We start from the raw sequence: 103914 nt of genomic DNA on the forward strand, positions 1-103914 counted from the left end.
GGAAGGGTAACGCTCTCTGGGTTGTAGTCGCATGGATTCAAGGGATCCGTGCCATCATCCTGCTCATCACCGTTGGTCACACCGTCTCCGTCGCAATCATCATTCTTCCATTCGTCAGTAGGGTGACAATCTTGATTTGCCAATATAAAATCACAAGAATCCAAAGGGTCAGTACCGTCTTCTTTTTCTTGCTGATTGGTTACACCATCTCCATCACAATCCGCATTCTTCCATTCATTTGAAGGGTGACAATTTTGATGTGCCAGAACAAAATCACAAGGATCCAAGGGGTCTGTACCATCTTCTTTCTCCTTTTGATTAGTAACTCCATCACCATCACAGTCATCATTCTTCCATTCATTGGAAGGATGACAATTCTGATGTGCCAGAACAAAATCACATGGATCTAGCGGGTCTGTTCCATCCTGTTTTTCCTTGTCATCGGTCACTCCATCTCCATCACAATCCTTTGGGGGATATACTATAGATACTACATCAATATGGTTGAAAACCTCAGTTTTAACACTAACTTTTCCAGTAAAAGCGAGTATGTAGGATGTATTTGGTAAGGAAGTAACTACAAAAACCAGAATAAATACAACAGATTGTACATTCAGGAATGGTTTCTTCCGAAGTTTTACAAAAGTAAATTTCTCCATAAATGATAAGTTTTGGTCAACTAATCACCATGGCCAGTAGTTCTCGTAAGTGCAAGAAAATGGGGCTTTCCTGACAATTTGCGGCTTAACGTTCTTCTAAACCGTCATACGTACTTTGTGCACATAGTTAAGGCATTTGCGGATTACTGCCTATTTTTATCGATAAAAGGCATTTTCCTCATCATTAGTTACCACATAATTGATACGTTTGGTTCTTAAAAAAAGATTACGGACAGTAAACTTTAGATAAAAATCAAACGCCCGAAAATTACTTTTCTTTTTTGTTTTATGAGAGAGATGATGGGTATTTTTTACCAATGATATCAACAATCACCTAGATAATCGCAAATAGTCTTTAAAATAGATAATTACACTATTTTTGCCGAAATTTTTGTTGATGGAATTTGAAAAGGAAATAGCGAGACGCAGGACATTTGGAATTATCTCCCACCCAGATGCTGGAAAGACCACTTTGACCGAAAAGCTACTGTTGTATGGGGGTGCCATTCAAGAAGCTGGCGCTGTAAAAAGCAATAAAATTAAAAAGTCGGCCACTAGTGATTTCATGGAAATTGAACGCCAAAGAGGTATTTCTGTAGCTACGTCGGTTTTGGCCTTTATCTATAAAGACAAAAAAATAAACATTCTGGATACCCCCGGTCACAAGGATTTTGCAGAAGATACTTTTAGGACTTTGACCGCAGTGGACAGTGTAATTGTGGTTATTGACGTAGCCAAAGGTGTTGAGGAACAGACCGAAAAATTAGTAGAAGTCTGCAGAATGCGTAATATTCCCATGATTGTCTTCATTAACAAATTAGATCGCGAAGGGAAGGATGCTTTTGACCTTTTGGATGAAGTTGAACAAAAGTTGGGATTGTCCGTTACCCCTTTAAGTTTTCCTATTGGAATGGGATACGATTTTAAGGGAATCTACAATATATATGAGAAAAACATCAACCTTTTTAGTGGTAACAGCAAAAAAAATATTGAGGAAACGATTGCTTTTGACGACTTAGATAATCCAGAGCTTGAAAATATCATAGGCAGTGATTCCGCCCAAGAACTTCGGGACAACTTGGAACTAGTAAGTGGTGTTTATCCTGAATTTGACAAAGATTCTTATTTAAAAGGTGAACTGCAACCTGTTTTCTTTGGCTCTGCCCTCAACAATTTTGGAGTTCGGGAATTATTGGATTGTTTCATAGACATTGCCCCTTCCCCAAGGTCAAAAATGGCTGAAGAACGCTTGGTTGAAGCTAACGAAAAGAGTTTTTCAGGTTTTGTATTTAAAATCCATGCCAACATGGACCCCAAGCATCGGGATCGTTTGGCTTTTATAAAAATTGTATCAGGTACTTTTGAACGAAACACCCCATATCTTCATGTACGACATGATAAAAAACTGAAGTTTTCAAGTCCTAATGCTTTTTTTGCTGAGAAAAAAGAGATTGTGGACATATCGTATCCTGGTGATATTGTAGGCTTGCATGATACTGGAAATTTCAAGATAGGAGACACCCTTACCAGTGGTGAAAAATTACAATATAAAGGTATTCCCAGCTTCTCTCCAGAACACTTCAGATACATCAACAATGCAGATCCCATGAAGGCCAAACAACTCTATAAAGGGATTGACCAGCTCATGGATGAAGGTGTTGCACAGTTGTTTACGTTAGAATTGAATGGAAGAAAGGTCATTGGCACGGTTGGAGCACTACAATATGAAGTGATTCAATATCGATTAGAGCATGAATACGGTGCCAAATGCACCTATGAAAACTTTCCTGTTCACAAAGCGTGCTGGGTTGAAGCGGAGGATGAGAACAACGAAGAGTTCAAAGAATTTAAACGAGTGAAGCAGAAGTTTTTAGCGATTGATAAGCGAGGGCAACTGGTTTTTTTGGCTGATTCTGCATTCTCATTACAAATGACCCAGCAAAAATATCCATCAGTAAAATTGCATTTTACTTCTGAATTTGAATGATAACATTGATGATAAAAAAAGCCCCAAACTTTGTTTGGGGCTTTTTTTATGCTTCTCCAGTCGGACCAAAATTTAAAGGTATGGCCGGCTGTTCATAATCTTTGATGGGACCGTGGGCTTTTTCAAATCGAGCCACATTTTCACTCAATGCCTTTAGAAACTTCTTAGCATGCTGAGGAGTCAAAATGATTCTACTCTTTACCTTAGCCTTCGGTGCCCCTGGCATCATGCTAATGAAATCAACAACAAATTCTGAAACAGAGTGGTTGATAATTGCCAAGTTGGAATAGGTACCTTCAGCGGTTGTTTCATCCAACTCTATATTAATCTGTTTTTGATTCTGATTTTTATTTTCCGACATAATTTATTTTTCAAAATGGAAAAGAAAACCCTGACCAAGGCCAGGGTTTACATATTAAAATTTGAATTCCTCTTTCCGGGCCATGATTTCATCGTATTCCTCTTTGGAACCAACAATGATACTATCATAATCCCTCATACCTGTACCGGCAGGAATCTTATGTCCAACAATTACATTTTCTTTCAATCCTTCCAACGTATCCACTTTACCGCTTACAGCAGCTTCGTTCAATACTTTAGTGGTTTCCTGGAACGATGCCGCAGAAATAAAGGACTTGGTCTGTAAGGATGCACGAGTGATACCCTGTAGAATTGGTGTTGCCGTAGCAGCTACTGCATCTCTAGCACTCACCAAAGTCTTATCTTCCCTACGCAAGATGGAATTTTCATCTCTCAAATCGCGGGCAGAAATAATTTGACCTGGTTTAAGGTTTTCAGAGTCCCCAGCATCTTCTACCACCTTCATTCCGAAAATCTCGTCATTCTCACGGATAAAGTCATCCTTGTGTACCAATTGGTTTTCCAAGAATGTAGTATCGCCAGAATCCTCGATACGTACTTTACGCATCATCTGTCTTACCACTACCTCAAAGTGCTTATCATTGATTTTCACACCCTGCAAACGGTATACTTCTTGTACTTCATTCACCAAATACTGTTGTACTGCAGATGGTCCTTTGATGGCCAAAATGTCCTCTGGTGTAATGGAACCATCGGATAATGGCATTCCTGCACGAACATAATCGTTCTCCTGAACCAAAATTTGATTAGAAAGTTTCACCAAGTATTTCTTCACCTCACCAGTTTTGGATTCGATGATGATTTCTCGGTTACCACGCTTGATCTTACCAAACGAAACAACACCGTCAATCTCGGAAACCACAGCTGGGTTAGATGGGTTTCTAGCTTCGAACAGCTCTGTCACCCTTGGAAGACCACCTGTAATATCCCCTGCTTTGGCGGATTTACGAGGTATTTTCACCAAGATTTTTCCTTCTTTGATTTTCTCACCATCGTCAACCATCAAGTGGGAACCAACCGGAAGGTTGTATGAACGTAATGTTTCTCCCTTACCATCTTTGATCAACAAAGTAGGAATCAACTTTTTATTCCTTGATTCTGAGATTACTTTCTCTTGGAAACCAGTTTGTTCATCTATTTCCACTTGATAGGTCACCCCTTGCTCAATATTTTCATAGGCAATTTGACCCGTGAACTCAGAAACAATAACACCATTATAAGGATCCCATTGACAAATAACATCTCCCTTAGCGATCTTAGCTCCATTCTTGACGAACAACTGTGAACCATAAGGAATGTTATTGGTACTCAAGGTAATCCCTGTTTTAGCATCTACAATTTTGATTTCTGATGTTCTGGAAATTATGATTTCTGCCTTTTCTCCTTCGCTGTTTTCACTAGCTACAGTTCTCAAGTCCTCAATCTCAGCTACACCATCAAATTTGGCTTCCAGTTTGTTATCCTCAGAAATGTTACCTGCAATACCACCCACGTGGAAGGTACGCAAGGTCAACTGTGTTCCAGGTTCTCCAATGGACTGTGCTGCAACAACACCAACGGCTTCACCACGCTGAACCATTTTGTTCGTGGCAAGGTTTCTACCGTAACATTTTGCACATATTCCCTTAGGAGCCTCACAGGTCAATGCCGAACGTACTTCAATCTTGTCAATTGGAGCGGCATTAACTTTCTTCACATCAGCTTCAGAAATTTCTTGACCTGCTTTTAGGATCAATTCCTCTGTTAAAGGATTGTATACATCATGAAGCGATACTCTACCCAAGATTCTTTCGCCAAGGGTTTCTACTACTTCTTCATTCTTTTTCAGAGCTTCTACCTCAATACCTCTTAAGGTACCGCAGTCTTCGATGTTGATGATCACGTCTTGTGATACATCCACCAAACGTCTTGTCAAATATCCAGCATCCGCAGTTTTCAAAGCGGTATCCGCTAGACCTTTACGTGCACCGTGCGTAGAGATAAAGTATTCCAAGATGGACAATCCTTCCTTAAAGTTGGAAAGAATTGGATTTTCAATAATTTCACCACCACCTGCGGTAGATTTTTTAGGCTTGGCCATCAATCCACGCATACCGGTCAACTGGCGAATCTGTTCTTTGGAACCCCTTGCACCAGAATCCAACATCATATATACTGAGTTGAACCCTTGTTGGTCTTCACGAATTCGTTTCATCGCCAATTCTGTCAACATAGCATTGGTAGATGTCCAAACATCAATAACTTGGTTATACCGCTCGTTGTTGGTGATAAGCCCCATGTTATAGTTCATCATAATACCATCTACCTGCTCATTGGCCTCAGCAATCATCTCATGCTTTTCTGCCGGGATTATAATATCACCTAAACTGAAGGACAAACCTCCTTTAAAAGCGAATTCATAACCCATGGTCTTGATTTTGTCCAAGAAATCAGCAGTTGTAGGAACATCAGTAACCGCTAGAATATCACCAATGATATTTCTTAGCGATTTTTTGTTCAATACAGTATTGATATACCCTGCTTGTTCTGGCACCACACTGTTAAACAACACACGACCAACTGTAGTAGCAATGATTTGGTTGACCAATTCTCCGTCTTCATTAAAGTCTTTGGTTCTAACTTTAATTCCAGCATTCAAATCAACCTTTTTCTCATTAAAGGCTATTTCCACTTCCTCAGCAGAATAGAAAGTCAACCCTTCTCCTTTGATTGGAATTTCTTTGGTTGATTTTCTTTCCTTGGTCATATAATACAATCCAAGAACCATATCCTGAGAAGGTACGGTAATTGGTGAACCATTTGCTGGGTTTAGGATGTTTTGAGAAGCCAACATCAACAATTGTGCTTCCAAAATAGCCTCTGGGCCCAACGGTAAGTGTACCGCCATTTGATCCCCATCGAAATCCGCGTTAAACGCCGTACAAGCCAATGGGTGCAAACGAATTGCTTTACCTTCTATCAACTTAGGTTGGAATGCCTGTATCCCCAATCTGTGCAATGTGGGAGCACGGTTTAGTAATACCGGGTGTCCTTTTAGGACATTTTCCAAGATATCCCAAACTACAGGTTCCTTCTTGTCAATTATCTTTTTAGCAGATTTTACCGTTTTTACAATACCTCTTTCAATCAACTTACGGATTACAAAAGGCTTGTACAGCTCGGCTGCCATATCTTTTGGAAGACCACATTCGTACAATTTCATTTCCGGTCCAACCACAATTACGGAACGAGCAGAATAATCCACACGTTTACCGAGTAGGTTTTGACGGAAACGACCTTGCTTACCTTTCAAGGAATCTGAAAGGGATTTCAATGGTCTATTGGATTCTGTTTTTACTGCAGATGCCTTTCTTGTATTATCAAACAAGGAATCTACAGCTTCTTGAAGCATACGTTTTTCGTTTCTCAAGATCACCTCTGGAGCTTTGATCTCCATCAATCGCTTTAGACGATTGTTACGGATAATCACCCTACGGTACAAGTCGTTCAAATCTGAAGTTGCAAAACGACCACCGTCCAACGGTACCAAAGGTCTTAGTTCTGGTGGAATAACAGGGATTACCTTCATGATCATCCATTCAGGTCTGTTTTCCCTATTATCTTGAGATTCTCTAAGTGCCTCAACAACTTGAAGACGCTTCAACGCTTCGGTTTTACGTTGCTTGGATGTTTCAGTATTTGCTTTGTGGCGTAGTTCGTAAGACAGTTGTTCCAAATCAATTCTGGCCAACAAATCTATCAAACACTCAGCTCCCATTTTTGCAATGAACTTATTGGGGTCTGTATCTTCCAAATACTGATTTTCAGTTGGAAGAGAATCTAAAATGTTCAAATACTCCTCTTCTGTCAAGAAATCCATTTTCTGGATTTCCTCACCTTCAGGCCCTTTAGCTTCACCAGGTTGAATGACCACATATCTTTCATAATAGATAATCATATCCAACTTTTTGGAAGGCAATCCCAAAAGGTATCCAATTTTATTGGGGAGTGAACGGAAGTACCAGATATGTGCTACAGGAACCACCAAGTTGATGTGTCCCACACGATCTCTACGTACTTTCTTTTCCGTTACTTCAACACCACAACGATCACAAACGATACCACGGTAACGGATACGCTTATATTTTCCACAGGCACATTCATAGTCCTTAACGGGTCCAAAAATACGCTCACAGAACAATCCATCACGCTCTGGTTTGTGCGTTCTATAGTTAATAGTTTCAGGCTTCAATACCTCTCCACGGGACTCTGCCAAAATTGACTCTGGAGAAGCCAATCCTATGGAAATTTTATTGAACCTTTTTGGTGCGTTATTGTCTTTTATTCTAGCCATAACAATATGGTGATGATATAGTTAATGTATATAGTATTCTACTCTTCCAATCTGATATCCAAGCCCAAACCTTTAAGCTCGTGCATCAATACGTTGAAAGATTCTGGCAATCCAGGTTCTGGCATTGTTTCGCCTTTTACAATGGATTCATAAGTCTTAGCTCTACCGATTACATCATCAGATTTAACCGTCAAGATTTCACGTAGTGTGGATGATGCGCCATAGGCCTCTAGTGCCCAAACTTCCATCTCACCAAAACGCTGACCTCCAAACTGAGCTTTACCACCCAATGGTTGTTGTGTAATCAAAGAATAAGGACCAATGGATCTAGCGTGCATCTTATCATCTACCATGTGGCCTAATTTCAACATGTAGATAACCCCAACGGTAGCTGCTTGGTCAAAACGTTGACCAGTTCCACCATCATAAAGATGCGTATGTCCAAAACGTGGCACACCTGCTTCATCAGTAAGTGCATTTATTTGATCTAAAGTTGCACCATCAAAAATTGGAGTACCGTATTTTCTACCCAATTTAAGACCTGCCCAACCTAGAACGGTTTCATAAATCTGACCGATGTTCATCCTTGAAGGTACCCCAAGTGGGTTCAAAACGATATCCACAGGCGTTCCATCTTCCAAGAAAGGCATATCTTCTTGACGAACGATACGTGCAACGATACCTTTGTTACCGTGACGACCGGCCATCTTATCCCCTACTTTCAGCTTACGCTTTTTGGCGATGTAGACCTTGGCCAACTTCATGATTCCTGCAGGAAGTTCATCTCCAACGGAAATGGTAAACTTATCTCTTCTTAGGTTACCCTGAATGTCGTTCAACTTGATTTTATAGTTGTGCAACAAATCGGCAACCAAAGTATTGGTCTTATCGTCCGTTGTCCAGCTTCCACCAACCAAATGAGCAAAATCATCAACAGCGTTCAACATTTTGATGGTATATTTCTTTCCTTTTGGAAGTACTTCTTCACCTAAATCGTTAATAACACCTTGAGATGTCTTACCGTTGATCAAGCCAAACAATTTCTCAATCAAAACATCTTTTAGTTGCTGGAATTTCACTTCATAATCCATCTCCAATCTAGAGATTGCTTCTTTATCCTCAGAACGCTTACGCTTATCCTTAATAGAACGGGAGAACAATTTCTTATCGATAACAACCCCTCTCAATGAAGGAGAAGCTTTAAGAGACGCATCTTTTACATCACCTGCCTTATCACCAAAGATGGCACGTAATAGTTTTTCTTCTGGGGTTGGATCAGATTCACCTTTAGGCGTAATCTTTCCAATCAAGATGTCACCAGGCTTCACTTCTGCTCCAACACGGATCATACCGTACTCATCCAAATCTTTGGTAGCTTCTTCAGAAACGTTTGGAATATCATTGGTCAATTCCTCAGCTCCTAATTTAGTATCCCTAACCTCCAAAGCATATTCATCAATATGGATTGAAGTAAAGATATCTTCACGTACCACTTTTTCAGAAATTACGATCGCATCCTCAAAGTTGTATCCTTTCCAAGGCATGAAGGCCACTTTCATGTTTCTACCCAAGGCCAATTCACCTTTCTCTGTAGCGTAACCTTCACAAAGTACCTGACCTTTCTTCACCTTGTCACCTTTTCTAACAATAGGCTTCAAGTTGATACTGGTACCCTGGTTTGTTTTTCTAAACTTCACCAAATTGTAGGTCTTGGAATCTTCTTCAAAGCTTACCAAACGCTCTTCTTCTGACCTACTATATTTAATGGTTATTTTCTGTGCATCCACATATTCCACAACTCCATCGCCTTCTGCATTGATCAATACTCTGGAATCGGTAGCTACTTGTCTCTCCAAACCAGTACCTACAATTGGACTTTGTGGTTTCAACAATGGAACAGCCTGACGCATCATGTTTGATCCCATCAAAGCACGGTTCGCATCATCATGTTCCAAGAAAGGAATCAAGGAAGCTGAAATAGATGCAATCTGGTTAGGCGCAACATCCGTATAGTTTACCTCAGATGGGTCTACTACTGGGAAATCACCTTCTTCCCTTGCAATTACTTTATCATCCTCAATTTTCCCTTTATCATCCATTGGGATGTTGGCTTGGGAAATTTTCATTCCTTCTTCTTCCTCTGCACTTAGATAGGTAAACTCTTTGGTATCAACCACTCCATTTTCAACCTTGCGGTAAGGAGTTTCCAAGAAGCCCATTGGATTTACCTTGGCAAATACAGAAAGGGAAGAAATCAGACCAATATTCGGACCTTCAGGTGTTTCAATTGGACATAGCCTTCCGTAGTGTGTATAGTGAACGTCACGCACCTCAAAACCTGCTCTTTCACGAGAAAGACCTCCAGGCCCTAGTGCAGACAATCTTCTTTTGTGTGTAATTTCTGCCAATGGATTGGTCTGATCCATAAACTGGGACAACTGGTTTGTACCGAAGAAAGAGTTGATCACGGAAGACAAAGTCTTTGCATTGATCAAATCAATAGGGGTAAATACCTCGTTGTCACGAACGTTCATTCGCTCACGGATGGTACGTGCCATACGTGCCAAACCAACACCAAATTGAGAGGACAATTGCTCTCCTACGGTTCTTACACGACGGTTGGACAAGTGATCAATATCGTCAATCTCTGCTTTGGAATTGATCAACTCAATCAAATACTTGATGATGGTAATGATATCTTCCTTGGTCAAGACCTGCTTGTCCATTCCAATATCCAAGCCCAATTTCTTGTTCATTCTGTATCGACCTACTTCACCTAAATTGTAACGTTGGTCGGAGAAGAACAATTTATCGATAATACCACGAGCCGTTTCCTCATCTGGCGGCTCTGCATTTCGCAATTGTCTGTATATGTGCTCTACCGCTTCTTTTTCCGAGTTGGTAGGGTCTTTTTGTAGTGTATTGTGGATAATGGCATAGTCTGATTGCGCATTGTTTTCTTTGTGAAGAAGAATGGTCTTCACATCGGCATCAATGATTTCATCAATATGCTCTTTTTCCAGAACAGTGTCCCTATCTAAAATAATCTCATTACGCTCAATGGATACCACTTCACCTGTATCTTCATCCACAAAATCCTCGTGCCATGTGTTCAACACCCTTGCCGCAAGCTTACGGCCCAATACTTTCTTAAGTCCAGCTTTGGATACCTTAACTTCTTCAGAAAGGTCAAAGATTTCCAAAATGTCCTTGTCTCTTTCAAAGCCTATGGCACGGAAAAGTGTAGTTACTGGTAATTTTTTCTTTCTATCAATGTAAGCGTACATAACGCCATTGATATCTGTTGCAAATTCAATCCAAGATCCTTTAAATGGAATTACCCTGGCTGAATACAATTTTGTACCGTTGGCATGGAAAGATTGTCCAAAGAAAACTCCCGGTGATCTGTGCAACTGGGACACAACAACTCTTTCTGCTCCATTGATCACAAAGGTTCCACTTGGAGTCATATAAGGAATGGTGCCCAAGTACACATCTTGTACGATGGTTTCAAAATCTTCGTGCTCTGGATCGGTACAATATAATTTTAGACGTGCCTTTAAAGGAACGCTATAGGTAAGTCCACGCTCAATACATTCTTGAATGGAATATCTTGGTGGATCTATGAAATAGTCTAGAAATTCAAGTACAAACTGATTTCTAGTGTCTGTAATGGGGAAGTTTTCCATGAAGGTATTGTAGAGACCTTCATTTCCTCTTTCGTCAGATTTCGTTTCAAGTTGAAAAAAGTCTTGAAAGGATTTAATCTGAATGTCCAAGAAATCCGGGTATTCCGGTATGTTCTTAGCGGATGCGAAATTTACTCTTTCAGTATTGTTTGTGAACATCAATGGACAAATTTTGATCGTGAAATATTACTGCGGGTAGTGTACGACTTAATACACTCCTATTAAATAGGCTAAGGTCTAACCATTATTATGGAAAGACCTTAACCAAATTTGTATGGTAAAAGCTATTATTTAAGCTCAACTTCTGCTCCTGCTTCTTCCAATGATTTTTTGATGCCTTCTGCCTCATCTTTGGCAATACCTTCTTTAACAGCTTTTGGTGCACTGTCAACAATATCCTTGGCATCTTTCAATCCAAGACCTGTCAATTCTTTCACCAATTTAACAACTGCCAATTTAGAACCACCAGCAGCCTTAAGGATTACATCAAATTCTGATTTTTCCTCAGCAGCTTCACCTTCACCACCAGCGGCAGCACCACCAGCAACAGCTACTGCAGCAGCAGCAGGCTCAATACCGTATTCTTCTTTTAATATGTCGGCCAACTCATTTACCTCTTTTACTGTAAGGTTAACCAATTGTTCTGCAAAATCTTTTAAATCTGCCATTTTTCTATCGTTTAATAAAAATTTTTAAAATATACTTAGTTTATTGTGCGCGAATTATTCTTTCTCAGATAAAGTTTTAAGGATTCCGGCCAGTTTACCACCACCAGATTTAAGTCCAGAAATAACATTCTTGGCTGGTGATTGCAACAATCCGATGATATCCCCAATAACCTCTTCTTTGGACTTGATGTTCACCAATGCCTCAAGGTTCTCGTCTCCTATATAAACAGCTTCCGCAATGAAAGCGCCTTTCAATACAGGTTTATCTGATTTTTTTCTAAAGTTCTTGATAAGTTTCGCAGGAGCGTTTCCAGTTTCGGACAACATCATAGAAGTGTTGCCTTTCAATACGTCGGGAAGTTCTCCAAATTCTTTATCAGAAGCTTCCATTGCTTTTGCAAGCAAGGTGTTCTTTACAACTGCTAATTTAATGTTCGCTTTAAAACATGCCCTTCTCAAATTAGAAGTGGCAACAGCGTCCAAACCGGAAATATCCGCTAAATAAATATTAGCATTCTCGGCCAACTGCGCAGTCAAATCTTCTATTACGGTTGCTTTTTCTTCTCTTGTCATAGTTAAAATTTTGAACTACCAGTTATGAAACTGCTTTTGGATCTAGTTGAACACTAGGACTCATAGTACTGGACAAGTATATGCTCTTCATATAGACTCCTTTTGCAGCAGCAGGCTTCATTTTAACCAAAGTATCTATCAATTCTTTGGCATTGCCAGCAATTTTATCCGCAGAAAAAGAAGCTTTCCCTATTGCAGCATGCACAATTCCAGTTTTGTCCACTTTAAAATCAATTTTACCAGCTTTTACATCAGATACTGCTTTAGCAACATCCATTGTTACGGTACCGGTCTTTGGATTGGGCATTAAACCTCTTGGCCCCAAAATTCTACCTAACGGACCTAGTTTACCCATTACGCTTGGCATAGTGATGATAACATCGACATCTGTCCAACCGCCTTTGATCTTATCCAAATATTCATCCAACCCAACAAAGTCAGCACCAGCTTCTTTAGCCTCTGCTTCCTTATCTGGGGTCACCAATGCCAAAACTTTTACGTCTTTACCTGTTCCATGAGGAAGTGTAACCACGCCACGCACCATTTGATTTGCTTTTCTTGGGTCAACACCCAAACGAACTGCAAGGTCAATGGAAGCATCAAACTTTACATTGGTTATTTCTTTTACCAAAGCTGAAGCCTCTTCCAAAGAATAGAGTTTGTTCTTCTCTATTTTGGCCTGAGCTTCTTTTTGCTTTTTAGTCAATCTTGCCATTTTTAAATTGCTTTAAGATTTTTTAAAAAGGTCTTTTACCAGAAACCTTAAGCCCCATAGATCTTGCTGTACCCGCAACCATACTCATTGCAGATTCCACAGTAAAAGCATTCAAATCGACCATTTTATCCTCAGCGATTACTTTTACTTGATCCCATGTTACATTTCCTGATTTAACCCTGTTAGGTTCGCCAGATCCTTTTTTAATCTTAGCTGCTTCCAACAATTGAACTGCCGCGGGTGGTGTTTTTACAACAAACTCGAAAGATTTGTCTTTGTAAACGGTGATAACAACAGGTAATACTTTACCTGGCTTGTCCTGTGTACGCGCATTAAACTGCTTACAGAACTCCATAATGTTAACACCAGCAGCACCTAAGGCGGGTCCAACCGGTGGCGATGGGTTCGCAGCACCTCCCCTAACTTGTAATTTAACTACCTTATCTACTTCTTTTGCCATTGTTTTTGATTAAAATTAAAGTGTGTTAATTGGAAGCAACACAACTTTATATATGTAACAGCTCTATTATACTTTTTCTACTTGCATGTAACTGAGTTCCAGCGGAGTCTTTCTTCCGAAAATCTTCACCATGACTTCCAGCTTACGCTTTTCTTCATTGATTTTCTCAACAGTTCCATTGAAACCATTGAAAGGTCCATCAATAACCTTGACCGTTTCACCCAATACAAATGGAATGGCTACGTTATCTGTATTCACAGCCAATTCATCCACTTTACCTAGCATTCGGTTCACTTCCGCCTTTCTAAGCGGCACAGGATCCCCCCCTTTGGTTTCCCCCAAAAAGCCAATAACATTGGTGATAGACTTGATGATGTGCACCATTTCACCACCTAAATTGGCCTTTATCATGATATATCCTGGAAAATAAACACGCTCTTTGTTGATTTTCTTTCCGTTTCTAATTTGCACTACTTTTTCAGTAGGCACCAAGACTTCTTCTAAATAATCGCCAAAACCATTGCGCTCCACCTCACTCTCAATGTAACCTTTGATTTTGTTCTCTTGGCCACTGACAGCTCTTACTACATACCATTTTTTTTCCAGAACCTCTGACATACGCCTATCCAATTACATATTCAAAATACAACCTGATCAACTTACTAAACAAGGAATCCACACCCCATGTTGCCAAAGCGAACAATATGGAAAAAACAGCTACGACCACCATAAGGTTGGAAGCTTTTTCCCTGTTCAACCAGGTAACGTTATTCTTTAATTCCTCAAATGATTCCTTAACGTAAGTGAACATAATAATCGTCGTATTTTCTAGCACGGGAGGAGAGACTCGAACTCCCGACACCTGGTTTTGGAGACCAGTGCTCTACCAACTGAGCTACACCCGTTTATAATTACACTGAAAGGTATCCCGAGAAATCCGGGACACCCTTTAGTGTACTATTATTGTAAAATGATTAATCTAAAATCTCAGTAACCTGACCAGCACCTACCGTTCTACCACCTTCACGGATAGCGAAACGTAGACCAACATTCAATGCGATTGGCTGAATCAAATCAACTGTAATGGTCAAGTTATCACCTGGCATTACCATTTCAACTCCATCAGGAAGGTTGATATTTCCTGTTACGTCAGTTGTACGAACGTAGAACTGAGGACGGTAATTGTTGTGGAATGGCGTGTGACGACCACCTTCTTCTTTTTTAAGGATATAAACCTCTGCTTTGAATTTAGCGTGAGGAGTTACAGAACCTGGCTTACAGATTACCATACCTCTTTTGATATCGGATTTTTCAATACCTCTCAAAAGGATACCAACGTTATCTCCAGCTTCACCTCTATCCAAAATCTTACGGAACATCTCAACACCAGTGATGGTAGAAGACAATTTTTCAGCACCCATACCGATAATATCCACAGCATCACCAGTATTAGCGATACCAGTTTCAATACGACCAGTTGCAACAGTACCACGACCTGTAATCGTGAAAACGTCTTCGATAGGCATCAAGAAATCCTTATCAACTTCACGTTGTGGCTCTTCAATCCACTCATCAACAGCTTTCATCAATTCCAATACAGTGTCAACCCATTTTTGCTCACCGTTCAATGCACCTAGCGCAGAACCAGCAATAACAGGACCATTGTCACCATCGTACTCGTAGAAAGAAAGTAATTCTCTTACTTCCATTTCAACAAGTTCCAATAGCTCTTCATCATCCACCATATCAACTTTGTTTAAGAACACTACAATTCTTGGAATACCTACCTGACGACCCAAAAGGATGTGCTCACGAGTTTGTGGCATAGGACCATCTGTAGCAGCTACAACCAAAATAGCACCGTCCATCTGAGCAGCACCAGTAACCATGTTCTTTACGTAATCCGCGTGACCAGGACAGTCAACGTGTGCGTAGTGACGGTTTTCCGTTTGGTACTCAACGTGTGATGTATTGATAGTAATACCTCTTTCCTTTTCCTCAGGAGCATTGTCAATGGAATCAAAGCTTCTAAGCTCAGACAACCCCGCATTTGCCAATACAGTGGTAATAGCAGCGGTCAATGTAGTTTTACCGTGATCCACGTGTCCAATGGTACCAATATTTAAGTGTGGTTTGGAACGATCAAAAGTTTCCTTTGCCATTTTAAAATGATTTTAATCTTAGTTTATATTAGTGTACAAATCGTTTTTGAGCCAATGACGGGATTTGAACCCGTGACCTCTTCCTTACCAAGGAAACGCTCTACCCCTGAGCTACACCGGCGTAAAGTGTTGAATCAACTCCTCTAAAATTCCCATTTAAAGGAAGAGACTCCTGCCTTCGCAGGAATGACAGTTTTGTCTTGTTTTTGAGCGGGAGACCGGGTTCGAACCGGCGACATTCAGCTTGGAAGGCTGACGCTCTACCAACTGAGCTACTCCCGCATTTGTTTGGGCACGACGCCCAAAAAGTTTTCAACATTTCAAAAAACTTCCCAATTTAAGTTGTTTCACAACAACTTTAGTGGGGAGAGCAGGATTCGAACCTGCGAAGGTAAAAACCAACAGATTTACAGTCTGTCCTCGTTGGCCGCTTGAGTATCTCCCCCGCCTTATTTTCAGTAACTTACGAGCCGATAGAGGGACTCGAACCCACGACCTGCTGATTACAAATCAGCTGCTCTAGCCAGCTGAGCTATATCGGCATTTTACCGCCTTTTTTCCATAAAAAAGTCCGCTATTTCTAACGGACTGCAAATGTATATATTTATTTTTTTAATCAAAATAATTTTTGAAAAATTTTAATCATGCCTTTGCCCTAAGTTTTTCTTTCCTTTTCACCAATTGTCTTTCCAATGAACTACATGCAGAATCTACAGCCTCCTCAAAGGTTTTACATTGCTTTTTCACCACAAACTTATCTCTGGGGACAGAAACCATTATCTCAACAATCTTATTTTCCTTAGCACTCGTGTTATCAACTTTCAAATAAACATTTGAACCAATTACCTTATCATAGAACAATTCTAATTTATCCATTCGTTTTTGGATAAAGTCTAGAAGTTTACCATCAGCTACAAAATTTACCGATTGCGCATTTACTTTCATAAGAAGTAGTTTTTAGGGCTGCCAAGGGGCAGCATGGTTAAACAATACAAGAAATATCTATTCCTTGTTCCTTGGATGGGCCTTTAAGTGTACTTTCTTCAGCTCAGCTATGCTGTTGTGCGTATAGACCTGTGTTGAAGCCAAACTGGAATGACCCAATAATTCTTTAACAGAATTTAAATCCGCCCCCCTATTCAACAAGTGTGTTGCAAAGGTATGTCTCAAGATGTGCGGGCTCTTTTTTACCTTGGGGGACACCAAACTAAAATACTTATTTATAATGCGATAAACAAGTGTTTCGTATATTTTAAATCCTTCCTTGGTTAAAAACAGAAATGAGGGATCAGCCCTGTTTTTCAATTTTGAACGGTAGAGATTGTAATCCTTTATCAACTCCTGCGTAGAAGATAAAAGCGGTAGTATGCGCTCTTTATTTCTTTTTCCCAATACTTTCAAGGTACTTTTGCCTAAATCTACGTCAGTAACTTTTAAATGTACCAGTTCTGTTCTACGGAGGCCTGCGGTATACAACATTTCGATAATCAATCGATCACGTTTTCCTTCAAAATCCTCCGAAAAAGGTATTTCAGAGAGTATTTTTTCCATTTCTCGCTCAGAAAATGGAACTTCAACTTTTTTTTCCGTCTTGAGAGCTCTATGTTTCGCTAAAGGAGATATAGTAATTTGACCTATTTTCTGTAAAAATCGATAATAGGCCTGTAGTGAGGATATTTTTCTATTTATAGATCTATTCGCAATACCTTTATCAACCAAAGACACGATCCAACTTCTGATAATTGTATAATCCATTTCTTGAATGGAAGTCATACTGAATTGTTCTTCACAAAACTTTGAGAACTCCTTAATGTCCTTTTCGTAAGCACCAATGGTGTGCTTGGAATAGTTTTTCTCTAATTTTAAGTAATCGATAAAAGCTGGTAAGGACATTACCCAAAGTTAGCCAAATTTGTATGAAGATTTTATAAACAAAAAAAATCCCGTTCCTTATTCAGAAACGGGATGCTATATTATATAGGTAGGAGCCTTAAACTTCCTCTTTATCTCTCAAACCTTGAATATACTGGGCTTTTTGAATCTCTGCCCTACGTTTTACAGAAGGTTTGGTGAACTGTTGTCTGCTTCTCAATTGACGCATAGTTCCAGTTTTATCAAACTTACGCTTGAAACGTTTTAAAGCTCTATCGATGTTTTCTCCTTCTTTTACTGGTATTATTAACATTGGCTACAACCTCCTTTCTTTTGATTTTTGGAGTGCAAATATACAAGTATAAAATAATACTGCACAAATTACTTCAAGATATTTCTTGAAATGACCACTTTTTGTATTTCTGTAGTTCCTTCACCAATGGTACAAAGCTTGGAATCCCTATAAAACTTTTCTACAGGAAAATCTTTGGTATATCCATAACCTCCGTGAATCTGCACTGCATCATTTGCAATCTTAACACATATCTCTGAAGCAAACATTTTGCACATGGCGCTTAATTTGGTCATAGGTCTTCCAGCATTCTTTAGGAAAGCAGCTTTGTGCAATAACAACTCCGCAGCTTCAATTTCAGTAGCAGCATCTGCCAGTTTAAAAGAAATCCCCTGGAACTCACTAATGGCCTTACCAAATTGAAAACGTTCCTTTGAATACTTTAGAGAAGCCTCATAAGCACCTTTGGCCACACCTAGGGATAAAGCTCCTATCGAAATCCTACCGCCATCCAATACCTTCATCGACTGAATGAATCCTTCTCCAACCTCACCTAAGCGGTTTTCATCTGGAATTCTACAGTCAGAAAATATAAGTTCTGCCGTTTCGCTGGCACGCATACCTAGTTTATCCTCTTTTTTTCCGCTTGAAAAACCTGGCGTTCCTTTTTCAATCACAAAAGCAGTCATTCCTCTACTATCACCTTTTTCACCTGTCCTGGCTATTACCACAGCTACGTCACCACTTTTGCCATGCGTGATGAAATTCTTGGTACCGTTCAGTATCCAAAAATCACCATCCTTAATCGCGGTAGTGGCCATTCCTCCTGCATCAGAACCTGTATTATGCTCAGTTAAACCCCAAGCTCCCAACCATTCAGCAGAAGCCAATTTTGGAATCCATCTTTGCTTTTGTTCCACATTGCCAAAAGACAGAATATGATTGGTACACAATGAATTGTGTGCAGCTACGGACAGACCTATGGATGGATCCACTTTTGAAATTTCTTCCAAAATGGCAATGTACTCATGATAGCCCAATCCAGAACCGCCCAATTCTTCAGGAACCAATATGCCCATAAAGCCTAACTCTCCTGCTTTTTTGAATACCTCAACAGGAAAAGTCTGGGATTCATCCCATTCCATTACATGTGGGCGAATATATTGTTCTGCAAAATCCCTTGCAGACTCAGCCACCATTTTTTGTGTTTCTGAATAATCAAAATTCATGGTGGATAAGGTGTCTGTAATCATTCTTCAGCATTTTTTTGTAAAAACAAATATAATTTAATTCTCTCTATTTTGTTTATCGGAAACCCTTTAATGTTAAACAAATCTTTGTAAGATTCAAAGTTACCCTTTTCCCCTCTTACTGTAACAATTTCTTCTGCCAGTTTACGGTTAATGTAGACCAACTGGGAGATTTCATTAGCTGTTGCGCTGTTTATGTTTATTTTATTAACTGCGGGAACTTCAATTACCTTGAACCTTTTTAAGGCCCTATCCACTACTTCAGGTGCTAAACCATATACATCATATAATTGTTCATTGACCAAAAACCCTCCTAAACGATCTCTAAACTTTATGATTCGCTGTGAAAGTACCTCTCCAATACCACTTATTTGCATTAAATCTTCCGCAGAAACCTTGTTCAAGTCCCTGATTGCAACCGCATTTGTTTTAGTTGATGAGAATTGTTTTTGATTAGGCCGAGCTGTCTTTTTCCATTGGGGAAACTTAAAATAGGGAATCAACTTCTCAAGTAAAGAATCGGAAATCTGTGTCACTTTCTGAAACTCCTCAGTAGAATTCACATAGTTGTTTTGGGCACGAAAAGCCAATAATCTATCTATTTCGACCTTGGTCAAACCCAAAGCATAACCTTTATAATCTGTTAGGTAATTTGGATTGAAAGGAAATATTTTTGGGGAATCATCTATCAATTGAAGTTTAAGGCTATCCAACCTTGCCTCCATCAAAGTATTGACACTCAAACTTGAATCACCTTGAAAAGATCTTGACTTGACAACAAAATAACTCCCTTGAAGTACAATTATAATGAACAGCAAAAAGAAAATCCCACTTCGTTCTTGCTTATTGAACTTAAAGTGGGATTTCATTATGTTATACTAGTTGTAAAGGTCTATTTAGAAGCTCGTATGGCATCCATATATCTCGCCAACTGTTTCTTGACCTCTGGGAACAAGAAGTACAGACCCACCATATTAGGGAACACCATGGCAAAAATCATGGCATCGGAGAAAGCCCAGATAGAATCCATGCTAGCAGCAGCCCCAATGACAACAAAGGTCAAAAACAACAACTTATAGGTCAAATCTGTTTTCTTTCCTCTTCCAAAAAGGAACTTCCAAGACTGCAATCCATAGTACGACCAAGAAATCATGGTTGAAACTGCAAACAATACCACAGCAATCGTCAAGAACACATTGGAATAAGGAATGTATTTGGCAAAAGCTTGCGATGTAATTCCTGCGCCCTCGTAAGGTGTTCCATCTATCATCACCACACCAGTTCCATCTCCTCCATAATCAAAAACTCCACCAAAGTTAAAAATGATGATTACCAAGGCTGTCATCGTACAAATGACAACAGTGTCAATAAAAGGTTCCAACAGTGCAACCAAGCCTTCGGAAGCGGAGTATTTTGTTTTAACTGCAGAGTGTGCAATGGATGCAGAACCTGCTCCTGCCTCATTGGAGAATGCAGCTCTTCTAAAACCAACCAACAGTACACCAATCACCCCACCAACACCAATTGCGGTTGGATTAAAAGCTTCAGTAACAATGAGTGAAATGGCATCATCAATAAGTCCAAAGTTTCCAAAAATGATATAAAGACACGCAAGAATGTATAGTAATGCCATAAATGGAACTACTTTTTCTGTTACAGATGCAATTCTTTTAATTCCTCCTATAATAATGACACCTACCAAAAGTGCCAATACCACTCCAATAATGGTACCTGCCATGGTACTTTCCCAACCGAAAAGCTCCTTCACAACAATAGTGGCCTGATTAGATTGTGCAGCATTACCTCCACCAAAGGAACCCCCAATACAGAATACTGCAAATAAAGCAGCCGAAATTTTACCAAGGGTAACAAAACCTTTGCTCTTCAATCCTTTGCTTATATAGTACATAGGGCCACCATACACTACTCCGTTCTCATCAACGTCTCGATACTGTACTCCCAACGTACATTCCACAAACTTGGTGGACATACCTAAAAGTCCGCAGACTATCATCCAAAAAGTAGCACCTGGTCCTCCCAAGGCAATTGCTAAGGCCACACCAGCGATGTTTCCGTTTCCAACAGTGCCTGAAACTGCTGTCGCCAAAGCCTGAAAATGGCTCACCTCTCCCTCATGGCTTTCATCTCTTATAGTATCTGGTAAATCCCCATCCACAATATTAACCTCAGCTTTTTCTACGCCATGACCGGCTGCACCTTCCAAAACATCGTATTTTCCACGAACAACATTGATTGCAGTCCAAAAATGCCTAACATTTGGAAATCCGAAATATAATGTAAAGAACAATGCACTTCCTACCAATAGTATAAGCACGAATGGCGTTCCCATTATTTCGAAAAAGATTACTGTATTGAAAAAATCGGAAACGGGTTTAAAAGCAGCATCAATTTTTTGATCTAACCCTACTTCTTCGGCTTCCTGGGAAAACATAAATAGTGGAAATACTAAAGTTAAGGCGGTAAGAAGTCTATACTTCATAATATCTATTTGGTTATGTTAATTTGATGTAAAGGGGACAATATCCTAAAAAAAAACAACGGAGTCAAATTTAATAGATGTTAAACTACCCTATTTGAAACATTTGGTTGAGTTTTTTTATTTGCTCAGGCCTTCCTAAAACAATGACCTTGCCCTTGGCTTCCAACTGCAGGTCTGCCTCAGGGTTTATGATGTATTTGCCTTCGGGATCTATATAGCCTATAATGGTGCATCCCGTTTTCCTACGAAGATCCAAATCCCTAATGGAACTACAATCTACCTGATCCACAAAATCTTCTATTTCCACTTCTTCCAGATTAGTAGTATGCTCTCCCTCTACTGAAAGCTTATCCATAAAAGTGATCAAATCAGGCATCACTACCAAGGAAGCCATATGATCACCCCCAATTTTATCTGGCATAATTACTTTATTTGCTCCCGCAAAAGCCAGTTTTTTCTGGGAAGTTATTTGTGATGCTCTGCTAATGATAAATAACTTTTTGTTCAATTGTCTAGCAGTAAGTACTATAAATAGATTAACCGCATCATCTGGAACAGCTGTAATTAAATATTGGGCCCTATCTATGCCGGCCTCCATTAAAATCTCATCTTCATTGGCATCCCCTTCCACAAACAAAACTTCATCCTCGTGCCGTTCAATGATTTCCCTATCTCTTTCAATTACCACAAAAGGTTTTCTGTAAGCCCTCAACTTTTCGGCTGCTTGCATCCCATTTCTTCCAAAGCCACAAACCACAACATGATTAGATAAATTTCCTATTGCTTTCTTCACCTTTTTCTTTTTTAATAATTCCAAGGAATTCCTTCCCAATATATATTCAGTGACCACCGAAATGGCAAATCCAAAAATGAAAACACTGGTAACAATTAAAAATACAGTAAAAATCTTTGCGTTGGCATCCAATGGCCTTACCTCTGAAAAACCTACCGTGGTCACGGTAATTATGGTCATATAAAAAGCTTCGATCCAAGAATAATCCGCTAAAATCTTATACCCTATCACTCCAAACGACAATACCAAGACCATGAGAGAAATGGCAATTACTATTTTGGAACGCAATAGTTTAATCATAATCAAAGGTCAAAAACAGAGGTTCTTTTGGTATAGACCAAGTCCTTGATCTTTAACCAAAACGCAATAAAAAGATACAATGCAAAACCAAAGCCCAAAGTGGCAAAGGTCAAATAAATGAAAGTCGTTCGTACCACCCTAGCTCTTATCCCAAGGCGTTCCGCGATGCGTCGACAAACTTCAAAACCCCTCTTTTGAAAGTAATAGAGTGAATCATAAAACAAAGCCATGGCTAAAATTATGTATTTCTGTTTAATAAATGGACTCCTAAGCTACATTGCAGACATTTATTTTTAGAACAGTACTGGTTGTACAATTGTATTTTGGCTTGACTTTCCATAGCATTGTTAGTTTTTGATCCTAAGATTTCAAAGTTGGAAACAATGGAATTGGATTCACTTTTTAGTTGAGAAACCATAGCAATAAGTTCCTCGCTCCAATCCACACCAATGTGTTTTGAATAGCAAAATTTCAAAGGAACAAGTGTGTTTATTATCAAAAGGTCGATAAAATTCCTACTGAGTTTCTTAGGGTTATTGCCAGATGATTTACCAAAGGTATAATGACTGTTCCAGTATGCACTTGCCATACAAGTAAATATTTGGTATACATCTTCTACTTTTTTGATTTCCATCAATTTTGAAAACAAATTGTTATGCTGAACATATAATTGCGCCAATTGTGCTAATCGAAGCGTTGGAAAGTTGGACGGACGTAAACCATAAAATTCAGGCTTGCCAGTAGCTGGAAACAATTGGTATTTGTGGGATAGATAATCGTACTCTTTGGAAAGCTTCACGTAATACGCATCTGTACAATCTTTTTTTTCAAGCAATCCAAAATATCCCAAGAACAAACCTTCCAAACTTAAATTACGGGAGCTTTCTTTTCTCACAATGGAAAAAGACAATTGCAAGGCCCTTTCTAAAAAGAAATCTCCGTTGACTTTAGTCCCAAAACTTTTGGCCAAGAGTACAAAAAGAACACCCTCCCAATCAAATTTTGTGTTCTTGAGCAACTCCAAAATACGTTTAGATTTGGTTTCCAGCCTTTCTAAATACAATCGGTCCAAGAAATTGTTGACCAAAAAACCATCCATTTGGGCAAAATCTCTTTCACAGTTGATAAAATTTGGATTGGCACGAAGGAACATTTCTTCATATTTTTTTAATAACGCAGGAGCCACATGGTCTTTTAATTCCAATGTTGGGATAAAACTACCATCCTTTCTAAAAACAGAAACATCATCTTCCCAAACCACATGAAGAATAACATTGTCGTAAGCATCATCAATTTCATGATGATGTGCATACCAATCTGATGATTTGAGGTGCATTTCCACATTTCCGGCCCAAAGTTGTCCTCCAACCTCTACCAAAGCATTAAAAAAGTCTGGTCCAGCGTACTGATTTAAAGTACCTGGTTTAATAATTTTTATGTCTTGGGAGGTTGTTGTGGTCAGCGGTCGTCCTTGAAGCTTATCGCACCTCCATATAAAATGGAGTAGGTCTTCCTTCATAATGCTAAAATAGAAAAATGACTACCATTTTCCAGCATAAGTAAGGGAATCACCCGAACTTTCCTTTAAAAAAGCGTATTTAATGTTATTGATTTGCCGAATATGGTGGTAATCATGAGCCAACCAATTAAAAAGAAATGAATACGCTGAAATTGGACCTCGCTGTGGGTGATGCAACACATTTTCCCAATGTAGATCAAACGTGCTTTTCAACCAAGCAATCGATTTTTGACGTTCATGGTCAAACTGCTGTAATTTTGTTTTAAAATCCTGTCCATTATAATTACGCTGTTTCACCCATGCTGCCGGATCAATGGGAATCAATGGTTTATCAGGATTCTTGAGTGTATGTTCAACCCGAGTCCGAAAATCTTCTTTTTCCTCATCAACCAAATGACAAATAATTTCCAACAAGGACCAATCCCCAGAACTTTTCTTCCAGTTAACCAGTTCTAAGGGAATATTTGCCAAGGTTTCTAATAAAACCCTTCGATTTTGTTCCAGCGATGCAATTCCCTGTTCGAGTGTCATAGTTTTTCTGCTATTTCGTATTTGAATTTTTCCAACCGTCATTGCAAGTACCGATACCCATTCAACTTGCATCTTAAGCAGAAAAATATGCATTGCAAACATATTAACAAAAAGTTTTGTACATTCGTTCGTACCCATACTTATTAATTGCATTTTAAAATTTCAATCTCTTCAACAAATGCAATTCAGCACAGCAGACTGTTTTATAAAGTAGATTTTAATTCTTGTTGCCAGACAGTTATTTAAACTAAATAATGGGCTTCTCATTTTTTAATCACTTAAAAAAGGGGTGGGTACTGCTGCTGTCAGTGCTTTTAATTTCCTTATGCAATATGCCGGAACTAATGGCACAAGCAGTGCTAAAGGAGGTTTATTTTCCTGTTCCGATAAACACCTCTTCTAGGACTATTGACTTTCAAAACAAACAAACATTTGTATTGAAGGATATGGGTATGTATGCCAGTAATGAATTTCAAGGGGCCCGTCTAAATGATTTTAAAAAGGTTAATGATAGTACAGTGGCCGTATTCATTAATCCAGAAAACAAACCCATAAACAATAGTGCCTATTATGCATTTTTGCTATGGTCAGAAGTCAAAAGGGATATATACTTGAATTTTAAGTATCCAGCCGAATATAAACATCGATATAGACCCAAAATAAAAACTGTAAGTGGTGTTTGGAGAAAACTTAGTAAAAAGAATATTGTACGAAATGGCAATGAAGCAATAGCAAAAATACGTGTTGGCAAAACGCCCGTTTTGATATCGGCCCAGGAACTTTCTACATCAAAGGATACGGAAAAATGGATCAATAGCCTAATTGAAGGAAAGGAAGACCACGTACATTTACTATCAGCAGGAAAATCCAAATTCCAAAGGGATATCCCAGTTCTGGATATTTATAAAGACTCCAAGCAAGGAAAACCTATCGTGGTCCTATTGACCCGTCAACATCCACCGGAAATAACAGGATACTTTGCTTATCAGTTCTTTTTGGAGACCATATTGAGCGAATCAAATCTATCCAAGACCTTTTTGGAAAAGTATCGGGTTTTGGCCTTCCCAATTGTGAATCCAGATGGAGTGGACATGGGTAACTGGCGGCATAATGGAGGGGGAATCGACCTCAACAGGGACTGGTCTAGATACAGGCAACCCGAAACACGAAATGTTGCAAACTTCATCATCAATTCAGCATTTGAAAGTGATGGGGAAATAGTGCTTGGACTGGACTTCCATTCTACATATAAAGATGTTTTTTACACGAATAAAACCCGTAAAAAGACCACTATGCCAAATTTTATAGGTGATTGGTTCAAAGCTTTGGAAGAAAACATTCCTGATTATAAAGTGAACGAAAGAAAAAATGACAGCGCATCGGCAAACTCGAAGGGTTGGTTTTTATATCTGCACAATGCGGTTGGAGTTACCTATGAAATAGGAGACTCTACACCAAAAAAGCAGATAGAACTCATAGGAAAAGTTTCCGCTAGGGAAATGATGAGAATATTGATAGAAAACTCTGAATAACAACAAAATGACAAATTAACACACCCAAAACCCACCTTAACCTACATTATGAACGCACTATTAAAAAGATTACCACTTGCACTCATTTTAATATCATTGAGTGTACATGCCCAAAAAACGGTTACCGGTACCGTAAGTGACAGTTTTGATATTTTACCCGGAGCCACAATACTTGTAAAAGGAACAGATCAAGGTACCACCACGGATTTTGATGGGAAATACAGTATTGAAGTTCCAGATGGCGCCATATTGGTATTCACCTATCTGGGGTATAAGGACCAAGAAATAGAAGTTGGCGACAAAATATTTATAAATGTACTATTGGAAGAGGATGCACAAGCCCTTGATGAAGTAGTTGTCAATGCTTTAGGAATTGAAGTTGACAAAGAAACGCTAGGAGCAACCGTATCCAAAGTGAAAGCGGACCAACTGGCAACCTCTGGGGAAGTGAATCTTATAAACGCTTTACAGGCGAAAGCTTCTGGTGTTAGAATTGCCCGATCCAATGGAGATCCCGGAGCTGGAGCCATAGTACAAATTCGTGGTGCAAATACAATATCCGGTAGCACACAACCCTTGATTATTTTAGATGGTGTACCTATAAGTAACGATAACCTTACAGGAAGTAGTGATGTTGATGGAGGCACGTCCCAACAATCACGCCTTAATGATATCAATGAAGATGATATTGAGTCCATCGATATCTTAAAAGGAGCTTCTGCAGCTGCCATTTGGGGCTCAGAGGCTGCAAATGGTGTTATTGTGATAACTACCAAAAGAGGAAGGGACACAGGGAAACTCAATGTGGTATACAGAACAACGGTGTTTGTGGACAAAGTAATTAACTTACACCCTGTACAGACCAACTATGGACAAGGCAACAATGGTGTTTATAATCTTGGGAGCATTCAATCCTGGGGAGATGAAATAGCTTCTCGTCCTGGGGGCTCCGATATATTCTTTCCAAGAAATGAAGAAGGGTATTATATAGATCAAAATAACAGGGAGTGGGAATTAGTCCAAACCAAAAACTCAAAAGAAACTTTTGTTGAGAGAAATTTCGATAAAGTCTTCCAAGATGCCCTCTCTCAAAAGCACTACCTCAGTATCAACAACGCCAATGACAAAGGTAGGTATCGTTTCAGTATAGGGGCATTAAATCAGGAAGGTGTCATTAGGGAAAGTGATTACAAAAGAATCAATGTAGGTTTTAGTGGGAAATATGAATTCAATGACAAATTGAGTGTTCGATCTCGTTTTCGATACACCAACACAAAATCATTGCGAATACAACAGAGCTCCAATACCGCAGGTTTGTTACTTGGACTTTTACGAAACGCGCCAGATTTTGACATATCCGGTTATACCGGAACTTATATAGATGCCAATGGAGATACGAACGAGAATAGACATCGTTCCTATAGAAACCCAATAGGTGCTTCAACCAATCCTGGATATAACAACCCATTATGGACCCTATATAGACAAAAAAGCCCCAACCAAGTAGATCGAATAATTGCATCCGCAGATTTTGATTATAGGCACAACTCATGGTTGCGATTTAAGATACGTGGTAGTTATGACATGTATTTTGATGAAAGACGCTATTTTTTCCCAGTGCATACTGCTGGTAGGGGAACTGGACGATTCAATCTGGACAATATCAATAACAGAGTATCCAATTTTGATTTTATAGCCAGAACAAAAACACTCAAAATAGGTGGAGGTTTTAGAGGAAATCTACTAACCGGATATAGTTTTAATGAAAGATTGAGGAAATCAGTTTATAATGAAGGTGCCAATTTCCTTGCCGATACTGATGCCCAGGTATTTTCCAATTCAACAGAAATAGAACCAACGAGGCACTTTATCACCCAAAGAAGAAAATACCGGTTCTATTACACAGGAAGTCTCGATTTTAAAAAGCAATTCTTCCTCAATACCGCAGGTGCCATGGAAAGAGCTTCTACCATAAATGGTGCATTTTTCTATCCATCTGTTGATATATCTTGGTTGTTTACCAAATTGAATTTCTTAAAAGACAACTTGGTGCTCACACATGGAAAAATAAGGGCCGGGGTAGGACAAGTAGGTGTTGAACCCAGAGCTCATCGCGCACAAACCACGTATGAAACCCCTACATACTCTGATTATTCCGACCCTCTTGAATTAGCACAATTTGGAGGCGGGTTCCGATTCAACAATAATTTAGGAAATTCAAATTTAAAACCTGAAATAAAAACAGAATATGAGGTAGGAATGGATTTGAAGTTCCTTGATAATAGACTTTCTCTGAGCGGAACCTACTATTACAATACCGTAGAAGATATTTTAATATCCCTACCTACATCACCCAGTACAGGTGCAGATAACATTTATGCCAATGGGGCAAGTCTTGAAAATAGAGGTTTGGAACTGGATCTTGAATATGATTTTCTTAAAAACAACAAAGGTTTCAAAGCCACTGTTTATGGTAATTTCAACAATAATAAAAATAAAGTATTGTCCATCTTGGGAACCAATACGCTTGCACTAACAAGTGGCTCCATTAGCTCCAGGGCTGTAGTTGGCTATCCCATGGGGACTTTATGGGGTTCAAAAGCACTAAGAAATTCGGACGGCTCCTTGGATTTGGATGTAAATGGATTTCCACAGTTGGCACCCGAACAAGGGGTGCTGGGCGATCCCAACCCAGAATGGAGGGGCGCTGCTGGGTTGCGGATAAATTATCGAAGTTTCTTTTTCAATACGTTGGTAGAGCATTCCCAAGGAGGCGTATTTGCAGAAAGAACACGCTTTATTATGCGGAATTTTGGCACCCACACAGATGTAGGGAACACAGTTACCCCAACCGTCGATGTTATAGATCGTGCTGGGGTTATACATCCCGCTGGAGTACCAGTTCGCGGAAACATTCAAGATTTTGGGGCAGGCCCAGTACTATTGAACGAATCCTACTATACCACTATAGGTGGAGGTTTTGGATCTTCGGTAATCAATGAGTTTGCCATCAATCAAGATGCCTCATGGACACGTTTAAGCGAAGTAACGCTAGGTTACACTTTGAATTCCGAAAGGTTTAGGGAAAAGACAAAATTGGCTTCGTTATCCTTTACCCTAACAGGGCGAAATTTAGCACTATGGACAGATATTCTAGGGGTTGACCCTCAAACTAACCAAACTGGCGTCAGCAATGGATTTGGTATCGATTACTTTACCAATCCAGCATCAAAAACATACTCACTTAAATTGGAAATCAAATACTAATGCATATGAAATCAAAAATCTATATAAGTATTTTCTGCGTTTTTTTGATGATATCTTGCAGTGAATCCTTTGAAGAACTAAATAGCAACCCGAATGCTATTACTGTTGATGAAAGACTAAATCCCAGTTTATTGATAAAAGGCACTATGTTGGCCGACATAGCCATAAATGTCAGTCACTTGCAACGAATATCTGGAATGTGGTCCGGCCAATATAGAGGCGAAATATCACTATATCTAGGCCTTTACAACTATGACATATCTTCCGAAGAGTCCAATAGTGCATGGGGCTATGTATATAATGGCATACTCAAACAAAATCGGGAAATAGCCAAATACTACAATCTAAATGGCATTGATAGGAAAGGTCTGCTCATCTCTGGTATAACAAGGGTAATTGAAGCACACGCCGTAGGTACTGCCACTATGATATGGGGAGATATTCCTTATTCCGAAGTCGGAGTGGAAAGTATTGAAGATCCTAAGTTTGATACGCAGACCGAAATCTATGAAGCACTTCAAAATATATTGGATGAAGCAATCATCTTATTGGGAAGTCCAGACACAGATGATGATTTGGATGAAGATATCTTCTTTGAAGGTGACAAGGAAAAATGGTTAAGAACAGCATATACCCTAAAAGCAAGATACTATCTTCAAAACAAACAATACACGGAAGCTTATGAAGCAGCACAAAACGGCATTTCTGAACATGATGGAAGTATGCGATTTACACCTTTGGAAACTGGAATAGTAGGTACTGAAAACCTTTTATATCGATTCATGATTGGAAGCAGAATCGGATTCATGAGTGTTGAAGATACATTTTTTCGAGATCTATTGAGTATTGATGAAGGCAGTCGCAGGAACGATAAAACTGATGAAAAAGCCAGAAGGAATTATTTGGAAGCTGGCGGAAAAAGTGGAACGGGCAGCACCAATATAATTAATGGAGAATTCACTCCAATGAATCTAGTTACCTATCAAGAAAACCTTTTGATCCTTGCCGAAACCGGCGCCAGAACCATTTCTTTTGAAGAAGGTCTAAACCAATTGAACCTGGTTCGGGAGTTTTTGGAATCCGAAGATTCATTTGATATACGATTTTCTGGTGATGTGGATGATAAAATTTATGAAGCCTATGCAGACGAAGACTTTGAAGCCGGGGGAATGGAAAATGAAGATGGTATCGATAAAACACGGGCCTTACTACGTGAAATTATAGAAGAACGCTACGTAACAGGGTTTGGCACATTCATGCCTTGGAACGATTTAAGACGACTTCGTACCGAGACAGATATTGTTGTACCTGTTCCCTTTAATAGATCTGGTATTGAAATTCACCCGCAGCGTTTTATAATTTCCCAAAACGAACTCAATTCCAATAATAATGCACCCGTTGGATTATCTATTTTTGAACCCATGTCCATTAATCAATAATGTTGGAAAAACAAAACCGGCTTTGTTAAGACTATTTTTAATCTTGTCCTTATGAAATCCATTTGCAAAGTCTTTATACTGACACTATTGTTCTTGCCCTTTCTAATCTGTTGTGGCATAAAGAAAATAGAAGCTGATATTCTAATTAAAAATGGTTTGGTGTATGATGGCGTATCCACCAAGCCATCTAAAAACAGTATTGTTGTTAAGGGGGATAAAATCATTCATGTGGGTGATTTATCCGGTTTTCAAATTGTTGCAAAAAAAACAATAAATGCCAGTGAACTTATCGTTTGCCCAGGCTTTATAGACCCACATACCCACGCTGATCGGGATTTGAACAAAGCCGAAACCTCTCATAACAAACCTTTTCTGTTCCAAGGTATAACTACCGTAGTTGTTGGGAATGATGGCGCCAGTTTTTATCCCCTTAAAGAATTCAAGGCACTCTATAATGCTCAAGGAATTGGCACCAATGTAGTGCCTTTGGTTGGACATGGCACAATACGAGAACAAATAATGGGAAAAAGCGATAAACTGGCCACCGCTGCTGAAATAAAGAAAATGCAACAACTCGTAGATCAAGAAATGAAAGCTGGTGCCTTTGGTATTTCTACAGGTCTTTTTTATTCTCCCGGAAGTTATTCCAATACTGAAGAGGTCATTGCATTGGCAAAAATTGCTGCAGAAAATGGAGGAATCTACGATACACATCTAAGAGATGAGAGTTCTTATAATGTGGGGTTGATGTATTCAATTGAAGAAGCCATAGAAATTGGCAGACAAGCCAAACTTCCCATTCATATTTCGCATATTAAATGTTTAGGGGTTGATGTCTGGGATAAAAGCAAAGCTATAATAGACCTGATTGAAAAAGCACATGAGGAAGGTCTTGAAATTACAGCAAACCAATACCCTTATAGCGCCTCTGCGACCGGACTGAAAGCTGCCGTGGTACCCCGTTGGGCCGAAAGTGGCGGTAAAGATTCCCTGTTCATCCGATATAATGATCCAAAGCTTAAAAATAAAATCCTAACGGAAATAAATGAGAACATTGCTAGAAGAGGCGGTGCCGAAAAGCTATTGATCGTAAAATCCAAAAAGGGAAATTTTATAGGGAAAAATTTATTGCAAATATCAAACATGCTTGATTTACCTGCCAATGAAACCGTAATTGAGTTGTTAAAATCGGGGTATGTTCGTGTGGCATCTTTCAATATGGCCAATGATGATATTCTTACTTTTATGAAACAGGACTGGATTGTTACGGGATCGGATGGCAATACCGGACATCCAAGAAAATTTGGTTCCTTTCCCAGAAAGTTTCATACCTATGTAGCTCAGAAAAAAATAATAGACACTTCTAGGTTCATCAATAGTAGTAGTGCAAAAACAGCAGAGATATTTAAAATTGACCGAAGAGGAAAATTGAAAAAGGACTATTATGCTGATATAATAATTTTTGACCCAAAAACATTTCGAGATAAGGCGGACTATACAAATGCCTTTCAACTATCTGAAGGGCTTGTCTATAGCATATTGAATGGAAAAATCACCATTGAAAATGGAAAGTACAATAATACCCTTAATGGTAAAGTGCTTAAAAAAAGAAAGCCTTAATAACTGCTGTCTCCAAAACCTAAATAACGAAAAGAACTTTAGTGTTTCTCTGCAAATACATTCCTATTCGGCTACCTCGCCTTCCCAGTTCATAAAACCACCTTCTAAATTATAAGTGTTTTCAATACCAATACTGTTCATAATGGCACAGGCTTGTCCACTACGGTTGCCCGATCTGCAGTAGACATAATAGTTTTTGGACTTGTCTAATTTTTCCAACTCATCCAAAAATTCCTGCCCCAAATAAATATCTATATTGGTGGCGCCAGGAATATAGCCTTCCTCCACTTCTTCCGGAGTTCGCACATCCAGAATAAAAGCATTGGTATCGCTTTCTAATTGTTCAGCCCATTCCTCTTGTGATAAATCTGACATAGTAGTAATATTTATGTCATGCAAAAATAAAAATCCGGAGCATTACCCCGGATTTGAATTTCCATTATTTTGTGATTTTATCTTTATTTTATGCCGCAACCGATAGCCTTCGTAGTCTTGGTTACAATTTCATTCCCGGCCAACATGGCATCCACAGCACTTTCAACAAACTTTTCCTCCACTTTTGATGCATCTTGGTAATTATCATCAATAGCACCTATGTATTTTACCATGTTGCCTTTAGAGGTATTTTCCAGTAAAAAGACATGAGGTGTTCGTGTAGCTCCAAATTGCGGATAAACTTTTTGGCCCTCATCAAAAAGATAAGGAAAGGTAAACCCCTTTTCAGCTGCCCTTACTTTCATTTTCTCAAAACTGTCCCCAGACTTAATATCAGGATTATTGGGGTTAATGGCGATTACTGGTACACCCAAAGAACGGTATTTGGCATCCAATGCAACAATACGATCCTCATAGGCAATAGCATACGGACACGTATTGCATGTAAAAATCACAATAAAACCTTTTGCTTCACTAAAATCTGAAAGGGAAACCATATTGTCATCAATATTTTTAAGGGAAAAATCTGAAACGATATCCCCAATATTGTATCCGTCAACCCCAGTAGGCTTCAATATGGTAGAGAAGGCCCCCAAGGAAATTACTAGGGCTAAAAGACCCAAAATTTTAAGTGTTTTCATTACGGTATCAGTTTAAAAATTTGCTCAACTCAGTATTCAGCTCCTCATAGGTAAAACCCTGCTCATAAAAGGTGCGTTTGTCCTTGTTATATATAAGTGTTGCTGGTATACCTCCTCCCCAATCTTGATCAACTTTAGGAATCCATACATGTTGCTTAGGGTCATCCAGAATAACCACTTTGGATTGTATTCCTTTTTTTTCCACATAAGGTTCCAATCTTGTTTTCCACATGTTGGGCATATCCAGACTTACTAAAATCACTTCCACACCATTCTTCTTTTGTTCTGCATTTACCTGTTCAAAATACGGCATTTCCTCAATACAAGGTTTGCACCAAGTGGCCCAAAAATTAATCACATATATTTTCTCGTCTTTTTGATACAATAATGATTCAAACTCTTCAAAATTATAGACAGGAAATTTTACGGGATCATCAACTTCTTTAGTCTGAACTTCCACTATATCTGATGAAGATGAGTACGACATCTCTTCTTTTTTATTTTTATTTCCACAACTAGAGCATATGAATAGAATGCCCAAAACAAAAAACAATAAGTTATTCATTATCCGATTTTTACGATTCTAAAATTAACCAATGACCTATCCATCTTTTCTTTTTTAACAAAACTTTATCTGTTAAAAATACATCGATAAAGGATATATCAGCATACATTTGTATATACAATTATTGTTTGTACATGAATGTGGAGGAAATCATAAAAACAGAAAAGGAAATTCCCTTGAAGCCCCGAACCATGATTCATTTTGCATTGGTAGGCAACAAAATCAGGGAACAATTTGCTTTGGCTTTAAAGCCTTTTGAAATTTCTGAACCCCAATTCAATGTATTGCGCATTCTTAGAGGTCAAAAAGGCAAGCCCTGTAATCTGTCCACAATAAATGAGCGTATGGTCACCAAAATGAGCAATACTACGCGTTTGGTGGACAAACTTATCGCTAAAGAATATGTGGAGCGATGGGTGTGTCCTGAAAATAGACGTAAAGTGGAAATCATGATTACAGCTGGTGGTCTGGAAGCACTAAAAGAAATTGATCATGTTATTCAAGAAACTGAAACTGATGTTTTGAAGAATTTTTCCACCCATGAACTTAAAGAACTTAATAATCTCCTAGATAAATTTTAACATGAACAATGTCATAGAAAATAGAACCTGGCGTTACGCCACAAAAAAATTCGATGCCAGTAAAAAAGTATCGGATGAAGATATGGAAACCATATTGGAAGCCACAAGATTAAGTGCTTCATCTTATGGATTGCAACCTTATCACGTTTTTGTGATAACAGATCAGGAACTCAAAGAAAAATTAAAACCCTTTTCTTGGAACCAATCGCAAATTACAGACGCTTCTCACCTACTGGTGTTTGCCAACGTTACAGATTTTGGTGAAGAATTAGTGGATGGATATTTACAAAATTTGAGCAAGACCAGAAATGTACCAATGGAAGGGTTGAAAGACTATAGCAATATGATGAAATCAAGTTTGCTAAACCTTCCTGTTGAGACCAAGAGCAACTGGACAGCCAAACAGGTATATATCGCCCTGGGCAATGTCATGCAAGCTGCTGCTGAGCTAAAGATTGACACATGCCCGATGGAAGGTTTTCAAGCTGATGAATACAACAAAATCTTGGCCCTTACTGAAAAAAATCTCAATGCAGTGGTTGTGCTTCCCTTAGGATATCGATCCGATGAAGATGGGACTCAGCACATGCCCAAAGTGAGAAAATCAAATGAAGAATTATTTACACATTTATAAACCTTTATTAATTCAATTACAATAATTAAAAACACAATCATGAAAAAGACAATTTTAAGTTTAGCCCTTACCGTTATTTTTGGAGCATCAACTTTTGCCAATCCTATTGACGGAGAAAAGAAAGAAGTGAAAGCTAGTGAAAGCTCTGTAACTTGGAAAGCTTACAAAGTAACTGGGTCACATACTGGTACAGTAAACCTTAAATCTGGATCTTTGGAATTTGACGGAGACAAATTGGTTGGTGGAGAGTTTGTAGTGGACATGACCACAATAAACACTACCGATCTTCAAGGGGAATACAAAGGTAAATTGGACGGTCACTTGAAATCTGATGATTTCTTTTCAACTGCCTCCAACCCAACATCTAAATTGGTTTTCACTAATGTTGAAGCTTCTGGGAAGAACTCTTACAAAGTAACTGGAGACCTTACTATTAAAGGTATTACCAAGCCAATTACTTTTGATGTATCCATTTATGGAAGTAAAGCTACAGCAACTTTGAAAGTTGACCGCACAAATTACGACGTAAAGTACGGTTCCGGAAGTTTCTTTGATAACTTAGGGGACAAAACCATTTACGACGAATTCGACTTGGTTGTTGATTTGCAGATGTAATCAGCTGTGTTTAGTGTTTGAAAATCCCATCTGAGACTTTTCAGATGGGATTTTTAATTGTTCACCCCTTTTGCACGCCATAGGTCAAAAAACTACAACGCCATTTTTCTTTCACAATCTATTCTTTTCCACATATATCCTTTTCCCTGTTTAGATAAATCCAATTTTTGGTAAAAGACTCTTTCATTGATATTTATGAAACTTTCGTGGGCATTAAAATTTTAAATATGTATCTTTAGAGTACCTATTAATGCTAGAATATTTCCGCCCCAAAATATCCTATTTAAAATCTTATCATGAAACGAGTAATGCAAAAATTATTTGTTTACTGCGCGCTAGCAGTAACATTTTTGGGAGGCTGTACTGAAGAAAACCACACCGACTCCCCTGTAGAAATTCAATTGAACAAATCCGTTTTAGGAATTCTTATTGGTGAAACTTATGCCTTATCGGTCACTTCAGAAATGGAAAGTAACATTCAATGGAGCAGCAACAAAGCTGACATTGCCACGGTGAACTCAAAAGGTCTCGTAACTGGCATTTCAGAAGGAACCGCAATCATTACCTCAAAATCAGAGGGTTCAAGAGCCATTTGTACCGTGGTCATATCAAAAAAAACATATGATTTAGAGCTGAACCAGAATAACTTGCGCCTATACCCCTACCCTGAATATGCACAAACTTTAGAAGTACTTACAGATGTTGATGACAATGAAATTATATGGGAGAGCACTGATCCCAGTATCGCCACTGTAGACCAAATGGGAAATGTAACCCCATTGGTCATAGGCGAAACAACCATTACAGCTAAATTCGACGAATTTTCCGTCGAGTGTTTTGTCGAAGTAGTGGAAGGCCCAGTGACCCTAATAGAATTGGATAAAACGGAGCTAGTTATGAAAACCTTCAAAGAAAATCAAATATTCATAGAGAACATAGAATCTGAATTGGAAGAAATAGGTTTGCCAATATGGGAAAGTAGTGATCCAGATATAGTGAGTGTCAACAACGAAGGCCAACTTACAAGTCATGGACTGGAAGGCACCGTTACCATATCCGTGACCGTGGACAACCTAACTGCTGAAGCCACAGTTACAGTTACCCCAGCAATTGTTTATGTTGCTGGATATGATAATGACAGGGCCGCATTATGGAAGAATAATGATATTACTTATGTAACTGATGGTAGTGAAAGCGAAAGTGAAGCAGAGTTTGTATATGTATTGGATGAAGAAAATATTTATACAACTGGACATATCGGTGTATTTGGTGAAAGATCTGTGAAATTATGGAATGACGACCAAGAACTGTACGAATTCACAGATGGAACGGAAGATGCGAGAGGTAAAGCAATTCTTCTACACAATGATGAAATCTATGCTGTCGGATTTGAAGATTCTGATTCTGGAGGCTTACTCAGAAAAATTGCCTCAATATGGAAAAATGGTAATCTAGCACCAGAATATGAACTTACGGACGGAACCAAAGATGCCGTAGCCTATTCCTTCTTTGTAGATTCTGAAGTATTTTATGTATCCGGATACGAGAAAGAAACCACAAACACCAGCAGTTCTTTAATTCCCAAAGTATGGATGAGAAATAATGATGTCAATGAGGAAATAGTGCTTCCCAACCAAGGTGACGATGGAATTGCTTATTCCATAGCAGAACTTAACGGTGATATTTATGCCGTGGGATATGATAGACAAGGCGGTACACTCACCTCAATACTTTGGAGGAAAAACGATAATGAAGCTAATTTTAATGCCACTGTACTTTCTGATGGTGGCAGCTCTATCGCATATTCCATAGCAATCCACAACGGTAATTTATATATAGCGGGGTATGAAATTATAGATGGGGATAGGATTGCAACAATTTGGGATGAAAACGGTACCATAATTTACAATTTAAATTCTGAAGGGGTCGATGAAGCAAGGGCCCACGCAGTATATGTTACAGACAATGGAGATGTGTACGCTGCGGGTTATCAAGAAAATGCCGAAGGAAAAGAGGTGGCCACGGTTTGGAAAAATGGAGAGCCCCACCTTACACTAAGTGATGGCAACAATGATGCCCGTGGACTTTCCATAGTCGTGAAATAAAATAATAGTGTTCATTTCTTTTTACCATGTTAAAATTTGGAAGTTATGATTTCCTTTCTATCTTTGGGGCAATGAATCTAAGAACAGTAAATACTTGGTGGTGGATCAACTTACGTCAGAACTCGTGAGCTAGTCCCCATTGTAACCATACAGAAGGCTTGTCATCACGACAGGCCTTTTTTAATTTATCAAACTTAAGATGGATTACAAACTTAAAACACATTACAAAAAAATCCTGGCAGACACCATTACCCCGGTAAGTGTCTACCTTAAAATTCGGGATAAATTCCCCAACAGCATCTTGTTGGAAAGTAGCGACTACCATGCCAACGACAATAGTTTTTCCTATATCTGTTGCAATCCGATAGCCTACATCAAGGTAGAAAACGATGCCATCACCCAAAAATTTCCGGATGGTTCCAAAGAGGTATCCACAATTACTGCCGAGACTGATGTACCGGATGCAATCCATAGCTTTGGACAACGGTTTTCAGTGACCCAGAACGGTTTCAAGTTTATCTACAATGGCCTTTTTGGTTACATGGCCTATGATGCCGTTCGCTTTTTTGAAGATGTTGAGATTACCAAAAAGGAAGATTCCATTGATATCCCTGACATTTACTACGCCGTCTATCAAAACATCATCGCCATCAATCATTTTAAGAACGAAGCCTATCTCTTTGCCCATTGCTACAATTCTGAAAGCAATGTCGATGAAATAGAACAGCTTTTTACCGTTCGAAATTTTGCCTCCTACAATTTTTCCAAGGAAGGAGAGCCAAAATCCAACCTAAAGGATGAAGAATACAAAGAGCACGTGGACTTGGCCAAAAAGCACTGTCAACGGGGAGATGTCTTCCAATTGGTGCTGTCGCGAAGGTTTTCCCAAGCATTTAAAGGTGATGAATTCAATGTGTACCGTGCACTGCGTTCCATCAACCCCTCCCCTTACCTCTTTTATTTTGACTATGGGAACTTTAAAATTTTTGGCAGTTCCCCAGAGGCACAATTGATCGTAAAAGACGGAAAGGCCGAAATCCATCCCATAGCCGGCACCTATAAAAGAACCGGTAATGATGAAAAAGATGCCGAGCTGGCCAAAGAACTGGCCCAAGACGAAAAGGAAAACAGCGAACACGTTATGCTGGTAGACTTGGCCCGCAATGACCTGAGCAGGAACGGAAATGCCGTGAATGTGGAGACCTATCGCGAGGTGCAGTATTTCTCCCACGTCATCCACTTGGTCTCCAAAGTAACCGGACAAAAGAAAAAAGACATCCCGACCATGAAAATTGTGGCCGATACCTTCCCGGCGGGAACCCTGAGCGGGGCACCCAAACATATGGCCATGCAATTGATAGAAAAGTACGAAAAAACAGGTCGGACCTATTATGGTGGGGCCATCGGATTTATGGATTTTAAGGGCAACTTTAACCATGCCATCATGATCCGCACCTTTTTGAGCAAAAACCATGAACTGCACTACCAGGCAGGTGCCGGATTGGTGGCCGCCTCCGACCCCGAAACCGAATTACAGGAAACCTATAACAAACTGGGCGCTTTGACCAAGGCCCTAGAAATTGCAGAATCCATCTAAGATGAAGAGAAAGATATTAATGATAGACAATTACGATAGTTTTACCTACAATTTGGTGCACTATCTTGAGGATTTGGACTGCGATGTCACCGTTAAACGAAATGACCAACTCACTTTGGACCAAGTGGAGCCCTTTGATGAAATTGTCCTCTCCCCGGGCCCTGGAATTCCAGATGAGGCAGGATTATTGAAGGACATCATCAAGAAATATGCCCCTACCAAACGTATTTTTGGGGTCTGTTTGGGGCAACAGGCCATTGGAGAGGTATTTGGCGGGAGCCTGATCAACCTTGATCAAGTGTACCATGGTATTGCAACCACCATTTCGGTGACAAAAGACGATGTTATTTATAACAATTTACCCAAAACGCTTCAAGTAGGTCGATACCACTCGTGGGTAGTCCATCCAGATTTGCCCGATGGTTTGGAAGCCACTTCGGTTGACGAAAATGGCCAAATTATGTCGCTCAGACACAAAACCTATGACGTTACCGCAGTACAATTTCATCCCGAGTCCGTACTGACCCCTCAAGGAAAACAAATGCTAAAAAACTGGTTAAAAAGTTAGATATGAGCATACAGTATTGAGTATACAGACGGCATATCCATTCTCAATACTCAATACTTAGTTCTCAATACTGTAAAAAATGAAAGCAACACTAAATAAACTCATCAATCACGAAATACTGTCCAAGGCAGATGCCAAACAGATTTTGGTGAACATTGCCAAAGGAGACTACAACACTTCGCAAATAGCTGCCTTTTTAACGGTTTATATGATGCGAAGCATCACCATCGAAGAACTGGAAGGTTTTCGGGATGCCCTTTTGGAGCTATGCCTAGCTGTAGATCTTTCAGATTATAATCCTATTGACTTATGCGGAACCGGAGGTGATGGCAAGGATACTTTTAATATCTCCACTCTGGCCTCTTTTGTTACCGCAGGAGCGGGAATTAAAGTCACTAAACACGGTAATTATGGAGTTTCCTCCAAATGTGGAAGTAGCAATGTCATGGAATTTTTGGGCATCAAATTCAGCAATGACGCAGATTTTCTAAAGAAAAGTATTGACGAAGCAGGGATTTGTGTACTGCACGCTCCCCTCTTCCACCCTGCCATGAAAAATGTGGCCCCCATCCGAAGGGAGTTGGCCGTGAAGACCTTTTTCAATATGTTGGGCCCCATGGTGAATCCTGCGTTCCCCAAAAACCAAATGGTGGGGGTCTTTAATTTGGAATTGGCAAGAATGTATGGCTATCTATATCAAAACACGGACAAAAATTTTACGGTATTGCACGCTTTGGACGGTTATGATGAAATTTCACTCACAGGAGACACCAAGACCATTTCCAACACTTCCGAAGGGATTTTGGCCCCCAATGATTTTGGAGTACAGAAAATTACCCAAGATAAAATCACCGGAGGTGATGATGTAGCTGGCTCCGCACAAATCTTTATGGATATTTTGCAAGGAAAAGGCACCGAGGCCCAAAACAATGTGGTCTGTGCCAACGCTGGGGTCGCCATTGCAACCGTTGAAGGCATAACCCCAAAGGAAGGGTTTGAAAAAGCCAAAGAATCCTTATTGGGAAAAAAAGGATTGGAAGCATTGAAGAAATTGCAGGAAATCAGTAAAAATTAAGTCACCTTGAGTGCAGTCTAAAGGTCTTTATTAGATTCTTCACTGCGTTCAGAATGACCAAAAAACAAAATGAACATACTTGACAAAATAGTAGCGGATAAACGCAAAGAAGTCGATTTAAAAAAATCGCTGATTCCAGTTACGCAGTTGGAAAAATCAGTTTTAATGGAGCGGAACACCGTTTCTCTGGCTTCAACTCTTCAAAATAGCACATCGGGAATTATTGCTGAGCACAAGCGTCGTTCTCCGTCAAAATCTGTCATCAACCAAAGTCTAAATGTGCAGGATGTAGCCAAAGGCTATGAATCCGCTGGAGTTTGTGGCATGTCGGTTTTAACAGATAGCAAGTATTTTGGTGGCTCATTGGACGATCTGTTATTGGCTCGGGCCTCAGTGAATATTCCGCTGTTGCGAAAAGAATTCATCATAGATGAATATCAAATTTTGGAAGCAAAAGCCCATGGTGCGGATGTCATCCTGTTGATTGCCGCCATTCTTGACAGAAATGAAATCAAAATCCTTTCTGAAACGGCAAAAAGTTTAGGGTTGGATGTGCTTCTGGAAGTCCACAATGAGGAAGAACTGCAAAAATCCATTATGTCCAGTTTGGATATGTTGGGGGTAAACAACCGGAATTTAAAGACTTTTGAAGTAAGCTTGGAAACCAGCAAAAAGCTATCCGAAAAGATTCCAGATGAATTTGTCAAAGTATCGGAGAGCGGTATCAGTAATATAGAAGCCATCAAAGAACTACGGCCTTTTGGTTATCAAGGTTTTTTGATTGGGGAGAACTTCATGAAGACGGATGTCCCTGGTGAGAGTGCAAAAGAATTTATAAATCAATTAATATGAATGTATTGTCATTTCGAACGAATGTGAGAAATCTAACTTAGAGATTTATCAATCACTTCGCTCATTTCGAAATGACAAAAAGAATGATACTATGAAATTGAAGATCTGCGGTATGAAATATAACCCATTGGAAGTTGCGCAATTGCAACCCGATTATCTGGGTTTTATTTTCTGGGAACCTTCAACTCGCTATGTGGAGGGAGAAATTCCCGAGCTGCCCAAATCCATTAAAAAAGTGGGCGTTTTTGTGGACGCAAGCCTAGAAGAAGTGTTGGAAAAAATTGAAGAATATGAATTGGATGCCGTCCAATTACATGGTAAGGAAAGTCCAGAATATTGTCAAAAACTTCGTCATGCTGAACTCGTTTCAGCATCTCAAAAACATGAGACCCCGAAACAGGTTAGGGGTGACAAATTGGAAATCATCAAAGTGTTCTCCATTAAAGACGATTTTGATTTCGCTGTGCTCAACGCATACGAAAATCTATGTGACTACTTTCTGTTCGATACCAAGGGGAAATTACCCGGAGGGAACGGATACACTTTTGATTGGTCCATCCTAAAAGATTACCCCTCCACCAAACCCTACTTTTTAAGCGGGGGAATAGGGTTGGATTCCATGGAAAAACTACAGGACTTTTTGGCCAGTCCAACTTCCCAGTACTGTTATGCCATTGATGTAAACAGTCGGTTTGAATTAGAACCCGGCCGAAAAAACATACAAGGATTAAAAGAGTTTATGAATGAACTTTCCCCTCTAAAAAGAGGGGATTAAGGGGTGTGTATTATGATAGTAAAGTATAACCCAAAATTAAAAGAGTTGGCCCGACAATTAAGAAACAATGCAACCAAGTCGGAGATTCGCTTATGGCAAAAATTGAAGCGGAATCAAATGCATGGGTACGACTTTCATAGACAAAAACCAATTGACGAGTATATCGTAGATTTTTTTTGTAATACACTAGAACTTGCTATAGAAGTGGATGGCTATTCCCATGAACTTGTGGAAGTCTGGGAAAAAGACCAAAAGAAAAGCAAAAGATTAAATTCCCTTGGCATTCATGTACTCAGGTTTTCTGACCATCAGGTAATGAATGACATGGATAATGTTTTAAGCATCATCGAAGATTACATATCAACTTTTGAAAAAAAACACCTCCCTGAGTCCCTCCTTTTTAGGAGGGAAATCAATAGGAAGGAAAAATTGAAAAAATTCATAAATCAAATTATTGATAATGAAAAATAATAATCAAAAAAGTTCCCAATTTGAAGCTGGAGGGAGCTATCACGTTAACAAAAAAGGATATTATGGAGAGTTTGGGGGAGCTTTCATTCCAGAAATGCTTTATCCCAATTGCGAAGAGTTGCGCCAAAATTACCTTAAGGTAATGGCAGAACCTTCGTTCCAAGAAGAATTTGATCAATTATTGAAGGATTATGTAGGCCGCCCTACCCCACTCTATTTTGCCAAACGCCTATCAGAAAAGTACAACACCAAAATATACCTAAAACGAGAAGATCTTTGTCATACGGGTGCGCACAAGGTCAACAACACCATTGGTCAGATATTAATGGCCAAAAAGTTGGGGAAAAACCGAATCATTGCCGAAACTGGAGCTGGACAACATGGAGTGGCAACAGCAACCGTTTGTGCCTTAATGGGCATTGAATGTGTGGTGTATATGGGTGAAATAGATATTGCACGCCAAGCTCCCAATGTAGCCCGTATGAAAATGCTGGGGGCAGAAGTAAGACCCGCGCTTTCTGGCAGTAAAACCCTAAAAGATGCCACCAACGAAGCCATTCGGGATTGGATCAACAATCCTGTGGATACGCATTACATTATTGGTTCTGTAGTGGGACCCCATCCTTACCCAGATATGGTAGCGCGATTCCAATCGGTTATTTCTAAAGAAATACAATCCCAACTTTTGGAGAAAGAAGGAACGGAAAACCCAGACTACGTTGTTGCCTGTGTCGGCGGAGGAAGTAATGCTGCCGGTGCCTTTTACCATTATTTGGACTATCCGGATGTGGGTATTATCGCTGTGGAAGCGGCTGGAAAAGGAATTGACACCGGGGAAAGCGCCGCTACCTCGGCCTTGGGAAAATTGGGCATCATTCACGGCAGCAAAACATTGTTAATGCAGACCCCAGATGGTCAGATTACAGAGCCTTACTCCATTTCCGCAGGACTTGATTATCCTGGTGTGGGTCCAATGCATGCGCATTTATATGCCTCGGGTCGTGCAGAATTCATTTCCATTACGGATGATGATGCCATGACCGCCGGATTAGGACTTTGTCAATTGGAAGGTATTATTCCCGCCATTGAATCCTCCCATGCTTTGGCCATTTTTGAGGATAAAAAATTCAATCCTTCAGATGTGGTGGTGGTCAATCTCTCTGGTCGTGGCGATAAGGACTTGCAAAACTATATTGATTATTTCAGACTCTAGATAACAGAAATAAGACTTTAGATAAATCTCTGAATACTTATATCTGACATCTCACATCTAACTATTATGAACAGAATACAACAAAAACTTCAAGAAGATAAAAAACTACTATCCATATATTTCACCGCCGGCTATCCCAACCTGGAAGATACGGTCAGCATCATAGAGGAATTGGAGAAACATGGGGTGGATATGATTGAAATTGGTCTTCCCTTCAGTGATCCTTTGGCAGATGGGCCTACCATTCAGAAAAGTTCAACCAGAGCCTTAAAAAATGGAATGCACACTACCCTGCTCTTTGAGCAGTTGAAGGACATCAGAAAAACCGTTTCCATTCCCTTGGTGATGATGGGCTATTTCAATCCCGTGTTACAATATGGCGTGGAGGAATTTTGCAAAAAATGTCAGGAAATAGGCATTGATGGTATTATTTTACCTGATTTACCACTTGATGTGTATCAAGATGAATACGAGGATCTCTTCAAAAAATATGGTCTCATCAACGTCTTTTTAATTACTCCCCAAACCAGCGAAGCAAGAATCCATGCTATTGATGAAGCCTCAGAAGGGTTTATTTATATGGTAAGTTCCGCCAGCACAACCGGCGCAAAGCAAGGTTTTGGTGATGAACAACAAACTTACTTTGAGCGTATTAGTGCCATGAACCTTAAAAACCCTCAAATTGTTGGGTTTGGCATTAGCAATTCGGATACTTTTCTTCAGGCCACTGAAAAAACGAAGGGGGCCATTATAGGTTCGGCTTTTATCAAACATCTGACCGAAAAAGGAGTTGGAAAAATTGATGAGTTTGTAAAGGGAATTCGTTAATTTCAACCTCAAATTTATCCCTAATGCCGACTATGAAAAAAGCTGCTCTTTTATTTTCATTACTGCTTACCGTATCCATTTCCGCTCAAGATGATATGGCCATGAAGTCTCAAGTGGCACATGCCATTGTGGAATTAAGGGATTTTATTTCCGTTCCCAATGACGCTTTAAATGCTGATGACATTGATGATAATATTTTGTGGTTGAAACGCAAATTCGGAGAAAGAGGCTTTAATACTGCAGAACTGCCCACGGATAACATGCCGCTTTTTTTTGCAGCCCTTCCTATGGAAGATAACAAACCCACGGTTCTTATTTACATGCATTTTGATGGGCAATCGGTGGATCCTTCCAAATGGGATCAGCCCGATCCGTACCAAGTGGTCTTGAAGGCCCCAGAGGGAAACGGTTTCAAAACCATTTCGTTTGATGACCTTGATGACGATATCAACTACAACTGGCGTCTTTTTGGCAGATCCACTTCGGATGACAAAGGGCCAATTGTAATGCTCTTGAATACCATTGACCTTTTAAAAAAAGAGGGGAAAGAAATTCCTTTTAATGTAAAAGTTATTCTGGACGGAGAGGAAGAAAAAGGCAGTAAACCGTTACCAAAAGCCGTTAAACAGTATAGGGAATTGTTAGAGGCCGATTTCTTAATCATAGCCGATGGCCCGGCACATGCTTCCGGCAATCCTACCATTTTGTACGGATGCAGGGGAATCACCACGCTTACCCTAACTACTTACGGACCTATTAAACCCCAGCATAGCGGTCATTACGGTAATTACGCCCCTAACCCGGGATTTCAATTGGCACAACTTTTGGCGGGCATGAAAGATACGGAAGGTAGGGTCACCATTCCTGGTTATTATGATGGTATTACTTTGTCGGATTCTGTAAAAGAGGTCTTGCAGACTGTCCCCGATAATAAAGAAGAAATTGCGGAAAAGCTACAATTTAAATCTGCTGAAAAAGTGGGTGATTCCTATCAAGAGGCACTACAATACCCTTCCCTGAACATTCGTGGGCTTAGCTCTGGTTGGGTTGGCGACAAAGCACGTACCATTGTCCCAGAAAGTGCCACAGCTGAACTGGACCTTCGACTAGTTGTTGAATCGGATGGCAACCGTTTAAAAAAATTAGTAAAGGATTATATTACCAAACAGGGGTATCATATATTGGACCATACGCCCTCCAAAGAAGAGCGCATGGCCCATGATAAAATTGTAACTGTAAACGAAATAGGTGTTACGGATGCTTTCCGAACTGATTTTGATAATCCTTATGGTATGTTTCTTAATCAGACGCTACAAAATTCTTTTGGAAAAGATGTCATCCAAATCAGAACCACAGGAGGAACAGTACCTATTGCTGCCTTCATCAACGAATTGAAAATTCCTGCTTTCATTGTTCCCATGGTGAACGCGGACAACAACCAGCACAGTCCCAATGAAAATCTGAAGATTGGTCAACTGGCCTATGGCATCAAAGCATTTTATGGGATTTTATCGACTCCTGTCGAATTAAAGCAATAAGAAAAACACTGCTTGTAATTATAATTATCGAAGGACATCGTGTTTTCGACTACACTAAAGGCCCTATCACCTTCACTTTGTGGCGATAAGTAGGATTGCAGTATAGTTTTAGCTGCATAAAAATTCTAATATGACGTACACTACAGTAATTATTGATGATTCTTCTACGCAAAGACTGGTCACTTCCAAATTGGTTAGCAGTCATCCTGATTTGAAATTGATTGGGTCGTTCGCAAATCCATATGAAGCGATAAAATCCATATACGAAAATAAAGTGGATATTGTGTTTATGGATATCCAAATGGATACCGTAGACGCCTTTGAGTTATTGGACAGTATAGAAATTCAACCAACAATCATTTTAAACTCAACACAGTCCAGGTTTGCTATAACAGCATTTGATTATGGTATTAGCTATTATTTAATGAAACCCATGTGTAAATCTAAATTTCATGCTACAGTCAATAAGGCCATAAAACAGATAAAACGGAAATCAACAAAAACATTCTATTACATGGAATCGATTTCTAATTTTTCGGTTCCAACATGAACCTAAAAGAACGCTTTATACTGCATCACCCTGAAGTCAAACGTATTGAATTCAGGGTTTTTATTTTTCAGGTCTTTATATAGTTGTAAGCTTCCTATCGCACGATTGGCTGCTCCCGATGGTGCCGTCAAGGAAACCGTTTTTACCATCCGCCCATCAATGTCCACTTGATAGATTCTTGGAACAATATCTGAAACCTCTTCCAAAGGCAATCCGTATTGTTTTAATTGCTTTCTGAAGAAATATTCGGGGCCATTTTTACTGTTGCCCCCCATGAAAAGAACAGTTTCAATATTTGGGTATTCTTTGAGGTATCCCACCAAATCACGAAGTTTTACATTTTGCATTCCTAAATCTGAAGCATCAATTTTTTGGCGTTTGGCACTATGGACAATGTCGCAGACTCCTATTTTTTGTTCCAGCAAAAAGGTTTTTCGCTGTTCAACAGCTTCTGGAGTAGTTTCAAATTTTAATCCAAGCCCAAAAATACGGTCTAAAATAGGCCATAGCATTCCATTACAGCTTCCGTAACAAAAATCCACATCTTCTTGCTTCAACTCACCTGTAGTGAACCTCGGCGGTGGCAAGGTGCCGACAATAAGTTTGGTAGCCTCGGGATACAAAAAGGGTTCGTAGGGGTGGGTATGTAAAAAAGGTTTCACAACTGTTTTAAGCCGAGTTCCTACTTGCGTTGATATTCCCGTACAATGATCGGGTCACTATTTTTTCATACAATTCTTTATACTCTGAATCCTGGGTAATATGGTACAACGCATTTTGTTGAATAACCAATAAAGGCAACACAATCTTTTCCCTAATCTTTACGGATTCCCTGGATACTTCCTCGTCCTCCATCAATATTTTAAGTCCAGAAATCTGTAAGAGCATTTTTTTGGATAATTGGAACTCATCATAAAGGATGTTCCAAAATTCACCAAACTCTTCATCTTCCTTCATATAGCCCGTAAGATCAAAATTTGTCTTTGCCAAAGACATCATACTATTATGCATCAATGCCCTAAAGAAAGGCACTTCTTTATAAAGCTTCTTCACCTCTTGCAATCTACCTTCTTCTTTCAATTTTAGAATAGCGGTTCCCAAACCAAAATATCCGGGTACATTCTGCTTCAATTGGCTCCATGACCCTACAAATGAAATGGCTCGTAAGTCGGACAACGTCAATTGTTTTTTATTGCCTCTTTTTCCCGGTCTACTCCCGATATTGGCCTTGGTATAGTATTTTAAGGTACTTCTATGCTCCAAATACGGAATAAATTTTTCATGTTGTTTCAACGCATCATATTTACTGAAACTCAATTCAGAAAGTTCCTCTATCAATTTTCGTTGTGCTGTTGAAATAGTATGCTCCTTGCCGAACAAATTGTTGCTCAACCCAGCCGTTAACAGCTGCTCGGAGTTGTGCATAAACTGCTCCTTGGTACCGTAGGTACTGGTAATGGTTTGCCCTTGAATGGTCAACTGAATTTCATGATTGGCCACATCTTTGGTCTGTGCGGCATAGAAACGGTGCGTCTTACCTCCCCCACGTGCGGGTGGTCCTCCTCTACCATCAAAGAAAATGGCTTTGATCTTATTCTTTTTACATACTTTGCTCAAGGTTTCCTTGGTTCGAAGTATGGACCAATTAGCTTTTAAATATCCCCCATCCTTGGTGCCATCAGAGAAGCCCAACATAATGGTGTGCGCATTATCTCTACGTTCCAAATGTTCACGATAAGCAGGAGTATCAAACAAAGTCTGCATAACTTCTTCCGATGCACTCATTCCCTTCATGGTCTCGAACAATGGAATAATATCGAAGGTGATTTCTTCTGTTTTCCAGCCACTCCATCTGAACAAACCAAAAACAAACAATACTGCATAAATATCTTCAGAATTACTGATAATGTATCGGTTACACCCATCCTCGCCATTTTTATCCTGAATTTCCTTTAATTGCTGTATGTTGGCAATGGTATCCGATACAATATCCTCGTCAAAATCTTTAGGGTCTAGGCTCAAATCCTTTTCCAACAACCATTTCAAAAGTTCATCTTGGCTCAGTTCCCCAAGATTTTCCTGGATAGCCCCTTGCTGTTTCAGAATGGTTTCTACTGCTAATTTATGTTTGCTATGGTCCTGTCTTATATCCAGGCTTGCAAAATGGGTCTTAAATATGTGAACCTTGTCTATAAATTGTTCAAGATCGGGTAAATAAAGCTGATGGTAATCCGAAATCAATTTTTCCTTGATGGTTCCAAGTTGTTGAATGATTTCTACATATCCAATGGCGGCACTGGCATCAAACATAGCCGTGTACAGTTTACCGCTCAATTCGTTTAAATCTTGCTGAAGTCCTTTAAAGGTCAATTTTTTGCGCAAGCTTTTTAACTCATTGTAATAACACTTCATCAGTGTAAGACGCAACTCTTCTGCTACTTTTTTGGTCATTTTAGCTGTTACAAAAGGATTGCCATCCCGGTCCCCTCCTGGCCAAAAGCCCAGCTTAATAAGTCTATAGTTGTCAAAATTCTCGTTATGGATGTTGCTTTTCACATATTGAAAAAGCTCTCCAACTGCATCATAATAGGTATTTCTTAAAATATAGATGATGTTCTTGGCCTCATCCAGTGGTGTGGGTTTTTTGGCATTTACCAAAGATGTCAACCCCAGTTGTTGCAAGGTAAGATCAATATCATGAATTCTATCTTCATCAATTAAAGAACGAAGCTCTGCAATAATATCCAGAACGGCCGGGGTATAAAATTGGGTTGGATGCGCCGTTAAAACAATACGGGCACTAAAAGTAGATAGCTTTTTGGAAACCTTATCCCAATTCTTGGTACGATCCACCAATTCAAAATAATCATTGATGGATAATGATCTGGTATACTTCTGTAATTGTGGAAATGCGGAATCCTCAACACTATCATACAACACCACTTGTCTTTCCACATATTGAATGACACGGAACATAAAATCCAAACGTTCCCGTTCATCCATCATACCAACAAAGTTGGTAAAGAAAGCTTCTAAAATTTCCTGTGGCTTCTTTCCTGCCTTGAGTCCTTTTTCACATTGATCAAAAAGTAAAGGAATGAGCATTCCCACATTTTCGATGTTCTTATAGGGTAAACTTAAAAACAGGCTATTATATATATTGAATTTATTGGTAACCGATTTTTTAAACTCCGCTAAACGTTTAGATTGCTGCATGGATGGTTCAGTATATAGTGTTTCTTGTATTCAGAAGCCAAAGATCGTGATAAAACCTAAACCTTGCGAGTAATTTTAAGTCTATCACAATTTAAAATCAGTGTTCCATAAACCTAACATCCAACTTTACCTATTGAACATTTTGGCTTCCCCATTAAGATAATGATAAAATCTACCTTACGAATACAGGTTGATTGTCCTTTAAAGTGTGTTCAGCACTAAAATGATACCCATCATAATCGAAGCCTTTTAAATCTTCAAGGGTTTGGGCATCAGTATCCAAAATATAACGAACCATGGAGCCTCGCGCCTTTTTGGCAAAAAAGCTGATGACCTTGAGCTTATCATTTTTCCAATCTTTAAAGATTGGGGTGATCACAGGAACCCTTAGGTTTTTTTCATCCACAGCACCAAAATATTCATTACTGGCCAGATTGATGAACAACTCCCCATCTTCCAATTCCTCATTCAAATGTTCTGTCAATTGTTTTTTCCAGAATTCATACAAATTTTTCTTTCTACCCACTTTTAATTGGGTTCCCATTTCTAACCGATAGGGCTGTATTAAATCTAAAGGCTTTAGGATTCCGTATAACCCGGATAATATTCTAAGTGTACTCTGTAATTTTTCCAGTTTTTCTTCGGGAATGGTTTGGGCATCCAGACCTTGGTATACATCTCCATTAAACGAATAAACCGCTGGGCGGGCATTCTCTGGCGTAAAGGGTGTTAAAAATTGTTGGTTTCGCTCCCAGTTCAACTCGGCCAATTTATCCGAAATGGACATTAATTTGGATAACGCCTTTGGTTTCTTTTTAGCCAAAATGGCATTTAATTTTTCAGATTGTTCCAAAAAATCGGGTTGACTGTATTGTGATGTAGGCAAAGCTGTTTCAAAATCGAGCGACTTGGCCGGTGAGATAACAATTTTCATTAGAATTAATTTTCAGTAAAAATAGCGAGGTTTTTGGTTTTTTCTTGAGAAGCTCCAAAGGTGTTTTCAATCTATGGATTGATGAAACTTATTACCCGCTATGTTTGGCATAGGAGCGCCACTTTTCGATACAGTTTACCATATCTTCCGGCAGTTCTGAATCAAATCGCATAAATTCCCCTGTTTCTGGGTGTTCAAAACCTAGAGTCTTGGCATGGAGCGCTTGTCTTGGTAAAATTTTGAAGGCATTTTCCACAAATTGTTTGTACTTGGTAAAGGTTGTTCCTTTAAGGATTTTATCGCCTCCATAACGTTCATCATTGAAGAGTGTATGGCCAATGTATTTCATGTGCACCCGTATTTGATGCGTTCTTCCGGTTTCCAATTTGCATGAAACCAAAGTCACGTAACCCAATCGTTCCAAAACCTTGTAATGTGTAACGGCCTCCTTTCCCTGATCACCCTCGGGAAAGACTATCATCTGCAAGCGATTTTTAGGATTTCTACCTATGTGCCCCTCCACGGTTCCCTCATCTTCTTCAACATTACCCCAAACCAGGGCAATATATTCCCGCTCACTGCTCTTTTCAAAAAACTGCTGTGCTAAATGGGTCATCGCCTGTTCTGTCTTGGCTATCACCAACAATCCCGATGTATCCTTATCTATGCGATGGACCAAGCCAGGTCTTTCAGAACTGTTTTTGGGCAAATTATCAAAATGATGGACCAAGGCATTGATCAAAGTGCCCGAATAGTTTCCATGTCCAGGATGCACCACCATTCCAGCAGGTTTATTCACTACCAAAAGGGCGTCATCTTCATAAACAATGTCCAAGGGAATATCCTCCGGGGTTAGCAGAAACTCATAAGGTGGATGTTCAAACATTACCTTTACCTCATCCCCTGCTTTTACTTTGTAGTTTTGCTTTACTATGGTATTGTTGACCCAAATATGGCCTTGCTTGGCAGCTTGTTGAATCTTATTCCGAGTGGCATTTTCAATAAAATTCATCAGGAATTTATCCACGCGAAGCGGTTCTTGACCTTTGGCAGCAACGAATTTGTGGTGTTCAAATAGTTCCTCCTGTGAAAGTTCTGGATTTTCCGATGTATCCATGACTATTCAGAATCTGCCTGTACCCGTGCACTCCCGGGAATAGTTCCATTACCACAGATAAGTTCAATTTTGGAAGTCTTTGGCAATTTGTCGCCAGGCTTGATGTACTTCCCCTTATATTTCATGTTGTAGACCATATCTTTTCCCAATTCATCAATGTAGGTGACTCTCTGTACTTCCAGGCCAACCGCTCTCAGCATTGAAGAGGCATTGCGCTGGGTTACTTGTATAATATTGGGAACGGTCACTTTTTTATATCCCGAAGGATTTACTGTGAAATAAATCTTCCGATTGGTCTTTACCTTATTACCCGCAGGAGGATCCTGTTCTAAAATGGAAAATCGGGGATAATCTGGGTTGTAATTGGAAGAATCCAGGACTTGATAGCGTAATCCAGCTTCTTCAACTGCTTTGCGCATTTCCATAACGGACATTTTGGAAAAATCAGGAACTTCTACAAATTCGCCATGGTGTGTAGATTTCTTTAACCACTGCAATGTCAAAAAACACAATAGCACCAACGCCAAAACTGCCAGTCCTAATTGGATAAAGAAAACTTTACTTTTTAAAAACTTCAAAAAATGTCTCATGCTCAAACCTTGTGGAACAAATATAGGAAAGCCACTTCTTTTTTCTTTATTTTGGCAACGTGATATTCTAAACACATGAAAAAAAACATTGCCATTGTAATGGGTGGCTACTCCAGTGAATATGACATTTCCATAAAAAGCGGAAATGTGGTCTACAAGTATCTGGACCGGAAAATCTATAATCCTTATCGTATTGTTGTCACTAAAGAAAAATGGGTCTTTTTGAACGATTCCGATGAGGAATTTCCTGTGGACAAATCCGATTTCAGCATAACATCTGGTGAAGAAAAAATTAATTTTGATTGTGTTTTCAATGCTATTCATGGTACCCCTGGAGAAGATGGACTTTTGCAAGCATATCTGGAATTGTTGAATATCCCCCAAACTGCTTGCGACCATTACCAAGCAGCACTCACTTTTAATAAAAGGGACTTACTGAGTACTTTAAAACCTTATGGGATATATTGTGCCACTTCGTATTATCTTAATAAAGGTCAAGCTTTTGATGAAAAAATCATAGTCGACAAAGTTGGACTTCCTTGTTTTGTGAAAGCCAATAGAGCCGGAAGCAGTTATGGCATTTCCAAAGTTTATAAAAAAGAAGAGCTTGGCCCGGCAATTGAGCACGCTTTTTCAGAAGACAACGAAATTATTATTGAATCCTTTTTAGATGGCACAGAGGTTTCCGTAGGGGTAATTACTTATGAAAAACAAATAAAGGTGCTTCCGATTACAGAAATTGTTTCAGAAAATGATTTTTTTGATTTTGAGGCCAAATATTTGGGTAAATCACAAGAAATAACCCCTGCCAGAATTTCAAAAGAACAAGAAATCAATGTAGTGGAGTTGGCCAAACTCATTTATAAAACTCTGGGATTGAAGGGTTACACAAGAAGTGAATTCATACTAATTGGGGATATTCCCTATTTATTGGAGGTCAATACAACGCCAGGGTTGACCGAGGAAAGCATTTTGCCCCAACAAGCCAAAGCTGCCGGAATTTCCTTGGATCAATTGTTCTCAAGTGCCATCAAAGAAGTAATGCAATAGAAAATCTGTATTTTTAAATAAACTTTCCATCCATGAGACGCGCCATTTTCCCAGGTTCTTTTGACCCACTTACCTTGGGTCATTATGATATCATAACACGAGGGATTACCCTGTTTGATGAATTATTGATTGCCATTGGGATAAATGCGGACAAAAAGTACATGTTCTCCCTAGAAGAGCGAACCAAATTCATTGAAGAAGCTTTTAAGCATGAACCCAAGATAAAGGTGGTTACTTACCAAGGACTAACCGTCGACTTTTGTAAGGAAGTAAAGGCTGACTTTATTTTAAGGGGGCTTCGCAACCCTGCAGATTTTGAATTTGAAAAGGCTATTGCCCATACCAATAGAAAACTTTCGGAAATTGAAACTGTCTTTTTATTGACTTCTTCTGGCAAATCCTACATTAGTTCTTCCATCGTTAGGGATGTAATTAGAAATGGTGGTGACTATTCCGTTTTGGTACCTGACACCGTGGTTATAAAATCTTAGTTTCTTCGAATTTAAGATTATCCAATCCTAAATTATACTGTAGGAAAAATCCTAGAAACAACAGTTTTTGGTTAATTCACAACATTAGGCTTGATTAATAGGTCAATACCATTAAATTAGTATGAAAATTCCTATAAAATCATAATTTTAAGTATTCTCACAATTTGAAAGCTATAGAAACCAACCCCCATTTCTATCTAATCAGACAATTGCCCCAAGCAATCGCCCTGATCAACAACACACAGGTTTTGGTTTGTGCTTCAAATCCTTGGCTAGACCTGTTGAACCCTGCTCATGAAGAAGTTGTAGGCAATTCATTTTTTGATATCTACAACCAGCATAATGGCATTGATAAAAAGAAGTTTCTAGAACAATTAAAAAGGAATGAATCTTTTTCAGTTAAACATAGTTTACAAAGCACTACTGAAAATCAATGGTTTGAAAGCACTTTTTCACCATGGTTTGATGAAAAAGAGAATATTCAAGGGACCATAATCCACACGGAAGACATCACCTCGGCAATGGAAAAGGATGAGGAATTGGAAAGAATCAAAAACCTTCTCAATGCCAAATCAGATATTGCAAAAATTGGCAGCTGGGAATATGACATTGCAACTGAAAGACTTTCATGGTCGCCCCGCACCAAAAGAATTCACCAAGTACCCCAATCGTATACCCCAAATGTTGCAGATGCCATAGCTTTTTACAAACAAGGGTATAGTCAGAACAAAATCTCCATGCTTTTTCATAGGGCATTGAAAGAAGGCATCCCATTTAGTAAAAAACTGGTGATAATAACCCAAAAAGGTGAAGAAAGATGGGTTCGTGTAGCCGGTAAGTCAATTATTAAAGACAATAAAATCGTAAAGATTTTTGGTACTTTTCAAGATATACATGACCAAGTTATTACTGAAATTAAGAGCAAGGAAAACGAAAAATTGCTTACCACTCTGATCGACAATATTCCACTTAATGTTTATATTAAAGATAGAGATTCGAGAAAAATACTTGTCAATAAAGCTGAATGCGAATATTTAGAAAAAAAGCCAAAGGATTTGCTGGGGAAAACCGACTTTGATCTTTATGACTCTAAAATGGCTCAAATTTCAAGAGATGAAGATTTGGAGGTCATGCGCACACAAACCCCTATTTTAGGTAAAGAGACAATTAGTGTAAGAAAAAATGGATCTATCACCAATTTCTTGACATCCAAAATACCCTTTGTGGATATCGAAGGTAAGGTAAACGGGATTATAGGAATAAGCATGGATATTTCCCATCTAAAGAAAAAAGAAGACCAGCTCAGGGATTTGATCAATGTAACTGCCGTCCAGAATAAGAAACTGATCAACTTTGCCCATATAGTTTCACATAATCTAAGATCGCATACGGCCAACTTTGCTATGTTGTTGGAATTTTTGGTCAAAGAAGAAGATAAGGCAGAAAAGGAAAAAATTCTTGACATGTTGTTGCAAGCTTCGGACAATCTTATGCTAACCTTAGAAGATCTAAACCAAGTTGTTGCAATAAATAATGACATCAATCTTGAAAAAAAATCAATCAAGCTCAACGATGTCATCAACAAGGTTAAACAAGATCTATCCACATTCATAAACCAAAATGGAATAGAGATTCAGAATTCTATAACTGATGATACACTAGTGCAATGTGTTCCGGCTTATTTGGACAGTATTATACTTAACCTCATGACCAATGCGGTTAAATACCGAAGCCCAGATAGAAAACCCATCATTACCATCGACGTTCAAAAACGCCCTCAAATATTAATATTAAGCGTTTCGGATAATGGTTTGGGCATTGATTTGAACAAGCACAGAGATAAAATATTTGGATTATATAAAACCTTCCATGACAGAAAAGACTCAAGAGGTCTTGGACTTTACATTACCAAAAACCAAGTGGAAGCTATGGGAGGCAAAATAACAGTAAGTAGTCATGTGGGTGAAGGAACCACATTTAACGTATATTTTAATGAAGAAAGTCAATAGTATTTACATCATAGATGATGATCCCATAACAGTTTTTGGAATCAAAAAGATGTTGAGGCCAGCGGTTATATGTGATGATATTCAAGGTTTTGGTAATGGACAACTAGCTTTGGACGACCTTAAAAACAGACTGGAAGAGGGTATTTCTGTTCCTGAGGTCATTTTTTTGGATATCAACATGCCAATTATGGATGGATGGGGTTTCTTGGAAGAGTTTGTTACCCTGGATATTCCAAAAAAGGTTATTATAAATATGATTACTTCTTCGATTGATCCTTCAGATTTTCAGAAATGGACCGAGTTTAGGGTTAGATGTCAGCACCATCTCAATTTCAGGAATAAACCATTGTTCAAAATTGAACCTGAGGACTTGAACATTATTGATATGGCCTCTTAATCGGAATATTCCTTATTTTTACGCTAAGAACCAACGCGCCAAAGTGAGCTTCAACTCAAATTGGCCACCAACTATCTTGAAGCACTTTACGTTTTTAGCCATTATGGTCCTATTTATGTCCTGTGAAACCATCACTCAGGATGAAACCTCTTCATATCAAACTTTTTATGAAAGCTCGGAAGAAAAGGAAACCGCCACATATGAAGAGACGATTTCCTTTTATATTAGGCTAGCGAGGGATTTTCCTGAAATAAACATTCATACCATAGGAGAAACAGATAGTGGATACCCGCTGCACATGGTGACCTTTAATCCAGATGGTGAGTTTAATTTGGACCATGTGCGAAAAGAAAAGGCTGTAATCTTTATTAATAATGGGATTCATCCTGGAGAAAGTGATGGTATTGATGCTACCATGTTGCTCTATCGGGATTTAGCCACTAATCAAATTGCAAGCCCTAAGCATACAGTCCTAGTAACCATTCCCATTTACAATATTGGAGGCGCACTAAATAGAAATTCAACTACACGTGTCAATCAAAATGGCCCACAGGAGTATGGTTTCAGAGGGAATAGCCAAAACTATGACCTCAACCGGGACTTCATTAAAATGGACACAAAAAATGCAAAAACCTTTACAGAAATTTTCCATTTGGTAAAACCTGATGTCTTTGTGGACAACCATGTAAGCAATGGGGCTGATTATCAATATACCTTGACACATCTTTTTACACAACACAATAAGTTGGGAGGTGAATTGGGAAACTACCTGCATCTAAAATTGATGCCCAACTTGGAACAATCCCTTGCTGAAAATAATTGGGATATTACACCCTACGTAAATGTTTTTAACAGACCTCCAGAATATGGTTTTAACCAATTTATGGACCATCCCAGATATTCCACCGGATATACCACCCTATGGAACACTTTAGGGCTAATGGTAGAAACACATATGCTAAAACCTTATAAAAAGAGAGTTGAAGGAACCTACCAATTAATGCACAGTTTGATTCAAGTAGTTGAGAAAGATTATAAGAATATCAAATCCCTACGTGAAAAAACACTTGATGCAAACAACAACCTTTCCCAATATTTTTTCAACTGGCAAATCGATACCACCAAAACTTCCACTTTAAACTTTAAAGGATTTGAAGCTGAACAAGTTGAAAGCGTAGTAACGGGGCAACCCAGATTGAAATATGACCGTAACAAACCCTTTACCAAGCAAATCACATACTACAATTACTACCATGCTTTGGATACAATTACAGTGCCCGAAGCCTATATCATCAAACAAGGTTGGAACAAGGTCATGGAAAAATTGGATGCCAATAATATCCAATATTCTGAAATTCAGCAAGATACTACATTAACTGTTGAATCCTATAAAATAATAGATTACGAAACACGAGATACACCTTATGAAGGGCATTATCCTCATTTTAATGCCCAAGTTGAAAAAAGTGTCCGAAATATTAGATTTAGGGTTGGTGATTTCATCATACCCGCACACCAAGAAGGCATTAGATACTTATTGGAAACTTTGGAGCCCCAAGGTGCCGATTCCTTCTTTAATTGGAACTTTTTTGATACAGTTTTGCAACAAAAAGAAGGTTTTTCACCTTATGTCTTTGAAGACCTAGCTTTAAAAATTCTTCAAAAAGACTCTGTGTTGCGGAAAACTTTTCTAGAGAAAAAAGAAGCGGACGTTGAATTTTCTGAAGATTGGTACGCCCAATTGGATTGGATTTTTAAACGTTCAGAATATTTGGAGGATGCTTATCTCAATTACCCAGTGTATCGCATTGCAAAAGATAGTGAAGCTGCCGCTATTTTACCTCAGAACTAGGCCAATCCTCAAATAATACCTTTATATTAAAGTAAGAATTCTCCAGAGCTTTCTTAATTTTTCTAGGGCCTTTCCATTTTACCTTTTCAATGCCCTCTGCTTCCTCAGCCACTAATTTTCCATTATAATCGGTAGACATAACAAACCAATGGACTTTTTTAAGCCTGTATTCTCCACTTCTCTTAAAAATATGATAGGTGGTTTTCAAGAATTTTTCAATTTTCAGGTTTTTCACCCCTGTTTCTTCCTCAACTTCCCTAACAGCTGCTCTTTCAATGGATTCCCCTTTATCCACCTTCCCTTTTGGCAAATCCCACTTCCCATTTCTGAAGATAAAAAGTACTTTTCCCTTAGGGTTGACCACAAAACCACCTCCAGCTACCACCACAGGTATCTTGTGCATAAAAATATTCAAGATTTCCTTCTCATCGGGATGATATAGATAAGCTACATCAAAATCACCCTTAGCTAAGGAATTTATGGCATCTAATACAGAATCCCCATCCAACGAGAACAAATTGCCATTGGAATTTTCCGGGCGCTTGTTTGTTAAAATCAGTGGGGACTCATTAACAAAAACTTCATACATTTGCGCAATGGTTTTAGACAAAGAAACTGCAAAAAAAACTGCCGAACTTCTGCTACAAATTAATGCAATTAAGTTGGAACCCGAAAATCCTTTTACATGGGCTTCTGGGTGGAAATCTCCTATTTATTGCGATAACAGAATTATGCTTTCTTATCCTGAAATACGAAATTTTGTCAGGGAAGAAATAGCCAAACAGGTAGAAAAACTCTACGGAAAGCCAGATGTGATCGCTGGTGTGGCCACAGGCGCGATTGGAATTGGAATTCTGGTAGCTGAAGCACTTGGGCTACCTTTTGTCTATGTAAGACCAGAACCCAAGTCACACGGAAGACAAAATCAGATTGAAGGTTATTTGGAATCTGGTCAAAATGTGGTGGTTATTGAAGATTTGATCAGTACTGGAAAAAGTAGTTTAAATGCAGTTAAAGCTCTGAAAAACCATAAAGTCAATGTAAAAGGCATGGTTGCCATATTCACTTATGGGTTCCCAGTGGCAGATACTAATTTTGAAGAAGAAAATGTAAGCCTGCATACTTTGTCAGACTATGACCACCTCATTGAGCAGGCTTCCGAGACCCATTACATTAAAGAATCACAATTACAAACCCTGTTGCAATGGAAATCCAATCCACAGCAATGGAAACAATAAGATTATGCATATTGAAGTCGCCAAAAAGAAAGTGGCAAAAAGTGATAAAGAAGTATTTGAGTTTTTGATAGACATTAAAAACTTTGAAACGCTAATGCCCGACAACATTGACAAGTTTGAAGTTTTGGATGAAAAGACCTTCAAATTTGCTTTAAAGGGTATGCCTGAAATCGTTCTAAGACTAAAAGAGCAATACCCTAACGAAAAAGTAGTACTGGGTGCTGCCAGTGATAAACTACCTTTCACCCTCACAGGGGAAATTACATCACTAGGTGAAAATGAAAGCGAAGTAGGTCTTAGTTTTGAAGGAGAATTCAATGCCATGATGGCTATGATGATCAAGAGTCCGATTACCAATTTCATGGAGACTCTATCAGCCAACATGGATAAAATTGGTCAATAAAGCAAGGATATTTCCTTTAAAGCGAATTCTTTAAAAATCTGGTCTTCCAATTCCAGTTTTAGTTTCCCATTTGGCAAAATCTCCCGAATAAACCCCATGAACACTTCTCCATTGACATTCTCAAAGGTTGAAGGTTTATCTTTACGGAACAATAACTTTTCGTAAGAAGGCAAAAGCTGCATTACAGTTTTTCTTTCAATACCGTCAAAATGAAAGTTCAATTTTTCTAAAATTTTGGCGAGTAGCTCATCCAAATCAAAAAAGCTCCCACTTATAGATTTTAGAGAAGAAGCTTTATCCAAATCTTCGAAGGAAGTCTGATTTACATTTAGACCAATTCCAATTATGGAATGATCTATCCACTGACCTCTCAATATATTTTCAATAAGAATACCACAGATTTTTAAAGAACCTGACATAATGTCGTTAGGCCATTTTACCTTAAGATTTGGTATTCCCAACTCTCTTAAAGCATCACATATTGCCATTGAAGAGCCAATGTTTAAAATGAATTGGTGTTTGATATGGAGGGAATTAAATTTTTTCAAAATACTAAAAGTCAGGTTTTTACCAGATTCTGATTGCCAAACGGTTCCCATTTGTCCCCTTCCCTTCAGTTGACTTTTGGCTACCACAACCGTTCCGTCTTTGAGATCTTGAGCATGCACCAAATCTTTCAAAAACAAATTTGTAGAATCCGTGGCATCAAGTTTGATTATTTGTGATTGTGCTTCCATTGTGTTGCGTCCAACGATATGTTAAAATCTAGGGCTAAGAAAACAAAAAAAATATAACTTTGTAGAAACTAAAATTTTTGAATGCAGAAAACCAAAGCTAGTGCAGATGAACTGATTGCCTTAATTTTACACGGTATAGAAGAAGTTAAAGGAGTTGATATAAATCTACTGGATCTTAGGGAAATTGAAAATACAGTTTGCGACTACTTCATAATCTGCAACGGTACTTCCAACACGCATGTAAACGCAATAGTTTCTTCCATCCAAAAAACCGTCAGCAAAGCCATCAAGGACAAACCTTGGCATATTGAAGGTTCTGAAAATGCAGAATGGGTCTTGATGGACTATGTAAACGTGGTGGTTCATGTATTTCAAAAACACATTAGGGAATTCTACGACATTGAAGGACTTTGGGGAGATGCCAAAGTGACCATGGTGGAGAGCAGCTATAATTCGTAAAAAAATGGCAAAAGAAAACAATACCAATACTCCTAAGAAACCTCGTTTTAGCTCATGGTGGGTCTATGGCGTAGTAATTGCATTGATCATAGGCTTTCAATTTTTTGGTGGAAGTAGTTTTTCAAGTACTGAAAAAACAACAACCTCCGAGCTTCAGGAGTTTTTGCGCAATGGTGACATTGCAGAAATACTGATTATTACCAATACCCGACAGGCCAAAGTCTTCCTAACAGAAGAAGCACTGCAAAAAGATGTCCACAAAAATGTGGCGGACAAACCTTTCAATTTTTCGACAGGTAAAGTTCCTCAATATGTACTGGATTATGGGGATTTGCAAAATTTTGAGGACGAAATCAATAGCATTAAAAAAGAGAACAATTTAGATACTATTGTTGATTTTGACACTGAATCCAATGTATTGGGCGAACTATTGCTTTCCCTGCTTCCTTTTGCGCTGATTATAGGAATTTGGATTTATCTTATGCGAAGAATGTCAGGTGGTGCCGGCGGAGGCGCTGGAGGTCAAATCTTCAACATAGGAAAATCAAAGGCCAAACTCTTCGATGAAAAAACAGATACTAGAACTTCTTTTAAAGATGTAGCTGGTTTAGAAGGTGCTAAAGAAGAAGTCCAAGAAATTGTGGAATTCTTAAAAAACCCGGACAAGTATACTTCCTTAGGTGGTAAAATTCCAAAAGGAGCATTATTGGTAGGGCCTCCCGGAACGGGTAAGACCTTATTGGCCAAAGCTGTTGCTGGTGAAGCGAAAGTCCCATTTTTCTCACTCTCCGGTTCTGATTTTGTTGAAATGTTTGTTGGGGTCGGTGCGTCTAGGGTTCGTGATCTTTTCAAACAAGCAAAGGACAAATCACCTTCCATCATTTTTATTGATGAGATTGATGCTATTGGTCGTGCCAGGGGAAAAAATAATTTCACGGGATCCAATGATGAACGTGAGAACACATTGAACCAATTGTTGACCGAAATGGACGGTTTCGGTACTAATACCAACGTCATTGTGCTTGCGGCTACTAACCGTGCTGATGTTTTGGACAAAGCTTTAATGCGTGCCGGACGTTTTGACCGTCAGATTTATGTGGATCTTCCGGACCTACGTGAAAGAAAAGAAATTTTTGAAGTTCATTTACGCCCAATAAAAACTGCGGAAACATTGGATTTGGACTTCTTGGCTAAACAAACTCCAGGTTTCTCAGGAGCTGATATTGCAAATGTCTGTAACGAAGCTGCCCTGATTGCTGCCAGAAAAGAGAAAAAAGCGGTTACCAAACAAGACTTCTTAGATGCTGTTGATAGAATTGTTGGAGGATTGGAGAAGAAAAACAAGATAATAACTCCAGAAGAGAAAAAGACCATAGCCTTTCATGAAGCTGGCCATGCCACTGTAAGTTGGATGTTGGAACATGCAGCACCTTTAGTAAAAGTTACCATTGTTCCCCGTGGACAATCATTGGGTGCAGCATGGTATCTGCCAGAAGAACGCCTCATTGTTCGTCCAGAACAAATGTTGGATGAAATGTGTGCCACCATGGGGGGAAGAGCTGCAGAAAAAGTGGTTTTCAATAAAATATCTACCGGTGCCTTGAGCGATTTGGAAAAAGTGACCAAACAAGCTCGTGCCATGGTTACCATATATGGCCTCAATGAAGAATTGGGCAACATAACCTATTATGATTCCTCAGGACAAAATGAATATGGTTTCACTAAACCATATAGTGAGGAAACTGCCCAGAAAATTGATATGGAAATATCAAAAATCATTGAAAAACAATACCAACGTGCCATTAAGTTATTGGAAGAAAATAAGGATAAACTTGCTGAACTAGCAGGGCGATTGTTGGAAAAAGAAGTTATCTTTAAAGACGATTTAGAAAAGATTTTTGGCAAAAGGCCCTTCGAAAAAGAGGAATTAGAGACTGCCGAATAATCTAAATCACCTATAAACCTTTATTCATAAATGTTCTTAAAGCCGTAAATGGGTGTTTTTGGCAAACTTTTCGGAGGTGGTAAAAAGGTTTCCAAGGAAACTTTGGAAACCCGTGGAGAGCATATGCCCGATCTCAAAATTCCCGTTGACGAAAAGTTCACCATCTACTTTAAGAAAAATGGAGGCAAGTTTTTGTATTGCGAAGACTTTTCAGAAGTTTCAGACGCCTTAAAAAACATTATTTCGGAAAACGATTGGCAAAATCACTTTTTTTACACGCTAGACCATAGACTGGAAAATCGATTTGCTTCAGAAAAAATTCAGTTCACCGAAAACAGACAAGAGAGTGATATCTTTTTCACAACTTGCGAGCATCTAATTGCCCACAATGGTTCTATTTTGGTGTGCTCCAACCAAATCAAAGAGAAAAAACTGGATGAACTGCCATCCAATCTTATTGTATTTGCCACAACAAGTCAACTAGTGGATTCCATTAGCGAAGCCCTAAAAATCATCAAGGAGAAATACCGAAAAGATATTCCCAACAATATTACCACACTTAAACATTTTCAACCCACCCCAGAAAATAAAAATGATTTCCTTTCATACGGAAGTGCTTCAAAAAATGTATATCTTTTGCTTTTAGAAGACTACTAACCAATGAAAGAAATGCTGAGGCGCTCCATTACAGGGGCCATTTATGTTATACTCCTATTAGGTTCTGTTTTTTTAAGTTCTGACGCCTTTGATTTTCTTTTTATGGTGTTTGGTTTAGCCTGTTTGTATGAATTCAAACGGATAGTAAGGCTAAAAGGATATTATATTTTTGTTGCGTATTTGGCACTATGGTGGACCTTTATCTATCTAGTACAGGAAAAAACGATAATAATCTTTTTATTACTACTTACCCTTACCGTTGATTTAGCCTTATTGGCATTTCTTTTTTCCAAAAAACATAGGAAATTCAATGATTTTCAAAAATTTATCATTGCTGTTTTCTATATTGGCGGCGGTTGTATCTTTTTAACCATGATTCCGTACAATCAGAATAATTTCTCGCAATTATTGATCATGGGAGTTTTTATTTTGATATGGGTCAATGACACTTTCGCTTACTTCGTGGGAAGAACTTTGGGCAGAACAAAATTATATCCCTCAGTTTCTCCCAAAAAAACCATTGAAGGTTCTGTTGGAGGTCTTATTTTTGCACTGGTCGCTGCATATGTTTTAGCAGGTTATGAAACTTCACTGACATTTATGGAATGGATGATACTGGGTATCGTCATTGTGTTGGCAGGAAGTTTGGGTGATTTGCTGGAATCAAAGTTTAAAAGAGTGGCAGGGGTAAAAGATAGCGGTGCCATATTACCCGGTCACGGAGGAGTTTGGGATAGATTGGATAGTTTGGTGTTTGCTGCACCTTTTGCTTATCTGACACTTAAAATATTTTCCTATGTTTCATAGAGAGGGGCAGAAAATAATTCTTATTACTTTTTTTATAGTGATTGCCATTATCATGGCAGCACAGTTTTATATTCCAATTGAATGGCTCCGCTATGCAGTTCAATTGGGCGCTTTTGTGCTCTTGGTATTGATACTACAGTTTTTTAGGAACCCCAAAAGGCCTGTAACACCCAATTTTGATGATATTTTAGCCCCCGTGGATGGTAAAGTAGTTGCCATTGAAGAAGTAGAAGAGCCTGAATATTTTAAAGGCCCTAGAAGGCAAGTTTCCATATTCATGTCTCCTTTTAATGTACATGTCACTCGTTATGCCGCAAGTGGAACCATAACTTATTCCAAATACCATCCAGGGAAATATTTGGTAGCATGGCACCCAAAATCAAGCACTGAAAATGAACGGACAACTGTAATCTTGCATACACCCAAATTTGGAGAAATCGGTTACAGACAGATTGCAGGGGCTCTTGCCCGTAGGATCGTAAATTATGCTGAAGAAGGTGAACAAGTGACCCAAGGAGAAGACGCAGGTTTCATCAAGTTTGGTTCGCGTGTAGATTTATTATTGCCATTGGATTGCAATGTTACCGTGAAATTGAATCAAAAAGTGGTTGGGGCCAAAACCTGTGTTGCTTCAATCCGAAACAGTGATGATTGATGAAGAGCTAAATACACAATTCAAAGAGGCAGTTTCATATGTTAACAGTTATTTGGAACCTTTGCCTGCGGATGTTTTGCTCAAACTATACGCCTACTATAAAGTTGCCACCAAAGATTATGGAAACCCTGGAAGCAGAACTCCTCTAATCAATGCCTTTAAAGCAAATGCCCTGATCCAAGCGCAAAATGTAGGTATTGAGGAGGCTATGAGAAACTACATCGATTTGGTCAACAGTCAAATAAAAAAACCTTAAGAAACCATTTTAGGAGTAGCCAAACCTTTTTCAATGAAGGTGAAGTAAATGCCACCGAAAACGGTAATTACAAAGTAAATAACAACCAGATTGCTTCCGTGGGGCAAAAATTGGTCTAGACCAAACCAACTCCCCGTCCAATAAATCAATACAATACCTGCTATTCCTCTAAAAAGTTCTATCCAAATAGCGTAGGGAGCTTTGTCCATTAGGGCTGTATAGCCATATATTCCAACGAAAACATATGCTCCAAAAAGCAATAATCCGTCAAAACCTATTTCTGCATAGCTGTAAAACATAAACAATAATAAAAAGGTATTGATGATCAATTGAAAAACAACATATCCTTTTAGGGCACTTGAAGTCTCTGGTTTATATTTTTTAAAATTATAGACGTCTTCAATAATCTTTACTGGATATTTTTCTTTCACATCCTCAGGTCGCCAACCAGTGGGCATAAACCAAATCCTAAACTTGTCCCAATAGTTTTTGGTACGCCAAGCATCCTTGATCAATCGCCATAAATGTTGAAAGTTGATGATAACCGGGTTCCAAGTATTTGCTGGCTTTAAAACTCCATATTGTGGTGGAACTTCCTCCAATTCTTCTTGGAAAGTGCCAAACATCCTATCCCAAATGCAAAAAATCTGACCAAGGTTTTTGTCAATATATTCTGGGTTGATAGCATGATGTACTCTATGTTGAGATGGTGTAACAATAACATATTCCAACCACCCCATTTTACCAATGTGTTGGGTATGGTACCAAAATTGGGCGAACAACTGAATTGGTGCTAAAATAGCAATGACCTTATGGGGAACACCCAATAAAGCGGCCGGAATCAATAATAGCGGAAAATAACCCAATATATTAGAAATGGACTGCCGCAAAGCACAGGCCAAATTAAACTCCTCACTACTGTGATGAATCACATGCTGATTCCAAAAGAAATTGATATGATGACTTAAACGGTGGTTCCAGTACCCTGCAAAATCAATGGCAACAAAACCTATTACCCATACCAACCATGTTACTTTAATCTCCGTAAGTGCCAAATTCCCTAACAAAAATGGGTAGGTCACTATTATAATTCCCAAACCTAGGGAGTCCTTAATAATATTGGTAAGCCCCGAGCTTAAACTGCTCACGGTATCCATAACATTGTGCTTCTGTTTTTTTGCAAAATGGCCATAAAGCACTTCAACAAGTACTAGACCGACAAAAAAAGGAATAGCATATAATAAAGCGGTTGCGTAGGTTTCCATATCACTTTTGGCAATTAAAATATGAAAACTTTTTCATATTCATAAAAAAACACCTTCATTAATGAAGGTGTTGCAATTTTAACCAAAAGAAATTCTCTATTTAAAAAGCCCAATATCCTGTGCGCTGGTCAAATCTGGGATATGTTCCGACCTTGGAAAGCAAATCACACTTTTAGGATGATGAGCAACCATATTCCGAACAGCTTCCGGAAGTTCTTTTTCTCCCCTTTCTGGATGTATTGGACAATTAACTAGATGCGGATAAATATCATTGCCAAAAAAACTGAAAACATTCATGCTCACCCTTAACTCTCCTTCCGTATCGCGATATTTATCAAGATTTTGAGCATCCGGTTTTTCCACAATCTTTTCCAAAAATCCTTCGGATGAGATTTGCATAAGCGCAAATCTGGATATACGCTCTTGGGAAAACTGTAACCCAGAACTCGCATAACTAATCAGCGCATTGGCTGTTTTTCTTGCCTTCCTTAAGTCAGCTAGAGCTTCAGTACCATAAAGATTATCACCATTACAAACGGTAAATGTCTTTTTTTTCAACTCGGGATATTGTCCCAAACACTGTTGCAAGGCATCTGCAGTACCCAACGGTTTTTGTCGACCTTTGTGAATCTTTTGTATCGCAAAATGCACCAATATACCTTGATATGAATTGTTTTGGTCGTTAGTTCCCACTAAATCTTTGAACCCTTCGTTTTGCTCACTTGTGATCAAATAGACATGGTTGTAACCTGCTTCTGATGCATTTGCAATCAAATAATGCAATAGTGGTTTTCCCTGTTTTCCCAAAGGAATCAAACTCTTATGTTGTTTTTGGGCAATGGCTTTGGTGCTTTCATCCAATTTGGTGACTTCAAGACTTTTTTTCATCCGTGAGGATGCACCACCAACCATGACAACCAGACTTTCATTTATCATTTAGAAAAATTTGTAAGATTAATTTCATAAGCGGCTTTTGCCCCATTTGCCAAAAAAGCTTCAATTACCTGTTCTTTTGTATTGTCATTGACCATAGCCACCATACAACCTCCTCCCCCCGAACCTATAATCTTGGTTCCCAACGCGCCTGATTTTCTTGCAGCTTTCATCATCGTCATCATTTCAGAAGGTGTGTTCTGTATTTTTTCTTCCAAAATGGTTTGGTGCTGATTCATCAAGTTTCCAAGGGTTACACTATTTGGATTAGGCTTTAACAGCTCTTTCTTTGCCTCTTTAGTGATATGATAATTATGAATAGTGGCATACCAATGTGCTTGAAACTCATCGGGCACCAAACTTTTATATTTTTCATAATCTTCTAAAGTGGCATCTTTCAAAACAAACTTTGGGTGATTCTCTTGAACAATTTTCAAAGCGTTTTGGGCATATTCCCTAGCATTTTTGAGCACACGTAGTGTTTGTTTGGCCAAACCTGATTCTGCTACGATCAAAGTTCCCAAATTTGGTACCAAGGGCGAACTTTTTCCAGATTGGGTGTCAATAAAAAGCAATCCGCCTTGTGCAATTGAATATTGATCCATTAAACCTCCTGGCTGTCCAAAAAAGACCACTTCCGATTCATAGGCCCAATGTCCAATCTGGAAATCGGTTATTTCTTCAGTTGTTGGATTTTGTATGGCCACCAAAAAACGAATCCAAGCCACCACCAATGCCGAAGAACTGGACAAACCAGCATTCAACGGTATATTTCCAGAAATTTCAATATCGTATCCTGTATCAAAGAGAAAACCTTTTTGCCTTAGAACAGCCATTCCCGAACGGAAATAATCACCTTTTTGAATTGAGGTTAGATCATCATTCAAGGGGATAGAAACTTCTTTTCCCAAATCCAAAAGCTTCAAAACAAATGATTGCTTTTGGTTTGGGGTTGCATTTAAGTTAATATAACAATCAATGGAGCCAGCAATAACAGGAAGTCCCAAATAATCCTGATGATCCCCAAAGAAGCAGATACGTGCCGGAACTTGTATTTGAATCATGAAGTTTTCAGTCTATAATTGCCAAAGGTTTAGTTTCCTTCCATTGGCCGCGGGTAAAATCAGGAAAAGGTTGTGGTGCACCCCCACTGGCCACAGATCTTTCACTCAAAGGGGAAACAGCACTCCACAGACAACCTTCGTATACATTCTGATCTAGCGGAAGTCCTTTTTGTAGACACTCCACAATACGGTACATCATGATACCATCCATTCCTCCATGTCCACTGCCCTTAGTAGCTTCATTCAATCTTTTGTAGAGCGGATGATCGTATTTATCATATAAAACTTGAAGTTGCTCTCCTTCTACCCAAGAATGATGGTCTTTGGTTACACCTTCTACTCCACCTTCTAATGCAACTCTGGTAGGGAAACCAGCCAAGGTTCCCTTTGTACCTTGAATCAAGTTTAGTCTTGAATAAGGTCTTGGGCTGGTCTCATCCCATTGCACCATAATGGTCTTTCCCATTGCTGTTTTTATGATGGAAGTATTTAAATCTCCCCCTTTAAAATTCAATTGGTTCCATTTATGGTCTTTTGGATAATTTTTTTTCGCATAAACTTCACGCCCAACCGATGGAGTTGAAAATGACACCAAACTTCCAAAGGTATCCTCCTCTCTGGCCAAATTCATGTATTGTGCAACTGGTCCCAAACCATGGGTAGGGTATAAATTCCCATTTCGGTTGGCATAATGGTAGGTTCGCCAAGATCCAGTGCCACGTTCTTGTTCTTCCATTTGCCATCTAAGTTCGTGGATGTAGGCAGCTTCGGCATGTAATACTCCACCTATCACCCCTTTTCTGCACATGTTCAAAAACATGAGTTCATCCCTGCCGTAATTAACATTTTCAAGCATCATACAATGCTTTTGGGTACGCTCACTGGTATCCACTATCTCCCACATTTCCTGTAAAGTGACCGCAATGGGTACTTCAACAAAAGCATGCGCCCCAGCTTCCATGGTTCCAATAGCCATGGGGGCATGGTTTTTCCAGTTGGTCGCAATAAAGACAACATCAGGTTGTACTTCTTGCAACATCACCCGCCATTTATCTTCACCACCCCAATATTGGGCTATATTTTTATGCCGGTGTTCCCCTGCAACTTCTTTGACCCAAGTTGTTTTTTCCTTGACCAAATCTTCATAAAGGTCGCAAATGGCCACTACTTCGGTTCCTTCCAAAGCGGCAAAAAACTTTGCATGGGTGCCTCCCCTAGCTCCCACTCCAATAAATGCAGCCCGAATATTTTTCATCTTTGGTACAGCGAATCCACCCATGTACACTGATGCCAAAGGTCTTTCTGAACCTGCTCTTAAATAGCTGGGAAGTACAGATACCGCAGTTGCGGACAGCGTAGTTTTTTTGATAAAATTTCGCCTATCAAAATTTTTCATATAATTAAATTGGGTTTAGTTGACAATATTGGATTTCATACCACCCAAAGTATCAAAAAAACCGAAAAGAATAAGGAATCTTTATTCTAAACTTGCCAAACTTTTCTCCAAAGTTTCGATTTTGGCCTCAGCATCTGCAGCTTTTTTCTTTTCAAGGGCCACTACTTGCTCTGGAGCGTTGTTTACAAAACGTTCGTTGCTCAGTTTTTTCTGTACTGATTTTAAAAATCCGCGGGTATAATCCAGCTCCTCGGTAATTTTTTTGATTTCAGCCTCAATATCAACGGCTCCATCCATGGGAATGAAGTATTCATTGCTCTTAACCCGAAAACTTAAAGCTCCTTCCAAACCTGAGTCCACAGATTCCAATTTGGATATATTACCCAATTTGGTAATAATTGCATCCATTTTGTCACTTTTCTTCTCTTTATTCAACATAAAAAGCTCCAAGGAATCTTTTTGAGGAATATTTTTCTCCTTTCGAATGGTTCGTACACCTGAAATCACTTCCGAAGCAAAATCAAAATCAGAAATTAATGTTGCATCCACTTCTTTTATTTTAGGCCAGCTTGATACTATCAATGCTTGCTCTGGGGTACGCTCTGCAATATGCTGCCAAACTTCTTCGCTCAAGAAGGGCATAAAAGGATGCAGTAACTTCAAATTCTCTTCAAACAAATGGATAATGGCATCAAATGTAGTTTGGTCGATAGGTTTCTGATAAGCAGGTTTTACAATTTCCAGTAACCAAGAACAAAAATCATCCCATATCAACTTATAAATGGCCATTAAGGCATCTGAAATACGGTATTTAGAAAAATGGTCTTCAATTTCCTCCAAAGTTTGATTGAATTTGGCCGTATACCAGTCAATTCCAGTCTTTGCAGCTTCAGGTTGTGGTAAATTGGCCACTTCCCAACCTTTTATCAAACGGAAAGCATTCCAAATTTTATTCGCGAAGTTTTTTCCTTGTTGACACAGTGCTTCATCAAACATTAAATCATTACCAGCTGCTGAACTCAATAAAAGTCCAACACGAACTCCGTCAGCACCATAATCTTTGATCAATTTTAAGGCATCTGGCGAATTCCCCAAGGATTTTGACATTTTTCGGCGTTGCTTATCGCGAACCAATCCTGTTAAATACACATTTTCAAAGGGTTTTTTATCTCTGAATTCATACCCGGCAATAATCATACGGGCCACCCAGAAAAACAAAATATCTGGGCCGGTCACCAAATCACTGGTTGGATAATAATAGTTTACTTCTTTGTTGTCAGGTTCTAAAATCCCTCCAAAAACACTTATGGGCCACAACCAAGATGAGAACCAAGTATCCAAAACATCCGGGTCTTGCTTTAAATCTTCAGCATCAAGAGATTTATCACTACCGTTAGAAATAACAGCTTGCTGTGCTAACTTAAGAGCTTCTTCTTTCGATTCTGCAACTACATAATCTTCCTTTCCATCCCCATAATAATAGGCGGGAATCTGCTGTCCCCACCACAACTGACGAGAAATGTTCCAATCTCTGATATTCTCCATCCAATGTCGATAGGTATTGTCGAATTTTGAAGGATACAATTTAACATCCTTGGTTTTCAATACCCCTTCTAACGCAGGTTTGGACAAGGTTTCCATTTTTAGGAACCACTGATCGGACAAACGTGGTTCGATAACGGCCTTGGTCCGTTCTGACGTACCAACTTTGTTGGTATGCTGCTCAGTTTTGACCAAGAATCCTTTTTCTTCCAGTTCCTTGCTGATTTCTTTTCGAACCACAAAACGGTCTTTTCCCTCGTAATGTAATCCGTAGGAATTTAAGGTAGCATCCTCATTGAAGATGTCCACAATCTCCAAATTATGCTTATCTCCTAAGTTTTTATCATTTTCATCGTGTGCAGGGGTCACTTTTAAGCATCCCGTACCAAATTCCACATCAACATATTCATCTTCAATAATTGGTATTACACGGTTGCAAAGTGGCACAATGGCTTTTTTTCCTTTCAAATGGCGATATCTTTCATCATTTGGGTTGATGCAAATAGCGGTATCTCCCAAAATGGTCTCTGGACGGGTAGTGGCAATGGTCACTTTTTCATCTGAACCTTCTATCGGATACGACAAATAGTATAGATTACCTTGTCTTTCCTCATAAATCACCTCCTCATCTGAAAGGGTTGTTTTGGCCTCAGGATCCCAATTCACCATTCGATATCCTCTATAAATCAACCCTTTATTGTACAGATCCACAAAAACTTTGATTACAGAGGCTGACATATCGTCATCCATGGTGAATTTGGTGCGTTCCCAGTCGCAGGAACAGCCCAATTTCTTCAACTGTTGAAGAATTACACCCCCATATTCATTAGTCCAGGCCCAAGCATGTTTTAAAAAGTCTTCTCGGGATAAATCACTCTTATTTATGCCTTCTTCCTTTAGTTTGGCCACTACTTTGGCCTCCGTAGCAATGGATGCATGGTCCATTCCGGGCACCCAACAGGCATTTTTGCCTAAAAGTCGGGCTCTACGGATCAAAACATCTTGTATGGTATTATTGAGCATATGCCCCATGTGGAGCACTCCTGTTACGTTTGGAGGGGGAATTACAATGGTATAAGGCTCCCTTTCATTTGGTCTTGAACTGAAAAAATCATGTGTCATCCAGTAATCATACCAGTGTTCTTCTACCCTATTGGGATCATATTTTGATGGAATTTCCATTTTTCGGTATAGTTTTTGTCTAATTGGAATCGGATTGGATTTTTGAAGTAGGGTCGCAATGTTAATTTAACGCTATTCTTCTATTGAGAGCCAATCCTGAAATACGAAACAAAAATAAGTAACGTTATTACATAACAAAAGAATTTTGGATGCAGGTGGGAAAACATCTACATTTGGAATTCACCCAAAACTAGAAATGATGAAAAAAACTGTACTCATGTTGTTTGTAGGGCTTCTTTCTTTAGGGATTTACGCTCAAGAAGCAACCGCAAAAATTGAATTTAAGAATGAGACCATCGACTACGGTGAAATTGAAAAAGGTAGTGATGGCGTGCGCGTATTTGAATTTACCAACACTGGTAGTGTGCCATTGGTCATCAGCAATGTTAAGTCTAGCTGCGGATGTACCATCCCCAAAAAACCTGAAGATCCTATTTTACCAGGAAAAACTGGTGAAATTCAGGTAAAGTATGATACCAATAGAGTTGGTCCTATTAGAAAGGCCATTACAGTAACTTCCAATGCGGATACTCCGACCAAGGTTCTTAAAATCAAAGGAACCGTAAAAGCAGAAGGAGCCAAATAAGAAGTAGAAAGAATTATAAAAAAGCCCTGAAGCGATTGTTTTAGGGCTTTTTCTTTTTTAGTCTTCAAAAACTTTTTTCAGGACAAAGGAAAATAAAAGGTCTCTATTATAACGTTCTATGAGTACTCTTACACGTTTTCCTTCCTTTTCGTTGAGCATTTTTAGTATTTCCTGCAATTTATATCGATGAATGCTCTTACCATTTACAGCCAAGATAACATCACCTTCTTGCAATCCGGCTTCATGTGCTGGGCTTCCTGCACGGATACCCGAAACTATAATTTCTGGCACAAGGCTCAACCGGGTTTTGTTTTCCAATAAAATTTGAACATTTCCCATGGATGTTTTGTCATCCTTGATTACTCCGTTTAAACCGGCAATACTTTCTGCAATATATCGCAGTCCATTATGTTGTAAATCTATTCCTGCTAAATTATATTGGAAAGGAGATTTAAAATTATTGTTCTTTTTTAATGTGACCTGCTCTCTACCATAGTCAAATATGATATTGAAACGCTTTAGAATCTCTCCGCCAACGCTACCATTGCGATCTCCCAAATTATCAATAAATCCAAATGACTCTCGATAAGGGAAAGCCGCCTTGGCATCTTTTAACTCAAAATCTCCAATTTTAATGCCACTGATCTTGGTTCTTTTACCAAAAATATCGCCACTCAATCCTCTACCCAAAAAGTCTTCATAATGTTTTTCTGGAACTTGTAACCCCTTTTCTGGTTGATGAAAAAGCCAAAGGGCATCACTACTTCCAGTATCAACTAAAAGTTTAACCAGAACATTCTCAGATTCTTTGAGCAAAACAGTACCCTCAACATATGCCTTTTTACGTTTGATGGTCAAAGGAAGTGTCTGAGATTTTTTATGGTATCTATCATTATACAATTCTGGATTGTGCAGTTTAATGTGTCTTGCTGCATAGTTGACCTCAACAATAAAATCCCTAAAAAGTTCATAGCCCAAAATACCGTGCACTGGAATACCAAGGGACGTGGAAAAGTTTATTTCTTTATCCAAAACCACGTACAATTCCTGATTGAGATTTTGGACTTTACCCAATTTAAAAGCATTTCCCCTTGATTTTAAAGCCTTCATGGGTTCTCCATCTCCCAAGCCTCTGATAGTAACTTCAGAAACATCATTGATTTGTATGGAATCTTGATCAGAGAGATTGAATAGAATGGGTTTGCCCACTCCAGAATCCAGCACAAAAGTCAACTCTGCCCCATTGATCTCCAAAGGAATTATGATCAAGTTATTGATCATCTCAAAATTGACCTTTTGGGACTTCTGGCCTTCTGGCAATTTAAATTGCTGTGCTGAAACCAAAAATGGCATCAATACTAAAAGAAGCGTAAAAAAAAGATGACTTTTTTTCAAATTACTTACTTCTAAAGGGTTATGATTACTAAATATACAAAACAAACACTAAAAGCATTCATAATTTAACATTCACCTAACGAACCAAATATTGATGTAATGTGTTGTTTTCGAGTATTGGATTTCCCATTTTTGCCTAAAATTTGATGTATGCCAACAATATCTTCAAAAGGAAAGTTAATGCCCGCTTCGCCCATACGTAAATTGGTACCTTACGCAGAAGCTGCCAAAAAAAGAGGAACTCATGTGATTCATCTCAACATTGGGCAACCTGACATAAAAACTCCGAGGGTTGCATTGGATGCCGTTCGAAATCACAATATTGATGTACTTGCCTATAGCATGACCGAAGGTTCTGAAGCTTATCGAACAAAAATTGCGGCGTACTATGCTAAAAATGATATTCAGGTTACTTTTGATGATATTATCGTAACCACTGGAGGCTCCGAGGCCCTATCCTTTGCCATGGGCACCATTATGGATGCTGATGATGAAATTATCATCCCAGAACCTTTTTATGCCAATTACAACGGGTTTGCAATAGCCTCCGGGGTAAAAGTGGTTCCTATTGTTTCACATATTGAAAATAATTTTGCACTTCCTCCAATTACAGATTTTGAAAAGTTAATCTCTCCAAAGACCAAAGCCATCCTTATTTGTAATCCGGGTAATCCAACGGGGTATCTTTACAGTAAAGAAGAAATTCAACAGTTGGCAACTTTGGTGAAAAAGCACAATCTGTTTTTAATTGCGGATGAAGTATATCGCGAATTTGCCTACGAGGGAAGAGAGCACTATTCCATTTTACAAGAGACAGGACTTGAACAACATACCATTGTAGTGGATTCAGTATCTAAAAGATATAGCATGTGTGGAGCCAGAATCGGTTGTTTGGTATCAAAAAACAAAGACGTAATTCAAACAGCATTAAAATTTGCGCAAGCACGTTTGTCGCCTCCCACTTTTGCACAAATTGCCAGTGAGGCAGCTTTAGAAACCCCTCAAAGCTATTTTGACGAAGTCATAGAAGAATATGTCTCGCGAAGAAATACGCTGATTTCAGAACTTCAAAAATTAAATGGTGTAAAAGTAGCTGTTCCTCAAGGCGCTTTCTATTGTGTAGTAGAATTGCCCGTATCGGATGCTGATAATTTTGCACAATGGTTATTGGAAAGTTTTGAAATGGAAGGAAACACAGTAATGGTAGCCCCTGCTGCTGGGTTTTACGCAACCCCAAACCTAGGTAAAAACCAAATTAGAATTGCTTATGTATTGGAAAAAGAACAACTTGTGAAAGCAGTTCATATTTTGGGAAAAGCACTAGAACAATATAAAACTCAGTGAACATCCAAGAAAACATATCCCTAAAGAACTACAATACCTTTGGCATTGATGTTAATGCACGTTTTTTTGTTGAAATCACTGGGCTTGTCCAGCTTCAAAAAGTACTTGAATTAAAAGCCTACCCCAATAGATTCATTATTAGTGGAGGTAGCAATATGTTACTTACGAAAGATATTGATGCCTTGGTAATGCATATCAACCTAAAAGGTATCAGCATTATTGAAGAAACTGAAGACTCTATTGAGGTCAAGGTTATGGCAGGTGAAAACTGGCATAATTTGGTACTTTGGACCTTGGAAAGAGGTTATGGCGGACTAGAAAACCTTTCCCTTATTCCGGGAAATACCGGAACAGCTCCCATACAGAATATTGGAGCCTACGGTGTGGAGTTAAAAGATGTTTTTGTCAGCTGCGCTGTGATGGAAATGGAAACTGGTGAGCTGGTTACTTTTGATAATGCGGCCTGTGAATTTGGATATCGGGACTCCATTTTTAAGAATCGGGCTAAAAACAGATATATCATCACTTCGGTCAATCTTAAGCTAACCAAGAAAAATCATGAGCTTCGAACAACTTATGGTGCCATTGAAGCCAAATTAAAGGAAATGGATGTAGTATATCCCACAATTCAAGACATTTCCAATGCTGTTATTGCTATAAGACAAAGCAAATTACCTGACCCCAATGTTTTGGGAAATAGTGGAAGCTTTTTTAAAAACCCGACTATCTCTAAAAAAACTTTTGACAAATTCATCAAGGCACATCCACAAGCTCCATTTTATGAAATGGAAAAGAATGCGTATAAAATTCCAGCCGGTTGGCTTATTGAGCAATGTGGATTTAAAGGAAAAAGATTTGGAGATGCTGGAGTACATGAAAAACAAGCTTTGGTACTTGTAAATTATGGTGAAGCAACCGGAGATGAAATCGAGAAATTATCAAAGGAAATACAGAAAGCGGTTGTTCAAAAATTTGGAATTACGATACAACCAGAAGTGAATATAATAAGATAACCCCCGTATTGCAACAATAACGGGGGTTATACCAAACCAAACTAACCAAATTTTATATACTGTATAGGCTTCCGCCCTTATTTTTTATTCAATTCTACGTTAACAATAATGCTTTTTTGATTGCAACGTTGTAGTATATACGAGATAAACCTTATTTTAGATTTTTGCCCCCTAAAATTTTGCCATAACAACCAAAATGAGCACACTAATTGAAAGACATATTGTAGCGCTTCTAGCTGAAAAAGATGACAAGGCGATATCCTTACTCTATGAAAACTACGGTAATACACTTTATGGTGTAGCATATAAAGTGGTGAAAGATGAGGAACTCGCACAAGATATTCTGCAAGAAAGCTTTATTAAAATATGGAAAAAAGCAGATTCTTATGATGCATCTAAAGCCAAATTGTTCACTTGGTTGTTCAGAATTACCAGGAACACTGCCATCGATAAGTTAAGAAGTATCAATAATAAAGCTGACAAAGAAGTCCAAATAGACGTTTCTGACGTATATAATCTTGGAGTAGACGGCATAAAGCCCGAACATTTGGACATTCAAGAGAACCTTGAAAAATTGGAACCAAAGTACAGAGTCGTCTTGGAAGCCTTATTTTTTGAGGGAATGACACAACAAGAGGCAAGCGAAGAACTTGAAATTCCTTTGGGAACAATTAAATCACGATTGAAAATTGGTTTAAGGGAACTTGGAAAAATTTACGGCACAACAATAGCTATGCTCCTATTAATTTTATTGCCATGAAAGAAAAAGTAAAAATATTTTTAGAGTCGGATATTCTTGAAAAATACCTATTGGGAGATACCAATAAAGAAGAAGCCTCAAGAGTAGAGAGGTATATTGCCATGTATCCTGAGGTAAGGGAAACTTACAATGAGCTTCAAGACAATCTGGAAACCTTTGCTAAAATGTATGCCAGAAAGACTCCCGAGGGTCTAAAAGAAATTATCCTTCATAACGTTAAGAAAGAAAAAAGTGTAAGCAAGAGATTCTACCGCTATGCTGTTGCAGCCAGTATTGCGGTCATGATATTTGCTGGATCTTCATACTTTTTCTGGAACCAGAACAAAGCTTTACAGCAAGAAAATACCTTGGTTACCAATAAAATCAAGTATTTGGAGGAAAATATGAAGAATCAATTGGAAGATGTACGTAATCAATTCATCGTATTGAACAATCCTGCTACAAAAAAGTATAACCTCAATGGAAAAAAAGAAGGAAAAGAGTTAAAAGCCATAGCCTATATAAATCCTGTTAAAAAACTTTCGTACATCAATGTAAGCAATGTCCCCAATCTCCCAGAGAATAAGTGTTTTCAAATGTGGGCCGAAGTCAATGGGGAATTAGTGAACTTAGGTGTTATCAAACAATTTGATGACAAAGACAAGCTATTGGCCCTACCCTATGCAGATAATGCTGTTAGCTACATCACCGTGGAACCAAAAGGCGGCAATACTTCACCTACTGTTGATAATATAGTAGCCAACATCACTTACTAAAGTATCCTTAAACTTCAGTTCTCTTTATAGGGGTATTTTGTACCTTTGCACAAAAGTTGGAGTATGAAGTTAGTATTATTGACCATTGGTATTTTAGCCCTAGCTTTTGCTGGAATAGCCATTAAGATATGGGCAAAAAAAGATGGGAAGTTTGCAGGGACATGTGCAAGCCAGAATCCCTATTTGAACAAGGATGGTGAAGCCTGTGGGTTTTGCGGCAAGTTGCCAAGCGAACAAGAATGCAAAAAAGATTCCATCCCTGAACTACAATAGTTTTTCATAAAACTCCTTTACTGCAAAACAGCAATTTGGAAAAAACGGAGCAATCCATCAAGGAGAATATTCAAAAGGCAAAAGAAGGAAGTCAAATTGCCTTCAGCACACTTTTGGACACTTTTTGGAACGATGTATATAGTTTTCAATTAATTCGAACCAAGAACGAGAACGATGCGGAGGACATCACCATCAGGACTTTTTCAAAGGCTTTTGATAAAATAGACTCATATGATGATGCCTTCGAATTCAAGACATGGCTCATCACCATTTCCAAAAACCTTCACGTTGATTTGATCCGAAAAAGAAAAAGGAGTCTTTTAGATGAAATGGATTCCCATGGGGATGAGGTAAAACGGGCCCTGGATGAAACCCCTTCTGTTGAGGACAGATTGATTACTGAGCAAAATCTTGCCAATCTCCTTCAAGACATCAAAAAATTGAAGCCCCACTACCAAAAAGTAATCAACCTTCGCTATTTCAATGAAATGAGCTACGCCGATATTGCCAAGGAACTCAATGAACCTGTTAACAATATCAAGGTAAAATTGCTTAGGTCCAAAAAGTTATTGGCAGAGGTCATCAAAAAAAAGTGAGCCTTTACCAAGGCCTCAGTTTACTTCTCAGTTTAGTATCTTTGTAAATCAAAATTTTACTATGAGTACCAGTGTAGCAGAAAACGTTCATCCACCCAAAGGAAAGCCAAAATGGCTGCGCGTAAAGCTTCCCACGGGTAAAAAATATACCCAGTTAAGAGGTTTGGTGGACAAGTATGACCTCCACACTATTTGTACCTCGGGCAGTTGCCCAAATATGGGGGAATGTTGGGGAGAAGGAACAGCTACATTTATGATTTTGGGAAACATTTGTACACGATCATGCGGATTTTGTGGCGTAAAAACCGGTAGACCTGAAAGTGTGGATTGGGCAGAACCTGAAAAAGTGGCTCGTTCCATCAAAATTATGGGGATAAAACATGCTGTTGTCACCTCCGTGGACAGAGATGACCTTAAAGATATGGGGTCAATTATTTGGGCAGAAACCGTAAAGGCCATACGCAGAATGAACCCTGAAACCACACTGGAAACCTTAATCCCTGATTTTCAAGGTATAGAAACCCATTTAGATAGGATTCTTAAAGCTGCCCCAGAAGTCATATCCCACAATATGGAAACTGTAAGGCGTTTAACCCGAGAGGTACGAATCCAAGCAAAATATGATAGAAGTTTAGCTGTTCTGGATTACCTAAAAAAGAATGGCGCAAACCGAACCAAATCTGGCATCATGTTAGGTCTGGGAGAATTGGAAGAAGAGGTAATTGCAACCATGGAAGACCTCCGAAAGGTGGATGTGGATGTGATCACCATTGGCCAGTACTTGCAACCTTCCAAAAAACATCTTCCCGTAAAACAGTTCATCTTGCCCGAACAGTTTAAAAAGTATGAGGAAATTGGTTTGGAAATGGGCTTCAGACATGTAGAAAGCGGTGCATTGGTACGTTCTTCCTATAAGGCCCATAAACATATCCACTAGACAAGTCATATCCCCTATTCTGGAGCATGAAAAAAATTAACCTTGGCATAAATGGCTTTGGCCGGATTGGCAGAACACTTTTCAGGTTATTGCACAATCATCCAGATATTACCATAACCGTCATCAATGATGTTGCTGATGCCAATACTTTAGGACATCTTTTAAAGTACGATAGCATTCATGGTACTTTTAATGCTAATGTGGTTTCTTCAGAAAATCAAATTATTGTCGATGGAAAACAAGTCAATATCCTGAATCATACACATCCCAAAGAAATTGATTGGAAGATACATAATGTTGATATTGTTATAGAATCGACTGGAAAATTCAAGAAAAGGGAAGATTTAGAGCATCATCTGAATAATGGGGCAAAAAAAGTGATTCTTTCGGTTCCTCCTTTGGAGGAAAACATTAAAATGACGGTAATCGGTGTAAATGAAGCACAAATTGAAGCAGATGACCATATTATCTCCAACGCTTCCTGTACCACCAACAATGCTGCTCCTATGATCAAAGTCATTAATGAGCTTTGTGGTATAGAACAAGCTTACATAACCACAGTGCACTCATACACTTCGGATCAAAGCTTACATGATGCACCACATCGGGATTTAAGAAGGGCCAGAGCAGCAAGTCAATCCATTATTCCCACAACAACTGGAGCTGCCAAGGCACTCACCAGAATTTTTCCGGAATTATCCGATGTAATTGGAGGATGTGGAATTCGCGTGCCTGTTCCCAATGGCTCACTTACAGACATTACTTTCAACGTAAAGAAGCAAACATCTATTCAAGAAATAAATGCTACCTTTAAGGATTACGCTGAAAATAATTTAAAAAACATACTTCATTACACCGAAGACCCCATTGTTTCCATCGATATAAACAATAGTTGTCATTCTTGTACGTTTGATTCTTTGATGACCTCGGTTATTGGAAAGATGGTAAAAATCATTGGATGGTATGATAATGAAACTGGTTATTGTTCCAGAATTATTGATTTAATAGTTTTGCTTATAAAGAAGAAATACGTTTGACCTCAAGTATACTTCACAAATGGATGGGCGTTAAAACGCTACTTCTGGTGTGCATACTAGTGTGCACCCAAATTTCCTTTGGCCAAAATGATGTAAGTTCCACAGTCAAGATCCAATCCATTTTTGACAATTTCATGCAGTATAGACACCAAAATAAGGTGGACAAGGCATTGGAAACCTTGGATGAAGCAGCTAAAATTGCAGAAAACAATGAAGATGCCAAACTTCTACTTGACACATATCACCAATATGCTAGGCTCTTTTTAGAAGAAGGTGACAGAGAAACTGCCATTTTTTATTGGGACAGAGCTAGCATACTGCTGAAAGATCTATCATATTCCTTTGGACAAGCCTTTCATTTATACTTAGATGCAGGTTTACGATTTGATGAAGGAAACAACTTTCAATCACTCAAATCATTGGAAGAATCAAGAATGCTCAGCAATAACAGAAATCTGAGCAATAATATTCTTCTTTTAGAGGCATTGATCTTTACCAATATTGAAAAGTATGAGGATGCCATCAAAAACTTGCACGCACTTATTGTAAATGCAGATGATAAAGAACGTACTTATCTTGCCACTAGGGCAAATCTGGAACTTTCCAAAATAAGTATGGAACTCAATGATCTGGAAGAAGGTATCATCCATTCGCAAGCTGCTTTGGAACTTGCCCAAAAACATGGATTTTTCAGGGAAATCAAAATAGCCAACGAGCAACTCTCACAAATTTATGAGGATACGAAAGAATATGACCGTGCCCTCTACTACAAAAAAGCCCTTGAGCAAATAAAAGATTCCGTTTTCAATCTTGAAAAAACAAAATTGGAGGCCAACACTGGTGATAAAGTCAGGTTTGAGCCTCAGATGAATGAAATTAATAAGCTCACTGCGAAGAATGAGGAACTGAGTGAATCCAAAAACCGGTCAGAAATCACGGCCATATTAACTTCTGCTTTTTTAACCATTATTTCGTTATTGGCTGTTTCGCTCTTCAGAAATAATCAAATTAAACTAAAAACCAACGACCTCTTATATACTAAAAACAAAGAGTTGGAGCTGGCAAGGGATTCCGCAATTTCTGCCATGGAAGCGAAGACCAATTTCCTTTCTACAGTAACTCATGAGCTAAGAACCCCATTGTACGCGGTTACTGGTCTTACACATCTGCTGTTGGAAGAAAATCCTGCAGACCATCAAAAAGAACATCTAAAATCATTGAAATTTTCAGGAGAATATTTGTTGAACTTCATCAACGACATCCTTCAAATCAATAAAATTGATGCGGACAAACTGGAACCTTTGAGCATTGAGTTCAAGTTGAACAAAGTACTGACCGATGTGGTCGATTCGCTTCAGCAAAACGCCAATGACAATAATACCAAGCTTGTTTTGGATTATGATTCCAATATTCCACAGCAACTACTGGGAGACCCCATTAAATTATCACAGGTATTTATGAATCTGGTGGGCAATGCACTGAAATTTACAAAAGGAGGCCAAGTAAAAGTAATTGCCAAACTTTTGAACAAGGTAGATGACAACGTGAGGCTTTACTTTGAGGTGAAAGATGACGGTATCGGTATTTCCGATGATCAACAACAAAATATCTTCGATAGCTTTGAGCAAGGTTCTATCCAAATCAATCGCGAATATGGTGGCACAGGTCTTGGATTAACCATTGTAAAAAGCCTACTAGGTCTATTTGGCAGCACCATTAATTTGGAAAGTGAACTTGGACAAGGAAGTTCTTTCTATTTTGAATTGGACCTAAAGAGCAAAGCGGAATCCAAATTGGAGGAAGTGGATTTTGAACTAAATTCAGATGAATTTCAATTTAAAGGACTTCATATTCTGATTGTGGAAGACAACAAAATCAATCAGGTCATCACCAAGAAAATGTTGACCAAAAAAGAAATGACCTGCGATATTGCCAACAATGGAAATGAAGCCATAGACCACGCCAAGGCCAATACCTATGATGCTATATTAATGGATATCCACATGCCGGGCATCAGTGGTGAAGAAGCAACGAGACAAATCAGGAAATTTGACCAAGAAATCCCAATTATTGCGCTTACCGCAATTTCATTGGATGACAGTTTAGACAGTTTCTACCAGGCTGGTTGTAATGATGTGGTCACCAAACCCTTCAAACCTGAAGTCTTCTATCAAAAAATTGGGGAAAACGTTTTCAGAAAAAAAACTGAAGGCCTCGTTTAGATTAATTTTTTAATCGATTGCCCCAAAAATTTTGCATCTTCTTCAGAAAAGCTATGGGCCACTTCCAAATAATACAGCTTATTTAATTTGCCCTCTAGCCTTACGTAGTCTTTTTCCGTGGTCAATACAATCTCAAAACCACTAAACTCTTGGATTTCTTTTGCCGAAAAATCATGATGGTCAGCATATCCGAAATGTGTAAAATCCACCTCTTTCGATTTTAAGTGCTGTAATAGTGGATCCGGTGAAGCTATCCCTGTAACCAATGCTACCTTTTTACCCTGCAATGATTCCAATGGCAGCGTTTTGTGATCAGCTCCCTGGACATTTTTTTGATACTTCAACATGGAAAAAAGAACATATTGATGAGGCAATGGTTTTAATTTCTTGACAATTGAACTCCGCTCAGCTTCTGAAATATTCTCAGGACATTTGGTCACAATAATAATATTGGCCCGTTTCGCTTCTGACTTACTATCCCTCAAATTTCCGGTGGGCAAATACCAATCATTAATATAAAGTTTACCATATGCCGTCAACAAAATTGAAAATTTCGGTTTGACTTTTCGGTGTTGGTATGCGTCATCCAAAAGAATGACATCTGGTTTCACTATTGATTTTAGTTGACCTATACCATTCCGGCGTTCAGCATCAACAGCGACAATTGCATTAGGGAATTTTTTATGAATTTGAAAAGGTTCATCACCCAATTCTTCAACTTTAGAATCAGCATTCGCCAAAACAAACCCTTTGGATTTGCGTTTATACCCCCTACTTAATATGGCAACGTTCCTTCCTTCCAATAATCGAATCAAATATTCAATCATAGGAGTCTTTCCTGTACCCCCTACACTAAGATTGCCCACACAAATAGTGGATGTTTCAAATGATTTGGATGCAAAAATGCCGTTATCATATAGAAAGTTCCTGAAATGAACGACGAGTGCGTAAATCAAAGAAAATGGAAAAGCTAGTATGCGAAGCATTGGCAACATGGGACGAAAATATAATATTTTATCTTTAGCCCACTTAAGAAACACCAAATGACCGTAAAGGATATTTCAAAAATATTGGATGAATTGGCCCCATTGGCTCATGCTGAGGATTTTGACAACGTTGGACTATTGGTCGGGGATCAAAATATGACCGTAACCGGTATTTTGGTAACCTTGGACACTCTAGAAAATGTTGTCGACGAAGCCATCTCGAAAAAGTGCAATCTCATTGTTAGTTTTCACCCTATCATTTTTAAAGGTCTCAAGAAGATTACGGGTCGTAATTATGTGGAGCGTGTTGTACTAAAAGCTATTTCCAATAATATTGCCATTTACAGCATGCACACAGCATTGGACAATAGCAATATGGGTGTCAATGCCAAAATCTGCGAAGTTTTGGGCATTCAAAGACCAAAAATTCTCATCCCCAAAACCAAGACCATTAAAAAACTGATTACTTATGCCCCGGTAAAAGATGCTGAAAATATTAAATCAGCACTTTTTAAGGCAGGTGCAGGGGACATTGGAAAATATAGTAATTGTAGTTTTACTATGGAAGGTGTTGGCAGTTTCATGCCAGAGGAAGGAACCAACCCAACAATTGGACAAATAGGCAAAGTACAGTTTGAAAGAGAAACCCAAATCAATGTTACCTTTTCTTTTGAAAAAGAAAAAGATATCCTCAATGCTCTTTTTGATGCCCATCCGTATGAAGAGGTTGCCTACGAAGTACATACTTTGGAAAACGTCCAACAAGATGTAGGCATGGGAATGGTCGGTGACCTAGAAAAAGAGCTGGATGAAAAGGCATTTCTTGAACACGTAAAGACCAAAATGAACGCTAAAGTGGTGCGGCACTCCATGTTTTTAGGCAAGAAAGTAAAAAAAGTAGCTGTTTTGGGCGGAAGCGGTGCTTTTGCCATTGGTGCGGCCAAAAAAGCCAGCGCTGATGTTTTTATCACTGCTGACGTAAAATATCATCAGTTTTTTGAAGCAGAAAATCAGCTTCTTATTGCAGATATTGGGCACTTTGAAACTGAGCAGTTTACAAAAGATTTATTGGTTGATTATCTTACGAAAAAAATTCCTAATTTTGCAGTCTCTTTATCGGAGAGCATAACAAATCCCATCAATTATTTATAATATATGGCGAATAAGAACGAAAGCACTGTGGAAGAAAAGTTGAGAGCCCTTTATGATCTTCAACTTATTGATTCCAGAGTGGATGAAATACGCAATGTTAGGGGGGAACTCCCTTTGGAAGTACAGGACTTGGAAGATGAAGTCCTTGGTCTAAAGACCAGAATTGACAAATTGAAAGTTGATGTTGAAACTATCAATTTTGAAATTGCAGCAAAGAAAAATCTTATCGAGGAATCCAAAACCCTCATTAAAAAATACGCTGAACAACAGAAAAATGTAAGAAACAGCCGTGAATTCAATTCCTTGAGCAAAGAAGTTGAGTTCCAAGAACTTGAAATTCAATTGGCTGAAAAAAACATTAAAGAATTCAAAGCACAGATTGAGCAGAAAAAAGAGGTCATTTCGCAAACCAAAGAAAAACTTGGTGAGAGAGAAGGTCACTTGAAGCACAAAAAAGGTGAATTGGACGCTATTCTTGCAGAAACTGAAAAAGAAGAAAAAGCACTTTTGAAAAAATCTGAGGAATTCGAAGAAAAAATCGAAGATAGATTAGTACAAGCGTACAAGAGAATCCGCCATAGTGTAAAAAATGGTTTGGCAGTAGTTCCGGTGGAAAGAGGAGCTTCAGGAGGTTCTTTCTTTACCATTCCACCACAGGTTCAAGTTGAAATCGCCTCAAGAAAAAAGATTATTACAGACGAACATAGTGGAAGAATATTGGTCGATCCGCTTTTAGCTGAGGAAGAACAAGAGAAAATGCTAGATATGTTCTCTAAAATCTAAGTCTTCTAAAAAACAATATAAAAAAGCCACCTTTAGGTGGCTTTTTTATTGGTTATAATTTTCTGCATCATTATCATTCATTATAATCTGCCAACAATCCCAATATTTTATGCTCCACTTCTTGGGAATCCCATTTAGATTCAATTTCTGGGATTTGCATAACTTCTTTCATAATGGTCTCCTGCATATCACCAATGGCCAAAGCTTCAGCGTAAGGTCTTTCTGAGAAAGTAACCCGACTATAGACTGGAATCCACTTTTCAGGATGTTTTTTGGCAAACCACTTCTCTATTTGCTTCTGCAATAAAAATTTAGGGCTTGCTGTTTTACTGCTCATTTCAACAAAATTGCGATAGCTGAGTTCAGCAATTGCATCGGTATTGGGTTTTCTTTCTTTTTGATATTCGGAAAAAATGGCATCCCAATCATCTCCATGTTTTTCAAAAAGCTCGCCCAAAACATAAATATCTTCAAAACCGGCATTCATTCCTTGCCCATAAAATGGCACGATGGCATGGGCCGAATCACCCACCAAAGCCACTTTGTTCCAATACGTCCACGGGTAACACTTCATAGTGACCAAAGCACTTGTTGGGTTAGTAAAGAAATCCTGGGTTAGGTTTTCAATTTCCTTTCTTACGTTAGGAAAGTATTTTTTAAAGAAATCTTTAGCTTCCTCCTGAGTTGTTATTTTTTCAAAAGAAACTTCACCTTCAAAGGGCAAAAACAGCGTACAAGTAAAGCTCCCATCCAAATTTGGCATGGCAATCAGCATAAACTTCCCCCTAGGCCAAATATGAAATGAATTTTTATCCAGTTTATGTGTACCATCCTCGTTGGCTGGGATTGTAAGTTCCTTATAACCAACATCAATGAAATCTTGGGAATAATCAAACCTACTGCGACGTTGCATTTTGTGCCTTACTCTTGAAAAAGCTCCATCGCAACCAAAAACTACATCAAATTGATACTCTTTCCATTCACTTTTTTCAGATTCCCCTGTAAAAATCTTTGCCTCAGGCAAATCTACATCCCATACTTTTTCATTGAACCGAAAAACTGTTCCGGCCTCTTCAGCCAAATCAATCATTCTTTTATTGAGCACACCCCTTGAAATTGACCAGATTGCTTCCCCTTCTTTCCCATATTTTTGAAAATATAGTGGTTTATCATTCACGTGCATAGCACGTTTGTCCAAAGGAATGGCAATTTGCTTGACCTCATCTTCCAATCCAACCTTTTGAAGTGCTCTCCATCCCCTATTGCTCATGGCCAAGTTAATGGAACGACCTGAAAATTTAATTGTACGAATGTCTGGTCTGCGATCAAAAACAGTAACAACATGTCCAATTTTACGTAAATAAACAGCTAAAAGAGAACCCACCAATCCAGAACCGATGATGGCAATATTTTTAGGAGACTGTGTCATAAATGCCCTTGGGGCCAGTTGAAGTTAAACATCAAAAATAACGAATTTGGAGCTTATTTCTAATTCCTTAGCTACTCTGGGAACACATCAAAGCAGTATTTTGGAGTAAAAGACCGACTTATCTTGGATACTTTTAATTTTTAACAATTCCTTAGAATCTTTTGGCATCCATCTTGCCGTATATAGTATAAATATTCCGCTTCGGCGTCCATATATAAAAAAGTCCTTTACAGTAAGCTGCAAAGGACTTTTTCCTTTTTGGTAAGTATCTATTCTACTCCAAAATCTTGTCTACAATGCCGTATTCCACAGATTCTTCAGCACCCATCCAAAAGTCACGATCAAAATCCTTCATGATTTTTTCAAAAGTCTGTCCACAGTTATCAGCTAAAATTTTTGCGCCAAGTTCTTTTGTCTTGATAATTTCCTTAGCTTGAATCTCAATATTGGAAGCTTGTCCCTGAGCCCCACCGCTAGGTTGGTGAATCATCACCCGTGCATGGGGTTGAATAAAACGTCTTCCTTTTTCTCCTACTGATAAAAGGATAGATCCCATGGAAGCGGCCAAACCTGAGCAAACTGTTGAAACCGGACTTTTTATTTGTTTTATGGTATCGTAAATGGCAAAACCAGACGTCACATAACCTCCAGGGCTATTGATAATCAGCTGAATTTCATCATTATTCTGTAAATCCAGATAAAGTAATCTGTCTATTACGTGCTTTGCTGAATCATCATCTACCATTCCCCATAAAAAAACCTTTCTTTCGTCCAGTAACTTTTCTTGGATCAACTCTTGTACTTTTCCTTTTTTTGAACTCATTTTCTAACTGTTGAAGTCTCAAAAATAATGAAATTCCAAGGAAGTTTTCTATATAAGCGCTAGCGTTGACCCAACAAAAAAGTTAAGATTTGATTTCTACCTTTTGCGAGACCACATCTTTGATAGGTATGACAAATTTTCCTGTTTTGGTCACCAAGGTCAAGGTATTGTTTTCAATAGCCTCGATAGTTCCTGTGTCTTCTCCTATTACCACCTTATCTCCCACAGCATAAGTTCTTCTAGTATAGAACGAACGTAAAAGATCGGTAATCACATCCCTTGAACCCAGTCCTAAGCCAATGGCAAAGGCCAATAAGAAGGCTCCCAAAAACATAGTGATATTATTGGTGATAATTGTTGTATCTATTCCTGCTTGGTTCAAGGCCGTTATCGAAATAAAGATGACAATAATGTAAAACAACAAGTTGCTGACAACATTAGACCCTCCAAACTCTAGTGAATCAAACAGTTTCTTCACTGTTTTTTTAATGAAGTTTCCAATGTACAGGCCAATCATCATAAGAGCCAGTGCGCTGAACAATCTTGGTAAATAGCGCAATAGGTTTCCTATTTCCGTGGAAATGATATCCCAGCTTAATATGTCAGCCGCAACTATCAAGAATACCAGTAATAGTAGCCATTTAGCAAAACCTTTGATGACTTTGATGATATCTATTTTGAAATCTCCTTTGCCAAAAAGGTCCATTTCGTTGATTTTTTCACTCAGGGCATCCACTTTGGCCAATTTCAAGACCTTTCCTAAAACAAAAAGTATAATCTTGGTGAGCAGCCAGCCAATAATGAGAACCACAAGGGCTCCAATAATTTTAGGGAATGCTGAAGCTATGTCCCTTCCCATGGTGGTCAAGGAGTCAACCGTAATGTCTTTCCATTCGTTAATTGTTTCCATATCTATATATTTTGTAGTGTTGTTTAATTGTTTCCAAAAGTTCTAAAAAGTCTTCGCAAGGCAGACCCCACATTTAATGAGAATAATGATGCCATGTCCATGATCAGTTTGGCCGCTGCAATGTCGTTCATCACCTTTTTCTTCATTCCAGGTGGAACTTCTTTTAAGGTAGCTTCCAATTCTCTAAACGGATTTCTTTTTTTCTTTGCCATCTATTATAATGTATTATAGATTTCCAATAGTTTTTCTTTAGCTCTCTTTAGTCTCATTTTTACGGCACTATCACCTAATTCCAATAATGTCACCAAATCTTTGATAGAGGCACCATCTTGATACTTAAGTAACAGTAGGGACTTATCTTCCGGAGAAATAAGTTCCAAGGCTTTTTTTAGTTTTTTGGTTTTAAGCTCAAACAGGCTCTCATCTGGAACCTCTTCGGTTAATTTGTATTCTGAATCTTCTACCGGAACCGATTGATCACTCATTTTCCGCTGCTTGTTCCGATTGACGTAGTTGACACAAAAGTTATATGTAAAGGAATACAACCAAGTTGAAAACTTGGACTTCCCTTTGAACATTTTCAACTTTATAAACAATTGCAGAAAGACATCTTGGGTAAGGTCCTCTGCTTCATCCTCTGATCTGGCAAACCCATAACACTTGTTGTATACCATCTTGGCATAACGATCATAAAGCTTTCCAAACAACAGTGGGTTATTGTTCGCAACAATTCTCTCCACCAACTCCTCATCCGATAGATGGGCATACGGGTCATCTGTTTCCAATGAATTCTTATCAAGGTTATTTATAAGAATTAGAAACAGTCTTTTTAAAAAAGTCACTGGCTGAGGTTTGTTAGGTTTTTTTTGGACCGATTAAGATTATTCCCGGAAGCCATTGACAAGATAATCCAAAATCACTTTATATTTGATTAAAAATCACCCATGAAAAATTTTCTTTTTGCCATTTTACTATGCTCCCTTATTGTTCTAGGGTGCAAGACAGAGCCCAAAACTGCTCCAAAACAAGAGGTGATAGAGAAAACCATCTTAGAAAAGATTGCATCTGCCCACGGCTTTGAAAATTGGAAATCTGTAAAAGAATTTACTTTTACATTTAATGTAGATAGGGACAGTTCCCATTTTGAGCGTAATTGGAAATGGAAACCTAAATCCAATGACATTACTGTAATATTCAACAGCGATACCATCAGTTACAATAGAAATTCCATGGATAGTGTCACTACCAAAGTAAATGGTGGTTTTATCAATGATCGCTATTGGATATTGGCCCCTTTTAATCTTATTTGGGATGCCAACAATTTCACATACACACACGCTGAAAATCAAAAAGCCCCTATTAGCGGTAAGGATATGCAAAAACTAACCATAGTTTATGCAAATGAAGGTGGTTACACGCCGGGCGATGCCTATGATTTCTATTTTAACGACGACTATGTTGTACGGGAATGGGTGTACAGAAAAGCCAACCAAGAAGAACCTTCTTTAGCTACCACTTGGGAACATTATGTGGAAATTGAAGGATTATTGCTAGCTCAAGATCATAAAAAAGCTGAGCCTGGATTTAGCATAAACTTTACGAATCTTTCTGTTATAAAGTAATTTCCAGTCTTTTTTAGTTTGATTTGTTGCTGTGCAATGCAAAAGTGGTTGCCAAAACCAATAGTGCACAAATGAGAAGTGCATAAAAACTATGTTTCAATGAAGCACTTTCTGCCAAAAAGCCCAAAAATACTGGACCTACTAAAAAACCAGAATAGCCAGACCCTGCTATAAAGGTTACCCCTTGTGCCGATTCAATTCCCTTAACATTTCCACCTATTCGAAATAACTCAGGGACAATAACGGAAAAGCCCAAACCATTCAATGCAAAACCTGCAATGGATAAAATAGTTTGGTCGGAAAGCACAAGAACATAGCCGCAAATAGCGATAATAGCTCCTAAGGCCACTATTTTTACAGCTCCTATTTTAGCACTGATTCCGTCTCCCAAGAACCTACCAATGGTCATGGTGGTTGAAAATGCCAGAAATCCAGAACCAATGAGCATCTCTGGAGCCATAGTTATCTCTTTTAAATAGAGCCCGCTCCAGTCAATAATGGCTCCTTCGCTCCCAAAAGCAATAAAACTGACTATTCCCAGCAAAAAAAGAGGCTTGAACAATTTTATGCTAAAGGGTTCTGTTTCCACCGGAGCTGAAACAATATTGACATACTTTTTATAAAATATCAGGTTAACCATAAGCACTATGCCCACATTAATGCCCATATGCAAAGCTGGGTTATCAATAATCGGAATCAAAAAGCTACCCAAACCAACCAATACTCCTCCTAAACTGAAAAATCCATGTGCCGCCGACATAAAATTCTGTCGATCTTCTTTTTCAATTTCGGTAACCAGAGTATTCATGGCAATGTCAGTTAATCCGTTTGAAGCTCCAAAAAAGAAAAGACTAACCATCAGCGTATAATAATTGGGTGCCAAAAGAGGAAAAAGTGCCGTAACACTACTACAAAGCACCCCAATCCATGTTGCTTTGCCAACACCTAATTTATTGATAATCTTAGGAGCTAATGGGAACAAGGCAAAAACACCTAGGGCAAGACAAAAGATGGCAATACCCAAATCAGCCTTATCAATATGTAACTTTTCCTTTACCACAGGAATATAAACCGCCCATGTACCAAACCAAATATTAAGACTGGCAAAGACCCACGCAGGACCAAAGTATCTAGGGTTGGAAAAAATTATACCTAATGATTTCATAGCTTAATATTCACACAAAATAAAAGCACTCGACTCATATCTTGTAGCATAAATTATTCAAAATTTAAGACATTTTATTCTTCATTGGGTCAATTAATCAAACTATATGATAATTTTGACTTATGAAACCCATGTTTGAATCCATCAATCTTGACATCAATGCTTCCTTGAAGATTGAAACTTACGACAATAACAACCTTTGTGAGTCAGCTGGTTGGCACATCCATCCAGAATATGAAATGGTATATGTTAAAAATGGTGCCGGGCAATTAAATATTGGCTCTAAAAAGAGGACTTATACTGATGGGGTATTGGTTTTTTTAGGCGGACATATTCCCCATGCTGATTTTGGCAATAAAGACCATGAAGACAATTTGGAAGTGGTCATTCAATTCAAAAAAGATTTCATACAAGAGAAATTGAATGTTTTCCCAGAATTGGCCAACATTATGGGATTGGTAAAAAAATCTGAGCAGGTATTGGTGTTCGACACTCAAACCCATAAATCACTTTGGAACGATTTTAAAAAATTTAAATATCTGGATAATCAAGGGAAGCTAGTAAATCTGCTATCCATTTTGGACTTTTTATCCAAAAAAGGTATTTACACTCCTTTTTATGAAACCATACCCCTAGAAACTTATAGAAAAGACGAAGTACGAAGGCTTGAAGAAACCTTTGAATATGTAAACAACAATTATCACCAGAACATTTCAATAGTAGAAATTGCTGCAATTATTGGACTTACCCCAAATTCTTTCTGTCGGTTCTTCAAAAAAATGACCAAACGCACGTTCATCGGCTTTGTAAATGAGTTCCGGACGGGAAAAGCTATAGAATTTTTTAATGAATCCAATTCAACCATTACCGAGGTGATGTACAAATCTGGATTTAATGATCCTTCTTATTTTACAAGACAGTTTAAAAAATATCAAGGTCTGGCACCTTCACACTACTTGAAATCAAGATACGGCAGCTGATTTTTGAAGTATCCCTTGCTTTAAAATTTGCCCAAAATTATACATGTCGGTGAATGAGCAATAGAAAGGCGCTGGGGCCAAACGGATTACATTCGGTTCTCTCCAATCTGTGATTACACCATTTTTCATCAGATAATCAAACAGTGAACGCCCCTCACCATGCAAAAAGACTGAAAGCTGGCATCCCCTATCTTTTGGAGTGATAATTTCAAAAGTACTGTCCACATCTTTATCAATCTCATGAAGTACAAATTCCAGATATGCGACTATTTTTTGTTGTTTTTCAATAAGCGCTTCCATGCCCACTTCTTCAAACAGTTCCAAAGACGCTAAATACGGAGCTACTGAAAGTATTGGTGGATTGCTCAGTTGCCAAGCATCTGCCGAATCAATAGGGTCAAATTCTGGTTGCATTAAAAAACGTGTTTCCTTTTTGGTACCCCACCAACCTTCAAAACGCGGAATATCACTTTTACCTAGATGCTTTTTATTCACAAAGATACCCGAAGCATTCCCAGGGCCACTGTTCATGTATTTGTAACTGCACCAAGCTGCAAAATCTGCATCCCAGTTATGGAGTTTCAAAGTCACATTACCTACCGCATGGGCTAAATCCCAACCTACAAAAGCACCGACAGATTTACCGGCCTTTGTAATCTTTTCCATATCCAACACTTGCCCATTGTAATAATTTACGCCTCCCATCAATACCAAAGCCAATTCATCTCCGGTTTCCTCAATCTTTTGAACAATGTCCTCTGTCCTCCAAAAATGCTCACCTTCTCTTTTTTTCACTTCAACTATGGCATCTTTTGGGTCAAAACCATGAAATCTAGCCTGACTTTGTAGCATATATTGGTCAGATGGAAATGCTTTCTCCTCACAGATAATTTTATATCGCTTCGCAGTAGGTCTATAAAACGAAACCATCAACAAGTGCAGGTTAACCGTAAGGGTGTTCATCACCGAAACTTCCTCTTGATGAGCCCCAACAATCTTGCTCAGTGACTCAGATAAACGTTCGTGATAATCCCACCAAGGCTTTTCTGCATAAAAATGACCTTCCACAGCCAGCCCCCGCCAGTCTTTCATCACTTCATCCACAAACTTTTGTGTGCGTTTGGGCTGTAATCCCAACGAGTTTCCAGTAAAGTAGATGACATCCTTGTCATTTACCTTCGGAAAGTGGAATTCATCCCTGTACTTGGCAAGTTTATCCTCTGCATCAAGTTTTTGGGCAAATTCAAGTGAGTTCTGAAAAGTCATGTTTTTTGGTTTACTTCAAAAATACGACTTGTGGCAATATTTCCATGATTTGAAAATTACTCCAGACGCATTTCAATGATGTGTTTCTTAAATCCTACCTTTTCATAAGCCTTGATTGCAGGAATATTGTTGCTATAAACAGTTAAACGAATTTCTTTGTATCCATTTTCGTATGACCATTGCTTCAACGCTTCTGTAATTTTGGCATTGATTCCCTGTCCACGAAAATCAGGGTGGGTGTACATAAAACCCAAATAGGCATAAAACTCGTGGTTTAAATAATGTCTGGCTCTTTTGGGAACGGCATAACCAGAAGCTACAATGACATTTTCATTTTCAGCAACCAAAACACATTTATCATCATCTAAAATCATTTGTTTGAGGTCATAATAACTGATTGGATCTTCTTTTATAGTAATATCAAAAGGGCGTTCAGCTTTAATGATTTCCTGCTCAAATCCAAGCAGGATTTGCAAATCGCCCAAGGTTGCCTCTCGAATCTTCAAACTGTCTGATGCCATATTCATCATAATTTTAAATGATAAAACAATGTACTTCTTTTCTCTATTTTTGCGAAAACTTCAACATGCATTTTCTGTCTCCCATTTTGGAAAAATATATTGCAGATAGTTCCGAAACAGAACCTGAACTACTTACGGAACTCACCCGGGAAACCCACTTAAAGGTTGTACAACCTCGCATGATCACAGGGCATTTTCAAGGAAGGGTCTTAAGTTTGCTTTCCAAAATCATTGCCCCCAAGTATATCCTAGAAATAGGTACCTATACCGGTTATTCCGCAATTTGTTTGGCGGAAGGACTTCAAAAAAACGGAGAATTGCATACTATTGAGATCAATGAAGAACTCCATGATATGCAACGTAGCTATTTTAATAGAAGTGGGTACGGAGAAAACATCAAACAACATATTGGCAACGCCTTGGAAATCATTCCCCAGCTTGACCTATGTTTTGATTTGGTTTTTATTGATGCATACAAGGTAGAATACAATGCTTATTTTGAAGCGGTGATGCAAAAAACTAAACCGGGCAGTATTATTCTTTCTGATAATGTACTTTGGTCCGGGAAAGTGGTGGAACCCGTTCAAGAGTCCGACAAAGCCACAGCTGCATTGATTGAGTACAATCAAAGACTTAAAAATGACCCAAGAGTGGAAACTGTTCTACTTCCTATTCGGGATGGCTTAACCCTGAGTAGGGTGCTATAAAACGCTGGTATAAAAAATAGAAAAGTATTGCTGACAATATTCCAACGACAGCTCCGACCAAAATATCTACGGGATAATGCACCCCAACATAAATACGGCTGTAGGAAAACAATAAAGGCCAAATAAAAAACAAGGGCGCCCAAAATACTTTTCTTCTTAAGAAGAGATACATCAGCATGGTGATGGCCAAAGAGCTTGAAGCGTGTCCGGAGAAAAAACTATAATCCGTTGGAGTTTTTAAAACACGTATTAACCCATTAATGTCTTCACTGTTATTGGGGCGCAATCTAGCCACAGTTATTTTACATAGGTGGGTGGCAGCAGTAATAAAGAAAGCCAAACCCAAAACCATGTAAAATTTTAACAGTGCCACCTTTCTTGGAAATTTCCAGAACAACAACACAAGAAAAAGAATAAAAAGCGGAATCCATGTGGCTATATTGGTAACAGAAGTCCAAAAACCATCGTAAGGTTCAACACCCAAACCATTGAGATAAATCAATGTATCCCGATCCCATTCCAATAATTTTTCCAACATGGTTTACTTGGAGCTTCGTTTTATAGTGCCTGTGACCTCGTCCACATTTTTTTTGACCTCATCCAGTTCTTTCCGGATATCTTTGGTAAAGTCAGTGTCTATTCCTTGACTTTCAGCACTTTTCTGAATTTCCCGTTTAATGTCATCGGTAGCATCGCGCAGCTGGCGCATACCTTTACCAAGACCTTTGGCAATTCCGGGAATTTTATCGGCACCAAAAACCATTACCACAATAAAAAGGATAAAAAAGATTTCTGCACCGCTGATGAATAGAAAATACATGAAACAAATATAATGAGAACTTATATGGAAAATAAAAAAAGCCCTGTGAAATCACAGGGCCTTAACAAAGGTTTTAGGATATTATGTTATCCCTTAATGTTTTCCTTGAAATTCTCGAAGTCTGATTTCTCTTCCTTCTTTGGCCAAGCATTATTGGTTGTATCAATATCTGCTGTTTCCAACTTAGGGTCTATAACAATACCTACCAACTCTTTTTGGGAAGAAATGACTCTTTTTACCTCCTCATCATTCTTTCTCCAAATTTCTGGCGGATAAGTGATATTCTCCTTGGTCCCATCAGCATAGGTATATTCAACAATCAAAGGCATTGGAATGCCTCCTGGCTTATCAAAAGTAATTTCATAAAAATACTTAGGCTCTTTTACATCAGATCTTTCAGCTTCGGTCATGTTGTCCATCATAAACTCCTTCAAGTTTTGTGAAGTTTCTGTTGGTGACTTTCCTTTGAGCTCAGGCATAAAGTCCTCACTGTCCTCTTCAGCCAAATATACCAAGGGAGGAAAATCAGATTCGGATAGATTTCTGTCTTCCATATATTTTTTCATTTCGGCCGTAGGCTCATTGCTCACATAATACTTTTTGACACCTTTTACGCCTATATCAACATAATCGGTAGTATAGAACCAACTTCTCCAGAACCAATCCAAATCCACTGCGGAAGCATCTTCCATAGTACGGAAAAAATCCTCTGGGGTTGGGTGTTTGAACATCCATCTCTGTGCATAAGTCTTGAACGCATGATCAAACAATTCAGGTCCCATGACAGTTTCTCTAAGAATATTCAAAGCTGTAGCTGGTTTGCCATAAGCATTTGGACCCAATTGGTATACATTTTCCGGATTGGACATGATTGGGGAAATGTAACTTTGATCTCCACTCATGTAGGGAACTATTTTAGCTGGAGCTCCTCTTCTAGATGGGTAATTTTCATTTGGTGCGATAACCTCTGGGTAGTTTTTACCAAATTCTTGTTCGGCCAAATATTGCATAAAGGTATCTAAACCTTCATCCATCCAACCCCACTGACGCTCATCTGAATTAACGATCATAGGGAAGAAATTATGTCCAACTTCGTGAATGATCACACTGATCATACCGTATTTGGTTCTATCAGAATACGTACCATCTTCATTAGGGCGACCGTAGTTCCAGCAAATCATTGGGTACTCCATACCTTGATTTTTAGCATGTACCGAGATGGCTTTGTGGTATGGGTAATCAAAAGTATGTTTAGAGTATGTTTTTAAGGTTTGAACAACTGCCTTTGTAGATTGCTCTTCCCAAAGTGGATTTCCTTCTTTTGGATACAGGGAAACCGCCATTACATCTTTTCCACCAATTTTAACGGCCTGCATATCCCAAACAAACTTTCTGGAAGTGGCAAAACCGTAGTCACGAACATTGGTAGCCTTAAATTTCCATGTCTTCTTTTGCTCGGAAAAGCCTTTTTCAGCAGCTTCGGCTTCAGCTTGGGTTACAATCACCACAGGTTTATCATAAGACTTTTTGGCTTGCTTGTAACGTTTCATCATCTCCTTGGAGAAAACTTCGTCCCTATTTTGCAATACTCCCGTAGCATCTAAAATATGATCGGCAGGTACTGTAATGTTCACATCGTAATTTCCAAAGGTCAAAGCAAACTCTCCACTCCCCCAGAACTGATGGTTCTGCCATCCTTCTACATCACTGTAGAGGGCCATTCTTGGGAAAAACTGTGCGATAACATAAGCACGGTTACCATCTTTTGGGAAATATTCGTAACCAGAACGTGCCCTGTTTACTGTATGATCAGGAATGTTGTACCACCATTTGATGGAAAAAGAAACTTTTTCTCCACTTTTTAATGGTTGAGGAATATTAACCCTCATCATTGTTTGGTTGATGGTATATGAAAGTGGTTTTCCATTGACATCCTTTACAAACTCAATATTGAATCCACCATCAAAAGGTTCATTAATATACGTTTGAGTGAAATTTCCAGCAGTATAGGCTATGTCCACTCCATTTCCATTACGCAAAGGTGATTTTGAATCCTTTGCTCTTACATTTTGGTCCAATTGCACCCAAAGAAATTCTAGATCGTCTGGAGAATTGTTATGGTAGGTAATGGTTTCTTCACCATGAATTCTGGCATTCTTATCGTCCAATTCAATGTCCATTACATAATCGGCCTGTTGTTGGTAATAATCAGGGCCGGGTGCTCCAGAGGCGGAGCGGTAAGTGTTGGGAGTAGAAAACTCCTCGTACAACTGCTTGAATTTGCTTTGGTTGTAGTGGCCTGGTTCTTTTTCAGGTGGTGTGTTCCCTTCTTCCTGTGCCATGGCCACTGCTCCCATCAGGAACAACACGGAAGCAAAAAAATACTTGAATCTGTTCATTTTCTATTTGATTTTAAGTCGCGGTAAATTAGTTTTTTTTAACCAACTGTTAACATTGCGTTACAAGTTTAACATTCCTTTATTATTCTCTTTGATCAACACAAAACTTTTTTTGTTCCCTTTCCATTTAAAATGGACAATGTTTTGCTGTTCCTCAAACATATCGGTTAGTATTTCATTTTGGACAGAAATTGTTTTCTTTTCTGAAAGGTTCACCTCTGGCAGTTCCAGATAGCAGATGACCACATCATCATCATAATGCTTGCCCAAGAAAGTATAGGGCACAACTTCTCCATCCAATTCCACAATGAATTTTGCCTTGATGTATTTTTCAATATACATCTCGGCGACCTTGGATTCTTCAGATGTTGCCAATTTGGCATCGACCCCATAACGTTCCAACAAAAGATCATCCAGATCATCAATAAAAATGCGGGTGGTAATCTGGAAAGCAGCATTTTTTTCAGAATAAACCACATTGGTCACGCTCACATAAAACTTATGTGCAGTAGTAAAAGAAAACAATGTCACGGTCATGAGTATAACAGTGACCCTTATCGCCTTATTCATGTACATTGTATTTATAGTCTTCATTATTTCAATTTTGTTACAATTTTCTAGGTGTTTTTACAATCCGATTTTTGGGAAGAATTCCTCATTTATCCATTCTAAAAGTGCAAAGCGTGTGCCAAAAATAGACTAATCCAGATTGTTGTTTTCTCGATATGCCCTACTTTTCGTTACCATAAAATCCCATATCTTGAGTTTGTCATGGGAATCCACTATTTGCTGAAATTTTTCATCTACCTCGCAGAAATACATAAAATCCTCTACTTTTTCCATAGGAATCTTTAAAGTGGTAACGAATAGGGAATCCACATAAAAATCTTGTACCCGTTGTGTACGTGCATATTGTGTATCAACCTTTACCCTGTTTTTCAACATCTTGGTACGACCCGTTATGGCATTGATGATGGGGCTTAGCCCAACAGCCAAAGGACGACTGAGAGAATACATACCGGATGATGCTTCTTGTAGCTTCCGTTCACTTTGGGTGGGAATTTCTTGCTGTGCATTGGGAAGTCCCAATGCTTCTGCGCTTACATCTTTGGGAAGGTTAAGTTGGGTAACATCCTGATTTAAATCCCCGGACAAATTATAAGGCCTAACCACAACTTCTTGCAGTTCGTTCACAAATTCTTCCAAAGGAACGGTAACAAAACTGGTATTGAAAAGTACTTCATTTACAGGTAGCACTTTTTTTCTGAAATGAACGGCAGAAAAAACCAAGGTATCGTTAAGCTGAACAGTAATTGAAAAATTTCCATCAATATCTGTGATCACTGCTTGTTGGGAAGTACTATTTTGAATTACTACACCTACTACATCCTTGCCTTGGGCAACCACCTGGCCATTTAATTGTTTCACTGTCACCTCCTGCGCCTTGACAGTCAAAGCCACAAAAGAAAACAGTATAATAAGAAGAGACTTATTCTTCATTCAAAGTTTCCAAGTAAGATTTACTCTCGGTAACCAAAAAATCAATCAACTGAAATTCATTTTCCTTTCTCAAAAGGGTCTGTGAAGGTATTTTATCATCACAATACAATAAGAAAGCGTCTATTTTGTCTTGCGGCAATTTTAAATCAACCACAAAAAACTCATCGTCATAAACGTGTCTCAACACTTCACTTACCTTTAAGGCCGGTCTTTCTTGGCCCTCATTTTTCTGAGCTTTAAAAAGTGCCTTAAAAATGTTGACAAAATTCAAACCATTCTGCATACCTCTAACCGTTCTGGATTCAGCAACATTCTGAACCTCCGTGCCCCGGTCTATTTCGTATTCAAATTCCTTAAAATCCTCGTTCTTCACTTCAAGAAATTTTTCCTGATTTTCTGGTGTGACGATGACTTCATCGAGTTCTCGAACTTTTTCATTTACCTCGACAACCAATCGATTGTTTTTCAAAATTTGGTCCGTAATGGTCACTATTTCCAATTGATAATTGACCGCTGTAAAAACCAATTGGTCCCCAAACTTGACAGGAATCATGAATTCCCCATTTTCATTGGTAATCGTGGCAGTTCCGGTAGTTGAATTAATCACATTTTCATTGGGTACATTAGAGCTGCGATATAAAACCTTTCCTCTTAATAATTTTCTACCGTCCTGTGCAAAGGAAATACTGGTAAAAATCAAAAAGAATACAACTACTGTAAAGTTTCTCATACATCTAGGCATTTGGTCCAAGGTAAAGAAAACCCTTGAACGGAATATAAAAAAATAAACTACCTCTAAACTTTTGTTAATTCTGAGAATTAATCCTACAAAGGTACATTCCATTCACCCTTGAACTCGGTATTTGGACGGTAATTGTTAGAATAATCCAAGCATAAGATTAGTTTTGCCATTACGTTTGTAAATCCTCAAATAACAAACACTGTGAAAACGCAACTAAGCTTTTGGGCCATGTGCTTGCTAATGGTCAGTACCCTTTCTGGGCAAATTAAAATTGGTGACAATCCACAAAATATAGACCCAACTTCTGTATTGGAGCTGGAAAGTACCTCAAGGGTCTTGGTCATAACCAGGGTTACGGATGCTCAAATGAATAGTATTACACCCTTAAAAGGAGCTTTGGTCTATAATACCGATCAAGAATGTGTACATTATTATAATGGTATTGAATGGATCAACATTTGTGAAGCCTTTGATGATTCTTTCACTGTTAGTACCAATGCAATTTTTAATCCTTTTGCCAACGACAGTACCGTGGTGGTTACCCAAACGGACACCAACTATAATTTTGAAGTTAACCAAATTACCGGAGATAATATTGTAGACACCTCCATTAACGGAGCCAACGAAATTCAACAAGGTTCGATTACTGGTTTACAATTATCTGATGCCACCATAACTTTTGATAAATTGGCTGATGGCGAAAATACTGGGGATTTGCTGCGATGGAATGGCAATGAATGGGTCTTGGTGGACGAAACAGCAATCACTGTAACTGAATTAGACGGTGTGGTTGGAAATGAAGTAACCGGCCCAGCTGACACTACTTTGGAATTATCTGGAGCAGGCGACGAGCTAAGTCCCTACCTTTTAGATGTTAGTGCGGGTGGTATTGGAACTAATGAATTAGCAGATAATGCAGTGAATACCGATAAAATTCTTGATGGAGAGGTCAACAATAGTGATATTGCCGACAATGCCATTAACTCGGCCAAAATTGAGGATGGCCAAGTGGATACCCAAGATATAGCAGATGATGCCATTACCATTATTAAAATGGGATTGGGTTCTGTAGGAACAGACCAAATTGTAAATGATGCAGTAACTCGTGTTAAAATAGAAAATGGTCTAAATCCCGGAGAACTGATGCAATGGGATGGCTCCAATTGGGTTTTAGTTAATGAAACAGCATTGAATATAACAGAGGCAGATGGTGTTATTGGAAATGAAGTAACCGGCCCAGCTGACACTACTTTGGAATTATCTGGAGCAGGCGACGAGCTAAGTCCGTACCTTTTAGATGTTAGTGTGGGTGGTATTGGCAACAATGAACTGGGCGCGGACGCGGTCACAACGGACAAAATCGCTGCCGGGGCCGTGGAATCTACGGACATCGCAGCAGGTGCCGTCAACG

At 38.7% G+C, this 103914-nt stretch carries 98 protein-coding genes, 5 tRNA genes and 2 pseudogenes; 48 read left to right on the forward strand and 57 right to left on the reverse strand.

Annotated features, from left to right (window positions below):
• A pseudogene (locus HJC33_RS03715) lies at positions 1-659 on the reverse strand (thrombospondin type 3 repeat-containing protein); the annotation flags it as partial.
• A 397-nt stretch (positions 660-1056) separates the two neighbouring features.
• Here HJC33_RS03715 and HJC33_RS03720 point away from each other — a divergent pair.
• The gene (locus tag HJC33_RS03720) at positions 1057-2646 is read left to right on the forward strand and encodes a peptide chain release factor 3 (protein WP_171657458.1); all 1590 of its coding nucleotides are present in this window, start codon (positions 1057-1059) and stop codon (positions 2644-2646) included.
• 46 nt (positions 2647-2692) lie between these two features.
• On the opposite strand, the gene HJC33_RS03725 is transcribed toward HJC33_RS03720, so the two are convergent.
• The 25 genes from HJC33_RS03725 to HJC33_RS03840 form a co-directional block, all read right to left on the reverse strand.
• Positions 2693-3007: a DUF3467 domain-containing protein gene (locus HJC33_RS03725; RefSeq protein ID WP_171657459.1), complete on the reverse strand. Its 315-nt coding sequence runs from the start codon at positions 3005-3007 to the stop codon at positions 2693-2695.
• A gap of 54 nt (positions 3008-3061) precedes the next feature.
• Entirely contained in the window at positions 3062-7360 is a 4299-nt protein-coding gene (gene rpoC, locus HJC33_RS03730; protein ID WP_171657460.1) for a DNA-directed RNA polymerase subunit beta', read from the reverse strand.
• A gap of 38 nt (positions 7361-7398) precedes the next feature.
• The gene (gene rpoB / locus HJC33_RS03735; RefSeq protein WP_171657462.1) at positions 7399-11208 is read right to left on the reverse strand and encodes a DNA-directed RNA polymerase subunit beta; all 3810 of its coding nucleotides are present in this window, start codon (positions 11206-11208) and stop codon (positions 7399-7401) included.
• A 128-nt stretch (positions 11209-11336) separates the two neighbouring features.
• Positions 11337-11717 (reverse strand): 50S ribosomal protein L7/L12, encoded by a 381-nt coding sequence (gene rplL, locus HJC33_RS03740; RefSeq protein ID WP_171657463.1) that lies wholly within the window; start codon positions 11715-11717, stop codon positions 11337-11339.
• A 54-nt stretch (positions 11718-11771) separates the two neighbouring features.
• Positions 11772-12290, reverse strand: a complete 519-nt coding sequence (gene rplJ / locus HJC33_RS03745) for a 50S ribosomal protein L10 (RefSeq protein ID WP_171657465.1) — start codon at positions 12288-12290, stop codon at positions 11772-11774.
• Positions 12291-12312: 22 nt separating this feature from the next.
• Entirely contained in the window at positions 12313-13005 is a 693-nt protein-coding gene (gene rplA / locus HJC33_RS03750; RefSeq protein ID WP_171657466.1) for a 50S ribosomal protein L1, read from the reverse strand.
• Between the two features lie 22 nt (positions 13006-13027).
• Positions 13028-13465 carry a 50S ribosomal protein L11 gene (gene rplK, locus HJC33_RS03755; protein WP_171657467.1) on the reverse strand — a complete coding sequence of 146 codons (438 nt, stop codon included), beginning with the start codon at positions 13463-13465 and terminating at the stop codon, positions 13028-13030.
• A 66-nt stretch (positions 13466-13531) separates the two neighbouring features.
• Positions 13532-14083 (reverse strand): transcription termination/antitermination protein NusG, encoded by a 552-nt coding sequence (gene nusG, locus HJC33_RS03760; protein ID WP_171657469.1) that lies wholly within the window; start codon positions 14081-14083, stop codon positions 13532-13534.
• 4 nt (positions 14084-14087) lie between these two features.
• A complete protein-coding gene (gene secE / locus HJC33_RS03765) occupies positions 14088-14276 on the reverse strand; it encodes a preprotein translocase subunit SecE (RefSeq protein WP_171657554.1) in 189 nt (62 codons plus the stop codon).
• Positions 14277-14297: 21 nt separating this feature from the next.
• A tRNA-Trp gene (locus HJC33_RS03770) sits at positions 14298-14370 on the reverse strand.
• 69 nt (positions 14371-14439) lie between these two features.
• On the reverse strand, positions 14440-15627 hold the full coding sequence (gene tuf, locus HJC33_RS03775; protein WP_171657471.1) for an elongation factor Tu: 1188 nt from the start codon (positions 15625-15627) through the stop codon (positions 14440-14442).
• Between the two features lie 49 nt (positions 15628-15676).
• Positions 15677-15748, reverse strand: a tRNA-Thr gene (locus HJC33_RS03780).
• An 88-nt stretch (positions 15749-15836) separates the two neighbouring features.
• Positions 15837-15909 (reverse strand) — tRNA-Gly (locus HJC33_RS03785).
• 80 nt (positions 15910-15989) lie between these two features.
• A tRNA-Tyr gene (locus HJC33_RS03790) sits at positions 15990-16072 on the reverse strand.
• A gap of 23 nt (positions 16073-16095) precedes the next feature.
• Positions 16096-16169 (reverse strand) — tRNA-Thr (locus HJC33_RS03795).
• Between the two features lie 100 nt (positions 16170-16269).
• Entirely contained in the window at positions 16270-16572 is a 303-nt protein-coding gene (gene hpf / locus HJC33_RS03800; protein ID WP_171657472.1) for a ribosome hibernation-promoting factor, HPF/YfiA family, read from the reverse strand.
• Positions 16573-16629: 57 nt separating this feature from the next.
• Complete coding sequence (locus tag HJC33_RS03805) at positions 16630-17520, reverse strand: tyrosine-type recombinase/integrase (RefSeq protein ID WP_171657473.1); 891 nt, start codon at positions 17518-17520, stop codon at positions 16630-16632.
• A gap of 97 nt (positions 17521-17617) precedes the next feature.
• Entirely contained in the window at positions 17618-17812 is a 195-nt protein-coding gene (gene rpsU / locus HJC33_RS03810) for a 30S ribosomal protein S21 (RefSeq protein WP_171657474.1), read from the reverse strand.
• A gap of 68 nt (positions 17813-17880) precedes the next feature.
• The gene (locus HJC33_RS03815; protein WP_171657555.1) at positions 17881-19020 is read right to left on the reverse strand and encodes an acyl-CoA dehydrogenase family protein; all 1140 of its coding nucleotides are present in this window, start codon (positions 19018-19020) and stop codon (positions 17881-17883) included.
• Positions 19021-19040: 20 nt separating this feature from the next.
• The gene (locus HJC33_RS03820) at positions 19041-19910 is read right to left on the reverse strand and encodes a ComEA family DNA-binding protein (protein ID WP_171657475.1); all 870 of its coding nucleotides are present in this window, start codon (positions 19908-19910) and stop codon (positions 19041-19043) included.
• Between the two features lie 23 nt (positions 19911-19933).
• On the reverse strand, positions 19934-21541 hold the full coding sequence (locus tag HJC33_RS03825) for an alanine/glycine:cation symporter family protein (RefSeq protein WP_171657476.1): 1608 nt from the start codon (positions 21539-21541) through the stop codon (positions 19934-19936).
• Positions 21542-21626: 85 nt separating this feature from the next.
• A complete protein-coding gene (locus tag HJC33_RS03830; protein ID WP_171657477.1) occupies positions 21627-22634 on the reverse strand; it encodes a potassium channel family protein in 1008 nt (335 codons plus the stop codon).
• A 2-nt stretch (positions 22635-22636) separates the two neighbouring features.
• Complete coding sequence (locus HJC33_RS17295) at positions 22637-22864, reverse strand: PspC domain-containing protein (protein ID WP_246245479.1); 228 nt, start codon at positions 22862-22864, stop codon at positions 22637-22639.
• A gap of 8 nt (positions 22865-22872) precedes the next feature.
• Positions 22873-24153: a DUF2851 family protein gene (locus HJC33_RS03835; protein WP_171657478.1), complete on the reverse strand. Its 1281-nt coding sequence runs from the start codon at positions 24151-24153 to the stop codon at positions 22873-22875.
• A gap of 21 nt (positions 24154-24174) precedes the next feature.
• Complete coding sequence (locus tag HJC33_RS03840) at positions 24175-24684, reverse strand: DinB family protein (protein ID WP_171657479.1); 510 nt, start codon at positions 24682-24684, stop codon at positions 24175-24177.
• A 332-nt stretch (positions 24685-25016) separates the two neighbouring features.
• Between HJC33_RS03840 and HJC33_RS03845 the strand changes: the two genes are divergently transcribed.
• From HJC33_RS03845 to HJC33_RS03860, 4 genes are read left to right on the forward strand one after another with little or no spacing between them, the layout of a single operon-like run.
• Entirely contained in the window at positions 25017-26216 is a 1200-nt protein-coding gene (locus HJC33_RS03845; protein WP_171657480.1) for a M14 family metallopeptidase, read from the forward strand.
• Between the two features lie 48 nt (positions 26217-26264).
• Positions 26265-29483, forward strand: a complete 3219-nt coding sequence (locus HJC33_RS03850) for a SusC/RagA family TonB-linked outer membrane protein (protein WP_171657481.1) — start codon at positions 26265-26267, stop codon at positions 29481-29483.
• Between the two features lie 5 nt (positions 29484-29488).
• The gene (locus HJC33_RS03855; RefSeq protein WP_171657482.1) at positions 29489-30922 is read left to right on the forward strand and encodes a SusD/RagB family nutrient-binding outer membrane lipoprotein; all 1434 of its coding nucleotides are present in this window, start codon (positions 29489-29491) and stop codon (positions 30920-30922) included.
• 51 nt (positions 30923-30973) lie between these two features.
• Positions 30974-32542 (forward strand): N-acyl-D-amino-acid deacylase family protein, encoded by a 1569-nt coding sequence (locus HJC33_RS03860; RefSeq protein WP_171657483.1) that lies wholly within the window; start codon positions 30974-30976, stop codon positions 32540-32542.
• A gap of 63 nt (positions 32543-32605) precedes the next feature.
• Here HJC33_RS03860 and HJC33_RS03865 read toward each other — a convergent pair whose 3' ends face one another.
• From HJC33_RS03865 to HJC33_RS03875, 3 genes are all read right to left on the reverse strand, one after another.
• Positions 32606-32917, reverse strand: coding sequence for a rhodanese-like domain-containing protein (locus HJC33_RS03865; protein WP_171657484.1), 312 nt, complete (start codon positions 32915-32917; stop codon positions 32606-32608).
• An 83-nt stretch (positions 32918-33000) separates the two neighbouring features.
• Entirely contained in the window at positions 33001-33618 is a 618-nt protein-coding gene (locus HJC33_RS03870) for a thioredoxin family protein (RefSeq protein WP_171657485.1), read from the reverse strand.
• 7 nt (positions 33619-33625) lie between these two features.
• Positions 33626-34105 (reverse strand): TlpA disulfide reductase family protein, encoded by a 480-nt coding sequence (locus tag HJC33_RS03875; protein ID WP_246245480.1) that lies wholly within the window; start codon positions 34103-34105, stop codon positions 33626-33628.
• A 212-nt stretch (positions 34106-34317) separates the two neighbouring features.
• On the opposite strand from HJC33_RS03875, the gene HJC33_RS03880 reads away from it, so the two are divergent.
• The 14 genes from HJC33_RS03880 (at position 34318) to HJC33_RS03945 (ending at position 47585) form a co-directional block, all read left to right on the forward strand.
• Entirely contained in the window at positions 34318-34764 is a 447-nt protein-coding gene (locus tag HJC33_RS03880; RefSeq protein WP_171657487.1) for a MarR family winged helix-turn-helix transcriptional regulator, read from the forward strand.
• 1 nt (position 34765) lies between these two features.
• A complete protein-coding gene (locus tag HJC33_RS03885) occupies positions 34766-35398 on the forward strand; it encodes an NAD(P)H-dependent oxidoreductase (protein WP_171657488.1) in 633 nt (210 codons plus the stop codon).
• A 39-nt stretch (positions 35399-35437) separates the two neighbouring features.
• Positions 35438-36013, forward strand: coding sequence for a YceI family protein (locus HJC33_RS03890; protein WP_171657489.1), 576 nt, complete (start codon positions 35438-35440; stop codon positions 36011-36013).
• Positions 36014-36309: 296 nt separating this feature from the next.
• Complete coding sequence (locus tag HJC33_RS03895; protein WP_171657490.1) at positions 36310-38118, forward strand: Ig-like domain-containing protein; 1809 nt, start codon at positions 36310-36312, stop codon at positions 38116-38118.
• Positions 38119-38317: 199 nt separating this feature from the next.
• Positions 38318-39715 (forward strand): anthranilate synthase component I family protein, encoded by a 1398-nt coding sequence (locus HJC33_RS03900; RefSeq protein ID WP_171657491.1) that lies wholly within the window; start codon positions 38318-38320, stop codon positions 39713-39715.
• Position 39716: 1 nt separating this feature from the next.
• The gene (locus tag HJC33_RS03905; RefSeq protein ID WP_171657492.1) at positions 39717-40283 is read left to right on the forward strand and encodes an anthranilate synthase component II; all 567 of its coding nucleotides are present in this window, start codon (positions 39717-39719) and stop codon (positions 40281-40283) included.
• Between the two features lie 79 nt (positions 40284-40362).
• A complete protein-coding gene (gene trpD / locus HJC33_RS03910) occupies positions 40363-41358 on the forward strand; it encodes an anthranilate phosphoribosyltransferase (protein ID WP_171657493.1) in 996 nt (331 codons plus the stop codon).
• A gap of 69 nt (positions 41359-41427) precedes the next feature.
• A complete protein-coding gene (trpC, locus tag HJC33_RS03915) occupies positions 41428-42210 on the forward strand; it encodes an indole-3-glycerol phosphate synthase TrpC (RefSeq protein ID WP_171657494.1) in 783 nt (260 codons plus the stop codon).
• Between the two features lie 91 nt (positions 42211-42301).
• Positions 42302-42985, forward strand: a complete 684-nt coding sequence (locus HJC33_RS03920) for a phosphoribosylanthranilate isomerase (protein ID WP_171657495.1) — start codon at positions 42302-42304, stop codon at positions 42983-42985.
• A gap of 45 nt (positions 42986-43030) precedes the next feature.
• Positions 43031-43456 (forward strand): endonuclease domain-containing protein, encoded by a 426-nt coding sequence (locus tag HJC33_RS03925; protein WP_246245481.1) that lies wholly within the window; start codon positions 43031-43033, stop codon positions 43454-43456.
• Entirely contained in the window at positions 43446-44669 is a 1224-nt protein-coding gene (gene trpB, locus HJC33_RS03930; RefSeq protein ID WP_171657497.1) for a tryptophan synthase subunit beta, read from the forward strand. The genes HJC33_RS03925 and trpB overlap by 11 nt, the downstream gene beginning before the upstream one ends.
• 66 nt (positions 44670-44735) lie before the next feature.
• On the forward strand, positions 44736-45497 hold the full coding sequence (gene trpA / locus HJC33_RS03935; RefSeq protein ID WP_171657498.1) for a tryptophan synthase subunit alpha: 762 nt from the start codon (positions 44736-44738) through the stop codon (positions 45495-45497).
• A 32-nt stretch (positions 45498-45529) separates the two neighbouring features.
• Positions 45530-47035 (forward strand): M20/M25/M40 family metallo-hydrolase, encoded by a 1506-nt coding sequence (locus tag HJC33_RS03940; RefSeq protein ID WP_171657499.1) that lies wholly within the window; start codon positions 45530-45532, stop codon positions 47033-47035.
• Between the two features lie 130 nt (positions 47036-47165).
• Positions 47166-47585, forward strand: a complete 420-nt coding sequence (locus HJC33_RS03945; RefSeq protein ID WP_171657500.1) for a LytR/AlgR family response regulator transcription factor — start codon at positions 47166-47168, stop codon at positions 47583-47585.
• A 2-nt stretch (positions 47586-47587) separates the two neighbouring features.
• On the opposite strand, the gene HJC33_RS03950 is transcribed toward HJC33_RS03945, so the two are convergent.
• From HJC33_RS03950 to HJC33_RS03970, 5 genes are all read right to left on the reverse strand, one after another.
• Positions 47588-48247, reverse strand: coding sequence for a uracil-DNA glycosylase family protein (locus tag HJC33_RS03950; RefSeq protein WP_171657501.1), 660 nt, complete (start codon positions 48245-48247; stop codon positions 47588-47590).
• Positions 48248-48254: 7 nt separating this feature from the next.
• Positions 48255-50801 (reverse strand): phosphoenolpyruvate carboxylase, encoded by a 2547-nt coding sequence (locus HJC33_RS03955; RefSeq protein WP_171657502.1) that lies wholly within the window; start codon positions 50799-50801, stop codon positions 48255-48257.
• A gap of 172 nt (positions 50802-50973) precedes the next feature.
• Positions 50974-51735 carry a peroxide stress protein YaaA gene (gene yaaA / locus HJC33_RS03960; RefSeq protein ID WP_171657503.1) on the reverse strand — a complete coding sequence of 254 codons (762 nt, stop codon included), beginning with the start codon at positions 51733-51735 and terminating at the stop codon, positions 50974-50976.
• Positions 51736-51826: 91 nt separating this feature from the next.
• Positions 51827-52852: an RluA family pseudouridine synthase gene (locus tag HJC33_RS03965; protein WP_171657504.1), complete on the reverse strand. Its 1026-nt coding sequence runs from the start codon at positions 52850-52852 to the stop codon at positions 51827-51829.
• 2 nt (positions 52853-52854) lie between these two features.
• The gene (locus HJC33_RS03970) at positions 52855-53442 is read right to left on the reverse strand and encodes a PASTA domain-containing protein (protein WP_171657505.1); all 588 of its coding nucleotides are present in this window, start codon (positions 53440-53442) and stop codon (positions 52855-52857) included.
• A gap of 75 nt (positions 53443-53517) precedes the next feature.
• Here HJC33_RS03970 and HJC33_RS03975 point away from each other — a divergent pair, with 75 nt between their 5' ends.
• The 5 genes from HJC33_RS03975 (at position 53518) to HJC33_RS03995 (ending at position 59241) form a co-directional block, all read left to right on the forward strand.
• Positions 53518-54492 carry a D-alanine--D-alanine ligase gene (locus tag HJC33_RS03975; protein ID WP_171657506.1) on the forward strand — a complete coding sequence of 325 codons (975 nt, stop codon included), beginning with the start codon at positions 53518-53520 and terminating at the stop codon, positions 54490-54492.
• 32 nt (positions 54493-54524) lie between these two features.
• The gene (gene coaD, locus HJC33_RS03980; RefSeq protein ID WP_171657507.1) at positions 54525-54983 is read left to right on the forward strand and encodes a pantetheine-phosphate adenylyltransferase; all 459 of its coding nucleotides are present in this window, start codon (positions 54525-54527) and stop codon (positions 54981-54983) included.
• A gap of 209 nt (positions 54984-55192) precedes the next feature.
• The gene (locus HJC33_RS03985; protein WP_246245482.1) at positions 55193-56992 is read left to right on the forward strand and encodes a PAS domain-containing sensor histidine kinase; all 1800 of its coding nucleotides are present in this window, start codon (positions 55193-55195) and stop codon (positions 56990-56992) included.
• Positions 56976-57389 (forward strand): response regulator transcription factor, encoded by a 414-nt coding sequence (locus tag HJC33_RS03990; RefSeq protein ID WP_171657509.1) that lies wholly within the window; start codon positions 56976-56978, stop codon positions 57387-57389. The genes HJC33_RS03985 and HJC33_RS03990 overlap by 17 nt, the downstream gene beginning before the upstream one ends.
• 103 nt (positions 57390-57492) lie before the next feature.
• Positions 57493-59241, forward strand: a complete 1749-nt coding sequence (locus HJC33_RS03995; RefSeq protein ID WP_171657556.1) for a M14 family metallopeptidase — start codon at positions 57493-57495, stop codon at positions 59239-59241.
• Here HJC33_RS03995 and HJC33_RS04000 read toward each other — a convergent pair.
• Complete coding sequence (locus HJC33_RS04000; RefSeq protein ID WP_171657510.1) at positions 59222-59830, reverse strand: NUDIX hydrolase; 609 nt, start codon at positions 59828-59830, stop codon at positions 59222-59224. The two genes, HJC33_RS03995 and HJC33_RS04000, sit on opposite strands and share 20 nt — an antisense overlap.
• 7 nt (positions 59831-59837) lie before the next feature.
• Here HJC33_RS04000 and pyrE point away from each other — a divergent pair, with 7 nt between their 5' ends.
• Complete coding sequence (pyrE, locus tag HJC33_RS04005) at positions 59838-60479, forward strand: orotate phosphoribosyltransferase (RefSeq protein WP_171657511.1); 642 nt, start codon at positions 59838-59840, stop codon at positions 60477-60479.
• Positions 60480-60483: 4 nt separating this feature from the next.
• Entirely contained in the window at positions 60484-60882 is a 399-nt protein-coding gene (locus HJC33_RS04010) for an SRPBCC family protein (RefSeq protein WP_171657512.1), read from the forward strand.
• On the opposite strand, the gene HJC33_RS04015 is transcribed toward HJC33_RS04010, so the two are convergent.
• A complete protein-coding gene (locus tag HJC33_RS04015; RefSeq protein WP_171657513.1) occupies positions 60876-61619 on the reverse strand; it encodes a biotin--[acetyl-CoA-carboxylase] ligase in 744 nt (247 codons plus the stop codon). The two genes, HJC33_RS04010 and HJC33_RS04015, sit on opposite strands and share 7 nt — an antisense overlap.
• 81 nt (positions 61620-61700) lie before the next feature.
• Between HJC33_RS04015 and rsfS the strand changes: the two genes are divergently transcribed.
• The 6 genes from rsfS to HJC33_RS04045 are packed head-to-tail and all read left to right on the forward strand — an operon-like array spanning position 61701 to position 66398.
• A complete protein-coding gene (gene rsfS / locus HJC33_RS04020) occupies positions 61701-62078 on the forward strand; it encodes a ribosome silencing factor (RefSeq protein ID WP_171657514.1) in 378 nt (125 codons plus the stop codon).
• Between the two features lie 4 nt (positions 62079-62082).
• The gene (gene ftsH, locus HJC33_RS04025; protein ID WP_171657515.1) at positions 62083-64023 is read left to right on the forward strand and encodes an ATP-dependent zinc metalloprotease FtsH; all 1941 of its coding nucleotides are present in this window, start codon (positions 62083-62085) and stop codon (positions 64021-64023) included.
• 48 nt (positions 64024-64071) lie between these two features.
• Entirely contained in the window at positions 64072-64680 is a 609-nt protein-coding gene (locus tag HJC33_RS04030) for an LUD domain-containing protein (RefSeq protein ID WP_171657516.1), read from the forward strand.
• Positions 64681-64683: 3 nt separating this feature from the next.
• Positions 64684-65487, forward strand: a complete 804-nt coding sequence (locus tag HJC33_RS04035) for a phosphatidate cytidylyltransferase (RefSeq protein WP_171657517.1) — start codon at positions 64684-64686, stop codon at positions 65485-65487.
• On the forward strand, positions 65477-66142 hold the full coding sequence (locus HJC33_RS04040) for a phosphatidylserine decarboxylase family protein (RefSeq protein WP_171657518.1): 666 nt from the start codon (positions 65477-65479) through the stop codon (positions 66140-66142). Before HJC33_RS04035 ends, HJC33_RS04040 begins: the two co-directional genes overlap by 11 nt.
• Positions 66135-66398, forward strand: a complete 264-nt coding sequence (locus HJC33_RS04045) for an acyl-CoA-binding protein (protein ID WP_171657519.1) — start codon at positions 66135-66137, stop codon at positions 66396-66398. Before HJC33_RS04040 ends, HJC33_RS04045 begins: the two co-directional genes overlap by 8 nt.
• Here the strand turns inward: HJC33_RS04045 and HJC33_RS04050 are convergent.
• The 5 genes from HJC33_RS04050 to HJC33_RS04070 all read right to left on the reverse strand — a co-directional run bounded on the left by HJC33_RS04050 (position 66395) and on the right by HJC33_RS04070 (position 73780).
• Positions 66395-67663, reverse strand: coding sequence for a sterol desaturase family protein (locus HJC33_RS04050; RefSeq protein ID WP_171657520.1), 1269 nt, complete (start codon positions 67661-67663; stop codon positions 66395-66397). The two genes, HJC33_RS04045 and HJC33_RS04050, sit on opposite strands and share 4 nt — an antisense overlap.
• 96 nt (positions 67664-67759) lie before the next feature.
• Positions 67760-68599: a sugar phosphate nucleotidyltransferase gene (locus HJC33_RS04055; protein WP_171657521.1), complete on the reverse strand. Its 840-nt coding sequence runs from the start codon at positions 68597-68599 to the stop codon at positions 67760-67762.
• Positions 68596-69660 carry a GHMP family kinase ATP-binding protein gene (locus HJC33_RS04060; RefSeq protein ID WP_171657522.1) on the reverse strand — a complete coding sequence of 355 codons (1065 nt, stop codon included), beginning with the start codon at positions 69658-69660 and terminating at the stop codon, positions 68596-68598. Before HJC33_RS04060 ends, HJC33_RS04055 begins: the two co-directional genes overlap by 4 nt.
• Before the next feature lie 7 nt (positions 69661-69667).
• On the reverse strand, positions 69668-71056 hold the full coding sequence (locus HJC33_RS04065; protein ID WP_171657523.1) for a Gfo/Idh/MocA family protein: 1389 nt from the start codon (positions 71054-71056) through the stop codon (positions 69668-69670).
• An 81-nt stretch (positions 71057-71137) separates the two neighbouring features.
• Entirely contained in the window at positions 71138-73780 is a 2643-nt protein-coding gene (locus HJC33_RS04070; protein WP_171657524.1) for a valine--tRNA ligase, read from the reverse strand.
• A 196-nt stretch (positions 73781-73976) separates the two neighbouring features.
• On the opposite strand from HJC33_RS04070, the gene HJC33_RS04075 reads away from it, so the two are divergent.
• Positions 73977-74366 (forward strand): DUF1573 domain-containing protein, encoded by a 390-nt coding sequence (locus HJC33_RS04075; protein WP_171657525.1) that lies wholly within the window; start codon positions 73977-73979, stop codon positions 74364-74366.
• A gap of 57 nt (positions 74367-74423) precedes the next feature.
• Here the strand turns inward: HJC33_RS04075 and HJC33_RS04080 are convergent, their stop codons facing one another.
• Complete coding sequence (locus HJC33_RS04080) at positions 74424-75761, reverse strand: PDZ domain-containing protein (RefSeq protein ID WP_313777727.1); 1338 nt, start codon at positions 75759-75761, stop codon at positions 74424-74426.
• A gap of 150 nt (positions 75762-75911) precedes the next feature.
• On the opposite strand from HJC33_RS04080, the gene HJC33_RS04085 reads away from it, so the two are divergent.
• The 9 genes from HJC33_RS04085 (at position 75912) to HJC33_RS04125 (ending at position 84698) form a co-directional block, all read left to right on the forward strand.
• Positions 75912-77105 (forward strand): pyridoxal phosphate-dependent aminotransferase, encoded by a 1194-nt coding sequence (locus HJC33_RS04085; RefSeq protein WP_171657526.1) that lies wholly within the window; start codon positions 75912-75914, stop codon positions 77103-77105.
• Positions 77102-78118, forward strand: a complete 1017-nt coding sequence (gene murB / locus HJC33_RS04090; RefSeq protein ID WP_171657527.1) for a UDP-N-acetylmuramate dehydrogenase — start codon at positions 77102-77104, stop codon at positions 78116-78118. Before HJC33_RS04085 ends, murB begins: the two co-directional genes overlap by 4 nt.
• Positions 78119-78314: 196 nt before the next feature.
• Positions 78315-78878, forward strand: coding sequence for an RNA polymerase sigma factor (locus HJC33_RS04095; protein ID WP_171657528.1), 564 nt, complete (start codon positions 78315-78317; stop codon positions 78876-78878).
• Positions 78875-79633 carry an anti-sigma factor gene (locus tag HJC33_RS04100; RefSeq protein ID WP_171657529.1) on the forward strand — a complete coding sequence of 253 codons (759 nt, stop codon included), beginning with the start codon at positions 78875-78877 and terminating at the stop codon, positions 79631-79633. The genes HJC33_RS04095 and HJC33_RS04100 overlap by 4 nt, the downstream gene beginning before the upstream one ends.
• Before the next feature lie 63 nt (positions 79634-79696).
• On the forward strand, positions 79697-79906 hold the full coding sequence (locus tag HJC33_RS04105; RefSeq protein ID WP_171657530.1) for a membrane or secreted protein: 210 nt from the start codon (positions 79697-79699) through the stop codon (positions 79904-79906).
• Between the two features lie 35 nt (positions 79907-79941).
• Positions 79942-80502 (forward strand): RNA polymerase sigma factor, encoded by a 561-nt coding sequence (locus HJC33_RS04110; RefSeq protein WP_171657531.1) that lies wholly within the window; start codon positions 79942-79944, stop codon positions 80500-80502.
• Positions 80503-80563: 61 nt separating this feature from the next.
• Complete coding sequence (lipA, locus tag HJC33_RS04115; protein WP_171657532.1) at positions 80564-81439, forward strand: lipoyl synthase; 876 nt, start codon at positions 80564-80566, stop codon at positions 81437-81439.
• 26 nt (positions 81440-81465) lie between these two features.
• Positions 81466-82476, forward strand: coding sequence for a type I glyceraldehyde-3-phosphate dehydrogenase (gap, locus tag HJC33_RS04120; protein WP_171657533.1), 1011 nt, complete (start codon positions 81466-81468; stop codon positions 82474-82476).
• 47 nt (positions 82477-82523) lie between these two features.
• Positions 82524-84698, forward strand: coding sequence for an ATP-binding protein (locus tag HJC33_RS04125; RefSeq protein WP_313777728.1), 2175 nt, complete (start codon positions 82524-82526; stop codon positions 84696-84698).
• On the opposite strand, the gene lpxK is transcribed toward HJC33_RS04125, so the two are convergent.
• The gene (gene lpxK / locus HJC33_RS04130; RefSeq protein ID WP_313777729.1) at positions 84695-85684 is read right to left on the reverse strand and encodes a tetraacyldisaccharide 4'-kinase; all 990 of its coding nucleotides are present in this window, start codon (positions 85682-85684) and stop codon (positions 84695-84697) included. The two genes, HJC33_RS04125 and lpxK, sit on opposite strands and share 4 nt — an antisense overlap.
• A gap of 57 nt (positions 85685-85741) precedes the next feature.
• On the opposite strand from lpxK, the gene HJC33_RS04135 reads away from it, so the two are divergent.
• Together HJC33_RS04135 and HJC33_RS04140 are read left to right on the forward strand one after the other, a co-directional pair.
• Positions 85742-86836, forward strand: a complete 1095-nt coding sequence (locus HJC33_RS04135; RefSeq protein ID WP_171657536.1) for a Nif3-like dinuclear metal center hexameric protein — start codon at positions 85742-85744, stop codon at positions 86834-86836.
• A 3-nt stretch (positions 86837-86839) separates the two neighbouring features.
• Positions 86840-87619, forward strand: coding sequence for a zinc ribbon domain-containing protein (locus HJC33_RS04140; protein ID WP_171657537.1), 780 nt, complete (start codon positions 86840-86842; stop codon positions 87617-87619).
• A gap of 73 nt (positions 87620-87692) precedes the next feature.
• Here HJC33_RS04140 and HJC33_RS04145 read toward each other — a convergent pair whose 3' ends face one another.
• The 5 genes from HJC33_RS04145 to HJC33_RS04165 all read right to left on the reverse strand — a co-directional run bounded on the left by HJC33_RS04145 (position 87693) and on the right by HJC33_RS04165 (position 91623).
• The gene (locus HJC33_RS04145) at positions 87693-89048 is read right to left on the reverse strand and encodes an FAD-dependent oxidoreductase (RefSeq protein ID WP_171657538.1); all 1356 of its coding nucleotides are present in this window, start codon (positions 89046-89048) and stop codon (positions 87693-87695) included.
• 274 nt (positions 89049-89322) lie between these two features.
• Positions 89323-89871, reverse strand: a complete 549-nt coding sequence (locus HJC33_RS04150; protein ID WP_171657539.1) for a ClpP family protease — start codon at positions 89869-89871, stop codon at positions 89323-89325.
• A gap of 82 nt (positions 89872-89953) precedes the next feature.
• Entirely contained in the window at positions 89954-90781 is an 828-nt protein-coding gene (locus tag HJC33_RS04155) for a mechanosensitive ion channel family protein (RefSeq protein WP_171657540.1), read from the reverse strand.
• Positions 90782-90804: 23 nt separating this feature from the next.
• Positions 90805-90993, reverse strand: coding sequence for a hypothetical protein (locus HJC33_RS04160; protein ID WP_171657541.1), 189 nt, complete (start codon positions 90991-90993; stop codon positions 90805-90807).
• 3 nt (positions 90994-90996) lie between these two features.
• On the reverse strand, positions 90997-91623 hold the full coding sequence (locus tag HJC33_RS04165) for an RNA polymerase sigma factor (RefSeq protein ID WP_171657542.1): 627 nt from the start codon (positions 91621-91623) through the stop codon (positions 90997-90999).
• Positions 91624-91725: 102 nt separating this feature from the next.
• Here HJC33_RS04165 and HJC33_RS04170 point away from each other — a divergent pair, with 102 nt between their 5' ends.
• Positions 91726-92403, forward strand: a complete 678-nt coding sequence (locus tag HJC33_RS04170; protein ID WP_171657543.1) for a hypothetical protein — start codon at positions 91726-91728, stop codon at positions 92401-92403.
• Between the two features lie 13 nt (positions 92404-92416).
• On the opposite strand, the gene HJC33_RS04175 is transcribed toward HJC33_RS04170, so the two are convergent.
• Positions 92417-93568 carry an MFS transporter gene (locus tag HJC33_RS04175; protein WP_171657544.1) on the reverse strand — a complete coding sequence of 384 codons (1152 nt, stop codon included), beginning with the start codon at positions 93566-93568 and terminating at the stop codon, positions 92417-92419.
• Between the two features lie 122 nt (positions 93569-93690).
• Here HJC33_RS04175 and HJC33_RS04180 point away from each other — a divergent pair, with 122 nt between their 5' ends.
• A complete protein-coding gene (locus HJC33_RS04180) occupies positions 93691-94548 on the forward strand; it encodes an AraC family transcriptional regulator (RefSeq protein ID WP_171657545.1) in 858 nt (285 codons plus the stop codon).
• On the opposite strand, the gene kynU is transcribed toward HJC33_RS04180, so the two are convergent.
• Positions 94531-95814 (reverse strand): kynureninase, encoded by a 1284-nt coding sequence (kynU, locus tag HJC33_RS04185; RefSeq protein WP_171657546.1) that lies wholly within the window; start codon positions 95812-95814, stop codon positions 94531-94533. The genes HJC33_RS04180 and kynU overlap by 18 nt on opposite strands.
• Positions 95815-95870: 56 nt before the next feature.
• The gene (locus HJC33_RS04190; protein WP_171657547.1) at positions 95871-96335 is read right to left on the reverse strand and encodes a GNAT family N-acetyltransferase; all 465 of its coding nucleotides are present in this window, start codon (positions 96333-96335) and stop codon (positions 95871-95873) included.
• Positions 96336-96400: 65 nt separating this feature from the next.
• On the opposite strand from HJC33_RS04190, the gene HJC33_RS04195 reads away from it, so the two are divergent.
• A complete protein-coding gene (locus HJC33_RS04195) occupies positions 96401-97042 on the forward strand; it encodes an O-methyltransferase (protein WP_171657548.1) in 642 nt (213 codons plus the stop codon).
• On the opposite strand, the gene HJC33_RS04200 is transcribed toward HJC33_RS04195, so the two are convergent.
• The 6 genes from HJC33_RS04200 to HJC33_RS04225 form a co-directional block, all read right to left on the reverse strand.
• Positions 97005-97580, reverse strand: coding sequence for a phosphatase PAP2 family protein (locus HJC33_RS04200; protein WP_171657549.1), 576 nt, complete (start codon positions 97578-97580; stop codon positions 97005-97007). The two genes, HJC33_RS04195 and HJC33_RS04200, sit on opposite strands and share 38 nt — an antisense overlap.
• Positions 97581-97583: 3 nt before the next feature.
• Positions 97584-97862, reverse strand: a complete 279-nt coding sequence (locus HJC33_RS04205; protein WP_171657550.1) for a Sec-independent protein translocase subunit TatA/TatB — start codon at positions 97860-97862, stop codon at positions 97584-97586.
• An 86-nt stretch (positions 97863-97948) separates the two neighbouring features.
• Complete coding sequence (locus tag HJC33_RS04210; RefSeq protein WP_171657551.1) at positions 97949-100261, reverse strand: M1 family metallopeptidase; 2313 nt, start codon at positions 100259-100261, stop codon at positions 97949-97951.
• Positions 100262-100321: 60 nt separating this feature from the next.
• The gene (locus tag HJC33_RS04215; protein ID WP_246245483.1) at positions 100322-100855 is read right to left on the reverse strand and encodes a DUF6702 family protein; all 534 of its coding nucleotides are present in this window, start codon (positions 100853-100855) and stop codon (positions 100322-100324) included.
• A gap of 105 nt (positions 100856-100960) precedes the next feature.
• Positions 100961-101761, reverse strand: coding sequence for a carboxypeptidase-like regulatory domain-containing protein (locus HJC33_RS04220; RefSeq protein WP_171657552.1), 801 nt, complete (start codon positions 101759-101761; stop codon positions 100961-100963).
• Positions 101751-102491: a carboxypeptidase-like regulatory domain-containing protein gene (locus tag HJC33_RS04225; RefSeq protein WP_171657553.1), complete on the reverse strand. Its 741-nt coding sequence runs from the start codon at positions 102489-102491 to the stop codon at positions 101751-101753. The genes HJC33_RS04220 and HJC33_RS04225 overlap by 11 nt, the downstream gene beginning before the upstream one ends.
• A gap of 213 nt (positions 102492-102704) precedes the next feature.
• Here HJC33_RS04225 and HJC33_RS04230 point away from each other — a divergent pair.
• Positions 102705-103914 (forward strand): annotated as a pseudogene (locus HJC33_RS04230) (hypothetical protein); the annotation flags it as partial.

It is taken from the genome of Flagellimonas amphidinii (assembly GCF_013090115.1).
Lineage (GTDB): Bacteria > Bacteroidota > Bacteroidia > Flavobacteriales > Flavobacteriaceae > Flagellimonas > Flagellimonas amphidinii.

Coding starts and splice junctions, on each gene's coding strand:
- HJC33_RS03720 (WP_171657458.1), top strand. CDS start 1,057: ATGGAATTTGAAAAGGAAATAGCGAGACGCAGGACATTTGGAATTATC.
- HJC33_RS03725 (WP_171657459.1), bottom strand. CDS start 3,007: ATGTCGGAAAATAAAAATCAGAATCAAAAACAGATTAATATAGAGTTG.
- rpoC (WP_171657460.1), bottom strand. CDS start 7,360: ATGGCTAGAATAAAAGACAATAACGCACCAAAAAGGTTCAATAAAATT.
- rpoB (WP_171657462.1), bottom strand. CDS start 11,208: ATGTTCACAAACAATACTGAAAGAGTAAATTTCGCATCCGCTAAGAAC.
- rplL (WP_171657463.1), bottom strand. CDS start 11,717: ATGGCAGATTTAAAAGATTTTGCAGAACAATTGGTTAACCTTACAGTA.
- rplJ (WP_171657465.1), bottom strand. CDS start 12,290: ATGACAAGAGAAGAAAAAGCAACCGTAATAGAAGATTTGACTGCGCAG.
- rplA (WP_171657466.1), bottom strand. CDS start 13,005: ATGGCAAGATTGACTAAAAAGCAAAAAGAAGCTCAGGCCAAAATAGAG.
- rplK (WP_171657467.1), bottom strand. CDS start 13,465: ATGGCAAAAGAAGTAGATAAGGTAGTTAAATTACAAGTTAGGGGAGGT.
- nusG (WP_171657469.1), bottom strand. CDS start 14,083: ATGTCAGAGGTTCTGGAAAAAAAATGGTATGTAGTAAGAGCTGTCAGT.
- secE (WP_171657554.1), bottom strand. CDS start 14,276: ATGTTCACTTACGTTAAGGAATCATTTGAGGAATTAAAGAATAACGTT.
- tuf (WP_171657471.1), bottom strand. CDS start 15,627: ATGGCAAAGGAAACTTTTGATCGTTCCAAACCACACTTAAATATTGGT.
- hpf (WP_171657472.1), bottom strand. CDS start 16,572: ATGAAAGTAAATGCGCAATCGGTAAATTTTGTAGCTGATGGTAAACTT.
- HJC33_RS03805 (WP_171657473.1), bottom strand. CDS start 17,520: ATGTCCTTACCAGCTTTTATCGATTACTTAAAATTAGAGAAAAACTAT.
- rpsU (WP_171657474.1), bottom strand. CDS start 17,812: ATGTTAATAATACCAGTAAAAGAAGGAGAAAACATCGATAGAGCTTTA.
- HJC33_RS03815 (WP_171657555.1), bottom strand. CDS start 19,020: ATGAATTTTGATTATTCAGAAACACAAAAAATGGTGGCTGAGTCTGCA.
- HJC33_RS03820 (WP_171657475.1), bottom strand. CDS start 19,910: ATGAAATCCCACTTTAAGTTCAATAAGCAAGAACGAAGTGGGATTTTC.
- HJC33_RS03825 (WP_171657476.1), bottom strand. CDS start 21,541: ATGAAGTATAGACTTCTTACCGCCTTAACTTTAGTATTTCCACTATTT.
- HJC33_RS03830 (WP_171657477.1), bottom strand. CDS start 22,634: ATGATTAAACTATTGCGTTCCAAAATAGTAATTGCCATTTCTCTCATG.
- HJC33_RS17295 (WP_246245479.1), bottom strand. CDS start 22,864: ATGGCTTTGTTTTATGATTCACTCTATTACTTTCAAAAGAGGGGTTTT.
- HJC33_RS03835 (WP_171657478.1), bottom strand. CDS start 24,153: ATGAAGGAAGACCTACTCCATTTTATATGGAGGTGCGATAAGCTTCAA.
- HJC33_RS03840 (WP_171657479.1), bottom strand. CDS start 24,684: ATGACACTCGAACAGGGAATTGCATCGCTGGAACAAAATCGAAGGGTT.
- HJC33_RS03845 (WP_171657480.1), top strand. CDS start 25,017: ATGCCGGAACTAATGGCACAAGCAGTGCTAAAGGAGGTTTATTTTCCT.
- HJC33_RS03850 (WP_171657481.1), top strand. CDS start 26,265: ATGAACGCACTATTAAAAAGATTACCACTTGCACTCATTTTAATATCA.
- HJC33_RS03855 (WP_171657482.1), top strand. CDS start 29,489: ATGAAATCAAAAATCTATATAAGTATTTTCTGCGTTTTTTTGATGATA.
- HJC33_RS03860 (WP_171657483.1), top strand. CDS start 30,974: ATGAAATCCATTTGCAAAGTCTTTATACTGACACTATTGTTCTTGCCC.
- HJC33_RS03865 (WP_171657484.1), bottom strand. CDS start 32,917: ATGTCAGATTTATCACAAGAGGAATGGGCTGAACAATTAGAAAGCGAT.
- HJC33_RS03870 (WP_171657485.1), bottom strand. CDS start 33,618: ATGAAAACACTTAAAATTTTGGGTCTTTTAGCCCTAGTAATTTCCTTG.
- HJC33_RS03875 (WP_246245480.1), bottom strand. CDS start 34,105: ATGTCGTACTCATCTTCATCAGATATAGTGGAAGTTCAGACTAAAGAA.
- HJC33_RS03880 (WP_171657487.1), top strand. CDS start 34,318: ATGAATGTGGAGGAAATCATAAAAACAGAAAAGGAAATTCCCTTGAAG.
- HJC33_RS03885 (WP_171657488.1), top strand. CDS start 34,766: ATGAACAATGTCATAGAAAATAGAACCTGGCGTTACGCCACAAAAAAA.
- HJC33_RS03890 (WP_171657489.1), top strand. CDS start 35,438: ATGAAAAAGACAATTTTAAGTTTAGCCCTTACCGTTATTTTTGGAGCA.
- HJC33_RS03895 (WP_171657490.1), top strand. CDS start 36,310: ATGAAACGAGTAATGCAAAAATTATTTGTTTACTGCGCGCTAGCAGTA.
- HJC33_RS03900 (WP_171657491.1), top strand. CDS start 38,318: ATGGATTACAAACTTAAAACACATTACAAAAAAATCCTGGCAGACACC.
- HJC33_RS03905 (WP_171657492.1), top strand. CDS start 39,717: ATGAAGAGAAAGATATTAATGATAGACAATTACGATAGTTTTACCTAC.
- trpD (WP_171657493.1), top strand. CDS start 40,363: ATGAAAGCAACACTAAATAAACTCATCAATCACGAAATACTGTCCAAG.
- trpC (WP_171657494.1), top strand. CDS start 41,428: ATGAACATACTTGACAAAATAGTAGCGGATAAACGCAAAGAAGTCGAT.
- HJC33_RS03920 (WP_171657495.1), top strand. CDS start 42,302: ATGAAATTGAAGATCTGCGGTATGAAATATAACCCATTGGAAGTTGCG.
- trpB (WP_171657497.1), top strand. CDS start 43,446: ATGAAAAATAATAATCAAAAAAGTTCCCAATTTGAAGCTGGAGGGAGC.
- trpA (WP_171657498.1), top strand. CDS start 44,736: ATGAACAGAATACAACAAAAACTTCAAGAAGATAAAAAACTACTATCC.
- HJC33_RS03940 (WP_171657499.1), top strand. CDS start 45,530: ATGAAAAAAGCTGCTCTTTTATTTTCATTACTGCTTACCGTATCCATT.
- HJC33_RS03945 (WP_171657500.1), top strand. CDS start 47,166: ATGACGTACACTACAGTAATTATTGATGATTCTTCTACGCAAAGACTG.
- HJC33_RS03955 (WP_171657502.1), bottom strand. CDS start 50,801: ATGCAGCAATCTAAACGTTTAGCGGAGTTTAAAAAATCGGTTACCAAT.
- yaaA (WP_171657503.1), bottom strand. CDS start 51,735: ATGAAAATTGTTATCTCACCGGCCAAGTCGCTCGATTTTGAAACAGCT.
- HJC33_RS03965 (WP_171657504.1), bottom strand. CDS start 52,852: ATGGATACATCGGAAAATCCAGAACTTTCACAGGAGGAACTATTTGAA.
- HJC33_RS03970 (WP_171657505.1), bottom strand. CDS start 53,442: ATGAGACATTTTTTGAAGTTTTTAAAAAGTAAAGTTTTCTTTATCCAA.
- HJC33_RS03975 (WP_171657506.1), top strand. CDS start 53,518: ATGAAAAAAAACATTGCCATTGTAATGGGTGGCTACTCCAGTGAATAT.
- coaD (WP_171657507.1), top strand. CDS start 54,525: ATGAGACGCGCCATTTTCCCAGGTTCTTTTGACCCACTTACCTTGGGT.
- HJC33_RS03990 (WP_171657509.1), top strand. CDS start 56,976: ATGAAGAAAGTCAATAGTATTTACATCATAGATGATGATCCCATAACA.
- HJC33_RS03995 (WP_171657556.1), top strand. CDS start 57,493: ATGGTCCTATTTATGTCCTGTGAAACCATCACTCAGGATGAAACCTCT.
- HJC33_RS04000 (WP_171657510.1), bottom strand. CDS start 59,830: ATGTATGAAGTTTTTGTTAATGAGTCCCCACTGATTTTAACAAACAAG.
- pyrE (WP_171657511.1), top strand. CDS start 59,838: ATGGTTTTAGACAAAGAAACTGCAAAAAAAACTGCCGAACTTCTGCTA.
- HJC33_RS04010 (WP_171657512.1), top strand. CDS start 60,484: ATGCATATTGAAGTCGCCAAAAAGAAAGTGGCAAAAAGTGATAAAGAA.
- HJC33_RS04015 (WP_171657513.1), bottom strand. CDS start 61,619: ATGGAAGCACAATCACAAATAATCAAACTTGATGCCACGGATTCTACA.
- rsfS (WP_171657514.1), top strand. CDS start 61,701: ATGCAGAAAACCAAAGCTAGTGCAGATGAACTGATTGCCTTAATTTTA.
- ftsH (WP_171657515.1), top strand. CDS start 62,083: ATGGCAAAAGAAAACAATACCAATACTCCTAAGAAACCTCGTTTTAGC.
- HJC33_RS04030 (WP_171657516.1), top strand. CDS start 64,072: ATGGGTGTTTTTGGCAAACTTTTCGGAGGTGGTAAAAAGGTTTCCAAG.
- HJC33_RS04035 (WP_171657517.1), top strand. CDS start 64,684: ATGAAAGAAATGCTGAGGCGCTCCATTACAGGGGCCATTTATGTTATA.
- HJC33_RS04040 (WP_171657518.1), top strand. CDS start 65,477: ATGTTTCATAGAGAGGGGCAGAAAATAATTCTTATTACTTTTTTTATA.
- HJC33_RS04045 (WP_171657519.1), top strand. CDS start 66,135: ATGATTGATGAAGAGCTAAATACACAATTCAAAGAGGCAGTTTCATAT.
- HJC33_RS04050 (WP_171657520.1), bottom strand. CDS start 67,663: ATGGAAACCTACGCAACCGCTTTATTATATGCTATTCCTTTTTTTGTC.
- HJC33_RS04055 (WP_171657521.1), bottom strand. CDS start 68,599: ATGATAAATGAAAGTCTGGTTGTCATGGTTGGTGGTGCATCCTCACGG.
- HJC33_RS04060 (WP_171657522.1), bottom strand. CDS start 69,660: ATGATTCAAATACAAGTTCCGGCACGTATCTGCTTCTTTGGGGATCAT.
- HJC33_RS04065 (WP_171657523.1), bottom strand. CDS start 71,056: ATGAAAAATTTTGATAGGCGAAATTTTATCAAAAAAACTACGCTGTCC.
- HJC33_RS04070 (WP_171657524.1), bottom strand. CDS start 73,780: ATGGAAATTCCATCAAAATATGATCCCAATAGGGTAGAAGAACACTGG.
- HJC33_RS04075 (WP_171657525.1), top strand. CDS start 73,977: ATGATGAAAAAAACTGTACTCATGTTGTTTGTAGGGCTTCTTTCTTTA.
- HJC33_RS04085 (WP_171657526.1), top strand. CDS start 75,912: ATGCCAACAATATCTTCAAAAGGAAAGTTAATGCCCGCTTCGCCCATA.
- HJC33_RS04095 (WP_171657528.1), top strand. CDS start 78,315: ATGAGCACACTAATTGAAAGACATATTGTAGCGCTTCTAGCTGAAAAA.
- HJC33_RS04100 (WP_171657529.1), top strand. CDS start 78,875: ATGAAAGAAAAAGTAAAAATATTTTTAGAGTCGGATATTCTTGAAAAA.
- HJC33_RS04105 (WP_171657530.1), top strand. CDS start 79,697: ATGAAGTTAGTATTATTGACCATTGGTATTTTAGCCCTAGCTTTTGCT.
- lipA (WP_171657532.1), top strand. CDS start 80,564: ATGAGTACCAGTGTAGCAGAAAACGTTCATCCACCCAAAGGAAAGCCA.
- gap (WP_171657533.1), top strand. CDS start 81,466: ATGAAAAAAATTAACCTTGGCATAAATGGCTTTGGCCGGATTGGCAGA.
- lpxK (WP_313777729.1), bottom strand. CDS start 85,684: ATGCTTCGCATACTAGCTTTTCCATTTTCTTTGATTTACGCACTCGTC.
- HJC33_RS04135 (WP_171657536.1), top strand. CDS start 85,742: ATGACCGTAAAGGATATTTCAAAAATATTGGATGAATTGGCCCCATTG.
- HJC33_RS04140 (WP_171657537.1), top strand. CDS start 86,840: ATGGCGAATAAGAACGAAAGCACTGTGGAAGAAAAGTTGAGAGCCCTT.
- HJC33_RS04145 (WP_171657538.1), bottom strand. CDS start 89,048: ATGACACAGTCTCCTAAAAATATTGCCATCATCGGTTCTGGATTGGTG.
- HJC33_RS04150 (WP_171657539.1), bottom strand. CDS start 89,871: ATGAGTTCAAAAAAAGGAAAAGTACAAGAGTTGATCCAAGAAAAGTTA.
- HJC33_RS04155 (WP_171657540.1), bottom strand. CDS start 90,781: ATGGAAACAATTAACGAATGGAAAGACATTACGGTTGACTCCTTGACC.
- HJC33_RS04160 (WP_171657541.1), bottom strand. CDS start 90,993: ATGGCAAAGAAAAAAAGAAATCCGTTTAGAGAATTGGAAGCTACCTTA.
- HJC33_RS04170 (WP_171657543.1), top strand. CDS start 91,726: ATGAAAAATTTTCTTTTTGCCATTTTACTATGCTCCCTTATTGTTCTA.
- HJC33_RS04175 (WP_171657544.1), bottom strand. CDS start 93,568: ATGAAATCATTAGGTATAATTTTTTCCAACCCTAGATACTTTGGTCCT.
- HJC33_RS04180 (WP_171657545.1), top strand. CDS start 93,691: ATGAAACCCATGTTTGAATCCATCAATCTTGACATCAATGCTTCCTTG.
- kynU (WP_171657546.1), bottom strand. CDS start 95,814: ATGACTTTTCAGAACTCACTTGAATTTGCCCAAAAACTTGATGCAGAG.
- HJC33_RS04190 (WP_171657547.1), bottom strand. CDS start 96,335: ATGGCATCAGACAGTTTGAAGATTCGAGAGGCAACCTTGGGCGATTTG.
- HJC33_RS04195 (WP_171657548.1), top strand. CDS start 96,401: ATGCATTTTCTGTCTCCCATTTTGGAAAAATATATTGCAGATAGTTCC.
- HJC33_RS04200 (WP_171657549.1), bottom strand. CDS start 97,580: ATGTTGGAAAAATTATTGGAATGGGATCGGGATACATTGATTTATCTC.
- HJC33_RS04205 (WP_171657550.1), bottom strand. CDS start 97,862: ATGTATTTTCTATTCATCAGCGGTGCAGAAATCTTTTTTATCCTTTTT.
- HJC33_RS04210 (WP_171657551.1), bottom strand. CDS start 100,261: ATGAACAGATTCAAGTATTTTTTTGCTTCCGTGTTGTTCCTGATGGGA.
- HJC33_RS04215 (WP_246245483.1), bottom strand. CDS start 100,855: ATGAAGACTATAAATACAATGTACATGAATAAGGCGATAAGGGTCACT.
- HJC33_RS04220 (WP_171657552.1), bottom strand. CDS start 101,761: ATGAAGAATAAGTCTCTTCTTATTATACTGTTTTCTTTTGTGGCTTTG.
- HJC33_RS04225 (WP_171657553.1), bottom strand. CDS start 102,491: ATGAGAAACTTTACAGTAGTTGTATTCTTTTTGATTTTTACCAGTATT.